This is a genomic window from Pseudomonas syringae (assembly GCF_000737245.1).
Lineage (GTDB): Bacteria > Pseudomonadota > Gammaproteobacteria > Pseudomonadales > Pseudomonadaceae > Aquipseudomonas > Aquipseudomonas syringae_J.
In genome coordinates this window covers 1-114669 of sequence record NZ_JPQU01000021.1, presented here as the reverse complement: position 1 = coordinate 114669, position 114669 = coordinate 1, and the positions used below count along the sequence as shown (strand labels likewise).

Below are 114669 nucleotides of genomic sequence, written 5' to 3'. Positions count from 1 at the left end.
ATCGTCAAGATTAAATTCCAGAACCCCATTTGCGAAAGCAGATGGGGTTTTGTTTGTCTGCTCGAAAAACATCCCCCCCCTGTGGAGCTACCGCAGGCTGCGAATGAGGGTGTCAGCAACTACTGCTTTCGCAGCCTTCCGCAGCTTATACAGACTGGGTGTTTCAACACCTCATCCTCACACCCCCCACGCAAATCCAGCCCAACTACCATCCCGTTTTGCGTTAAGGTTCGGCCTTAGGTTTTCGTTCAGCCAAGGAAGCACCCATGCCCGTTACAACCTCTCTTAGCGCCGGTTTCATGGTCGTTCATGGCAATCGCCTGGATGATTTGCGCAGTCTGGTTGTGTCATGGATGCGCCGCTATCCATTGACCCCTTTGGAAAACGAAGTCGCCTTGGTGCAGAGCAACGGCATTGCCCAGTGGCTGAAGCTGGCGTTGGCTGAAGATTCGGCAGACGAAGATCAGGGTGGATGCGGTATTGCAGCGGCCGTGGATGTGCAGCTTCCTGGCAGTTTCATGTGGCAGCTTTACCGGTCAGTGTTGGGCAAAGAGGAGATCCCCGCAGCTTCCCTGCTGGACAAGGCCCCTCTGACGTGGCGATTGATGCGCCTGCTGCCCGCACTGATTGATCAGCCGCACTTCGAACCGTTGCGCCGATTTCTGACCAACGACACCGACCTGCGCAAGCGCTATCAATTATCCGAACGTCTTGCCGACCTGTTTGACCAATATCAGGTCTACCGAGCCGACTGGCTGGAAGATTGGGCCGCAGGTCGTCACCAATTACGCAACGTCAGAGGTGAAGCCAAACCGCTTACCCCTGCCAATTGCTGGCAAGCCGAACTATGGCGCGCTTTGTTGCTGGACGTCGGAGAGCAAGGCATGGCCCAAAGCCGGGCCGGTGTTCATCAGCGTTTTATCGAGCGCATCACCAGCCTCAACGAGGCGCCGATAGGGTTGCCGCCCCGCGTCATCGTATTTGGTATTTCTTCACTGCCTGCTCAGGCGCTGGAAGCGTTGGCCGGTCTGGCAAGATTCAGCCAGGTGCTGCTCTGCGTTCACAACCCTTGCCGTCACCATTGGGCCGACATCGTCGCCGATAAAGACCTGCTGCGGCACCAATACAAACGTCAGGCGCGCAAGACGGGTATGCCGGTGGTGCTTGATCCACAGGCGCTCCATCAACACGCTCACCCGCTATTAGCCGCATGGGGCAAGCAGGGCCGTGACTACATCAACCTGCTGGACAGCCACGATGATCCCGGCAGCTATCGCTCTGCATTCAAGGATGGCCGGATCGATCTGTTCAGCGAGAGCGACCCCAAGACCATCCTCAACCAGTTGCAAGACGACATCCTGGAACTACGGCCACTCGACGAAACCCGCGAGCTCTGGCCTGCCGTCGACAAAGCAACAGACCGCTCCATACGCTTTCATGTTGCTCATAGCGCCCAGCGCGAAGTCGAGATCCTCCACGACCAACTGCTTGCCCGGTTCAGCAAAGATCCGAACCTTCGCCCACGCGACGTCATTGTCATGGTCCCGGACATCGACAGCTATGCGCCGCACATTCGCGCCGTGTTCGGGCAGATCGAGCGCGATGACCGACGCTTCATCCCCTTCACCCTCGCTGACCAAGGCCAGCGCGGTCGGGAGCCGCTGCTGATTGCTGTCGAGCACCTGTTGAAGATTCCAGACAGCCGCTTCCCGGTCAGTGAAATCCTTGATCTGCTGGATGTTCCCGCATTGCGAGCCCGCTTCAAAATTCAGGAGCGCGACCTGCCGACCCTGCATCGCTGGATCGAAGGCGCCGGGGTGCGCTGGGGCCTCAACGCGACGCAACGTGAAAGCCTGGGTTTGCCGGCTGCACTGGAGCAGAACAGCTGGCATTTTGGTCTGCGCCGCATGCTGCTGGGCTATGCCGTTGGAGCCGGTGCTGCCTGTGACGGTATCGAACCTTACGATGAGATCGGCGGTCTGGACGCCGCATTGATCGGCCCACTGGTCTCGTTGATCGATGCATTGCAAGTGGCCCATAGCGAGCTGTCCTCTCCAGCTGTCGCCCAGGATTGGGGCCTGCGTCTGCAAGCACTGTTGCAGTTGTTCTTTCTCGCCGACAGCGAGCATGATGACTACCTGTTGGCTCAGTTGGAGCAGTTGCGCGAGACCTGGCTGGAAACCTGCGAAGCAGTGGGGCTTCAGGATGAGTTGCCGCTGACCGTCGTCCGTGAAGCCTGGTTGGCAGGGCTGGATCAAGGGCGACTGTCGCAGCGTTTCCTGGCCGGATCGGTCAACTTCTGCACCTTGATGCCCATGCGCGCCATCCCCTTCAAACTGGTGTGTCTGTTGGGCATGAACGACGGTGATTACCCGCGTGCCCAGCCACCGCTGGACTTCGATTTGATGGGCAGCGATTACCGTCCAGGGGATCGCTCTCGCCGTGAAGACGATCGCTACCTTCTGCTGGAAGCCGTGCTGTCGGCTCGGGACCAGCTGTACATCAGTTGGATCGGGCGCAGTATTCGCGACAACAGTGAGCGTCCGCCGTCGGTGTTGGTGGGGCAACTGCGTGATCATCTGTCTGCCGGGTGGAAACTGGCCAACGCCATTGAGCCCATGGACAGTAAAAAGCGTGACCCTGGCCAGCAGCTGTTACATGCACTGACCCTTGAGCACCCGCTCCAGCCGTTCAGTGCCCAGTACTTCCATCAAAACAGCGAAAACCTGTTCAGCTTTGCCCGCGAATGGCAGGTTCTGCACGAAGCCAACCCTGTGCCAGCCCTCACCATAGGCCTCGCCCCCCACGAGCAAGTCGAGCCGCTCAATCTTGCGCAGCTGCAAGACTTCCTCAGAAACCCGGTCAAACACTTCTTCAGTCAGCGTCTGAAAATTTACTTTGAGGTGGCCGAAGCTCCCTTGGCCGACGAAGAACCTTTCGTGCTCGATGCTCTTGAGCGATACAGCCTGAGCGACAGTTTGCTCAATGCTGCGCTGACCCACACTGAACACAGTGATCAAGCGTTGCAAGCCCAAGCGCTGAAACTTCAGGCGAGCGGTTTGCTGCCCATGGCAGGCTTCGGCGCCAGTCTGCAACAGGAACTGATCGAGCCACTGCCTGATTTGCTGCAGCGTTATCACAGCCTCCTGCACCGCTGGCCCGAGCCGCTGAGCAGTGCGTTGCCCGTAAGCCATGCTCATCAGGGTGTGAGCCTGGAAGGCTGGTTGGGTGGTCTGCATCGCAATGCCCAGGGCGACTACCTTCTGATCACCGCCATTCCCAATTCCATTGGCGGCAAAAAATCCCGCAAGTGGCATCGTCTGGTTCGCCCATGGGTCCTGCATCTGGTGGGCTGCGCCAGCGGACTGCCACTGAGCACTGCCTTGGTCGCCAGCGACGAAACATTATTGCTCGACCCTCTGGATAAAGACCTCGCCACGAATGCGCTGAACGACCTGCTTACCGCCTGGCTCACCGGCATGCAGCGGCCTTTGCCGGTGGCGGTCAAAACTGCGTTCGCCTGGCTGGGTCAGAGCGACGAAAGCAAAGCCCAGGCCGCGGCTCGCAAGGCTTATGAAGGCGATGGGCAAACCACGGACGGCGAACGTCGGGAAAGCACTGCGCTCGCCCGACAGTTCCCGGACTTCGATGCCTTGATGGAGAGTGAAGAATTCATCGGATGGTGCGAAGCACTGTACAAACCGATTTACGAGGCGCCTTGGCAGTCTCTGTCCAGCGAAGGGGCCAGCGCATGACTGACACTCAAGACGTGCAGCAACAAACCGCTTCCCTGGCTTTGCGCTTTCCGTTGCGCGGCAGCCAATTGATCGAAGCCAGCGCTGGTACCGGCAAGACCTTCACGATTTCGGCGCTGTATGTGCGCCTGGTGCTGGGCCATGGCGGTGATGCGGCGGGCTTCGGTCGTGAGCTGTTGCCGCCGCAAATCCTCGTGGTGACCTTCACCGATGCGGCGACCAAAGAGCTGCGCGACCGCATCCGCATACGTCTGGCTGAAGCCGCACGGTTCTTCCGCGAAGAGATCGGCGCACCTGATGAACTGATTAACGAGCTGCGCGATCAATTCGCCCCAGAGCAATGGCCAGCCTGCGCCAGCCGCCTGGACATCGCCGCCCAGTGGATGGACGAAGCCGCCGTATCGACCATCCACAGCTGGTGTCAGCGGATGTTGCGCGAGCATGCCTTCGACAGTGGAAGCCTGTTCACCCAGACCCTGGAAACCGACCACAGCAATTTGCTCGGTGAAGTGCTGCGCGATTACTGGCGGCTGTTCTGTTACCCCATGAGCGGCGATGCGCTGACTTGGGTGCGCGACAACTGGAGCGGCCCAGCGGCACTTTTACCGAAAGTACGTAGCCTGTTTGGCAGCGACCGGGCAGTCCCCACCCAGGAACCGGCCGAGCTGATCACCGCGTCGATGCAACAGCGTCGCGACGCCCTCAAAGCATTGAAGTCACCCTGGACTAACTGGGCCGCCGAGCTGCATGCCATCTGCATTGACGGGGTGGCCTGCAAAGTCGTCGATGGCCGCAAGATGCAGGAGCGCTACTTCCGCCCTTGGTTCGAGAAGCTCACCGCCTGGGCTGCCGATGATGAAATGGAAGAGCTGGATCTGGGCACTGGTTTCACTCGGTTGACCCCCGATGGAATCGCCGAAGCCTGGAAGAGCAACCCGCCGTCGCACCCGGCGTTCGAAGCCATGGTTGAACTCAAGGTCGCGCTGGACACCCTGCCGACGCCCGATGCCGCCGTACTGGAGCACGCCGCCCACTGGGTCGGAGTGCGCTTCGAAGCAGAAAAGCGCCGTCGCGCCGAGATGGGGTTCGACGACATGCTGCTCAGGCTTGATGCCGCACTGCAAAGCAACGGCGGCGAACGCCTGGCTACGCTGATCCGTGAACAGTTTCCCGTGGCCTTGATCGATGAATTTCAGGACACCGACCCGGTGCAATACCGAATCTTCGAGAGCATCTATCGTCTCGAGGAAAATGACAGCGACACCGGCCTGTTCCTGATCGGTGACCCCAAGCAGGCGATCTACGCCTTTCGCGGTGCCGACATCTATACCTACCTGCGGGCCCGTCAGGCCACCGCCGGGCGCTGGCATACGCTGGATACAAACTACCGTTCAACCCACAACATGGTGGAAGCGGTTAACCATGTGTTCCTGCGTGCCGAGCAACGCCCTGAAGGGCGGGGCGCCTTCCTGTTTCGCGAGGGCGGCGGCAACGACGTGCCATTCAGCGGCGCGCTTTCCCAAGGGAAGAAGGACGAATTGCAACTGGACGGTACGCCGCTGGCTGCGCTTAACGTCTGGCACATGGCGAGTGATCAGCCGGTTTCCGGTGCCAGCTATCGGCAGCAACTGGCGGCCAGCTGCGCCAGCGAAATCGTCCGCTTGCTCAACGCCGGACAGCAGGGCCGAGCTGGCTTTGCCGCGCCGGATAAAGAACTCAAAGGCTTGCGGCCGGCCGATATCGCCATTCTGGTTCGCGACGGGAAAGAAGCTCAAGCAGTGCGGGGCGAGTTGTCGGCACGCGGAGTGCGCAGCGTTTACCTGTCCGACAAGGATTCAGTGTTCGCCGCTCAGGAAGCCCACGACGTGCTGGCCTGGCTCAAAGCCTGTGCCGAGCCGGATTCGGAACGCACGCTGCGCGCAGCGCTGGCCTGTATCACCCTGGCATTGCCGCTGGCTGAACTGGAGCGCCTGAATCAGGATGAACTGGCCTGGGAAGCCCGGGTCATGCAGTTCCGTGGTTATCACCTGATCTGGCGCAATCAGGGGGTGCTGCCAATGCTGCGCCGCCTGTTGCACGATTTCCAGTTGCCGCAAACCTTGATCACTCGCACTGACGGCGAACGGATACTGACCAATTTGCTGCACCTGTCCGAGTTGCTGCAACAAGCCGCTGCTGAACTGGACGGCGAGCAGGCGCTGATTCGTCATCTGGGCGAGCACCTGGCGCTTTCTGGTCAGGCCGGTGAAGAACAGATCCTGCGTCTTGAAAGCGACGAGCAACTGGTCAAGGTAGTGACCATCCACAAGTCCAAAGGCTTGCAGTATCCGCTGGTGTTCCTGCCGTTCATTTGCTCAAGCAAGCCGGTGGATGGCAGCAGGCTGCCGCTGCATTTCCATGATGAGAATCGTAAGGCGCAAGTCAGCCTCAAACCGACTGCTGCGCTGATCGAACAGTCAGATAACGAGCGTCTGGCTGAAGACCTGCGCTTGCTCTATGTGGCCTTGACCCGGGCGGAGTACGCCTGCTGGATGGGTGTCGCTGACCTCAAGCGCGGCAATGCCAGCAGCTCAATGCTGCATCGCTCGGCGTTGGGTTATTTGCTGGGCGGCGGCATGCCGTTGACTGAATCGGCGGGCCTCAATTCCTGGCTGCGCGATCTGAGCGAAGGCTGCGATGCTGTGAGCGTAGAGGCTGTACCCGAGCCGACCGGCGAAACCTTCAGCCCGCCGCGCAACGAAGCAACCTTGCTCAAGGCGCTCAACCCCAAGCGCCGCGCCGCCGAGAACTGGTGGATTGCGTCCTACAGCGCCCTGCGCATTGGCGACACCATTACTACAAGCGGTGACGAATCCCCTGACAGCCCGCAAGCGCAAAAACTGTTCGATGACGAGCGTCTCGACCCGGAAGCTCCCCGTGAAGTGCTGGTCAGCGGCGGGGATATCCACCGCTTTCCGAGAGGCCCGAATCCCGGCACCTTCCTGCATGGTTTGCTGGAGTGGGCTGGCAACGAAGGTTTTGCGACGGCCGCCAGCAATCCTCAGCTGCTGAAAGACGCCGTAGCCCGCCGCTGCAATCGACGCGGCTGGGAGGGCTGGATTGACACACTGAGCGGCTGGCTTCAGCAGCTGTTGACCATGCCGCTGTCCCTGGCGGGTGACAGCGCGCCGATTGCCCTCGGCGCAATGGACCAACCCAATCAGTACCGCATCGAAATGGAATTCTGGTTCGCCTGTCACAAAGTCGATGTGGCACAGATGGACGCTCTGGTGCGCCGTTACACCCACAACGATGCCCCTCGCGCCGCGACAGAAACCGTCTCGCTCAATGGCATGTTCAAGGGTTTCATCGACCTCACCTTCGAGCATGAAGGCCGCTATTACGTGGCGGACTACAAATCCAACTGGCTCGGTCCCGATGATGAAAGCTACACAGAAGACGCCATGACCAGCGCAATTCTGGACAACCGCTACGACCTGCAATACGTGCTGTATCTGCTCGCCCTGCATCGCCAGCTCAAAGCGCGGCTGGCTGATTACGACTACGACCAACACATGGGCGGCGCGTTATACGTGTTCCTGCGCGGTGCGTATTCCAGCTCTCAGGGTGCCTATTTCACCCGGCCGCCACGGGAGTTGATCGAAGGTCTGGATCTGCTCTTCCAGGGTAAGTCAGTGACTGAAGAATTCGTCCTCACCGGAGAGCCCGCATGAGTCGTTCATTCGCCGAGCTGCTGCCCACGCCACTGGACGCCCAGAGCCTGGCCGAGCTGACGCCCCTCACCAAGCTCAGCGACCTGCTGCTGTTGCTCGAACGCTGGGTCGAGCGCGGCTGGTTGCGGGCGCTGGACAAAGCGTTCGTGGCGTTCCTCAGCGAGTTGGACCCGTCAGCGGATTCGCTGGTGCTGCTGGCTGCGGCATTGACCAGTCACCAACTCGGCCATGGCCATGTTTGCCTGGACCTGTACGAAACCCTCAAAGAGCCGGATTTCGCCCTGTCCTTGCCCCCAGAAGGCGATGTGCAAAGTGGCCCGATGTTACTGCCGTCGCAGTTGTTGGTGGCCCTGGATGGCGGCGCATGGTGTCAGGCATTGCTGGGCAGCACGCTGGTGGCCAGAGGTGATGACCTCAGCGACAGCGCCGCCAGCAAACCTTTGGTGTTGTCTGATCGGCGGCTGTACTTGCGCCGTTACTGGACTTACGAGCGGCGCATCGGCGCGATCTTGCGCCAGCGCCTGGCGCAACAGGAAGTGGTGCCGGACGACCTCGCCCAGCGTTTGAATGTGTTGTTTCCGCCCAGCACTACGCCGGATGCGCTGATCGATTGGCAAAAACTGGCCTGCGCCCTCGCAACTCGCGGCGCATTCAGCATCATCACCGGCGGCCCGGGCACCGGCAAAACCACCACCGTGGTGCGCTTGCTCGCGCTGCTTCAGGCGCCGGCGGTGCAAAATGGCCAGCCCCTGCGTATTCGTCTGGCGGCACCCACAGGTAAAGCAGCGGCGCGGCTGACCGAGTCCATCAGCCAGCAAGTGCGTACGCTGGATGTCAGCGAAGATGTGCGGCAGAAAATCCCCAGCGAGGTGACCACCGTGCACCGCCTGCTGGGCAGTCGTCCGGGCACCCGGCACTTCCGCCATCACGCTGGCAACCTGCTGCCGCTGGATGTGCTGGTGGTGGATGAAGCCTCGATGATTGACCTGGAGATGATGGCCAATCTGCTGGAAGCCTTGCCGCCTCACGCGCGCATGGTGCTGCTGGGTGACAAGGATCAGCTGGCCTCGGTGGAGGCGGGCGCGGTATTGGGTGACCTGTGTCGCGATGCCGAAGCCGGGCTGTACAGCCCGGCCACTCAAGCCTGGCTGGAAGCAATCAGCGGCGAAGACCTGGCCCGGGCGGCCCTGCAACAGGGCGATCAGCAGCAACATCCACTGGCTCAGCAAGTGGCGATGCTGCGTTACTCCCGGCGCTTCGGTGAGGGCAGCGGTATTGGCAAGCTGGCGCGGCTGGTCAATCAGCAGCAGTCTGACGAAGCCCGCGCGTTGTTGGTCGCCCGCAGTCATGACGACCTGTACGCACTGGCACTCAAGAATGAACAGGACCGATCCCTGGAGCGATTGCTGCTTGAAGGTCACGATCAAGGCAGCAGCGGCCCGCGAGGTTATCGGCATTATCTGGGCGTGATGGCTGCACAGCGTCCGCCACAAGATGCCGCGCTGGAAGACGAACGCTGGGGGCAATGGGCGCGTGAGGTGCTGGATGCGTTCGATGCGTTTCAGTTGCTGTGCGCGGTTCGTAAAGGACCGTGGGGCGTTGAAGGGCTGAATCGACGAATTACCAGCGCCTTGTTCGAGGCCCGGTTGATTGAGAGCGATCACCATTGGTACGAAGGCCGTCCGGTACTGATGACCCGCAACGACTATGGGCTGGGGTTGATGAACGGCGATATCGGCATCGCCCTGCGCTTGCCCGAACGCGACGGCCCGGAAGCTGGCAAGCAGGTATTGCGCGTTGCCTTCCCGCGCAATGATGGCAGCGGCGGGGTGCGCTTTGTGTTGCCGAGCCGGCTCAATGATGTGGAAACGGTTTACGCCATGACCGTGCACAAATCCCAGGGCTCGGAATTTGCCCATACCGCGTTGATCCTGCCCGAAGCTCTGAACCCGGTGCTCACCAAAGAACTGATCTACACCGGCATCACTCGGGCCAAACACTGGTTCAGCCTCATCGAACCCCGCAAAGGCGTATTCGAAGAAGCCCTGCGACGCAAAGTGAAGCGTTTGAGTGGGTTGATGCTGGAGCTTTGACCTACCCAGATCTCTGTGGGAGCGGTGCTTGCCCGCGATACAGACGCTGCGGTCTGCCAGACACCGCATCGTCATTCGTCGCGGGCAAGGTGGAGCGCCACCCCGGTCGCTCCTACAGTTGGGACTCGATCTCTGTGGGAGCGGTGCTTGCCCGCGATACAGGCGCTGCGGTCTGCCAGACACACCGCATCGTCATTCGTCGCGTGCAAGCGCCGCTCACTGGTGTGATCTCAAAATTGGCGATGTCGTGGGACCGGCTTTAGCCGGGAAGAGGCCGTCACGGTCACTGATAATGGGTCTTCAGAAATACCGCTTTCCCGGCTAAAGCCGGTCCCACGTCGCATTACAGACACACCGCGTCATCGTTCATCGCGGGCAACCGCGCTCCTACAGAAGACCGAGTACCTCGTTGGAGCGAGGCTTGCCAGCGAATCCAGGCGCTGCGGTCTGCCAGACACACCGCGTTATCGTTCATCGCGGGCAAGGTGGAGCGCCACCCCGGTCGCTCCTACAGAAGACCGAGTACCCGTTGGAGCGAGGCTTGCCCGCGAATCCAGGCGCTGCGGTCTTGCAGGACACACCGCGTTATCGTTCAATCGCGGGCAAGCCTCGCTCCTACAGCGCGCTATGCCAATCAGCGATCCAACCCCATAAACTGCATCACCCTCTCTCCAGCCTGGCCCGCACGAATCGTCTGCGGCCCGGCATCGGCTTGCACCACGCCGTTCTCCATGAAAATCACCCGATCCGAGATGGTCATCGCGAAGTCCATTTCGTGGGTCACGATCAGCATGGTCATGCCTTCTTTGGCCAGATCACTGATCACCTTGAGCACGTCGCCCACCAGTTCCGGATCCAGCGCTGAAGTGGGTTCATCAAACAGCATGATCTGCGGGTCCATCGCCAGGGCGCGGGCTATCGCTACCCGTTGCTGCTGACCACCGGACAGCTGATGCGGATACTTGTGCGCGTGGGCTAGCAGGCCGACCTTGTCGAGCAAGGCATATGCGCACTGTTCGCTGATCACCAGGTCGCGGTCGTGATAGCGCGGGGCGAGGGTGACGTTATCGAGGATGGTGCGGTGCGGGAACAGGTTGAAGTTCTGGAACACCATACCGATACGCTGCACGCCACGGCGAATCTGCGGGTTATTGGGTTTGTCGCCAGCGTGGATGAAGCTTTCGCCAAACAGAATGATCTCGCCGTCGTCGATGCTTTCCAGCCCGTTAACGGTGCGGATCAGCGAGGTCTTGCCAGAGCCTGAAGGTCCGATGATCGAAATCACCTGCCCGACTTGCACATCCAGATTGATGCCCTTGAGCACTTCGTGGTGGCCGTAACTTTTGTGAATCGTATGCAGCTGCAGTGCTGGCGCCGCGCCATTTTCGGCAGGTGCGCTGGTCTTCAGCACCGGCTTGGGCAGGCTGGCACGCAGTTGCAGGACGCTGGTGTCGTCAAGGGTCTGCGGCTTGCGGTTATTCAATTCCAGGTGCTGTTCGAGCCAGTGGAACAGCCAGCCGAATACGGTGACGATCATCACGTAATACACCGCGACGGCCGAAAGCGTCTCCATGACCAGGAAGTTTTGCGCGTACAAGCGTTGGCCCACGGTCAGCAACTCGGTCAGGGAAATCACTGAAATGATCGAGGTGAGCTTGACCACGGTGATGTATTCGTTGATCAGCGTCGGCAGGGAAATCCGGAACGCTTGCGGGATCACAATCAACCGCTGCATGCCCAGCACACCAATGCCCAACGCACGTCCGGCTTCCTTCTGACCCCTGGCCACGGAAATCAGGCCACCCCGGTGAATCTCGGCCATGTACGCCGCTTCCGTCACCACCAGGGCGAACAAGCCTGAATAGAACGGGTCGGACAGCACATCGCGGGTGAACGGCAGCATCTGCGGCAGGTTGTAGACAAACACCACCAGCACCAGCAGCGGAACGCTGCGGAAGAACCAGATATAAATCGACGCCGGCACGCGCAACCAGCGCGAAGTCGACAACTTGGCCGAGGCCAGCAGAAAGCCCAGCACCATGCCGATGAACCAACCCAGCGCACTGAGCTGAATCACCGTGATGCAAGACTTCCAGAAGTCCGCCATCGAGAACAGAGAAAAAAAGTAAGACCATTCGAATTGCATGTACACCTCAAATTCAGACACGCGACAACCCGTAGGAGCGCGCTTGCCCGCGATTGGATTTATCGGCCGACTCATTTATCGACTGACCTGACGCTATCGCGGGCAAGCGCGCTCCTACGGTCGGAGGCGTTTGATGCTGTGAATCAGTTACCCGGCGCTTCCAGGTTGTATTTCTTCAGCAGCGCGTCGTACTCACCAGACTTCTTGGTCTCGTCGAAAGCCTTGAGCAGTGCTTGATACAGCTCTTCGTTGCCCTTTTTCACGTAGATGCCCAGGGTTTGCTGGTAGATCGAGTGCTCGGTGCTGACCACTACACGACCTTTGGTGCGTTCGGCAATCATGCCCGCAGCGCCATCAATCTCGACCTGGGCCTGTACGTTGCCGGACAGCAGTGCTTGGGTTACTTCAGGGGCAGACGGGAATTCGCTGACCGAAATCGCACCCTTGTTGTTCGGTACGCAGTAATCAGTAGACAGCTTGTTGAACTGAGCGACCCAGGTAGTGCCCTTTTCCAGACCGACTTTCAGACCGCACAGGTCTTCCGGCACCTTGGGTTTTACCTTGCTGTCCTTGAGTACCATGATCGCCGCGCCGGTTTTGGCGTAAGCAATGGTCTGGGCCTGAGTCTGACGTTCAGGCGTGATGTACATGCCGGAAATGATCGCGTCGTAGTGGCCGGCATTAAGGCTAAGGATCAGGCTGGAGAACTTGGTGTCGACGAAGTCCGCCTTCAGGTTCATGTGCTTGGCGAGCAAGTGGGACAGTTCCGGATCTGAGCCGACGACATTTTTCTTCTCGTCGTAGGATTCGAACGGCGGGTAGGTAATCTCCATCCCCACTTTGAACACACCCGGTGTAACAGTGCTTGCGGCGTGAGCCAGAGTCGCGCCGAATACGGCGGCGGCAAGCACGGTCAAGCGGACAGCAATGTTCTTTTTATTGCGCATCGTCGAAGACTCCGAAGTAGAAAAGGTGCGGCACGGTCGGTTTTGGGAAATAGTGTTGGCTGTTCAGGACGGTTCTGAAGCCTGGTTTTTCAAGTGGCCAAAGCTCGAAGGCTTACGGGCTTTTTCGTACAGCTTCAACTCGCCGTTCTCCACTTTTTTGCGCAAATACTGGTAGGTCTGCAAGGCCTGGCCAAACATGTGTTCGCCAATGGTGATCTCCTCGTAATCCTGACCGCCCTCCTTGGCGAACTGCGGCAACGGCTTGATTTGCGTGTGGAAATCGCAGGCATAAAACAGCGGGAACGAGTAGCGTTCTTCGCTGACGGTCCTGACCCTGTGAGCGGTTGCAACGAACGTACCAGCGGTCATCACCTCCAGCATGTCGCCGATGTTGACCACAAACGCGTCTTCCACAGGCGGTGCATCAATCCATTGGCCCAGATCGTTCATCACTTCGAGGCCTGGTTTGTCGGCAAGCAATATCGTGAAGCACTCGTAATCGGTGTGCGCACCAATACCGGGCGCGTCCTGTGCGGCGCCATCAAACGGGTAGTGGATCAAACGCAGCTTGGAGGGCGGCCGTGTAACCATGGCGTCGAAGTAACCTTCCTCCAGACCCAGCGCCAACGCGAAGCCATCAAACAGCCGCCGACCCAGCGCGAACACGGCGGCGTAGTAGGCCTGCACCGCGGGCTTGAAACCGGGTAGATCCGGCCACTCATTGGCGCCGATCAGCGGCGTTTTCGCGATCACCAGCGGGTCTTCGTCACCGACTTCGAAGCCGATATCGAAAGCTTCCTTGTGGTCCGGCTTGCCTTTGGCATAGACCTCTTCGCCTTCCGGCACGAAGCCTTTGTGGCTGCGGGACGTGCCAATGTAGTGCTGCATCTTGTAGTCCAGCGACTGAGCGAACAGATCCTTCGCGGCCTGACGCAGGCCATCGATCAACTGCTGATCGATGCCGTGATTCTTGATGTACAGAAAACCGACTTCCCTCGCCGCTGCGCCCAACTCTTCAGCCACAGCCTGACGCTGGGCGATGTCGGCGCTGAACAATCCGGCGATGTCCACCACCGGAATGCTGCTGAAGTTGGCGATGGCTTGCGTTTGATCAGACATGGCAACAGGCTCCTTTTTTTAACGGCTGGTCGGGTGGGTGAATTGCTGGAAGTGCTCGCGTTCGGTCTGGCCCATCCAGATGTTCAATGACCACAAATCAGCCACCGGTACATTGGTGAAGGGCAGGTGATGCAGATAACCATCGGCGCCGAACTCGGGTGTCAGCGTGGTGACTTGATAGCCACGCGCCTGCTGGGAACGCCAGATCGCTTCCCAGTGTTGCTGGTGGAACGCCAATTCTTTTGCGTATTCGGGTGCCGCTGGATGGGGGACTTGCGGGCCTTGGTCGTAACCGACCCGGGCCTGAATATGATGAACGCGCTCGATGAAGGCGCTGAGGTCGTCTTCCGGATCGTTGAGCAAACGCTCACAAGTGACGATCCAGTGGCTGATGTCGCTGGTGAACAGCATGTCCGGCAGTTGCTTGATCAGTTCCAGCGTGACCCACGGATTGAACAGCGAGCGCGAGCGATGAGTTTCGAAAGTGCACAACTGACCGTGCTTGCGCCCCAGCTCCAACGCTTGGCCGAAGAAGTCCACTTGCTGCGGTAATTGCCAGCGGTCATTGCCGGCCAGCACGTTGACGAAGCGCGGCGACAGCTCGCTGGCCCAGCCAAGTTTCTTGTCCAGATCGGTGAGGTGCTCGGCGACCGTGGCGGACTGTTCTGGCAGCACGTCGTAGGCGGTGAACACAGTACTGATGTAACCCAACCGGTTGGCCCGCAAGAAGGCCGCAAACTCCGCCCGGTCGGCAGCGCCCAGCGGCAGCCGCGCTTCCATGCCGTCAAACCCGGCTTCAAGCAACTCTTCCAGCGCCTGGGTTTTACTGGCGGTATAACCCCACAGGGTGCGAAAAATTTCCAGCTTCATCGATCAACCTCAGAGAAGACGCAAGCGGCTTGATCTTAGGGGGCGGTGACAAGCGGAAAGAATAGGAAAGCTCAAATCGATAGTTCAGAGATTTCTGAAGTATTGGAGGCCAGCGCGAAGTCATTGTGGGAGCGAATTCATTCGCGAATGCGTTGGTTCAGACGATGAATCTGTATCGGATGTACCGGCTCTTTCGCGAATGAATTCGCTCCCACAGATGAATCCGGTGCATCCAGTTCGCAGCCTTCGTAACCTCGGTCAGCCCTACAGATTCCCCGTTTTGTCAGGCACACCGCAAAACCTGTAGGAGCGCACGAGCAGCGCGAGGCCGCGATGGCGGTGTGTCAGGCAGACCGCTATTCCCGCAATAAGGCATAAACCCCGGAGTTATAGGCATTTCGTCCAGGACCAGCACAAGCGTACTATTCGCGCACGACCGTACTGCTGACGATCAACGTCAGGGCATTGTGTGAAACACGCGCCGTAGAGCGTCTTTGCCACGCCACCCGTTACCTTTTTCTTATTGCTTCTGCCAATCGAGCTAACGCTCGGGATTGTTGTGGGTACGTTGCTGCTTTTTATCGAAAAAAAATCGACACCGCTGTGGACCAACGTCGCCAACTCGACGTATCGGCGGTCAACCGTGATTGATGCTTGAGGCCTTTAGATGCAAACACTACTGATCAATGGTCAGGAGCATGAGCTGGATGTCGCAGAAGACATGCCACTGCTCTGGGTCCTGCGCGATGTGCTGGGCCTGACCGGCACCAAATATGGCTGCGGCATTGCCCAGTGCGGCGTTTGCACCGTGCACCTGGACGGCCAGGCCGTGCGCTCCTGCGTGTTACCCGTCAGCGCAGTGGCCGGCCGCAAGGTCACCACCATTGAAGCGGTCGGCGAAATTCCCGTCGGCCAGCAAGTCCAGCAAGCCTGGCTCGCCCATGAAGTTGTGCAGTGCGGTTACTGCCAGCCGGGGCAGATCATGTCGGCGGTGGCTTTGCTGCAAGCCCACCCTGACGCCAATGACGAACAGATCACTGAGGCCATGTCCGGGAATCTGTGCCGTTGCGCGACCTACACGCGCATTCGCGCCGCCATTAAAAGCGTCAGCAAGGCCTGAGGGTAATCACCATGTCAGAAGTAGAAAAATCTGCCGCGATGGTTTCGCGACGCGGCCTGCTTAAGGGCAGCGCATTTTCACTGGGCGGTCTGGTCATCAGCACCTGGCTACCACCCCTGGCCACCCGCAGCATGGCCGCCGAGGCAGTGAGCACTGCGCGGCTGGGTGACAAAGCGTCCCCAGGCTTTGGCGCTTTCGTGCGCGTCGCCTTTGACGGCAAAGTCACCGTGATCTCGCCGAAGATCGAAATGGGTCAGGGCGTACAGACCGGTATTGCGATGATGGTGGCCGAAGAGCTGGAAGTGCCCCTGAGTCAGGTCGCTATCGAAGAATCCCCACCCAATGCGGCGCTCTATACCGACACCATCCTGCAATTTCAGGCCACCGGCGGTTCGTCTTCGACCCGTTATACCTGGGAGCCGCTGCGCAAGGCGGGCGCTACCGCTCGGGTCTTGCTGATTCAGGCCGCCGCGATCCGCTGGAACGTCGCGCCAAGCCTGTGCCACGCCGAAAACGGTCATGTGCTCGGCCCGAACGGCAAGACGCTGGCTTACGGCGAACTGGTTGAAGCCGCATCGCAGCTGCCTGTTCCGAAAGACGTGCCGCTCAAGGCCATGGCAGATTTCAAACTGCTGGGCACCTCGGCGCAACGTCTGGACACGCCGCACAAGGTCAACGGCTCGGCGGTGTTCACCATCGACGTGAAAATCCCCGACATGCTGATCGCCTCCTCCCTGACCTGCCCGGTGCATGGCGGCAAGCTGCGCAGCGTGAAAGATGACGCGGCGCGCAAGATTCCCGGTGTCCGTGACGTGATCCGTCTGGAGAACGCCGTTGCCGTAACCGCGACCAATTTCTGGTCCTGCCAGCAGGCGCTCAAGGCATTGGAAATCGAGTGGGACTTGGGCCCGCACGCCTCCATTGATTCCGCGCAACTGGACAAGGCCCTGCTGGATGCCAGTTCAAAAGACGGCGTGTTCGCCAAACAGACTGGCGACATCGGCGCAGCATTGAAAAACGCTTCCAGCAAGTTCGAAGCGGTTTACCAACAGCCGTTCCTGTCCCACTCGCCGCTGGAACCCATGACCTGCGTCGCCCACGTTCGCCCGGACATGTGTGAACTCTGGGTCGGCTGCCAGGCCCCCGGTTTCGCCCAAATGGGTGCCGCGAAAGTCTGCGGCATGCCTGTGGATAAAGTAGTTATCCACAACCAGCTCATCGGCGGCGGCTTCGGTCGCAGGCTGGAGTCGGACTTCATTTTCCAGGCCGTGGACATCGCCCGCCAGCTGAGCTACCCGATCAAACTGATCTGGTCCCGCGAAGAAGACATGACCCACGACCTCTATCGGCCGCACTACGTCGACCGCCTCAACGCAGCGCTGGACAAGGATCTCAAGCCGGTCGGCTGGGAACACCGCATCGCGGGCGCTTCAGTCATGGCGGCCTACATTGGCAAGTTGCCGGAGAACGGTGTGGATGGCGATGCCGTTGAAGTGGCCATCGACCCGGTCTACAAGCTCGACAGCCTGCAAGTGCGCTACATCCGCCAGGACCCGGACGTGATTCCAGTCTCCTGGTGGCGTGGCGTCGGCCCGTTGCGCAGCACCTACGCGGTCGAAAGCTTCATCGATGAGCTGGCCCACAATGCCAAGGCTGACCCGGTTGAATATCGCTTGAGCCTGATGCAGGCACAGCCCCGCGCTCAGGCGGTGCTGAAAAAAGCCGCCGAACTGGCGGACTGGAAAACCCCGCTACCGGCAGGCAGCGGACGTGGCGTGGCGGTCAGCGCCGTGTTTGGCAGCTTTGTCGCGACTATCGTCGAGCTGGAAATGCAGGGTGACAAAGGCCTGCGCATCAAGCGCCTGATCACAGTTGTCGACTGCGGCTTTGCCAACAACCCGACCTCGGTGGAATCGCAAATGGAAGGCGGCACGCTGTTCGGCCTGTCGGCGGCGTTGTTCAACGAAATCCTCGTCGAGAAAGGCCAGGTGGTGCAGACCAACTTCCACGCCTATCGCCAGATCCGCATGAGCGACGCGCCGCCGGTGCAGGTCCATGTGATCAAAAGCCAGGAAAGCCCGGGCGGTGTCGGCGAAACCGGTGCCGTGCCAGCCGCAGCTGCGCTGGTCAATGCCTTGTTCGCCGCGTCCAAAGTACGCGAGCGCCGTCTGCCACTGAGCCGTTCCGGCTATTTCACTGTTTAAGGAGCGCCGTTATGAAAACGTTGAATTATGCGCTCGCCGCCTTGGCCGCCAGCTTTGCACTGAATACTTACGCCACAGACCAGGCTGCTGATCCTGCTTTGATCGCAAAAGGCGAATACCTGACCCGCGCAGCTGACTGCGTCGCCTGCCACGTCACACCGGGTGGTAAACCGTTTGCGGGCGGTCTTTCGTTCAAGCTGCCATTTGGCACCCTGTACTCGCCGAACATCACCCCCGATAAAGAAACCGGCATCGGCAACTGGACTGACGACGACTTTGTCAGCGCCCTGCAAAAAGGCGTTGGCAAGGACGGCAAGCATTACTATCCGGCTTTCCCGTACACGTCCTACACCCTGATGCCTCGGGAAGACATCCTGGCAATCAAGGCTTATCTGTTCAGCCTTGAGCCGATCAGCCAGAAACCCAAAGAAAATGACATTGGCTTCCCGTTCAACCAACGCTGGGGCATGTTTTTCTGGAACGCGGTGTTCGCCGATAACGGGCGCTTCGTGCCGGACAGCAAACAGTCAGAAGAATGGAATCGCGGTGCCTATCTGGTGCAAGGCCCTGGCCACTGCGGCGAATGCCACACGCCACGTAACATCTTCCAGGCCATGAGCTCCGGCAAATCCCTGGCCGGTGGCGAGATTGGCAACTGGCAGGCCTACAACATCAGCTCCGACCCGAAACACGGGATCGGCGCCTGGCCGCAAGAAGCCTTGGTTAGCTACCTGTCCAAAGGCTACGCGCCAGGTTACGGCGGTGCTGGTGGGCCGATGGCAGATGCAGTCGAGCACAGCTTGCGCTTCTTGACGCCGGCGGATTTGAACGCGATTGCCGTGTATTTGAAATCCACCCCGGCTCGCAGCCAGGGCGTACCGCGGCCAATGGTTGCCATCAACAACCAGGTCGACAAAGGCTTGGGGCACAAGGTGTTTACCGATTCATGCGTGGCTTGCCACCGCCTGGACGGCACCGGTAATCAATCACCGATTGCCACCTTGAACGGCCTCAAAACCATCAACGACCCCACCGGTACCAACCTGATGGCGACATTGCTGGAAGGGCATACCCAAGGTGCGATGCGCGTCGACCAACGCATGCCCGACTTCGCCCGCAACTACAGCGACACCGAACTGGCCGCCGTCAGCACCTACGTTCTACGCCGATTCGGCCAGAGCAATGGTGAAGTCAAAGCCAAGGACGTCGCCAAGTCACGGGAAGCTTCGTTGCATTGATGGGGTCTTAATCCCGTGAGGGCAAGCTTGCTCGCGAAGGCTGTGTACCTGGCGAGCAGATGTGCCGAATGTACCGGCCTCTTCGCAAGCAAGCTTGCTCCCACGGTTTTAGTACTGAAACATTCCCTGAAAAATGCGTACTTGAGCGTTTCCCAATTGACACTAGATTAGTCCTTGAACTCAATCCGAGAGGGCAATGGAATTCCTGGGAAAGCTCACTCTCATTCTCTAAGGTCTGGGCGATTCTCCGCGCCAGGCCAGATCTATATGGTTACCACGCGACTTACAGACGACAGCCGGATATTTGGCAATTGGCGGCTGGGTAGACTTGTAGTGAATGAGTTGCGACTGGTGCATGACCAGAATATCGCCCACTCCCTGGCCTGGGTTGTCATGCCAGACCATCTGCACTGGTTGTTTGAATTACGCCAAGGCACCCTCGACAGGGTGCTGCAGCGTGTCAAATCCAGAAGTGCCATCGCGTTAAACAGAGTCACCGGCAATATCGGCCGCGTCTGGCAAACTGGCTATCAGGATATTGCCGTGCGTCATGACGAGAGCCTGAAAAACTTCGCTCGCTATATTGTCGCTAACCCGTTGCGGGCAGGGCTGGTCACAACTGTCAGGGATTATCCATTGTGGGACTGCAAATGGATTTGATGAGGGGCAGGGCAACTGCCGTCTTCGCAAGCAAGCTTGCTCCCACACATACAGCGGCGCACTCAAATCCGTGGGAGCGAGCTTGCTCGCGAAAGCGGTGTACCTGGCAAGGAGATGTGCCGAAGATACGGGCCTCTTCGCAATCAAGCTTGCTCCCACACATACAGCGGCGCACTCAAATCCGTGGGAGCGAGCTTGCTCGCGAAAGCGGTGTACCTGGCAAGGAGATGTGCCGAAGATACGGGCCTCTTCGCAATCAAGCTTGCTCCCACACATACAGCGGCGCACTCAAATCCGTGGGAGCGAGCTTGCTCGCGAAAGCGGTGTACCTGGCAAGGAGATGTGCCGAAGATACGGGCCTCTTCGCAATCAAGCTTGCTCCCACACATACAGCGGCCCACTCAAATCCGTGGGAGCGAGCTTGCTCGCGAAGGCGGTGTACCTGGCAAGGAGATGTGCCGAAGATACGGGCCTCTTCGCAATCAAGCTTGCTCCCACACATACAGCGGCCCACTCAAATCCGTGGGAGCGAGCTTGCTCGCGAAGGCGATCTCTCTGGTTGAATTTTCCGGCGAATGGGCTGGTCTATCGCTTCTGCGAAGAAAGCGCCGGGGCATAGTCGTTGCCGAGCACTTCGCGATACACCTGCGCCGTCGTCGCGCACATATGGTCTGCCGTAAACAGCTTCTGGAAGCGCGCCAGGGCATTGGCTCCGAAGCGCTCGGCCAACGCCGGGTCATCCCACAACCGGCGCATCGCTTCACGCAAAGCCAGTGGCGCGTTGGGTGGTACCGCCAGGCCCGTTTCTTCGTGAATATTGACGTAAGTCGTGCCCGTCCCAATCTCGCAGGAGATCATCGGCTTGCCATACATCGACGCCTCAAGCAGCGAAATACCGAACGCCTCCGAGCGAAGATGCGAAGGGAACACCAGCGCATAACACATCTGCAGCAGGCAGGCCTTGTCCTCGTCGTCCAGGCGACCGACAAACAACACATTACGCAATTGCAGCTTCTCGGCCTGAGCCTTCAACTCCAGTTCCTGCGGGCCGGCGCCAAGGATCACCACCGGATAATCCACACCTTCAAGCGCGCTGAGCAAACTGTCCAGGCCCTTGTAATAACGCAACACCCCTACGAACAGGAAAAACTTCTCCGGCACACGCTGGCGCCATTGCTCACGGGTCTGCGCTGATACGGTCGGGTATTCCGCCTGATTCAAGCCATACGGCACGACCACAGTCTTGTCGGCAAACGGCTTGAGGGTTTCGCTGCTGCGCTGATAGTTGGGTGACGCAACCAGAATGCGGTCCATGCTGCCCAAAAACTGATTCATCAACGGCGCGTAGAACTTCAACAGCGTGCGCTGCTTGATGATGTCCGAGTGGTAACTGAGCACCGTCGGCCGACCATGGCGGGTCGAGAAATGCACCAGATCCATCAATGGCCACGGAAAGTGGAAATGCACCAGATCCGCCTCGGCGGCCATTTCCTTGAACTGGCTGAACACCTTCAGCGAAAACCCCGTGGACGCCACATTGAAGTTTTCCTTCACCCGAGTGACCTGATGATCAGCCACCTGCAGGCGGGCAGGGGACGGATCCGGGCTCAACGTCAGCACCTCGCCTTCAATACCCAGCGCACGGCTGCCCTGGCACAACTGGAAAATCACCTGCTCGATGCCACCGGTCGTGTCGGGATAGTAGGTTTTGAAGAAATGCAAAATGCGCATGAGGTACCAGCTGTAACTTTCAGGGACAGTCATCCAGCGTCTAAAAAACAACGATGGGCAGCAGAAGAAATGGTGGACTATCCGAACAGATAGTCAGGCGCGGGACTTTACTCTCGTAAGGGCGCCATCTGCAAGCATGGCGCGACGATCCGTGACGTACGAAAAATGGACAGTCGGAGTGGGAACTTAACGCCTTTTTCATTTATGCATCGTTAGGTGAGTGATACACTCGCGCGCTTTTCCATACCACGTGGCAGTTCGGAAATTATGCGTAACGTAGATGAAAACAGCTTGCAGGCTGCGTTAAAGGCTTGTAAAGGCAGTTTCATATCAGTTGGTATTTTCAGTTTCTTTGTAAACGCCCTGATGCTCGTCCCCACCTTCTACATGCTTCAGGTCTACGGGCGGGTGCTCACTAGTGGCAGTTTGACCACTCTGGCGATGCTGACCATCATCATGGTCGTACTGACTATCACCACCGGTCTGCTGGAGTGGATCCGTTCGCGCATCATGGTCCGTGTCAGCACCAAGCTGGATGTGATCCTCAGTCGCGACGTCTACCGCGCCAGTTTCAAGCAGGCCTTGGCCACCGGCGGCATGAACTCTTCGGCCCAGCCGTTGAGTGACTTGACCAGCCTTCGTCAGTTCTTGACCGGCAACGGTGTGTTCGCGTTCTTCGATGCCCCGTGGTTACCGATCTACATTGCCGTGATGTTCATGTTCCACCACTGGTTTGGCTGGATGGCGATCGGCTGTGCGATCATTTTGATCTGTCTGGCCTACGCCAACGAAAAAGTCACCGGCAAGGCGATTGCCGAAGCCAACCGCGAAAACCTGGCGGCCACCCTGTACACCACCAAGAACCTGCGTAACGCCGAAGTGATTGAATCAATGGGGATGCTCAACTCCCTGATCAATCGCTGGTCGACGCGTCAGAAGAAGGTCCTGCTGCTGCAGTCGGTTGCCAGCGACAACGGCGGCGTCGTGACGTCCACCTCCAAGACATTTCGGGTCATGGTGCAGTCTCTGATTCTCGGCCTGGGCGCGTTGCTCGCGGTCAGCCATGAAATCAGCCCCGGGCTGGTGATTGCCGGTTCCGTGCTGCTGGGCCGCGCCCTGGCTCCAATCGATTTGATCATCGGCAGCTGGAAAGGCTTCATTGCCGCACGTGGTCAGTACGCGCGACTCAACGAAATTCTCAGCAAGCTGCAATCAGAGCCGCAGCGCATGCCGCTGCCAGCGCCTGAAGGCAACGTGACTGTGGAAAACATGATCGTCGGCGCGCCGGGTTCGCGCACTGCCATCATCAAAGGCATTACCTTTTCCGTTCAGGCGGGCACCGTGGTTGGGGTCATCGGCCCGAGCGCTTCCGGCAAATCGACGCTAGCACGTGCCTTGCTGGGCATCTGGCCGCCACAGCACGGCTCGGTTCGTCTCGACGGTGCTGACATCAGTAATTGGGATAAAGCCGAGCTGGGCCCGCACATCGGCTACCTGCCACAGGACATTGAGCTGTTCGAAGGCACTGTGAGCGAAAACATCGCTCGTTTTGGTGACGTCGATGCTGAGCTGGTGGTTCAGGCCGCCAAGGTGGCCGGTGTTCACGAGATGATCCTGTTGCTGCCCGAAGGCTACGACACGGTGATCGGCAGCGAAGGGGTCAACCTTTCCGGTGGTCAGCGTCAGCGGGTTGGCTTGGCGCGTGCGATTTACGGCACGCCAAAACTGATCATCCTCGACGAGCCGAACTCGAACCTCGACGAAGTGGGCGAACGTGCTCTGTCGTACGCTCTGACCTATTTGAAGGCGACCGGTGCGACCATTTTTGTCATCACTCACCGAACCAGCATCCTGTCGCAGCTTGATCGTCTGCTGGTCATGAAAGACGGCCTGCTCAGCATGTACGGACCTAGTGAGCAAGTGATTGCCGAACTCGCCGCAAAAGCTAAAACCCAACAAAAAGCAACCAACGTTGCTACATCAGGCGCAGCGCCTTCTAGCGTCTGACAGGAAGATGTCGATGAAAACTATGATTACTACCGCTGCCGACAACTTCCAGGATCTGCCGACCTCCGACGCCAAGACCCGGCGTCTTGGGTTTGGCATCATCTTTGTAGTGTTTGGCCTTTTTGGTGGCTGGGCTGCTTTCGCCCCACTGGACAGTGCTGCCAACGCTCCGGGTGTCGTGACTGTACAAACCTATCGTAAGACCATTCAACATCTGGAAGGCGGTATCGTCAAAGAGCTGCTTGTTCACGATGGCGATACGGTCAAGAAGGGCGATCCGCTGATTGTGCTCGATGATTCGCAGGTCGGCGCGGAATACGAAATGAACCGCAGCCAACTGGTTGCCGCCAAAGCTACCGAAGCGCGCCTGCGGGCTGAACGAGACGGCCTGTCCAGCATCGATTTTGGTGATGCGCTGGAGCCCAACACCCCGCGTGGTAAAGAAGCACAAAACAGCGAAACGCAGATTTTCAATGCGCGCCGCAACTCTCGCCTGGGCGAGATCGCCGTACTTCAAGAGCGCGTGGGCCAGCTCAATGAGCAGATTCGTGGTCTGGGCTCGATGATTTCGACCAAGAACAATCTGGGCAAGTCCTACACGGGCGAAATTGGCGAGCTTCGTGACCTGTTGGCTCAGGGGTTTGTCGACAAGCAGCGCATGCTCGAACAAGAGCGCAAGCTGGACGGTTTGAAGTCGGAAATCGCCGATCACAACTCGACTATCACCAAGACCCGCCTGCAAATCAATGAAACACAGTTGCAGATCGTGCAACTGACCAAAGATTTCAACTCCGATGTCGTTAAGCAATTGGCCGACATCCAGACCAAGGTGTATGACCTGCAGGAACGCACTGCAGCCTACAAGGACCGCCTGAGCCGCATCGTGATCCGCGCGCCGGAAGATGGCATGGTGATCGGCATGACGGTTCATACCGTGGGCGGCATTGTGCGCGCCGCCACTCCGTTGCTTGATATCGTGCCTTCGGTTTCCGACTTGATCGTGGAAGTCCACGTACAGCCGGTAGACATTGATCGTATCGGTATTGGCAAGAATGCCAAGATTCGCTTCAGTGCGTTCAATAGCGCAACGACGCCGGAAATTGAGGCAGTTGTCACCCAGATTTCGGCTGACCGCCTGACCGACGAGCGTACCGGCATGCCTTACTACTTGGCGCGTCTACAGGTGACTGAAGACGGTCAGCGCCGCCTTGGCGACCGCAAGCTGGTTCCGGGTATGCCAGCCGACGCCCTTATCAGCACCGGTGAGCGCACCATGCTGCAATACATCCTGCAGCCGGCACGGAACGCAATCTCTGAATCGATGATCGAGGAATGATAGTGCGCCTTCTGTTTCCATGCCTGATGTTGGGAATGTTGTCGCTTCAGGTGCAGGCCGCCCAGCCTAAGACTGCCGAGCCCTCGACGCCAAAGCCGCCTCCGAGCGGCGTCAGTGCCAAGGAATACTCTGCAGACCTGCAATCGTTGTATCGCGAGTCGCGTCTTGAAGACCCTCGAGTGCTGGCGTCCTATGCGCGTGCGCAGGCGAGCAAGGAGCGCTCTCGTGAAGCCTTCGGTTCATTGTTGCCGCAATTGACGGCTAATGCCGGGGCCAACCGTATCAAGCAGGTCAACGAGACGACCAACCAGATCTACAACAGTGAGAACTACAGCCTCAACTTGAGCCAGGCCCTTTATAACAAGGCGGCTTGGGAGAACTACCAGAAATACAAACTGACCATCAAACAGACTGAGGCGGAAACATCTGAGGCCCAGGCTGAGGCGACCGTTGACCTTGCACAGCGTTACTTTGCTGCGCTTGCCGCTGACGATGAGTTGGAGCTGATTCAGGCCGAGCGTCGGGCCACGCAGAAGAACCTGGACCGGATCAGTGCTCTGTATGACAAGAAGTACGCCATGATCACTGACCTGCTCGACTTGCGAGCCCGAGTGGACTCCCTGGCTGCCCAGGAAGTAGACGGGCGTAATCAGGTTCGCTTGACCCGCGCCGCCTTGTCCGAAATTGTTGGTCGGCCAGTGACCGAAAAGCTCAGTCGCATCCGTAATGATGTGGAGCTCAAGGTTTCGGACGAAAGTCTGGAGACCTGGGTCCGGCAGGCACTTCAAGATAACCCGTCGCTGAAGGCTTCGACCAGCGCTGTGGAAGTTGCTGGTGCCGCGGTGCGCGGTGGTAAGGGTGGGCATTATCCAACGCTGTCCTTGAATCTGAGTGCTCAAAATACCAACGAAGGCTATAACAACGCCTTGGCCCCGAAAACGGACAGCTATGTGGCTGGCGTCCAGTTGTCAGTGCCGCTCTACAGCGGTGGTTCCACCTCGGCACGAGTGCGTGGCTTGGTGCAGGATCAGATCTCTGCAGAGCAGCAAATGGAGGCCACTCGTCGTCAGGTAGTGAAAGAAACTACAAATGCTTATTTGACTGCGGACTCAAGTGTTGAAAAAATCCGCGCCAATCGTAATGCGCTGGCTTCGGCCGAGCAGTCGAGTATTGCTTCGGAGAAAGCTTTCTCTTATGGCGTCGTCAATGCTGTGGATGTCCTGACGGCCACTCAGAACGAGTTCAAGGCTCGTCGTGACTTGCTCAAGACCCAGTACGACTTTATTACCAACCTCTTTATCCTCAACCGTTGGGCTGGCAAGCTGTCTGATGAAAGCGTAGAAAGCGTTAACGTTTGGCTGAGCAACAACAGCAAGACCGACCCAGCCCCTGTTCGGAAAACACCATAATGACTGCAGCACCTAGCAAATCCGTAATCATCACTGGCGTAACCGGCCAGGACGGCGCCTACCTTACCCAACTTTTGTTGGAAAAAGGTTACAAGGTATACGGCACCTATCGTCGTACCAGTTCCGTGAATTTCTGGCGTCTTGAAGAAGTCGGCGTTGCTACCCACCCGAACCTGGAACTGGTCGAGCACGACTTGACCGACCTCAGCGCAAGCATTCGCCTGCTGCAGAAAGCCGAGCCAAGCGAGGTTTACAACCTGGCGGCTCAGAGCTTCGTAGGCGTTTCTTTTGATCAGCCGATCACCACCGCTGAAATCACTGGTTTGGGCGCAGTCAATCTGCTGGAAGCCATCCGCATCGTTAACCCGAAAATCCGCTTCTACCAGGCGTCGACTTCGGAAATGTTCGGCAAGGTGCAGCAGGTTCCACAAACTGAAGCCACTGACTTCTACCCGCGCAGCCCATACGGCGTGGCTAAGCTGTACGCTCACTGGATGACCATCAACTACCGCGAGTCCTACGGGATCTTCGGTTCCAGCGGCATCCTGTTCAACCACGAGTCGCCACTGCGCGGCAAAGAATTCGTGACCCGCAAGATCACCGACGCCGTAGCGCGCATTTCCCTGGGCATGCAAGACGTGCTGGAACTGGGCAATATGGACGCCAAGCGTGACTGGGGTTTCGCCAAGGAATACGTCGAAGGCATGTGGCGCATGCTGCAAGCTGACGAGCCGGATACCTTCGTTCTGGCCACCAACCGCACCGAAACCGTTCGTGATTTCGTATCCATGGCATTCAAGGCCGTCGATATCAATCTGGAATGGAAAGGCAGCGCCGACAACGAACACGGCATCGACACCAAGACCGGCAAGACCGTTATTCAGGTCAACCCGAAGTTCTACCGTCCTGCTGAAGTCGAACTGCTGATCGGCGACCCTGAAAAAGCCAAGCGCGTTCTGGGTTGGGAAGCCAAGACCAGCCTTGAACAGCTGTGCCAGTTGATGGTTGATGCTGATCTGACTCGTGTAAAGAGCGGTAAATCCTTTTAAGTGACCCATGTGTCGCCCGCCCCCGAAGCTTCGGTTTCGGCGGCGGGCGCGCCTGCTTCTGGTGAGTCGTATCTTTAGCCATTCATTGTCTTTAAGTCATCAAGTCCCTTCAGTGAAACTCTTGCCGTCTGCAATCCCAGCGAATTGCTGCGCGTTCAGCAGCTGCTTCGCGCGCTTCCGGCTCAAAACAAATGTGACTCAATGGTGGGTGACCCCATGAGTCGCCTCCTTTTTGATGTCACGCGTTTGCTCGAGTCTGGCCTGCATACCGGTATCCAGCGTGTTGTGCGCTGTCTGCTCGCAGCGAGTCGGCGGCGATACTCAGCGCGCGGCTATCAAGTGCTTGCGGTCAGCTTCAGTGGTGTTCACTGGCAGGCTTTCGATGAGTTGGCGCCTCATCCCTTTCAGGGACTAGGCCAACATGCTCAGGGGCAGGGCGCTGCAATTGAACCGGGCGATGGCGATGTGCTGCTGATGTTCGATGCCTCCTGGTATGCCGATCCTTGGCCGGCCGTTGATGCTGCACTGGCTCGAGGTGCCCGACTGGTCGGTATGGTTCATGACTTACTGCCACTGGAGCATCCTGAATGGTTTCGCGAAGGGCTTGAGCAGCGCTTTACTGACCATCTGAATCACATGATTGATCGCGCCGAGCAGATGTTCGTGCCGACCCAGGCAGTGCGTGAGCGCCTGATGGCACGTCTTTCAGCGCGCGGTACATTACTCACGGTCAATGTGCTGGCTCACGGCGGTGATTTCTGCTCCCTGACGTCCACCGCCGAACAAATCGAGAGTTATCAGACGGTGTTGCCTGCGCCTGCAACCCCGGACGATCCGCTCTATCTGGTACTGGGCACACTGGAACCGCGCAAGAATCACGGGCTGGTGCTCGACGCTTTCGAAGCATTGTGGTCTCAGGGCAAGAGTCCTCGGTTGCTGTTCGTAGGCAATGTTGGTTGGCAAGTTGACCGCCTGATCGAGCGCCTGCAAAATCACCCGCTGCTTGGCGACCGTCTTTTTCATGCGGCCAATCTGAGCGATCCAGCATTGCTCTGGCTGATCCGTAACTCTACCGCGCTGGTCTACGTGCCGTGGGATGAGGGCTTCGGGCTTCCCGTCCTTGAAGCCGCAATGCAGGGTTGTCCGGTCATCGCCAGCGATATTCCAGTTCTGCGCGAAGCCGGCCGACAATGGCCCACCTTCATTGAGCCGGGCAGTCTTAACGACCTTATTCAGGCTATCGATACTTTTCCCCAGCGTGAACCGGTGCAGGCCTTTCATCGCACCTGGGACGACGTGGCCCAACAACTTGTAGGAATATTCCTGAACATGCCGAGCCGAGCACAATGAAAGCGACCCTGTCAGTTTTCTCCCTACTCAAAGATGTCCTGCGCTTTCGCGGGCTGATCTACGCCATTACTCTGCGTGAAATCAAAAGCCGCTACGCCGGTTCCACCCTGGGTGCTTTGTGGCTGGTCGTGCCGCCGATTTTCATGGTGTTTATCTACACCGTGATCTTCTCGCGCTTGATGCAGGCGCGGATGCCCGGCATCGAACATCAATATGCCTACAGCATTTACTTGTGTGCGGGGTTGATCACCTGGAACCTGTTGCTGGAACTGGTGCAGCGTGGCAAGGGGGTCTTTCTTGAACACGCCAACCTGATCAAGAAATCCAGCTTTCCCAAGTTCATCCTGTTCATCCCGGTGATCGCCACGGCAGCGCTGAACAGCCTGATCCTGATGGTACTGGTGGTGGGCTTCATGCTGGTGTCGGGTTACCCGATCATGCCGACGATTCTGGTCCTGGTCCCGGTGCTGGCGATTACTGTATTGCTCGGTATTGCAGTAGGTGCGCTGCTGGCGACGCTGAACGTGTTCTTTCGCGATATCGGGCAACTCTCCGATGTGTTTTTCCAGGCGCTGTTCTGGGCCACGCCGATTGTCTACCCGCTGAGCATATTGTCCGAACGGGTTCAGGGACTGCTGTCCTGGAACCCGGTGTTCCCGCTGGTCCTCACTGCGCAACGCGCGTTGCTGGGTGAGGCGGTGGGCATGCGGCCATTGATCTATCCATTGATCTTTGGCCTCATCGTTTTCCTTCTGGCGGTGCTGTTGTACAAGCGCAGCTACAACGACCTACTCGATCAGATCTGACATGACTATTCTCGTTGACCAGATAGGGAAGGCCTATCCAAAACTCAAAGGTCGCTGGCATGCTCTGGGCACCTGGCTCGGGCTTTGCAAACGCGATCAGAACTGGATCATCCGCGACGTCAGCTTCAAGGTCGGTCAAGGCGAATCGGTCGGCATCATAGGCGTCAATGGCGCGGGTAAGAGCACGCTGCTTAAGCTCATCACCGGTACTGCCATGCCGACTGAAGGCTCAGTGACCACTACAGGACGTATCGCTGCGTTGCTGGAATTGGGTATGGGGTTCCACCCTGAGTTCACGGGGCGTCAGAACGTCGCTCTGGCGGGTCGTATGCAGGGCCTGGAGCGCGACCAAATCATCGAATTGATGCCCGCCATCGAAGCTTTTGCGGAAATCGGCCACTACTTTGATATGCCCGTGCGTACCTATTCTTCAGGGATGTTCGTGCGCCTGGCGTTTAGCGTGGCGACCGCCGTTCGCCCTGAAGTGCTGATCGTGGATGAAGCGCTGGCAGTGGGCGACGCCTATTTCCAGCACAAGTCATTTGCGCGGATCCGTGATTTTCGGGAGCAGGGCACCACCCTGTTGTTCGTGTCCCATGATCCGGGCGCGATCAAAAGCCTCTGCGACCGGGCAATTCTCCTGGGCGACAACAAGATGCTGATGGATGGCCGTCCTGACGACGTGCTCGACTTCTACAACTCGCTGATCGCTCGCAAGGAAGAAGGCTCGCTGCAGGCCCAGGCCGTCAATGCTCCATACGCTGGACGTTCCGGCAATGGCAAGGCGCGCATCGAAGAGCTGACCGTCAGCAGCAACGGCCGCGCCGCGCACATGCTGGACGTCGGGGCGCCACTGACCTTGACGTTGAAAATCAAAGCCAACGAGCCGATTTACGATCTGTCGCTGGGCTTCATGTTCAAGGACCGCACCGGTTACGACATCTTTGGCACCAACACCTGGCTGCGCGGTGAATTGCGTGATCTGGGTGTCAACGCAGGTGTCGAGCAAACGCTGACGGTCACCATCCCGGCTCTGAACGTGGGGCCAGGCAGCTACAGTCTGACACTCGCGTTACATGGCGGCGCGGATCACATCGAAGACAATTTCGACTGGTGGGACAAAGCTGCGGTGTTCAACGTCACCGGGCATAGCGGCTACAAGCACTTCGCCGGCGTATGCGCGCTTGAAGCTTCCTTCAAGCTCGATTGATCTGATAGTGCAATAACGCGTCTCCACCGCGTCATCGTTCATCGCGACCAAGCTCACTCCTGCAGGCGAACACCGAACCTGTAGGAGCGAGGCCTGCCCGCGAAGCTGCGCCGCGATGGTGCATGCCCACCGCGCGCGAGCAAGCTCGGCTCCTACAGACAAGTACCGAACCTGTTGGAGCGAGGCTTGCCCGCGAATCCGGACGCCACGGTCTGTCAGGAACATCGCGTTATCGTTCATCTCGGGCAGCGCGCTCCTGCGGACGAACACCGAACCTGTGGGAGCGGTGCTTGCCCGCGATGCAGACGCTGGGGATCACCGGGGAGTGCGCATTATCCTATTCGCGGGCAAGCTTGCTCCTACAGACGGTCACCGATACCAATCCCCATCGCGCTCAAGTCCTCTCCCGCCGCACCACATACCTGCGTAGAATAGCCCGCTTCTTATTCCAGTCATGGCGCATTCATCGCGGCGTGAACTCATCAGCTTGCACTGGCTATCTAACCGGTCCTGAATGTAAACAATGACTATCGATCTCAAAAAACTGCAAAAAGATATCGTGGCTGAAGTCAATCGCCGCGAATACGAGCGCGTTCTAGCCAATGGCGCAGACGCCTCCAAGCCATCGGCCAACCTACCCAACGATCTCGTCCGCGCCTTCGAGCCAATGGATGTTGAAGGTTATCTGCCGCCCGGGCCGGAGCGTCATATCCCGTCGATCTCCGACGAGGTCGCACCCGAAGCGCAACCTTCTCAGGCACATATCCCGCCACCGAGCCTTTACCGCAAACTGCGTGGCGTGCCGGTCATCGGCAAGTACGTCGGCCATCCTCGGGTCATGGGCTTCCTGACTCGTGCGCGGCAGCGGCCGGGCGGTGCGTCGGTCAAGAATCTGGTCATCATGCTGGTTCGTGCGGTGGTGTATCGCATCCCCGGCGTGCAGCGTGTCGTCTATATCGGCATGGCCCTGCGCCACATGCCCGAGCGCATGACCGCGCTTGAGTACCACCTTGCCGACGGCAACACCCGCCTGCGCAACCTCGGTTTGCAAATCCAGAACCAGACCAACCAGGGCCTCTACACCCACGCGCTGGCTATTGAGCAAAACGAGCAATACCTGATCACTCGTCTGCAACGAATGGAACAGCGTCAGCGTGAACTGTCGATGATGCTGGCTCAGGCTCAGCAGCCCGGCGCGGTCCCGACGTTCTCTGCTCGCGCTGAAGAAGAACCGGGCATGCCGCACGAGTTGTATCTGGAGTTCGAAGCCAACTTCCGTGGCTCCAAAGAGATGATCCGCGAGCGCCTCAAAGCCAACCTGCCTTACTTCAAGCCCAACGCCGAGCGCTTCTCCGAGCCGGTCATGGACCTGGGTTGCGGGCGCGGCGAATGGCTGCAGTTGCTCAAAGAAGCTGAAATCCCGGCCATTGGTGTCGACTCCAACACGGCGATGATCCAGTGCTGTACCGATGCGGGCCTCGAAGCCTACGTCGGCGATGCGTTGCAGTACCTCGCTTCGATGCCGGCTAACAGCCTTGGCGGTTTGACTGCCTTCCACATCATCGAGCACTTGCCTCTGGATGTGTTTATCAAACTGATCGACGAAGCCCGTCGCGTCGTGCGCCCAGGTGGGGTAGTGCTGTTCGAAACGCCGAACCCGGAAAACCTCATCGTCGGAGCGTGCAATTTCTATGTCGACCCGACGCACCGCAACCCGATGCCTCCAGCATTAGTGGCCTTCCTGCTTCAGGCGCGTGGCTTCGAGCGTGTCGAAATCGACCGCCGCCACCCTGGCGATCCAGCGTTGCACCTCAAGGGCAACGACGAAGCAATCACTGGCCCCCTGAATCGACTGCTGTTTGGCGCGCAAGATTATGCGGCCATCGGTTACGCGCCTGAATGAGACTGAACTGACCTCATGCATCTAATTATCTGCAACGAACGCCTGCTGTTCCGCTTCGGTGTCGACCGTGTCTTGCTGCTGCTGGCCCAAGGCCTCAAGGCGGCGGGCTGGCGTATTACGTTCATCGCCCAGCGTGCCAATCACGATGTGCTGCGTGGCATCACCGATGACATTCATACGCCGCCACTGCACAACGGCCCTTACACCGAGCTTGATCAGGTCACGGCTGAATGGCTGAGCCACAACCGCCACCTGCTTGCACCCATCGGTCAGGATCCGGCTGGCACGGTCGCGTTGATTGGCGGCTGGCCGTTTTATGCCTCCATCGCAGTATTCCGGCAGTGGGGCATTCCGACCGTAGCGCTCGATTGCGGCGGTGTGCCTTATGAAGACATGAAAGGTCCGGCGCGTCTGGTTCAGGAGCGTCTTCGCGCCCAGCGTCGTGAATACCTGCCCGAAGCCCGGGTGGTTACCCCGATCAGCCATTTTGTTTCGCGTACCCAGAGCTTGCCCGATGCAGGTTATGGGGTAGACATCGCCATGATCCATCTGGGTGCTGACCACCTGGCCGGCGGCGTCGATAAAAGCCTGTGGCAGATGAACAACCAGCCGCCCAGCGAAATTACCCATGCCGACGACAATGACGGCCCGACCATCATCAATCTCGGTCGCTGGGAAACCGGCAACTACAAGAACAGCGAAGGCCTCTACCCGATCGCCCGGCAAATCATCGCCGTGCATCCCAAGGCGCGCTTCAGTGTATTGGCCACCGCTGATGAACTGGACCTGCCCGACGACCTCAAAGCGCACATCCTGCCCTTAGGTCACCCCAGTGATGCGGAGCTGGCCAATCTGATGGCCAACGCCGAGCTGGGCATTAGCGTCTCCCGCTGGGAAGGTTTCAACCTCCCGTTGGCGGAAATGCAGCAGTTGCGCAAACCGGTATTGGTCCTGGACATCGGCGCCCACCCTGAAGTGGTGGCTGACAAGCAACAGCTGTGCTTCGATGAAGGTGACATTGCCGCCAAAGCCCTGCGGGTACTGGCCGGTGAATTGCTGACCGGTGCCGAGTGGGAAGCCAACCTCGACACTTTCCTGCAGACCTTTACCTGGCAGCGCACCATCAAGGCTTACGCCGACCTGCTCAGCGAACTGGCACCGATTCAGGATCTGCCGGTTCCGCAATTGGTGATCGACACCAGTGCCTGCCTGCGCGACACCGCCAATACCGGCGTGGCCCGTGTGGTGCGTAGCCTGACTCGCAAGTTGCAAAACTTCGGCCAGCCGTTGTTCGTGACCTGGAACGAAAGCCTGCGTGCCTACGTGTTGCCCACCGAAGGCGAGTACCACAACCTGGCCTTGTACGGCGGGCCGCTGCCTAACCCGGAGCACTACGTGCTGCCGCGTTCTCCGGCCAACGCCCCGCAAACACTGGCCAGCCTCGGCGGCCGTCACTTGCGCGGCGGCTGGCTGCTACAAAGTGAAATCGTCTTCGAGCGCCAAGGGCCGGACCGTCGTGCTGCGGCTCGGGAGTTGGGCCTGCAAGTGGCGGCAATTTTCTACGACGCCATCCCGGTGACCCACCCTGAATGGGTAGCCGACACCCTGATTCGTGACAACCACGCCGCCTACATGCGTGGCCTTGCTGAATGCGACCGCGTGCTGCCAATTTCACCGGACGCCGGCACCCAGCTGCAAGCGTTCTGGGAGCGGGAAAACATCACGCCCCGCGCTCAAGTGCGGACCTGCTGGATTCCCGGTGAACTGACCGCCTCGCCGCGCGCCACCATCCCCGCCGACGCCCCTGGCGAAGGGGAGCCGTTGCGTATCCTGTGCGTTTCGACCCTTGAACCGCGCAAGAACCACAAGACGCTGCTCGCCGCCGTCGCCCGTCTGGCGGCGGATTATCCGCAACTGGATTGGCAGCTGGACATGATTGGCAACCGCTACGCCGGCGCTGACTGGATTGTCGAAGCCGTGCGTGAAGCCAGTGCCGCTGATCCGCGTATCGTCTGGCATGGTGTGGTCGATGACGCCACCCTCAACGATTACTACGCCCGTGCCCACGTCAGCGTTTACTCGTCACTGGTTGAAGGCTATGGCATGCCCATTGTCGAAAGCCTGTGGCACGCCCGCCCGTGCATCTGCCATAACGGCGGCGTCATGGCCGAGCTAGCCGCCGAAGGCGGTTGCCGTACTGTGGACATGAGCGACCCGGCAGCGCTGGCGGCCATGATCCACGAACTGGCCACCCAGCCCCGGCAATACCTGAAGCTGGCCAGCGAAGCTGTGGCGCGGCCGATCCTCACCTGGCGCAGCTATGCCCGGGAACTGTTGCGCCAACTGGCCAGCCACAACCCGCGTCTGGCCCTTGAGCCATTGCCCCGTGAGTGGCAGCACTTCTTGATCGATTCACAGCTGCCGCTGGTGGAAGAGCCAGGTCAACTTGCCTTGGCAACCTTGCTCAGCCGCCGACCTGTGGCGTGCGCGTTGCTCATCGGTGAACAACCGCAATGGCTCACTGCCCTGGCGAGTGTGCAAATGGTTCGCGCGTGGCAAGTGGCCGAAGGCGATGCCAGCGGCTCCATCACCCGCGACGGCAACCTCAGCCGCATCAGTGCGCCGGTTCAGCACGCATTGCCGTTGCTGCTCGATGAGCTGAAAGACAACGAAATCGACATCGATCTGATCATCCTCAGCGCCGAGCACAGTGACAACGTCGAGCTGCAACATTTGCTCGGCAGTCGCATAACGGGGCAGGGCGCTCCTGGCCTTCTATTAATAGAAGAGGGTGACGCGGCGGCCACCGCTCTGGCACTGGGGCTGGCCAGCGAGGCTGACATCCGCTTGCCCGGCCTGCAGGGTTACCTCTTCCCCTACGCGGTGGCAGGGACCGAGCAATGAAAGTTCTGGTGATCTCCAACTTCTTCCCGCCCCATGTAATCGGCGGCGCAGAAATCATCGCCCACCACCATGCCATGGCCCTCGCGGCCAGAGGCCATGAGGTGCGGGTGCTGGCCGGCGACAACAGCCACGGCCTGCCGGGCTACCCGACGCAGACCGAAGTGTTCGACGGCTTGCCGATCACCCGGGTTGCCCTGACCCAGCGGGACTTCGCCCCTACCGGCAACAACGTCTGCCATCCGGAAGTCGAGCGCATCTTCCTGCGTCTCATCGCTGACTGGCACCCGGATGTGATCCACGCCCACCACATGGCGGGCCTGTCCCTGGGCATCTTGCAGCTGGCGCGTGCAAAAGGCATCCGCATTGCGCTGACCCTGCATGACCACTGGGGTTTCTGCATGAACAGCACGCGGATCACCACCCAGGACACACTCTGCCAGGACAGCACTCAGTGCCATACCTGCCATGAACACATCCACAACGACGACGTGCGCCTGCCGCAACGCATGCGCCAGGATTACCTGCGCTGGCAGCTGGACGCCGTGGACTACTTCATTTCCCCGAGTCGTTACCTGGCTGACCAATACATCGCCAACGGTATCCCTGCCGAACGCATGCACGTGATCGCCAACGGTATTGAGCTGAGCCGCTTCAGCGACACGGCGCCACCGCCGCCGGGCCAGCGTTTGAATGTTCTGTTCACCGGTTACATGGGTGGGCACAAAGGCGTGCCCACTCTACTCGAAGCCCTGGCGTTGCTGCCGCCAGACAAGGTCCACGTCGACTTGGTCGGCGATGGCCACATGCTCGCCAGCTACAAAGCCAAACTCGCCAGCATCGCGCCGAACGTCTCTGCCAAATTCTGGGGCCGTTTGCCCAATGCGCGGATTGCCGAGCGTTTCGCTCAGGCACATGTCTTTGTCTTGCCATCTGTATGCCCGGAAAACCAGCCGGTTACCATCACCGAAGCCATGGCCTGCGGCCTGCCGGTCGTGGCCTCGCGCATCGGCGGCATTGCCGAGCTGGTGGATGAAGGCAATACCGGCTGGCTGATCGAGCCAGGTAATGCCGTTGATCTGGCCGCGCGTCTGGCCTTCTATATAGAAGAGCCGCAACAGATTGCCGCCCATGGTGCCGCCAGTCGGGAAAGGATCCAGGGCTTCGCCTTCGAATTACAGGCCGACCGCCTCGAAGCTTTGCTTTCCACCCCGACCGCTGAGCGCAGCACCGCCTTCAAGCTGATTGCCTGCCACGGCTCGCCGTTGCCGGAAACCTTCGAGGCCGTCCTGGCCGAAGTCGCGCCCATCCCTGCCAACCGTCCACAACCGGCCAGCCAGCCGTGCTGGATCCCGGTGAATTGGATCACCCCTGAGACAGCCGACCTGCTCTGGGTGTCCGGCCCGCTGACAACTGACCCTGACACAGCTTTGCAACACATTGAGCGGTATCGTGCCCTCGGCAAACCCGTCGTGTTAGACGAGCGCAACATCGCGGTAGCGCGCAAGTCAGACACTTCCTTGCTGGTACGTGGGAAAAATCAGACAGCTTTAGGACTAAAGATTCTGAGCAGTCAGCCGAAACCTCCTGTGAACCCTAACGAAGCGCTGGCAGAAAAAGCATAAGGTATTCGTCAAAACGTCTATGTAAGCGGCTCTTTTGACTGATTTTTATCTTTACATTTTGTCGCATATATTGCCTATTAGGGCCTTGACGAGTGTCAAAACGACATGACTCTCATGAAGCAACAGCAGGCTATGGTTTTTGGGTTTTTGATAGCAAAAAGCTATTAGGAAAAAAATCCTACAAAACCATGCGTTTTTTCCTACTGTAACAGCTGAGATACGGGTTGACCTGTGCTATCGTGCCGCCAAGGCTGCACGGAGTGCTGGGCAGCTGATGGGTGAGACAAAGATGTCCGCCCGTGTTTCAGCTTCTATACATAATGAAACCTGGAGTTTACAAATGGCTGCTTCAACCTACTTTGCACAAGTTCAACAACTGTACATCGCTTACTTCGGCCGCCCAGCTGACACCATCGGCCAGGCCTACTGGGCTGCCCAGATCGACGCAGCCAACGGCAGCATCGCTGCAGTTCAAGCTGGCTTCTCGGCTTCCGCTGAATCCCAAGCTCTGTTCGGTAACAAGTCGACCATCGACAAAGTAACCGCTATCTACCAGAACGCTTTCGGCCGTTCGCCAGAGCCTGCTGGCCTGGCTTTCTGGGTTGCTCAACTGGATTCCGGTAAAGTTACTCAAGCTCAAGCTTCGTGGACCATCCAGCAATCCGCTGGTGCTGGTGACGCTGCTGTAGTTCAGAACAAACTGACTGCTGCTCAGGCTTTCACCGCTCAGATCGACACCACTGCTGAAATCACTGGCTACCAAGGTGCTGCAGCTGCTGACGTAGCTCGCGCTTTCCTGGCTGGCGTTAACACCACTGCTCAGACCACTGCTGCTGTAGCTAACGCCGGTTCGGCTCTGGCCAACGCTGTAGCTGTTGGCGGTACCGGTTCGACTTTCGTCCTGACTACTGGCGTTGACAACCTGACCGGCACTAGCAGCAACGACACCTTCACCGCTGACAACACCGGCACCAACAAGGTTATCAGCGCTGCTGATACCATCAACGGCGGTTCGGGTGTTGACACTCTGAAAGTGTTTTTGGCAGCAGGCGATGCCTCTTTCACCAACCCAACTCTGAACAGCGTTGAGAACGTGACCATCAACGGCGGCATCGTTACTGCTTACACAGCAGCAGCTGGCACCACTGGTCTGACCATCGAAGCACCAGTTGCACTGGGCGCAACCTACACTGTTGCTGGTCAAGCTGTAACACTGAAAGGCAACACCATCAACGGCACCACCACTATCACTTCTACTGCTGACACAGCAGCAAACGTGACTCTGAGCGGCTGGACTGTTGGTACTGTGGCACTGACTGGTGCAGCAGTTGCTACTGCTAACCTGACCACTACTGGCGCGAACAGCAGCATCACTCTGAACGGCACCACCGCTCTGAAAACCCTGAACCTGACAGGCGACAAAAACCTGACTGTTGCTACCGCTGTTGCGCTGAACGCGGTTAACGCTTCTGCTGCTACTGGCGCGGTATCGGTTGACGTATCTACCGCTACTAACGTTGCAGCTTTCGCTTTCACCGGCGGCGCTGGTAACGACACTCTGACTCTGGCTGACGGCAATCTGGCCACCCTTACCGCTGGTACCCAGCTGAACGGTGGCGCTGGTACTGACACTCTGGTCATCAAGAATACTGCTCTGACTACTGCTGAATACACCAAACTGAACGCCGTTACCGGCTTTGAAGTTCTGGGTCTGGGCGCTGCCGCTTCTACCGTTGACGCCTCTCAGCTGACTTCATTCAAGACTTTCTCTGTAGCTACAGCTGGTGACACCATCAGCAATCTGGGTGCAGGTACTTCGGTTAACATCACTGCTGGTGTTGCTGGCCTGACTCTGGGTGCAGCTCTGGGTAACACCGCTACTGAAGTCGTTCTGGGTACTGCTGGCGCAGCTGGCGTAACTGCCACTGGCGTCTCTGTAACTGGCCTGACTACTCTGGGTCTGACTTCGAACGGCACTTCGGCAAACTCGATCGGCCTGACTAACAGCGATAACTCCACTATCACTGTGAAAGGCGCTACTGACCTGACGATTACTGCTTTGGCTGGTACTACTACCGGTTCTAAAGTTGACGCTTCTGCCTTCACTGGCAAACTGAACGTTACTGGTTCGGGCGTTGCAGACATCATCATCGGTGGTTCGGGTGACGACACCATCTCCGGTGGTGCTGGCGCTGTTGGCGATACCTTGACCGGTGGCGCAGGTAAAGACAAGTTCGTTATCGTTTCTGGTATCACAGCTGCTTCTGCTGACACCATTACTGACTTCGTAACTAAAGTCGACACCATCGCGTTTAGCGGTTCTGTTGCTGCTGGTTCGGCAACCACTGTTAAAATCGCAACTGCTGCTGTTGCTACTTTTGACTTGGCTAAAGCTGCTGCTGACGCGATCTTTGCTGCTGACGCCACTACTGCCTACGCTGTGCAACAAGTTGGTAGCGACAGCTACGCGTTCTACGCAGCTGCTGCTGATAACACCACTGCTCAGGTAGTTAAACTGTCCGGCGTTAGCTTGACTGCTGTTGCTGCTGCAGACTTCGTTGCTGCTTAATCTCTTCTGAGATATGCCCCTTTCGTGAGATAGGGGTATTAGCAAACGAAAAAAACCCGGTGCCATAAGGCGCCGGGTTTTTTTATGGGTATCAGTCTAAGCGATGGAGCGGTATAGGCGATTACAGTCCAGCAAAGCTGAAAGTGTCATTTGCTGTCGCATCATTCGTTATAGATGGCCGATGTTCCGCAAATCGTCCCAAGATGCTTAGGTTTCGCATAGAGTAAAATTGGGCGTAAACCACTGGCAGCGCTTGGGCTTGGCGAACCAAAAGGAAAGTAACATCATCCAAGGCATTGAAAGCTTCTTCATCAACGCAATATAGGCCGGCGATTTCTTGTTTATCTGGACCATCAGTGAAAGTTATAGGCCAAGGTTTTATTAAGTTGTGTTCGGCGAGCACGGAGCATGCATGCTGCGTCAGTGCCTTGGTTTCGTTAATCCGCTGCACACGCTCAAAGAGATCTCTGACGTCCTCAGTGATTTCACCGTCCTCGGTGAATAAAGCTGCACCGTCATCACTAAGGCATGCATCATCAATTGCCAGAGCATAGCGCTCGCCAGCGGGTACAAGTTCAAAAGGGCTGCTGCGATAGAGGGCGGGCATGTATTCCGACAGCCATTCACCCTGCGGGGATACCAGCAGATTTTCTTCCGGACGAAGGCCCATCACAGTCACCAATACGAATTGACCCCCATGCTTAACGAAGGCAATTGGTAACGCTTGCACCGCAGCTCCTAGGTCACTGACTAACAGCGGAGATACGGTATCGGTCTTGGCGAATAGCATGGACGAATGACGAGTCCAGCATTTATCACCATGTAGTTCCTTGCTGAGGGGAACATAAGCCATCTAAATACTCCTTTAAGAGCGTCGCTTGTGCGACTAGCAAAAACGGACTCGACTCTAGCGGTCGAGATTGGTGGTGCCATTTCCTACACCATTAAGTGCTTCAGTCTGACGAAATGAAGGGAATAGGTCGAGGCGGTTTTCAGTCGATTCCGACTAAACCAAATTGAGCCAGGGAAAAGCCGATACCCGGCGCAATACTTGTCCGCAGAGGGTTGATAAAGCAGGCCGCAAGGGCCATCTATGGAACACGCGAATTTGACCTGGAGTATCGCCATGACCACGGACGTCCCGACCGCTGTGTCCCCACCGCTGGAACTCAAACGCATCACCACCGAAATGCACGATCTCGAAGACCGCATGCAGCTCACAGGCGAACTGACCTCTGGCGAGCCGGTTGTGCTGTGGATGACACAGCGTCTGGTCAAGCGCTTGGTGCCGCATCTGTTAACTTGGCTGCAACCGGCGGCCCCGACCGGTAAATCGGCAGTGGTGGCGGATTACCACACGGCGGCGGTGCAAAGCTTCGCGCAGCAGGCCGCGCTGGCTCAGTTGCCCGAACAGTCAGCGGTGCAAGCGACGCCACAGCACAGCGCCTGGCTGATCGAGACGATCGATGTGACGCGCACTGAGGAAATTATTGCCCTGACCTTCAAAAGCGGGGAGCAGCAGGCAACGTTGCTGATGGCGCCGCAGCCCTTGCGCCAGTGGTTGGCGATCCTGCACGACCAATGCGTCAAAGGCGAATGGGCGCTGGAAATCTGGCCTGAATGGATTTTGGATAGCATTCCGACTGGTGGCCCAAAGCTCAACGCGACGATGCACTGAGTTGAATTTTGACGAATATGAATGTGTAGTGTTTTTCACGCCTATGTGTACAAAAAGTGATCAATCCTTGCGCGAACCCACTTAATTCTTAAAAAAGTGATTTAGTTCACGCCGAACGCGTCAAGACGCTCGCTTTAGGCATCTTCATCGTTTAATCTGCGTGCGTAGGTTGTGAAGCAAATGCCAAAAATTAAACCCCGTCTTTCCAGGAAGATGGGGTTTTTTGCTTTCCGGGGTTTGTAAACCCTCGGTAGAAGGCCGGTTTAGAAGGGGGCAGGGCGTTTTCTGATCGTGGCGGATGCACAATCGGTTTAGACGCCGACGTCATCCGAGCGTTGAAAGACTGCAGGAAACCCCGCACCGCAATGGTGCGGTCGAGCCGAAATCCCCCACCGCGTCGGAGCGGATTCAGCCGCGAAGCTATCGGGCATCCACCACAACTTATATTGCCCGGCCCACGGTCTTTGCGGCTAAAGCCGCTCCCACGTATCTATCTGATCGTGGGTATCGATTTGCCATCATTTGCATTCGGGATGTGTGCTACGGTCAGGCTCCCCGAATGACGTTGATCTGGACGTTCGCGTCAAGGTCGGCCAGTTCTCAATAATGGATTATGGAAAACAACTAATGGCTGCCTCGACGTATTTTGATCAGGTCCAACAACTGTACATCGCTTATTTCGGTCGCCCTGCTGACACCGTAGGTCAGGCCTTTTGGGCGACTCAGATCGATGCCGCCAATGGCAGCATCGCGTCTGTTATCGCGGGCTTCTCAGCCTCTGCCGAATCCGTTGCCTTGTTCGGTAGCGCAACTTCTGCGCAGAAAGTTACTGCCATTTATCAGAATGCTTTCGGCCGTGCGCCTGAAGCAGCAGGCCTGGCGTTCTGGGTAGCTCAACTGGATTCCGGCAAAGTTTCCCAAGCCCAGGCTTCGTGGACCATCCAGCAAGCAGCCGGGCCTGGCGATGCCAGTGCCGTGAATAACAAACTGATTGCCGCCAAAGCTTTTACCGCGCAGATCGACACCAACGCCGAAATCACAGGCTACAACGGCGCCGCCGCCGCTGCCCTGGCGCGCGCTTACCTGAGCAAAGCCGATGCTACCTATGCGTCGATTGCCAACGTGGCGGTCGATTCGGTTGCTGCGGTGGGGACTGCTACGGGAACTGTGGTGGTTACGCCGCCGACGACCCCCGTCATCCCCGCTGCTTTTACTGCGACGGTTACCAACCACGTGACGACATTCGCCGGCACTGCTACGGGAGATATCTCTGTAGCCTGGGCGGGTGCCGTCAATGCATCGGACGCCACATTTACCCGCGGCGGTAATGTGTCGACGCCGGTCACGTTCAGCAATTTAGGTGCAACGTCGGTATCGCTGGCTTCGCCGGAGGTCTTGACTGGCTCAGTCGCCACGCTCGTTGGTTTGACAGTCAGCGGCACTGGTGGCGTCAAGTTGACGGACACCGCTGTGGCGTTGTCGGCCAAAGCCTTTGCTGCAAACACCTCGACGGATGTGCTGACGGTGTCTACCTCGGCAGCGACGGCTACCTCGCTTGCGAACCTTACAGGTTTCGAGGCCATTCATTTGGCAGGTAGTACCGCAGTAGTCACCGTCGCTAACGGCGCGGGTACGGTAGTCGACACCTCCGCCGCCGCTCGCGTGACCTTGGGTTCGGGTGGCCAAACATTCAATGGCAGCACCGGTGACGATACAGTTGTTGGCGGCACCGGCACTGATGTCATTTCAGCAGGAACGGGTAGCAACACGCTCACTGGCGGTAATGGCAATGACACTTTTAATATCGCTGGTAATGATACTGTCAGCGATCTCAACACTGGCGATGTGCTAAATATCTTGAATACGGGCGTTCTTAACATCGGTGATGTGAGTGCGTTTGTAGCGACAGCACTTACCGCTAACGCCGGGTCGGCGGTGATCAATGCCGCAATTGGTGGTGGGCTGATCGACCTGTCGTTGGCAACAGGTACTAATGGCTTTACGTTGTACGGCAGCATTGGTAACGACACTGTTATCGGTTCTGCCAAGGCAGACATCATCAGTGGTGGCTTGGGCGTTAATACGCTCACGGGTGGCTTGGGCAATGATACGTTCAGCTCCGCGGGTACCGACACCATTACCGATCTGACGACGGGCGACGTTTTAAATGTCGTCGCCAGCGGCATCACTACCGCCAATAACGTATCTGCTTTCGTAGCGACGGCATCCACCAGTAATGCTGGTACCGCCACGCTGAACGCTTCAGCTGCGGGCTCTACGATTGATATGGCACTGGCCACAGGCGCTAACGGTTTCAACATCGTAGGCGGCACAGGTAACGACATCATTACCGGCTCGGTAAGAGCGGATGTGTTGACTGGCGCCGGTGGCGCTAACCTTCTAACCGGTGGTTTAGGTACTGATACGTTCACCTTTATTACCTCCGGCTCTTCCACTGCGACTGTCTTCAGCAATATCACTGACTTCGCTTCAGGGACTGATTCCATCAAGACAGGCGCTGGTGTGACAAGCCTGAACCAGGACGGCACTTACACGGCAGTGGGCAACGGCGGCACTGTGGCAACAAACATTACGGCGGCTGTCACGGCTGGCAATACAGCTGCAAGTCATACAGCTGCTGCCAACGATGCCTACCGGGTCACGATCACAGGCACCGGCGCGGCCAACTATATTTTCCAGGATACGGATGGTGACGGTGTTGTCGGCGCCAATGAGCTGGTAATCCAGTTGACCGGCTCATCCAGCTCCATACTGGCAGCCGCTGACTTTGTTGTTTGATGGCGCCTGTGTAATAGCTCCTGTGTAAAAGCGGTAGTCATTGACTAAAAAGTACAGTTGAACAAAAAACCCACGCTCCGAAAGGGCCGTGGGTTTTTTGCATTAATGGGTCGCGACTTTCTCCAGAGACCGTTCCCCCTGGAATTGGTTACAGCATCAGCGTACTGCCACCGCTACCCTGCAGCCCCGACAAATCGGTGACGCCTGCCAGTTTGATCACCACATCGTCGGCGGTCAGGTTAGAGTTTGCGACTCTATTGACGACCAGATAGCTGTCGATGCCGGTGCCATTATCAAACTGGAACCAGGTCGCACGATTATTGACACTGCCTGCTGCGGCCAATTGCAGTGCAGCCAGCAGGTCCCCGCCAGCACCTGACACGTCGACGGCGGCCGACTGGAAGTTGACGCTGGTCGGGAGCTGCACGGAGTCACCCGCCTGGAAGTCGGTGATGGTGGTGAACTGCAGCTTCGCCAGGGCCGAAACATCTCGAAGGCTCGCGTTGGAAACGTTCACCGTGTCATTGCCAGCATTGGTGGTGACAGTGACGCCGGTGGAGTTGGCAACTGACGAGGTCTCGACGATAAAAGTGTCCGCGCCTGAACCGCCGAGCAGGTCCAGTTTCGATTGACCACCCGTTGTGGTGGCTGCTTCTACTTTGATCGACAAGGGGCCTGTGGCCTGTGAACCATCGACCTTGGTGAGCTGCGAGGCGACGGTGCCGCTTTGAGCGGTGACGTTGAGGGAATATTCACGGTTGCCGGTAATTTCGATGAGCTGTGCAGCGTTATCGATGATATTGACGGAGTTAACGGTGCCCACCAGGCTCCCGCCCGAGGCGATCTTGATTGTTTCAATACCCTCAATGTTCAAGCGACCCAACGCTGCTGCTGTGTTGGTGCTGTCGTGGGTCAGGTTGAGCGCATCACTGGTGCCGCTTACGTTGTCGAATTGCAATACCGTGTTGGCACCGGAAGAGCCCGACTTCAACGTGACGTTGAAACCGTCAGGCGTGTTGGTCAAGTGGTTGACTGTAAGCGTTCCCGATGTGGTGCCGTTCAACACAACACCCGTGAGGGTGGATCTGGTCAGCGTCAAAGCGTCCACGACACCGCCATTGACGGCGCCTGCGCCGCTCAGGTCCAAGACCTCGAAGCTCTTGAATGCTGCGCCGTTGGTGCCGCTTAGCAATGTGGCAGAGAAGGTGTCGGTGCCTGCGCCACCATCAATCACGGCTGTATCTGCAACCGGCGCAGTGCCTATGACCGTGTCATTGCCCTTACCGCCCGTGAACGTCTGAGTATTCCCGTCCACGGCGATGCTCAGCCCGCCGCTGTTGGCCGAAGCATCAACGGTCCTGCCGTCAAAGCCCACGGTCCGGCCCAGGTCAACCTTGCCTGCACCGGTCACGGTCAGCGTTGCGTTGGCGGCATAGTCAGTATTGACCAGGCTCGCTGCCAGATTGACGTTGGCTTTGATGGCGGCCGTGGTAATGCTGTCGGTACCAGAACCGGCGAGCCGGATCGCACCGAGGGTGTTGGCTGCACCCGAAGAGGTGATTGTGGCAGTAGAAGCTGCGCCGCCGAAGTTGGTGACGGTGGTCTGCCCGGTGACGGCGACAGTGTCCTGAAGGCCTCCATCCAATACAAGGTTGACGGTGTCAGTGGAGTTGGCCATGACGAATTGCACGTTGGCCACTTGTGTCGATTTGTCACCGAGCAAACTGACTGTTGCGCCGGTCGTCAGATTGACGAATTGCAGACCACCGCTGGCCGTGGATACGCTACTGGTGACATCGGTCATGCCTGTGCCAGAAACGTCATAGGTGGACAGCTTGCCGCTGCTGCTCTGGTCGCGTATCGACAGTTTTTCGACATTGCCGATGGTTAGACCGGGCAGCGCAGTGTTGCCTGTTCCCGTGACGGTAATCGACAGCGTATCGGTGCCCGCACCGCCGTCGATCCTGTCGGTTGCGACGAGCGTACTGTTGGCCGGGGTCGTGGTATTGATTAAGCCAACGAAGGTGTCGTTGCCCGCACCACCGGTAAAATTGTCGGTTGCCGTCGTGAAGGTAAAGACGGTATCGCCCGTTGGTATCGACGGGGTCGAGGGCGCAGTGGGAGCTGTCGGACGCACACCCGTCGCATCGGCCACTGAGTTATTCAACGCGGTCGTGGCTACGCTGACTGATCCCGGAGTCGCATCCACACCCGCCAGATACGCACGGCCATAGGCGGCAGGTTGGGCACCGCTGTAACCGGCGATTTCTGCTGTTGTATCGACTTGTGCGGTAAAGACATTGGCCATGGTCAGCTTGTTGGCGACCGAAGTTGCATCACCGGCACCCGCCTGATTCATGATCTCCCACGCCGCCTGCGCCTGGGTGATGGCACCGCTATCGAGCTGATTCATCCAGTAGCTCAGGCCTGCGCTTTCCGGCAGGCGGTTGAACAGATTCAGATAAATGGCACTGATTTTCTGCGCGCTGGGGAAACTACCGAACAGGTTGGAGGATTCGGTCGATGCAGCGAAACCGGCAATCGCAACGGCTATGTTACCGCCGGCTGCATTGACCTGGTTGGCCCAGTAGTTCAAGCCTGTCGGGTCGGCCGGGCGGCCGAAGTAGGCGATGTAAAGCTTTTGTACCTGATTCAGGTAGTCTGAGGTTGCCATCCAGGGCGCTCCTAGCTTGAGTGATAATTTTTGGGCAAAACGCTATCAGTAGTGACAATTGGTTGGCAAGTGTCGGATTAGTGCTTAGACAGGCAACTGCCAAGTCAGTGAATTTTCTCTAATACGTCGGCGAGCCGTTCTAACTAACTTGGGCGCTCCGCATTGGAGCTATTGCCGAGCCGCTAATAACAGGAGTGCATTCGAATGAAACTAGGGATAGCGATATGTGTCGCAGCGGTGCTTTCGGGCTGCGGTACGGTCAAGACTTTGAATGACGAGAAGGGTGCGGCGGATGATCTGGCTCGCTGGCAATCCAATTGTCATTCGATCCCCCGGGCTTACAGTGGCGCGTCTTATCAGTTCTGTAACTTGAACGCCCCCGCGCGCTCCGGTTCGCATTGGAGTGCGGGGACGATTGCGCTTGACCTTGCGCTGTCGGGAGTCGCAGACACGGTGATGCTGCCTTACACCGGTTACTTGCAGTACCAGCACGGTGATATCAAAGTCCGGCGCAAGCAATATTAGATCCTGCGCCGCTCATCGGCTCTTGCTGAGTAAATGTACTAGTACGCAACAAACCTGTAAGCGGATCGTTACAATGTGTCCGCGCCGGCTTGTGCGCACTTCTCATCATGCTCGGAAGCAGGACTTATCAGTGGCCAATATCACCTATCACCAACCCGCCGACTCCGCTTTTTTTCAGGGTTTCAGCGGTACTCCTACGCTGGTTAGCGCCAGCAACACGCTTATTGTTACGGCCGATGGCCCGTATAGCGCGGCGATCAGCGGAATTTTCAGCCCCACGGGCTCTGGCATCGCCAATAGCATCACGTACTCCTACGCTGGTACGCCGTATGTGACGTTCTCCGGGTTCAATATCAGCGCGACTAATACCTACGCGGTCAACAACCTGTTCCGGGGCGACGACCGGATTAGCGGCTCCTTGGGCAACGACACTTTTTACGCGTCGCTGGGCAACGATGACTACAACGGCGGCGCTGGGCGGGACACGATCGATTACGGCGTGACCAAAGGCAATGTCACCGTTGTTGCCAGCGGTACGGGTTATCTCGCCAAGGTTGCTGGCAAGACTGACGCGATGAACAGCGTCGAGCGTCTGGCATTCACCGATGGCACCCTGGCCCTGGACGTGAAGGCGGGCGAGGCCACAGGTTCGGTTTATCGCCTTTATCAGGCGGCCCTGGATCGCAAGCCGGACACCGCCGGGCTCAAGTATTGGGTCGATCAGGTGGATCAAGGCACCAGCGTTTCGGCCATCGCCCTGGGTTTTGTGCAGAGCAACGAGTTCCGTCAACTGAACCCTGCTGGCGATACGCCGTCCCTGCTCAAGAGTTATTACCAGAACGTCCTGCACCGCGCGCCTGATGCCACGGGCATGGCGTATTGGAGCAGCCAGGCTGCCGGTGGCCTGCCCGCCCACGAAATCCTCGTGGCGTTTGCCGAAAGCAACGAAAACCTGGGCAATACTGCAGCGGCGACCAAGGATGGGATCTGGTTGGGGTAACAACCCCGCTTGACCCGTCCTACGGGATACCCGATTGCACGCGTGCCAGTAGGAGCGGTTTGAGCCGCGAAGCGTTATTGCAGATGTTGCAGATATCCCGGCGTCTTCGCGGCTGAAGCCGCTCCTACGAGAACTGCGTCGTAATCAACCGGCAAACAACGCAACACCCTGATCCACCATGCCCGCCAGTTTGATCGCCATCTCCGACGAGTCGATAAAGTTGGCAACCACAGAGGCCTTTCCGATAGTGCCGGGATTAGCTGTCAGCTGGGACATCATGAAGGCAAGGCCTGTCGCATCCGGTGCGCGGTTGAAGGCGTTCTGGTACAGCTGGGTAACAAACGCCGTGTTATCGAGGGCGCCAGTAGTTTTGGCGAACTCAAGGCTGTTGACGAAGTTCAGCGCCAGTTGCGTGGTGCTCAAGCCTTGGCTGCTTGCGTCGACATACAGCGTCAGGCCGTTTTCTTCAGGGTTGCGGCCCAGAGCCAGCTTATAGAACTCGGCCACACGGCCGCTGGCGGTGGTGCTGTCCAGGACGAAAGTCTGGTTGTCGAATGTCAGGCGCTCGACGTTCTTCATCGTCACGACGTTGTTTGCATCGGTCAGCGAACGCACGGTGAAAGTGCCATCGGCCTGATGGGTGATGCCGTACTGGGCGCGCGTTCCGCTCAGCACTACGGTGTCGATGCCGCTGCCGCCGTCCACGCTGTCTGCGCCGCCTGCGGGGATAAAGATGTCTTTGGAGCCAGAGCCCACCAACGTATCGGCCAGAGAAGAGCCTTGCAATGTGCCGCCGTTTGCAGGCGCGGTCAGGGTCACGCCGACGCTGGGTGTCGACGGCGCAACCGGCACGACAACGGGCGGCGCAACGGTGTTATTGGTCACGGCTGCGGCGGTGAAGCTGGCGGCATCGGTGCCCGCCGCGTTTTGCAGGGCATTGAGGTCGTTGCCCACGGTTGGGTCGGTGTAGGCGACCGTCACTGTTTGGCCTGCGGTAACGGCGGTGGCCAGGGTCAGTGTGGCGGTCTTGGTCACGGCATTAATGGTGACGGCCGTAACTGTATCGACAACGCCGCCCACTTTGACCTCGAAGGTACCGTTGGCAGGCTTATTGACGGCGTCCAGGGTGGTGGCTTCTATGTAGCTAATCACCAGGCTATTGCCCGTGACGGCTGCGGAACCGAACACCGGCGCTACCGGCGCAGGTGCAGGCGCTGACACCAGAACACCGGTGAGGGCGGCCACTGAATTGAGCGTCAGCGTCGCATTGTTGCCTACGCTGTCTTTGAGGGTGCCACCATTGAGGTTCAGGCTGCCACCTATGCTGACGCCGTTGGCATCGGCGTTGCCTGTCGCGACGGTGTAGCGGAAGGTCAAAGCATTGGTGCCCGAGCCACTCACATAGTTGGCATACACCGTGCCGCCGGTATCCAGCGTAACGGCAAGACGAGGCGTGCCACCGCCGGTATCGACGGTCGTGGCTTCGTTGAAATTTACGGTGAAGTCGAGATTATCGCCCGCTGCATAGGTGGCATTGGCAGGGACTGAGACGCTGCCCACCGCGGGGCCGGTATGGTCGAGTGTGTAAGCAGAGCCCGCTGTGTAACCATCGGTTATCGCATTGTTGGAGCTGTCTTGTATCCCCGTGGCTGAGCTTTTCAAGTCCAGCCGCAGCGTGCCATCGCCTATAACACCGCTGACCCCGACGGTGTAAGTAGTTCCGCCGCCAGATATATATGAAACGGTGCCTGTGGCTGTGCCCGTGGGAGTCAGCGAGAAGTCGCTCGTGCCCACGCCGGTTACCGAGGCGCTGAACGTCACCGTGTATTGCAGCGCGCTGGCGTTAGTGGTTGCGGCGTTTACCCGGGTGATGGAAGTGACGCTTGGCCCAACTGCAATGACCATGGAAACACCTTTCGTAGAAATGACTTATCGGCCACCCGATGCCATCAATAAGGCTGAAAGAGGTGACATGTTATATGGCCAGTATTGCATGAGTGAAATGGGTTTTGGCGTTAAAGTGAGGGTGTTTTTTGGGACCTGATGGAACGGTATTGTCCTCAGCGCAGGGTATTGCGCCCCTGTCGTGCGGACGATGGCGTCAGGTCAGGCAACACAGTTTTCGCTGACACACCGCATCGTGGGCAAGCCTCGCTCCAACAGGTTTGGCGATCATCTTTAGGAGCCGAGCTTGCTCGCGATGCACGATGAAGCGATGTCCCAAGGGCGAGCCTCACCCCTACACGGTAGGACTATCACGCAATACGCAAAGCCTTCAGCACCACCAAAGATTTCTCAGCAAATGCCTCGGCCTGTCGAGTCAACTCCGCCAGGTTTTCTTCTGGGGTTTCCAGAATCTTGCCTTCAGTTACCAAGCGTTCACCCTGGCCTGCGAGCAGTTGCCAAACCTGTTGCGCCCATTCTGCGGGTTGTTTCTTGCCTTGTTTAATGGACAACAAAAACAGCTGCTCGAAACGACTGACCATCACCCCCCCTCCGGTGACCGGACTGGCGAGGAATTCCACTCGTTTTTCGAATTGGGCTTGCAGGCACAGATGTTGGTTGAGCGCGTTGCAGCGATTTTGCACCTGCTTTTCCGCCGCTTCGGACTGGCAAGGTGCGACGGCGCCCATGCCGATCAGAATGGCGATTGCCTGGCTCAAGACGGCGTAGTTCATGCCTGGCGCTGCGGTTGCGAGCTGACGCAATGTTTTGGGAGCGTTGGCCTTGGCGGACAGAGCTTCGAGCAGCGGGGCGTAGATTTCCTGTTGCAGTGTGGCTTCGCCCAAGGCTCCGGTAACTTTGGACGCTACGCTGTCCGACATTTGCAGCAGCACAACACGGGTATTGAGCATCCGGTCACGTTGTTCGGCCGCCGACAGCCGGGTTGCGCCCCTTACGTACAGATCCTTGCGAAATTGCTGGTTAACAAAGTAATCCCGTGCCTGCTCGCGCATGATTGGGTGGTCGATGCCTAGCAGAAAGGTTTGCGCTTCGGCACCCAGGTTGATCGCGTCCACGGTGTCGAAAGGCGTTGCGGTGGTGGCGAATTCGAGTTTGCCCGGTGCCAGTGCATCCACCACATCGGTGAAGTACATGCAGTTCCAGTCGCGGTTGAAGTACTCGTGAGCAACATATTGGCGGTTCTGGCCCTGAATCGTCTTGAGCTTGGCATCCAGATTTGGCACGGCCTGGGTGTACAGAGGATTGGCCGTCAACAGCGCTTCAGAGAACTGCAGCGCAGCATCCACCCGGGCCGTCCCGGTCTTGGCCGCCGACGCGAAGCGGTCATGCAAGGTGAACAGCTGGCGTAGCGGCGCGGAGGGTGACCAGCCGGGAAAGCAGTTGTAGCTGATATACAGAACGCCGCCGGGCTTGAGTTGGCGACGGGCGAACTCAGCGATCAGTTTATGGTTGTCGCGGCTGATCCATGTCCAAATGCCGTGCAGGCTAATGCTGTCGAACTGCGGCAGATCTTCGCGGGCCAGTAATTGTTCGAAGCTGTCGTCATAGAGTCGATTGTCGCCGCTGTAGCTAGCGGCTAGGCTGTTGGCGTGAGCGGCATGGGCCGGGTTGAAGTCAGTGCCCACATAATGGCTGGCGTTAGCGGCGGCGTGAATGTTGATTGAAACGCCTTGGCCAAAACCCAATTCGCAGTGGGATGCATTGGCGCTTTCGGCACTGGCCAGGCCGCGCAGCAGCAGGCAATAACGCTGAAACACCGGATTAATTTCCCGGTAATAGCCGTAGGTGTAGCCCACGTCCGTGAAATATCCTTCGTTCCAGGTATCACTCATATGCAGGTCCATTCGATATGTCGGAAAGTTACTTTCTTATAAATGTGAGGGCTGTTGCCTACAAGGAAAAAATTCCCATTTGCGTAATTTCCGTAGGACCGACTTTGCCGGGATAACGTCGGTACATCCGCCACATCTGGTTTGTCAGGACTACCGCTTTCCCGGCTGAAGCCGGTCCTACGTGTATTTCGTGGTTTCGCTCAACCCATGAATTTCACTGCCGACACAGTTGACATGCGCTAATGCAGTTCGCTCCGGACTAATAATCATGGTTTCGACAGTCACCCCCTACACCGATACACGCAACCGTGCCCTGGCAAACGAGGGCTACGATGGTGTGGTCATGGTTTCAGTTGCCGGTTATTACGGTACTGGCGTGTTGCTGTACAACGGCCAGGCGATTCTCACCGCTGCACATCTGTTCTCCAATGGCAGCACCTCTGCAACCGTGAAGTTCGAAACCTCCGCTGGGGCCCAGACGCTGACCTCCAGCAAGGTCATGGTCATGAGCAGCTATGACGCTGCCAACACTAATAATGATCTTGCAATTGTCTGGCTCAACGGCCACGCACCGCTTACCGCCAATCGCTATGAGCTTTATCGCAGCAGCGACGAGATCGGCAAGACATTCGCCCTCGTCGGCTACGGGCAGCCGGGGACCGGTAGCAGCGGCGAGTCGCTGGCCTATTCGGGCACGCCGATTCGCCAGAAAGCCAGCAATCAATTTGATGCTGATGCCTCAACGCTCAAAGCGACCCTGGGGCCCACTATGAACTGGACACCCTTGGCCGGGACGCAATTGATCGCCGACTTCGACAACGGCACCACGGCGCAAAATGCCCTGGGTCGTCTGATCAATGCCGGCAGCACCGGGCTGGGTTCGGCCGAAGGCTCTATCAGCGAGGGCGACAGCGGCGGCCCGGCATTCATCAATGGCAAGGTCGCGGGGATCGCCAGCTATATCACCAGCCTGAGTCAGGGTAGCGTCCACCCGGATATCGACAACAGCGTCAATGCCTCTTACGGTGAAATCGCTGCCTGGCAACGGGTCAGCGCCTATCAGCAAGCCATCGACCAGACCTTGCGCGCCAATTACGTGAGCGCCCCCACCAAGGCCTCCGAAGTGAAGCTGGCTGTCACCGAAGGCAACAGCGGCATCGTCGATGCCTACTTTTTGCTCGAATTCACCGGCGTGCGCAGTAACCCCACCCAGCTGTTGAGCGTTGATTACACCACTCGCGACGGTACGGCCAAAGCGGGGGAGGACTACATTGCGGTCAAGGGCACGCTGGTGCTGTACCCCAATGAAAATCAGGCCGTTATCCCGGTGGAGATCCTGGGTGATCGCATCCCCGAAGCGGACGAAACCTTCTTCCTCGACGTCAGCAACCCCGTGGGCGGCAGCTTCGGCAATGTGCTGGTGTTGACAGGCATGCGAACCATCGTCAATGACGATGTTTTTGTGTAGCCACCCTTGAACTGCCGTTGAAAATAAGGCACTAAAGCACCCCGTTGTCCGAAAGTGCAGCGGCGTTTTGAATTTAAATACACTTCAAAAGAAGGCAGTCTCCATGACCCAAGTCCCGACCCTCACCCTGAATGGCACAGATCACGCAATCAGCGATCTTTCCGAAGCCGCTCGTTTGCAGGTAGCGAACATTCAGATCGTGGATGCAGAATTGACCCGTCTGCAGCAGCAGGTTGCAATTGCCCAGACCGCGCGCAATGCCTACATGTCAGCGCTGGTGGCAGAAGTTGAAGCTGCACCCAAGACGGCACCGAAAGCCGCAGCCAAGAAAACCAACAGCAAGGCCAAAGTCAGCAAGGGTTGATCATTGGCAGTTGCGGGCGTCAGGTGCTGGGCCAGGTGAAGTGACCGGCAGTGCAAGATGGACTCGATAAAAACAAACCCCGCGGCTTTGAAGGCCGGCGGGGTTTTTTATGCTTTGACCGTTCCCGTAGGATCGACTTTAGTCGGGAAGACGTCGGTGCATCCGCAGCATCTGCTTTGACAGGGTTAATGGCTTTCGCGGCTGAGGCGGTCCTACGAACCGGTCTTACGGCGTGAAGCCTACCATCAGAGAAGACAGCCGATGATTGGCCAGACGCAGCTCGGCGATGATCTGTGTGCATTGTTCGGCGCTCAGGGTGGCGCGGTCGTTGCGGAACTCGCGACACTTTTGCAATGCGCGGGCTTTGCCTTGGACCTGGTCGGCGGCAAGGTCAAGCTCGCAACCGATCAAGCGTTGGCTGAGCAGGCGGAACATATCATCACTCATGGATGGGCTGTCTAACACCGCTTCGCTCGGGCGCAGGCCGTTGGTCTGGGTAAGGGCGAACATATAGTTGGAGGCGCCTTCCAGCCGCACGCTGCCCCCGGGAATCGCCACAATCAGCGGAAAATAAGGTGCCAGCGACGGCAGGATATGGTTGGGGAATACCTCGGCTTTCCAGTAACTGCGTACCACTTTGATGAAGTGCTGAAAGTCTCCCACAGGCACAAGCCTCGCCTCGTTGAACGGGAGGATCTCGACCTTGGGCTTGTGGCTGAACACCGTATCGTTGGACACATCCACGTAAAGCGTGCCGATCACGAAAGCATTCTGGAAATACTCGCCGCGCAAATCGCCCCACACCTGGCGTGCCGACCCACCCGCGAGCAGGAACGCCAGTAAGGCCGCCTGCCCTTGGGCAGCGGCGCCGTGCATCGTCAGATTATTGAGTTGTGTTAGGCAGTGCTCAGTGGCCCGGGAAATTTCCAGGCACTGACCCAATGGATACGGCTTACCCAATTTGACCGGTTGCGCCTGGCTCAAACGCCCGTCGAGCCCAGCCCGCAGGCTCTGGAATAACAGCTCCAGAGCCGCGAGGTGTGGCAACAGATGGTGCTCGGTCAGCATTTGCTCATGGGCCCAATCTAGAATGCGCGGCTCGTTGGGCAATAACGGGCCGCTGCGCGGGCAATCGGACATGACTATCCGAATACCAGGTTCATGCCCGAAGTCGTGGCATTTGACAGGTCCACGGTGGTGCCAGTCAATTTGATTACCACATCCGCAGCGCTGAAGCCTGCTGTGGCATCGGCGTTGTGGACAATGTAGGTGTCTGTTTCGTAGTTGAACCAGACCGCAATGTTGGTGGAGACCCCCGACAAAGCCTGCGTCAAAGCATCACTCAGGTTGGCCGGGGCTGCCGGGGAGAACTTTGCGGCGGTGAATGTCAGACCCGCGGCGTTTAATATGTTGCCAAAGAACAGCTGGTCCCCTGCACTAAAATCCGTGATGGTGGTGAACTGCACCGCGGTGGTGTCTTGGGCTCTCGCGCCGGATACCAGAATGGTGTCACTGCCAGTGCCGGAAGTAATCGTGCTGCCGACCGATCCAGTGGTCACTGTCGTCGTCGCCGTGATGGAGTCATTACCCGAACCCGTTTTGACAACCAATGCTGCCTGCCCACCGGCAGCATTGGTAGCCGCCGTGGTGATGGTCAAGGCCCCGGTAGCGGCGGACCCATCGATTTTGTTCAGATTCGATGCCCCGCCGCCCGTTTGTGAGGCTACGGTCAAATTTAATGCCTGGTCGCCAGTAATCACGATGGACTGCGCGCTGTTGTCGACGATCCGTAACACGTTGCCGGAGGTCACCCCGCCGGAATTGATAGTAATTGCTTCAATGCCCTGAGATGTGATCGAACCGGCGTCGGTGGCTTTTCCCGCCTGGTTGTTGAAGGTGTAATTGAGTACGTCACTGCTGCCCGCCACACTGGCGGTATCGAACCCCAGGGTCAGGAAAGAGCCCGGCGTCGAGCCCGTCACGTTGATGTCGAAGCCCGAGGCAGACTCCTTCAGGTTATCGAGCGTATAGGTGCCGTTGCTCGGGGCGGAAATCAACACCCCTGCGATCTTCGAGTTAACCAGCTGGGAAACATCCAGCGAGCCGCTGTTGGCCGTACCGGCCAGATCGAGCAGTTCAAAGCTCTTGAACGCGGCTGCATTGCCTGAATTGATCAAGGTCGCTAACACCGTATCGATGCCTGCGCCGCCGTCGATGCTGCTGGTGTTGGCTATTGTGGCCGTTCCCAGCAACCGGTCCGCGCCCGAGCTGCCGATATAACTCTTGATGTTATTGCTCAAGGCGATGGTGAGGCCGCCGCTGTTGACCGACGCATCGACGCTCGAGCCGTTGAAGCCAAGCGTTGTGCCCAGGTCAACCTTACCTTGCCCGGTCAGCGTGAGGGTTGCAGTCGATGCGTAATCGTTAGCGCTCAATACGGTGGTCAGGTCGGTGGAAGCGTTGACAACAAGCTTGGTAACAGAGCTGGTTTTTCCCAGGTCGATAAGTCCAACTTGGTTGGCTGCGCCTGTAGAGCTGATGGTAACCGTGGTGGCCTGTGCAGAGCCGCTATTAACCGAAGTCGTTTTTACTCCGCCATCAAACAGCAGGCTGATGGCGTCAGTGGTTTTAGACATAGTGAAATTCAAGGCGCCAAGTGTGCTGGTTTTATCGCCCAGCATCGCCACCATGGTGCCGGCTTGCACGTTGTTGAAGGCGACGGCAGCCGTTGACACATTACTCGCCACGCCTTTCAACCCACTGACCCCGGCAAGGTCAAAGGTCGACACGCTGCCGCCGGTGTGTTGATCGCGTATCTGCAACTGCTCAATGTTAGTCAAGGTCGCCGCAGGCCATGAGCTTGCCGTCGCTCCGGTCACCGTAAGCGACAAGGTGTCGGTACCCAAGCCGCCATCCAGGGAGTCGCCCTTGTTGAACGTTTCTGATGCGGGGATGCTCGCATCCAGGGTACCAATAAAGGTGTCGTTGCCGGCGCCGCCAGTCAGCGTTTCAGCGCTTTTATTAAGGGTGTACGCGGTATCAACCGGTGTGGGCGTTACCGGGGTAACGATTGTGGTGCCGGTGGCCGTGGCAACCGAGGCGCTCAGGCTGGCCGTGGCATTGCTCAATGAGGTCGGAGTCGCGTCCACTGAAGCCAGAAACGCGCGGCCGGAAGCGGCGGCAGTGGCACCGCTGTAGCCGCTGATTTCTGAAGGCGTATCAAGTTGCGCCGTGAACGACTTGGCAATGGCCAGCTTGTTGACCACTGCCAAGGCATCGCCAGGGCCGGCTGATGACTGCATCTGATACGCGGCTTGAGCTTGCGTGAGTGCTCCGCTTTCAATCTGCGCGACCCAGAATGCGAGGCCTGCAGGCTCTGGTTGACGGTTGAACAGGTTCACATAAATCGCGGTGATCTTTTGCTGCGTGGACACACCGGCGTACAACGCATTGGATTCCGAGGAGCTCGCAAATCCGGCAATCATTGCTCCCGGGCTGCCATTGGCCGTATCTATCTGGGTCGCCCAGAATACCAGCCCGACCGGATCAGCAGGGCGCCCGAAGTAGGCGATATAGAGTTGCTGTACCTGATCAAAATAAGTCGAAGCAGCCATTTCTTTTTCCTGAATCCGCCGGTAATGGACACAGCGAGGGAGGCAAAAAACCAATGAGCTGGCAATTTAGCACTACCTTCTTACGAAGAGAATAAATGTTGTAGCCGTGGCATGGCCTTCTGGCCCTTACGGCAGCATGTTATGTTTGCAGCCGCTTTTCACTTCACCTACCGGATTGCTATTACCGATATGTCTGATGCTCCCGTTCTGATCACTGGCGGTGCTGGTTTCATTGGCTCGCACCTCACTGACGCGCTGCTCGCCAAGGGCTATATGGTGCGCATCCTCGATGACCTTTCAACGGGCAAGCGCAGTAACCTGCCGCAGGATAACCCACGTGTCGAATTGATCGAAGGTGATGTTGCCGATGCTGCGCTGGTGTTGCGTGCGGCTGAGGGTTGTCAGGCGGTGGTGCATCTGGCTGCAGTAGCTTCGGTTCAGGCATCGGTGGACGATCCGGTAAAGACTCACCAGAGCAACTTCATCGGCACGCTGAATATCTGCGAAGCGATGCGTCTGGCGGGTATCAAGCGTGTAGTGTTCGCGTCCAGCGCGGCGGTCTACGGTAATAATGGCGAAGGTCAGGCCATCAGCGAAGACACGCCCAAGGCGCCGTTGACCCCGTATGCCTCGGACAAGCTTTCCAGCGAGCATTATCTGGACTTCTACCGCCGCCAGCACGGGCTGGAACCGGTGGTGTTCCGCTTCTTCAATATTTTCGGCCCGCGCCAGGACCCCTCGTCGCCTTACTCCGGGGTGATCAGCATTTTTGCTGAGCGTGCCGAGAAAGGCTTGCCGATTTCGGTGTTTGGCGACGGCGAGCAGACCCGTGACTTTTTCTATGTAGGAGATCTGGTCAAGCTGCTGACCCAGGCGGTGGAACTGGCGAAGGTCGAGGAGGGCGCGATCAACGTTGGCTTGAATCAAACCACCTCGCTCAATCAGCTATTGTCCGCGCTTGAGCAGGTGGTCGGTGGCTTGCCTGAAGTGTCCTACCAATCTGCTCGCTCGGGAGACATCAAGCATTCGCGCGCTAACAACCAGCGTTTGCTCGAGCGTTTCATGCTGGCTGAGCCAACGCCGCTTGGCATCGGGCTGGGCAGGTTGCTGGGGCGCTGAGCAAGGCTGAGTCAGATGGCCTCGTTAACGGGGTTGCCCACGACTGTCGCTCGCGTTGCCGAGCTGCGTTGCGCCAGGTAATTGCCCAGGCGCATCGCGGGTTGTTCTATGTAGCGGTAGGTCAGCGCTGAGACGAAAATCGTCCCGGCCAGTGAGGCCAGCATGTAGGCGCCAGTCGGCCATTGCTGCAGCCAGCTGACATTGCTGACTTGCACCAGCCACGACAGCGTGTAGAACACCACCGGGTGGAACAGGTACAGCGAATAACTGATTGTCCCAAGCCATACCAGCCACGCTGGCCGCACTTTTCCGTAGATGGCCAGACCTGCGAAGGTCGCGACCCCCAGTGCATAGGGCACGAAGAAGTGCAGCACTTTTATTTCCGGGGTGATCAGCAGGTAATGGCCGACCGCGACGGTCGCCATCAGCCACCACACGGCGATGTAGCCGAAAACCGAAAGCCGGGCAAACCAGTGCATGGGTGTCTTGTCATACCAAATGCGGAACAACGCCCCCCAAAACATGACCCCCAGATGCAGCGCAAGCATTGCCAGCGCTGGTGTTAGCGAAACGGGAAGGGGCCTGCCGATAAATGACAGGACAATTGGTAACAGGCACAGCGCGCTGAACAGCAGTACCAAAGTACTGAGCACCGCCGCCGAACGCAGCACCCCGCCGAAAAACAGCAAGACGCACAGCGCATAGAACGCCAGCTCAGTTTGTAGCGTCCAATACTGGCCTTGCACCGAGGGCATGCCCAAGGCTTCCTGGACCATGGTCAGGTTCAGGAGTATCGCGGTCACGGAAATTTCCTTGCCCCACAGGTACCAGAACGTGACCAGGCCAAAAGGGATGGAAAACCAATAAATGGGATACAGCCGAAACAGGCGTTTGATAAGGAATTCACGGCAAGATCCGGCGCGGTCGGCCCGTAGGCTCGATGGGATCACGAAGCCGCTAATGGCAAAGAATATCACCACGCCGATCCGGCCGAAGTCGGCAAACCAGGCGATGTCGTGCAGACGATCCTGGACGGAGGGTGCGGCGATCAGGACGAAGTGTTCGCTGGTGTGCATCCATACAACCAGCAGAGCTGCAATCGCCCGTAGACAGTCAATGTGCGCGAAACGGGTACCCGGTACATTCATTTGATGGCAATCCTTGCTCACCGAACTTTATTTGTGCCGGGATTGTATCTGCTCTGTACCAGTTTATTAACAAGTGTTTTCAGGCAAAAAAAACACCCCGCAGGGTGTTTAATGGGGTGGATGCCGAGTTACTCGGTGGCAACCTGAACCCGCCAGTAGGCGAGCAGTTGTTCCAGCGTCGAGCGCAGCTTGATCGACGGTTTCCAGCCCGTGGTATTGCGCATCGCTGAGGTATCGCCAGTTGCCGTGGCGATGTCTGAAGGGCGCATGCGTTCGGGATCTTGAGTAACGCTGATGTTGGCGTCGGTCATTGCCAGCATCTCATCGAGAATGCCGCGTATTTGGCGCGGCTCTCCAGAACAGATGTTGAAGCAGCGCGGGTATTGCGTGTCGAGCTCCGACAGCTGCAACAGCTTTACATAAGCGTCGCAGACATCAGCGACATCAAGGAAGTCGCGGCTGGCTTCCAGGTTGCCGACTTTCAGGGTTGGCTCCTGTTTTCCAGCTTCGATCAGCGCGATCTGGCGTGCAAATGAGGCGGTGACAAAGTCAGGCGATTGCTGCGCGCCGATGTGGTTGAACGGTCGCACAATCACACCCGGCTGGCCTTGGCGGAAGTATTCGTTGAACGCGGCTTCGGCAGCCAGTTTGCTGGCGGCATAGGGGTTGAGCGGTTGGCACAGGGTGTCTTCACGCAGCGCCACGCCTTTCTTGAAGCTGGCGCCGTAGACTTCCGACGAGCTTACAAACAATACGAAGGCATTCGGAGCGAGGTTACGCAGCGCTTGCAGCAAGTTGACGCTGCCAATCACGTTTGTTTGCCAGGTCAGCACAGGCTCCTTGAAACTCATGGGAACGCTGGTGATGGCGGCAAGGTGGATGACGTGCGTCGGTGCAGCGTCGGTGATCGCTTGCTCCAGGGCATCGGCGTCGCGAATGTCACATTGCAAGGTCTGGTCGGCGTGTTGCTGGGCCGGTGACGTCGAGCTGGTCAAGGCAATGACGTGTTGCCCGGCCTGCTGCAGGATCTTGCAGAGGATCTGCCCAACGAAACCGTTGGCGCCCGTAATAAGGATGCGTTGCATGGTCGGTATTTCCTTGATGGCCGTGGCGCAAGCGAGCGAGTTTAACAGGCCCGCGGATGAGACAGTCTTTGTCGGCATTGGTGCCCCTCGCTGTCACGTTTAGCATTGAGCACAACCGGTATCCTTTAGTCGACGAGGCGATAGATATCCAGCGTCTCTTTGGCGCAGCGTTTCCAGGAAAACTCCTGGGCGCGCAGCAGACCTGCCGCAGCGACCTCGTTGCGTAATGGCTCATCGCTTAGCAATTCGCTCAATTGCGCCGCCAACTGCTCGTCGTTGCCGCGATCCACCAGACGAGCGCTGCCCTGAGTGAATTCGGACATTGAGGTATCCGCTGTGCAGATTGATGCGACACCACATTGCATCGCTTCGAGCACCGGCAGCCCGAACCCCTCGTACAACGATGGATAAGCGAACACCGCCGCGCCTGCATACAGCGTCGGCAAATCCTGACCAGATACGAATGACAGCTGGCGCAGGCCATGGCTGGCTTCCAGAATCTTGATGCGATCATTGAGTTCCTGATTATGCCAACCTGGTGCACCGGCCAATACCAGCGGGAATTCCTCGCGCAGATTTTGCGGCAGGCGGCACCAGGCGTCTATCAGGGTATCTACGCCTTTGCGAGGCTCCAACGTGCCAACGAACAACACATAACGGCCATGCCGCAAACCATACTGATCTAGCGTTGTGCGGGTCTGCTCTGCGGTCTGCGGCCTATAGCTTTCGGCAGCACCCAGGTAGACCGTGCGGACCCGGTCGGCGCCTACGCCGAAATCGCTGATCAGCTCGTCGCGAATAATGTCCGAGTCGGTGATGAGGAAATCTGCACGCTCAAGGGTTTTGGGAAGTTGCGCACAAAGCCATTCCACTCTCTTTTGCGGGTGAAATTGCGGGTAGTGGATAAAGGAGAGATCGTGAATGGTGGCGACACTCTTGCCTGCATAGGCTTTGAGAATGAAGTTGGGCTCGTGATAAACATGGTTGCGAAACCGTCCCGCGCTCATTTTCAGCTGCGTACTACGCAGTATTTCTCTGGCGCGGTAAGCGAATGTCCAACTGCGCAGCAGATTGCGGAGCTGCGAAGAGGAGGTGGGCGCGCCGGGAGCATATTGCGCGCTGGAGCTGATGCAGTTGGCAATGGCTTGCTCAGCCGTGTAGTGGCGCGAGCCAATGAAGCAGTCGATATCCTCGATCTCATCGTCACGCAGCTGTTCAATCAGGTTGAACGTGTAGTTGCCTATGCCTGTGAGCGGAGGGATGAGGGATTCGATATTGAGCAATAGCTTCATGAAGTCGAGCTTACCTGTCTGCGCCGGCGCGGCGAGCAATCTATGAGTTGAAGGTGAGGCGGCTTACCCGGATCGGTAAGCTGACGCGAGTGGGCGAGTTTAACAGGGACCGCGCCGCTAGCGGCATTCAAGGTGCCGAAACTCTGCCCGCCTGGCTTAACCATTGGGAAGTGGGGGGGCTCATCCGGTGGGCGATGACGATGCTCGGGCAGGGGCAGGTAAAGCGCTTGTCAGAAACGGGTAGATGACCAAGGGTTGCTCGCTTACCAGGCAGAAACCGAGGGGAAATTATGCTCGCAACTCTATTCATCAACGGTTTGATATGAGGCGGGCATGCTGGCATCAGCTCCAGCATGCCCTCACGTTCATGAGACGATGGTTACATCCAAATGCCATTTTGCAGCTCAGCGGCGGTGTTGCTGACGTTCTCGTTGCTCTCGGAGAACGATGCCAATACATCATTGGCGCCAGCGCCGTTGGCCATTTGATTGCTCCAAAACGCCAAGCCCGTCGCGTCGGGTGCGCGATGTAATACGTGTTGGTAATAGCTGTTAATCAGGGAGGCAGAGTCAGTGTTCGGATTGACAGTTTTGAACTCGTTGCTGTTAACGAATTCCATGGCAACGTCAGCCAGGCTGACACCCGCATCGAGTTTCTGGGTCCAGAGCTTCATACCCGTGGTGTCGGCTTTGCGATCAAATGCTGCCTGATAAAGACGATAGGCCGAGCCTGCGTTTTGGCCCGCAAGGACGTCCAGCGCCAGCGTCGTACCGTCTTCCTGAAAATTGACGCGTTCGATGTTGAAGAGCGTATCAGTCTTGCCCAGACCTTTGACTGTGGCGACTGTGCTCACTGACGAGACGGTAAAATCGCTCTTTAGTGCTGAATAGTGCACGGTGTCGATACCCGCGTTGCCGCTGTAAGTGTCGTTGCCCGGCCATGCGTAGAAGTGATCATTGCCATTGGAGCCGATGTACTGGTCATTGCCGCTGAAGAGCGAAGTGGTGTTCGCTGCGTCGCTAACTTTGACGTTGAGCCCGCTAATGGTGACGTAAGGTGTGTCATTGAGTGAATAAGTGATACCGGTGAAAACGCCCGCTTGTGAATTACCTGACGGGAAGATGCCGCTCAAGTCCGCCTTGTAATTACCTTCACTGAAGACAATGTGGGTGCTCGAAGTCGATACCACTTGCCCGGTAGCGCCAGCTTGGGCCGCTTTGTTCAAATCGAAGTTGTCGAGAGGCTGGTTAAAGGTAATACGTGCCATTGGATTGGTCCTTATCTCTAGTAAAAAAATCGGGGGCAAAGGTGGTGCGGCCCGATCAGACCAGCCACAGCCCGTTATAAAGTGCGGCGGCGGTGTTGCTGATGTTTTCCTGACTTTCGGAGAACGACACCAGCATTTCGCTGGCCGACATGCCGTTGGCGGCCGCGTTACTCCAGTAATCCAAACCCGTTGCATCGGGTGCTCGATGCAATACGTGTTGGTAGTAGCTGTTGATCAGGGTGGTGGAGTCAGTGCCCGGATTGGCGGCCTTGAACTCGTTGCTCGTGACGAAACCGGTAGCGACTTCGGCCAGGCTGGTGCCGTTGTCCAGTTGCGTGGTCCAGAACTTAAGGCCAGCAGTGTCAGGTCTGCGATCAAATGCAGCTTGATACAAGCGATACGCCGATCCCGCGTTTTGGCCTGCCTCGACATCTATAGCCAAAGTAGAGCCATCACCAAAGCCAATGCGTTCTACGTTGGACACGACGTCGATCTTGCCGTCGACTTTGATCGCATACGCTCTGCCATTGGCATCCACAGTGCGAGTGACGATAAGGCCCGCTTTGCTGTTGTACTGGACAGTATCAATACCTGCGCCACCATTAATGGTGTCATTGCCTGCGCCGCTTTTGATCACGTCATTGCCTGCCGAGCCAATGACAGTGTCATTGCCTTTCAGAACTTCATTCAGCGCGCTTTTGAAATCGAAGCCGCCAATGTGCTCGGCCACAACCGCCGCATTGGCGTTCATGTCGGTCAATTCGTAATACAGGCCGTTCTGGTAGGCGACCGTGGAAGTCAGCGTGCCGCCTGATACTTCACCGTTCGTGAACTGAAAGCTGCCGAAGTAATCTTGGGTTCTGACGCCGTCGGTCGCGCGAATGTGGCCGGAGTCCACAATGGGGAATGTCCCGTCCCACGCCTGCAAGTTGTTCATGTTGATCGGTTGATGCAGCTTGAGGGTCGCCATTTATCTTCCTTAATCAATGCATCGACAGGCTACGGGTGGCGCTGAGTTGATCCTGGCCGGCGGCTTTGACGGCTTCATGCCGTGTAGTCGATGCGGATACAAACAGGATACAAATTGAAATGTGCAGTCGCTCTGACCCGGCCAATGAAGAATGGTTCCTATCTGTCTCAAATACTTAACAGTGGATCGCGTCAACTATCTATGTTGCATACCCCCTCCAGCCCCCGGATAATGCGCGCCTCACTACGCACGTAGTACAAGAATGGAGTTGCTATGTTCACCCCGGTAATCCTGGCTGGCGGTAATGGTTCCCGCCTGTGGCCGCTCTCGCGCCAGAGCTTCCCCAAGCAATTTCTGGCCCTGGATGGTCAGGATCAGGGCACGATGTTTCAGCGCACGTTGGCTCGGCTGCAAGGCCTTGAGCATTCGCCTGCCGTTGTCGTGAGTAACGAAAATCATCGTTTCATCGTTGCCGAGCAGCTGCGTGTGGCGAAGATGGGCAGCCGTCGCATCATTCTTGAGCCGCTGGCGCGCAACACTGCGCCGGCCATTGCTTTGGCGGCACTTGAAGCCAGCGCTGATGGCAGTGATCCAATCCTGCTGGTGCTGGCTGCCGATCACCATATCCATGATGAACAAGCGTTTCGCGCTGCCGTCCAGGTCGCCCAGGTCCACGCCGAAGCCGGCCGTCTGGTGACCTTCGGCATCACGCCGACCCACGCCGAAACCGGTTTTGGTTATATCCAGTGCGGCGCTGCCATCGAGCAGGGTGGTTTTGCGATTTCCGCTTTCAAGGAAAAGCCTTCGCCGGAAATGGCTGAAGAGTATCTCGCCTCAGGTGCGTACCTGTGGAACAGCGGCATGTTCATGTTCCGTGCCTCGGTGTTCCTCAATGAGCTGAACGAGCATCGCCCGGAAATGCTGGCAGCGTGCCGTGCCGCCTTGGCCGAGTCTGAAGCTGACCGCACTTTCCTGCATGTGCCCGCCGAGCAATTCGCACTGTGCGTCGATGAATCGGTGGATTACGCCGTCATGGAGCACACGGCTGCAGGTCTGGTTGTACCGCTGGACGCAGGCTGGAATGATCTGGGCAGCTGGTCGGCGATCTGGGATGTCGGCCCGCATGATGCCAACATGAATCGCCTTGAAGGCGACGTCATGGCCATTGATACCAAGAATTGCCTGGTGCAGTCCCATCATCGTCTGGTGGCGACCGTCGGTCTTGAAGACCTGATCGTGATCGAAACCAAGGATGCGGTGCTGGTTGCCAACAAGAATGACACCCAGCAGGTCAAGGACGTGGTCAAGCGCCTGCAGGCTGAAGAGCGTGCCGAGTTCGTGACCCATCCGCTGGTCAACCGCCCGTGGGGTCACTACGACACCGTGGATCGCGGCGAGCGTTATCAGGTCAAGCGCATCAGCGTGCTGCCGGGCGAATGCCTGTCGTTGCAGATGCATTACCACCGCGCCGAGCACTGGATCGTGGTATCCGGTACGGCCAAGGTGACCTGTGATGATCAGGAGCTGATCCTCTCGGAGAACCAGTCCACCTACATCCCGCTGGGCGTCAAACACTCCCTGGCCAACCCGGGCAAAGTGCCTCTTGAGTTGATCGAAGTGCAGTCCGGCTCGTACCTGGGCGAAGACGACATCGTGCGGTTTGAAGACCGTTACGGGCGTCTGGCCAAGTAAACCGAAACGCTGCATAAAAAAACCGCGTCGATTGACGCGGTTTTTTTTCGCGTGAGCTCAACCGAGTGTCTATAAATGAGAGAAGCATTCGGACGAAGGGTCGATTCAGCTCCCGTTTCCAGTGCCGATAACTCGTCTGAACTCATTAGGATCGGTGCCGCCCATGTTTAACACCCGCTTGAAGAAGGAATTACAGGCGCAAGAAGCCGAGCTTTCTATTTATCGGCAAATGGAGCGGGGCATGGACTCGCAGATGTTGTCGGTGACCCTGGACGCGAATTACCGCATCACCCAAGCCAACGCCAACTTCTCCAAGGCACTGGGTTATAGCGCTGAGCATTTGCAAGGCCGTGGCATGGATGAAATCGTTCCGGCTTACGTCAAGCAGCTCGACTGCTATCGCAATCTGCGCACCGGCATCGCGAACGGCGAGTCGGTGATCGACAATTATCGTTTCCTTAAAGCGGACGGCAGCCTGGCGTGGGTGAGGGCGATCTGGTATCCGATCATGGGCGACGACGGCAAGCTCTCGCATATCCGGTGTTTTGGCAGTGAGATTACCGACGCGATTGAGCTGGCGACGGAAAACGCCGCCTTTATTCAGGCTTTGCTGCGCTCGACGGCCGTTATCGAATTTGACCTGACTGGCCATGTACTCAAAGCCAACGACCAGTTCCTGAAGGGCATGGGGTACAACCTGGCGCAGATCGTGGGGAGGCACCACAGCATCTTTTGCGAGCCGGCCGAGGTTAATTCACCTCAGTACAAGGAGTTCTGGGCAACGCTGAACCGGGGAGAGTTTGTTGCTGACCGATTCAAGCGTGTCGACGCCAATGGCCGTGAAGTCTGGCTGGAGGCGACGTACAACCCGGTGCATGACGCTCAGGGCAATCTTTACAAAGTGGTCAAGTTCGCCACGGTGATTACTGATCAGGTGGAGCGTGAGGTCGAGGTCAGCGACGCGGCGGGTATCGCGTTCGAGATTTCCCAGCAGACCGATCTCACCGCTCAGCGTGGTGCCAGCGTGGTCAAGGATACGGTTGAGACCATGCGCAAGATCTCCGAAGAAATGCAGTCGGCTTCTCAGGGCATCGAAGCGTTGGGCAAACAGTCGTTGTTGATCAGCTCTATCGTGCAGACCATCGGCGGCATCGCCCAGCAAACAAACCTGCTGGCGCTCAACGCGGCCATCGAAGCCGCCCGTGCCGGCGAGCAGGGTAGGGGCTTTGCGGTGGTGGCCGATGAAGTCCGGCAGCTAGCGGGCCGAACCAGCGCCGCCACCGAAGAAATCGTCAACGTCGTGCAGCAGAACCAGAACTTGGTGGATGAAGCCGTACGCGGCATCGCCAACAGTCGAGGCCAGGCTGAGCAAGGATTGGGGCTGGCCAATGACGCCGGCGCGGTGATTGTGGAAATCCAGGAAGGCGCACGGCAAGTGGTTGGCGCGGTGAGCCGGTTTGCCAATCAGTTGAAGTAGAGGCAAGCCGATAGACACGTAACCCATGTGGGAGCGGTGCTTGCCCGCGATAAGGTCGACTCGATTCTAAGTTAAACCGCGTCCAGCCTTATCGCGGGCAAGCCTCGCTCCCACAATAAAACGTATTCCAGTTCAGCTCCGCGCTTTCGAACAGCCCACGCATTGCGTACCCTTGCGGACCAAAATGCCGCTTCAGGGGAACCGCTGCGCTCATGACTCTTTCTTTCAAACACTGGCGCAAGGGCCTGGCCCTGGCTGTGCCGTTTGCCGTTCTTCTTGTGGGTTGCGACAGTTCGGACAAGACGCCAGCGCCGCCACCTGCGCCGCCGCATACCACTTACACACCGGCGAACTGGGATGCATTGCCAGCGGTTGCCGATAGCGATCTGCAAGCCGGATTTGCTTCGTGGCGCAGTGCCTGCGTGCGGCTCAAGGCGGATGCGGTCTGGGGCGCGACCTGTGCAGCATCAGCTACTGTGCCGCAGGAGCCCAATGCAACGCAGATCCGCAGTTTCTTGCAGGACCGGTTGCAGGTCTACAGCATGCGCTCGGCCACTGGCAGCGCTGACGGATTGATTACCGGTTATTACGAGCCGGTCTACCCTGGCAGCCTGACCCAGACGCCTCAGGCCTCTGTGCCGATTTATGGCGTACCGGATGATTTGATCATCGTTAATCTTGAGAGCATCTACCCCGAGCTCAAGGGCAAGCGCTTGCGTGGGCGTCTTGAAGGGCGAGTGCTCAAACCGTATGACGATGCTGCGACCATCGGCGCTCAGGGTCTTAATGCGCCGGTGGTTGCCTGGCTGACCGACCCGATGGACCTGCAATTCCTGCAAATCCAGGGTTCGGGTCGGGTGCGTCTGGATAATGGCCAGCAGCTGCGCATCGGTTACGCCGATCAGAACGGCCGCCCTTATCGGGCGATTGGCCGCTGGCTGGTGGAGCAGGGTGAGCTGAAGAAAGAAGACGTCACCATGGGCAGCATCGCCGCCTGGGCCAAGGCACATCCCGAGCGCATCCCGGATCTCTTGGCGAGCAACCCCAGTTATGTATTTTTCGCCCGCAACCCGGACAGCAACGAAGGCCCTCGCGGCTCGCTGAATGTTCCATTGACGGCGGGTTACAGCGTGGCGATCGATCGTAAGGTGATCCCGCTGGGGAGTTTGCTCTGGCTGTCCACGACGCGTCCGGACGGAACCCCGCTGGTGCGCCCGGTAGCGGCGCAGGACACCGGCGGAGCGATTGCGGGTGAAGTGCGAGCTGATTTGTTCTGGGGCACCGGCGACGAAGCCGGGCATCTGGCGGGGGATATGAAGCAGAAAGGTAATGTGTGGTTGTTGTGGCCCAAGGACATGGCGTTGCCGGAGGCTGCACAATAAGGCGGTGATGACCTCGGCAATCATGAACCTGTGGGAGCGAGCTTGCTCGCGAAAAGCCCGGTACATCAAAGCCGTTTTCGCAGTCTGACAAAACGCCTTCGCGAGCAAGCTCGCTCCCGCAGGGGGGGGTGTCTGACACACCGCGTCATCGTTCTTCGCGGGCAAGCCCAGCTCCAACGGAAGTACGCGGTCAGTCTGTGGGAGCGTGGCTTGCCCGCGATAAGGTCCGTGCGATCTAAAGTGAATCGCCTCTGGCCCCATCGCCAGTTCAGCACCGCTCCCACAGAGATCACCTGACCCCGTTGGAGCGAGGCTTGCCCGCGAATCCAGACACCTCGTTCTCAAGGCTGGCACCTATTCAATGTGGGAGCGAGCTTGCTCGCGAAAGCTGCAGTCCAGGCGACAAATCACCGTCGGATGTAATGGCCTCTTCGCGAGCAAGCTCGCTTCCACAGAGGGGTGTGCCTGGAACTCCGCGTTGTCGTTCATCGCGAGCAAGCGCGCTCCTACGGGTCCTGTGTTTTTTCAGGCACATCTCTCTCAACATCACCTCGCCAACTGCTTCACCAACTCCGGCGTCACGTAGTGCGGGCCGTCGAACAGGTACAGGGGATAGCCGTCGTAGGCTGCCAGTTGCGGTTTTAGTTCAGCGGCGGTCGCTGAGCGGAAGCCTCCTCCGTAGTTGGGGCGGAAGGCTTCGGCGATGATTCGGACGCGGTCTTTGCCCAGGCTTTTGCGCAGGGCATCGGCGTAGGTTCGGGCGACGGGGGCGGTGCGGGCATAGACACCGACGCCGTCCTGGAAGAACACGCCAATGTCGTCCGGCAGCCACTGCTTGAGCCAGTCTGCCGTTGCCGCTGGGCCAATATTGGCGCCGTCGTAGACGCTGATCCACAACGGTCTCGGCAACTTGGCCAGCAGCGCAGGCAGCTCTTTGGCGCGGGTCCAGCTGGGGTCGACTTCTGCCGGGAAATACCAACCGGTGACATGCAGCGGCGTCGGCAGTTTGGTGATGCGTTCAGACACCGCCGCCAGTTGTTCGATATTGTCCCGTGAGCGATTTTCGCTGAAATACCCCGCCAGCCCGACAATCACATCCTGAGCCCAGGGCTCCTTGGCAATACGCGCCCAGTCAGGCAGCACCGGTACGCTGGGCAGGCCGGTGCCAGGCACGAACGCCTGATCATCCACCACCGTCCATTGCACCAGCAGTTCCCGTGCGCCCAGCTTTTGCCAGTCACCCTTGATGCCGACGGTCTTGTTGTCCGGCTGCCACACGATGCCGACGATGCCCGGATCCAGTGGTTTGGGTTGGGTGACGTACAACAAAGTGGTGCCTGACACGAGGGTCGCTGCCAGTAATGCAACCACTGACGTGGCACGGCTGATGGTTTTGCCGAGAATCTTCAAGGAAGCGCCTTATTGATGCGCTGATGCCACTGGTTCAGCGAAGTCACGCCCTTGGCGTTCCAGTTGGCAGCAGCGTCGGGGCCGAGATGAAACTGACCCTCGTTGAATTGCCAGACGATCACCTGCGGCTTGTGCTGGGCAAAATCAGGTGATTCCAGATATTGCAGCAGAGTCGCCCAAGGCCCGACGTCGCCGGGGTTCCAGGTCAGGGTGACGGGACGGTCCAGCGCATTGGACAACTTCTGGGTAAAGCCCAGATAAGGCTGCACAAAGCTGTTGCCGATCACCTGCACCGGTGCGGGTGCGTCATCAATCAGCAGATCTTCTTTCTCCACCTGATGGCGCACGGTGTAGATGTCGCGACCGATAGCCTTGCGCTTGATGGCAGGCAGGAAGTTGCTGGCCAGGTCGCCGAATGCGCGCTTGTCGAACCAATCACCGAGTACCGCGCCGCCGCCGGGTTCACCCTGCAATTGATAGCGGCCGGTGATCAGTTTGGCGGTGGCGTCGGCAGTGTTTTCCGCGCTCCAGGCCGTCCAGTGATAATCGGCACGGTAGAACGCGGTCTGTTTGCCTTGTTCGGTCCGTAGCAGGATCGGCTTGATGTTCAGCGTGGTCAGGCCGGCTTTGGACAGGTTGGCTTGCAACTGGTCGTAGCGCTGCACAACCGCTGGGCTCAGGGGATTACCGGCTGGCAGACGCTGGGCGTAGAACGGCGCTTTCATCGGCACCACCAGCACAATCAGCCCGATGTTTTCCCGTGCCAATTGCTGTTGGACGTCCTTGAGCAGCGCGATACTGCGCGAGTTACCGGCGGTATCCACCTTGCTCAGGCTTTCCCAGGCGGGAAACAGCCAGCCGTCCTTACCGGTAATGACTGCTGATGCAGCCTGCACACCAGTACCAGCGAGGCAGAGCAGCAAGCCCGCCAACACAGGCAAGCGACGGGTGAAGCGTTGAGCTTTGACGAAATGGGTCATGGGGCAGTCTGGTCTACGAGGCCGATCAGGCGGGGCGACTGGCTTGAGCCAATCAGGAACAAGCTGTAACGGTCACTGGCCTTGAACGGCTCAAGTTTGAACGGCAGGCTGGTGGTCTTCCCGCAATTGGCGATGAGGGTCGCCTGCACCGGGTTGATGGTGCGTTGCGCCTGGCCGTTGAACGGCAACTGGTTAAACACGCTGGCGCCATTGGCGAGCTGGATATTGGCCGTTTCACAGCCAGCGCTGAGGTTGTAGATGTTGAGCTCGGCGCGCAGATCCTTGCCGCGTACCGGCGGATCCACCACCAACCGTGGCGGGTTGGCCGGATTGCTGTCGAGAATCAGCGTGACCCAGGCGTTCTTCGGCACGTTCAGGCCTTTGATCTCGCGACCGTTGACGGTGACGTGCAAAGGCTGCCGGGAATCCACGACCTGAAACGGGCTGGCAACCACCGACTGAGCCGACAAGGCAAAGTCGGTGCTCTGATCCACACGGACCTGCACGGCGTTATCGGATGGATTGACCACCCGCACCCAAGCCGAACCCTCCGGCAGTTTCGACGCATAGAGTTGCGCAATTTCAGGCGCGGCCTGGGCTGTGCAAGCCAGGCCGAAGCTGACCCCCAGCGCTAGGTAAAGCCCGGCCCACTTGCAGATACGAGGGTACATAATCAGTCCTCAGTAGGAGTAAGTCAGGCGAGCGAAAACGCCTTTGGCGCGGTCGTCGCCAGACACTTTCACTCGGTATTGCAGTGAGAAATCCACGTAGGAGCGCGGCGCGTTGTAAGCGTCTTCTCGGAACCAGTAGCGCACGTTATTACCGATACCAACGCCAGAGGCATGGCCTGACGAATAGTCGGCGCGGCCGTCTGCTCCGGTCTTGCTGTTCATCTTCGAATCGTAATCGTAGGCGGCGACCACATGGGGGAACGTGACCCAGCGCGAGCCAGTTCCACCGATGGCGTAGCTGCGGCCGCCTTGCCATTCGCTGTTGATGTAATTGCGCGAATCGTTGATGTAGTGGCCGGCTTCAGCGAACAACTGCGAGGTCCACCAACTGGGCGTATCGACCCGCAGGTCGGTGCCGATGCTTGAGCCGTAGCCCAAGCGCAGCAGCCAGTCGCCGTCGACATCAGACGAACCCAGCGGGAAAGTGCGTTCCACTGCCGCCATCACGTTCAGGGATGAGAACGGCTTGATCCGGGCGCCCAAAGCGCCTTGCAAAGCGTCCAGACCGGTATCGGAATCGCCGTTCTTGCTCCACAGGGTGTCAGTGATGCGGCCGTAAAGCTCAACGAAACGGGCATTGCGATAACCCAGCGGACGATAAGAAAGCTCGGTGCTGTTTTGCAGGCTGTCATTGCTGCCACCACTGCTGCTGCCGCTGTTGCCGTTGCTGGTGGACGGCGCCGAGCTCAAGCCGCTGCTGGAACTGTTGCCGCGATAACTGGTGGTGCTAGTCAAGCCCCAAGTGCGGGAGACATCGGCCACTGCACGACGGGTGTCGAACAGCTGCTGGGCTGGCATATCCAGTTCACCCGCATTTTTCGCGTCGATCACGCGCTTGAAATAACCCACCGCGTGCTCGTCGTCATTGACTCGCATGGCCGTGTAGGCAGCGTCCTGACTGGCGGTTGGCGACAGGCGTGTAGCGGCATCGGACTTGCGGAATGACTCGTGGGCGGCCTCATCGTCACCAGCCTGCACTGACAGATAAGCGATTTGCAGATCACTCATGGATTCCAGCTCGCCAGTGTCCCGGGCCTGCTGCAAACGTTCGCGAGCTGTGCGGCGCTGACCCAGTGCGGCGTAGAGGCTGGCTTCTTCATAGGCCGGCAGGGTGCCGAGTGCCAGCGCCTGGGTGAAGTCCTTGCGGGCGGCGGAATCTTCATTCATCTGCTGATGCAGGCGACCGCGCTGGGCCAGAAGGCGCGCGTCGTCGCCATTGGCTGCAAGGCCACTGTTGGCGGCATCGAGAGCTTCGGGTAGGCGCTTCTGATCGGTGAGCGCACTGACCAGCAGACTGCGATAAGCCGGGTTTTCCGGGGCGCGGCGGATGGCTTCGCTGGCCAGCGTCGCAGCAGACGCCGAGTCCTTGCGAGCCAGTGCGGCGTAAGCCTGAACCGCCATGTCAGTTCCACCATCGCGCTGGTTGCCCGGCCAGATATCGCAGATCAGGCCGAAGGCGCTTTCCTGACAATTCAGCGCCGGGGCCGGGAAGCGCAACGCGGTTTTCAAGCCGTTGGATTTTTGCCTGGCAGCCGCTTGGGCAGCAGCGCGGCGGCGGGCGAGTTCACCGCTTTCGTCTGGCGGCAATTGTTGTAGCTGAGCCAGTGCCAGCTCCGGTTCGTTGTTGGACAGCGCCAGGTCGGCGGCGAAGAAACGGATCTCTCGCACTTCCGAGTCCAGCAAGCCATCGATGGCCAGCGCCTGCTTTAAATCATTTTGCGCGGCCTGGGTTTTGCCCTGACGATCCAGTGCGTAGCTGCGCAGGATCCACGGCGCGATTTCGCCATCGTCCTGAGCCAGCGCGCCAGTGGCGGCCAGTTCGGCTGCGCGGTAATCCTTGGCTTCAATCAGCGTGCTGATCAGCAGTTGCTGATGGGCGCCGATTTCCGGTGCCCAGTTCACGGCTTTGCGTGCCTGATCCACGGCCAGCGGCAGGTTGTCGGCTTGCAGAGCACGATACCCGGCGATGGCCAGTGGGGCAGCCAGTTGGCGGCGGATGGCTTCGCGGCGCATCAGCAACGTATCGTCATCCGGGAACACCCGAAGCGCATCGCTGGTGGCCAGATCAGCTTCCTGAAGATGCTGCTGGCGCTGCAGGGACTCGATCAGCAGAAGGCGATAATCCATGCGCTTCGGCGCCTGGCTGATGGCTTTGCGTGCGGACTGGGCAGCGGCAGCGAAGTCGTCGCGGTCGTAAGCCTTGAACGCCTGCGCCGCTGCGCCAAAGCCTGGTGCCTGGCGCGACTGTGGGTAGCGTTTGGGATTGTCGCGCATGTCCTTGTCGCGTTCGGCCAGCGCAATCAGCCGGTTCAAACGGGTGACATCCGCCCGCTGGCGCAAGGCTTCGCGAGCCTTGGCGATGGCCAGGTCGTAGTCCTTGCGCTCGTAGGCGCTGTACGCCTCGTTCGCGGTTTGGTAGGCCGGGCCGGTGAGCGGCAGCGGCAATGTTTCAGCAAAACTCACGACGGGCATCAGACTCAGGCCGGTGACCATCAGGCTCAGTAGAGAGCGCTTCATAAGGCAGGTTCCGTCTGGTATTGGCTGTGTTGGCGAGCCACTGCCTGTTCGATGGTGGCACGCGGCAGAACGCCGATATCCACCAGGTAATCGCCGATGCGGCCGTGATGTTGTGGTCGGTAACTGAGCATGGCGCTGTCGAAGATGGCACGATCCAGCAGGCCCGATTCGATCAGCAGATCCCCCAGCAACGGCGCACTGGCGTTGGGTACCGACTGGCCGTCAATGGCGTTGACCCGACGCAGTTGCGCGACGATTTCACTCTCTCGGGCAATCAGCTGTTGCGGTTCGCTGCCCAGTTGCGCGCTGACCTGTTGCAGCCCTTCGGCGGACAACGGGCTGGCGACAGCGATCTGCGCTTGTCCGTCAGCGTTCACACCCAATGGCACGACACGCCAGCGCAAGGCGAACTCATCTGCCAATGTCAGCGCCGATGTATCAGCCTTGGCCGCCACGTCGAAAACCCGCGGCAATTCGTTCTGGAAGGCAATCGCTTCGGCCAGGGTTTCGTCGTCCAGCCAGCCATGGTTGAGCAAGATGCGTCCTAACGGTATGTGCCGGGTTTGCTGCTCGGCGAGGGCGCTTTGCAGGGCGTTTTCGGTGATCGCTTGCCACGACAGCAACACGCTGCCCAGCTTGCGCGGGGCAATGGCGACCAGGTCGGTGGACGGGAAGTCGTGCATGGTTTTGTCCCAGACCAGCTTGCGGTTCAGTACCTTGCCAACGATAAACATCCGCCAGGCCCGGGACGCGGCCATGAAGTTGACGAAGTTGCCGACCACCATGCGCGGGATCGACAGCAAACCGTGCTGCCAGCCATACAACACGCCGGTGAAGTAACAGCGATGCACGATGCGCCAGGCCAGGGCGATGCCGTTGGCCAGCAGCAGGTATTTGATGAAGCCGTTGGATTCGAACGGGGTCGGGAAACTGACGTTCCACAGCCCGCTATGACGCAGGATGATCAAGGCCAGCAGTTGCACCAGAATCACGTAAGCGATGATGCTGACGAACGCCGTCACCACGCCTTTGCGATCACGGAACAGCAGATAACGGTTGGCCAACGAACCGGTCCAGCCCATCTGTTCCCAGCCTTGCAGACCGATGCCCAGTGTCCAGCGCGCTTTCTGACGGAACGCCGTGCGAAAGGTGTCCGGGAAGAATTCACGCACGCACAGCGGCATGCTCAACGTCGACTCATACGGTTTGCGGAACCAGGATTTGCGCAGCACTCGGTACTGCACCGGGAAACGCACGAAAATCGCGTTCATGCCGACTTTTGCCAGGCGGTTACCGACGTCGTAGTCCTCGGTCAGGCTGTCGGTGTTGAACGGTTGGTTCTGAGTTTCGTCAGCCAGCACACGCAGCGCACGGTGCGAGAAACAGGTGCCAACGCCCGCCGATGGCACGGTATCGGTCATGCTTTCGCGCACCACCAGATCCTTGCCATGCCATTCGGCGAACTCGTCCATGTACGTCCCCGCAACCCACTCGTACCAGTTGCGTTCAAGGGAAACCACCGGCAGCTGGATCATGTCCTTGCGCGGCAGCAAATAGTTGAACAGGCGCAGTTCCAGCGGGTGCAGCACATCTTCACTGTCATGCAGCACGACGCCGGCGAAGGTCATGTCGTGGGTTTTCTCATGCAGGAAAATCGCTTGGATGACCCAGTTCAGGCAGTCTGCCTTGCAGGTCGGCCCGGCATGCGGGACTTCCACTCGATGCAGTTGCTTGTAGCGCCGACGCATGCGCTCCACCTCATCGATGGTGCGCTGATCGTTGATGTAGGTGCCGACGAAAACCACGTAGTTCTGGTAATCCAGGGTCGACACCATGTTCTCGATCATCGGCGCGATGACGTCGTACTCCAGCCAGGCCGGAACCATGATCGCCAGCGGCTGTTCATCCCGCGCCATCAGCTGTTCAACGGTCAGGGGCCGATATTTGCGCCCCGCCGTGAACTTGCGGAACACCCGGCGCGACCAGTACCAGAGGTCGATGAACAGGTCATCCAGACTCGAGATCAGGATCAGCACGGCGACCACAATCGTCGCGACTTCCAGGATGCTGTAGTAGTGGGCCAGCCAGTACGGCCAATAGAGCGACGTCATCGGAGCTTCCCGTTACTGGCGATTGCGGCGGGCGTTACGGCCAGCCAGCAACAGCACGAGGAACAGCACGATAGCGCCCGGAATCAACCACAACATGGACGGTTGACGCCATGCATCGAGGCCTTTTGGCTCTTCGCTTTCGATCATCTGGCTGCCACTTGGATCCTTGCTGTCCAGTGTGGTCAGCGCGCCTTTGTCACCCAGAATGCTCACGTCACCACGGGTCAGCAGGATCGGTTTGGCAAACACCGGCGCCTGATTGCCCAGTGCGTGGTAGACCAGACCGTGTTGACCGCCAGCTTCAACCACTTGCAGCGACGCCAGGTTGTTCAGCGGTTGCAGGTCCAGCAGCAGCTCGTCCTTGTGGTTGATGCGCAGGCGGCCCTGATCATCGACTTGCACCGAGGCCTTGCTGTCCTTGATTGGCAGCTCGAAGGCGAGGAAGGATTTATCCGGCGTTACCGAAGCTTTCGGGTCAGCACTGACGGTCAATTGCGCGCGCAACGGTGACACGCCGCTGGCGTTGGCCACGGCAATCACTTGCGGCAGGCTGCTTACCGGTTGATCCAGCCACGTTTGCGGCACCAGCACTTGAGTCTCGCCAGCGAAGCGCGCGGCCATGCCGGAGAAGTCGTCATTGAGTGTGGCTTTGTCCAGCACGATATGGCTGGTCGGCAACACTGAAACCGGGAAGGCTTGCGGGGTTTCAAGGCAGCGGTCGCTGACCGGCTGACGCTGGAAGGACACTCGCAGGACGTTGGTCGAGCCCAGGGCATAGCCCGGAATGCGCGCTTCGATGCGTTGTTTTTCGCCATCGGTGACCAGCTGCTGCGCGCCGATCAGGTAATCGTTGAGAAACAGCGAGGCGACGGGCGCGGTGTCCGAAGCACCCGGCGCGGCGGCCACATCGATCACTGCCTTGACCGGCACGCGGCCGTCATAGGCGACGCTGCCCAGCGGGAACGATGCGCTCCAGTCGGACTTGGCCAGCACGTCGATGGTGCCGGGGTTGCCGCCCAGTCGGGACAGGGCCACACGGCCATCGGCTTGCAGCGGGGTGTGTGCTTCGCTGATGGTCAGTTGACGGCTGCGCGCCAGTTTGTTCCAGGCCGAGCCGAACAGAGTCAATGCCTTGCCGGTCGCTTCTGGCGCGATCATCAGCATCGGACGGGCACCGAGCAAGGCCAGGCGAACATTGTCGGTGCCAGCTTTCAGACCGACGTTGATATGCCGTTCACGCCACTGGTTCAAGGCGTTGGCGGCGCTGGCATCGAGGCCTTGAATCTGGGTGTGCAAGGCATCGAGAGATTCGTTGATGGCCTTGAGCAGCTGCGGATCGTTGATCGCCAGATCGGCCTGCATATTGGCGGTCTGACCCAGCACCAGCAGCGCACCGATCTGCGCCGGATCGCTGAGGGTTTGCGTGCCTTTGCCGTTGAGGCTGGCGAAGGCCGGGATATTCAGCAGTTCGGCCGGGACCCGCAGGCCACTCAGGTCAACACTGTCTTGCAGAGCAGGGAAGGGCAGAATGCGCGCATGTTTGCCGATCCGCTCCAGCGCCACACCGATGCGCCACGCCGCATCGTAGCTGGTGGCAGACAAGCTGCCGGGCGCGACCATGATCCCCGGTTTGCCGGGCAGGGCATTCCAGGCGGCGCCGACGTCCTGCAACTGACTGGCGTCGTAGCTGTAAGTCAGGCGTGTGGCGGGATCGATACGCAGCACGTTGCCGATCACCCGTTCGTCTTCACAGAGCATGCGGTCAACAATCGACGACCAGGCAATGCCCAGCCGTACCGAACCGTTATCGCGGGCGGCCTTGTCGACCCCCAGTGTCACGCTGGCATTGCCTTGCGCTTCGTTCAGGCCTTCAGCCCGCACCGGATAGCCGTCCAGCGACAGCAACATGGTGTTGCGCCCGCCTTCACCATTGAGATAACTGGCATCAAACTGCAAGGTCGCATCGGTCAATGGCACGCCCGCTGGCACCGGCAGATACAGCTCGCGCCGGGCATCGGTCGAGCCGAGGATGATCGGCGTGTCGATGCCCAGGTCGCTCAAGCGAATCTCGCGTTGCTGGCGGGTGTCGCTGTTGATCTGGTTGATTGCCTGGGTGAGCGGGCTGTCCGCAGCCAGGGCGAAAGTCGGCATGAGCGCGAGCAGGCTCACGCCACAGGCAAGGGCGCTGAGCGCGCCCGATTGAGTGGCAACGGAAAACTTCATTCAGGCAAATCTCGGACTGATAGGGGGAAGAACGTTTATTGGAAAGATGAAACCGGTCGGGCTTGCCCCATGTTCGGCATCAGCATTGGGTGTTCGAGCTCCAATGGCGGTTTGCCCACCACAAACTCATGCATCGGGCGGCCGAGCAGGATGTCGACAATCCGCGAGCTGGCCTTGCCATCGCCATAGGGGTTGGCTGCCTGGGATGAGCGACGCCACAGCAGGTCGTCGTCGTAAAGCGCAGCAACGCCGCTGACGATGGATTCCACAGAAGTACCCACCAGCCGCACAGTGCCAGCGGTCACGGCTTCCGGACGTTCGGTGACTTCACGCATGACCAGTACTGGCTTGCCGAGCGAAGGCGCTTCTTCCTGTACACCACCGGAGTCGGTGAGGATCACGTGAGCGCGCTGCATCAGGCGCACAAACGCCAGATAATCCAGTGGCTCGATCAGGTGCACGTTATCCAGCCCTGCCAGGTGCTCCTTGACCGGGCCTTGAACATTGGGGTTCAGGTGCACTGGATAGACGATCTGGATATCTTTGCGGCTGGCCAGTTGGCGCAGGGCTTTGCAGATATCGAGGAAGCCGTCGCCGAAGTTTTCCCGACGATGGCCCGTCACCAGCAGCACTTTGCGGCCAGGCTTGATGAACGAGAACTGGCTGTCCAGACGAGCGCGCAGCTCACTGTCCTCATCAATGCGTTTTGCGGTCAATTGCAATGCATCGATCACGGTATTGCCGGTTACGAAGGAGCGCCCCTGCAGGCGTTCGCCCAGCAGGTTGGTGCGCGATTCGAAGGTCGGGGCAAACAACAGGTCGGCACCCAGATCGATACAGCGGCGGTTCATTTCTTCCGGCCACGGCGAGCGAATATCACCGGTCCTCAGGCCTGCTTCCACATGACCGACCGGGATGCGGCGATGGAACGCGGCCATCGATGCAACCATCGCTGAAGTGGTATCACCGTGTACCAGAACGCGATCAGGCTGAGTCATCTCCAGCACCGGATCGATGGCGTCATACAACGCCGCGGTCAGGGTGTTGAGATTCTGGCGCGGGGTCATGACGTCAAGTGTGAAGTCGGGCTTGAGTTCGAACAGATCCAGCACTTGCTTGAGCATGCTTTGATGCTGGCCAGTGACACAAATCATCGAGTGAACACCCGATTCTGCTGCCAGGGCTTTAACGAGCGGCGCCATTTTGATGGCCTCCGGACGTGTGCCGAAAATGGACAGAACTTTAATTCTTGATTGACTGCGAGCGATGATGCCCTCCTCGCGCAATTACGCGCCGCACAGTAACTCACTCAAGGCTGGAAGTGTCTTGAGCAGGCAGGTGTGCTGAGTTTTATGGGGCCGGATTTAAATCAGAATAGAGGCTTGATTATTCACTTCGTGTGATATGGCGCATTGCCTTGCTTCCGGATCGGCGACGATTATTAGCAGTATTCGCGATGGCTGCAAAGTTTTATATGCAGTTATTTTTAATCCGGGGGGAGAATGAAACTTTAACTTTTAGGGTCGGTCAGTAAGGGGTTTTGCCAAGTTTGAAGCGAGGAGGTCTTGCGAAGAGTAAGAGTCTTTTACTTGTTGATTTATAAGGTTTTTCTAAAAAACTACATGTTGTTCGTCGGATGCGTTGAATCTTTTCTAATTCCGTTGTCGCGCCCGGGGCGTGCCTTGCGGATATTGAGCATGCTGTAGCGAGAAGTCACTTGAATGACGCCTGTATATTGTCACGACGCAGTTGGAGTGTGGTTCAGGAGTGTGCTTTGTGCAAGTTTACTTTCGAAAAAGTTCCCGAGTGGTGATTCAAATCAATTGATGGCAATTTGCCGGCAGTGCGGAGTATACACATTAAAGCGTAGTGCACTCTATTGAATCAGTGTTGATTTGTAACGCACTCGGGAACGGCCAAACAGCGGTCATGAAATCGCGGGAAAGTCTCGGATTAGACAGCGCGCGACGCCGTTGGTCGGCCTTTATACGTGGGTATGATTTCTACCCGGCCCAGGGTTGGTTAATGTAGGCAGCAGTTGTGCGTGGCACAGTGTTTCATTCACCGATGTGGAAGGTAATACAGCTTGATCAAATCCCCGGTGATAGCGGTCGTCGACGACGATATGGCAGTGCGCACTGGACTGGACAGCCTGGTTCGCTCCCTGGGCTTTGCGGTCTGTCTGTTTGCGTCGGCAGAAGAATTCCTTGGCTCGACCTGCCTTGATAAAGCCCGCTGCCTGATCACCGACGTGCAAATGCCCGGCATGAGTGGCGTTGAGTTGCACGAGCACCTGAGCAGTCGAGGTTTTTCGATCCCAACCATCTTTATCACGGCGTTTCCCGAGGCATCAGTGCGCAAGCGCGCCATGACCGGCAGCGCGGTGGGCTTCCTGAGCAAACCCTTTAACGCCGGTTTACTGATCGAGTGTATTGAGTCGACGTTTGGGGTGGTTTGAAGACGGGCGCGGTGATTTCCAGGTGGGAGCGAGCTTGCTCGCGAAGAGGCCGGGACATCCGCCTATATTTCTGGGGACGGGAACGTCGTCTTCGCGAGCAAGCTCGCTCCCACAGGTATCTATTTCCGCAGAAAAATAATTAGCTCCTCAGCTCCAGCGCCTCAGCCATGCGCACCAGTTCGGCGAAGGACCTGGCGCACATTTTCTTCATGGCGTGGCCGCGGTGGATCTTGACGGTGATCTCACTCAGGCCGATTTCTCCGGCGATCTGTTTGTTCATCAGGCCCGAGGCGGCCAAGGCCATGATTTCCTTTTCCCTTGGGGTCAGGGTCTCAAAGCGGCTGCGGATTTCGTTGAAGTTCTTGTGGGCCTGTCGTCCGCTTTTGTCTTTTTCCAGGGCGGTGTTCACCGCATCCAGCAGGTCCTCCTCGCGAAACGGTTTTGCCAGAAAGTCCACGGCGCCGGCTTTCATGGCGCGCACGGTCATGGCGATATCGCCGTGGCCGGTCATGAACACGATAGGCAGGTTGGCGTTGGAACGCGCCAGCTCGTTCTGGAAATCCAGGCCGCTGGTGCCTTGCAAGCGAACGTCGAGCACCAGGCAGCTGGGGGCTTCAGGGCGCTGGAACTCAACGAAAGCGGCAACCGAGGGAAAGGTTTCGACTCGCAGACCCACCGAGCGCAGCAAGCTGCTCAGAGCGTCGCGCAGGGCTGCATCGTCGTCGACGATAAAGACAATTGGGTCGCTGCTGATCTTGAGCGGGATTCGGTTCATGGGGTGATCGTCATTCATCATGCGGCCTCGGCAGGGCGGGCAGGGCGAAAAGCAGGCTGGCGCCTATACCCGACTGGCTGTCTACGTGTGCGCCTTCTATGCAGGAGCCAAGTGCCCAGATGCTTCCGCCATGGGCTTCGATGATTGAGCGGCAGATCGACAGGCCCATACCCATCCCTTCAGGTTTGGTGGTGAAAAACGCATTGAACAGCTGACCCATGTCGCCCGGACGAATACCCGGCCCGCTGTCTCTGACTTCCACCACCACTTCATTCGCGGTATCACTGCGCAGATGCAGGCTCAACTGCCTCGGGCCGCCTTGATTATTGGCCATGGCCTGAATGCCGTTGATCAATAGATTGATCAGCACTTGCTGCAACTGAATGCGATCGCCCATGACGAGAGGCATGTCGCTGGCGATGTCCTGCACCAGCTCGACCCGGCTGCGATGAATCTCCCTGGCGACCAGGCCCACTGATTCCTCGATGACTTCCTGCATATCCACCGGGATACGTTGCGGGTCGGACTTGCGCGACAGAGCCCGGATGCGCCGGATAACCTCGCTGGCCCTGAAGGTTTCACTGAGGATGCGCTTCAGCGCCTGAGCCGCCTCACCGATATCCGGCTCCTTGCGGTTGAGCCAGCGCAGCGAGGCTTCAGCGTTGGTGGTAACGGCGGCCAGCGGCTGATTGACTTCGTGGGCAATGGACGCCGCCAGCTCGCCAAGTGTGGTGACGCGAGTGACGTGGGCCAGTTCGGTCTGTGAGCGATGCAAGGCCTCTTCAGCCTGCTTGGCGGCGGTGATGTCCATCAGTGCCCCGACGTACTCGCAATTGCCATCCTGATCGCGGGTCAGGTGCGCAAGCATGTGCAAATACTTGACCCTGCCATCGGGCATTAACAGACGGTGCTCGACGCTGAGGTCCGTTACCAGTTGCCGGGCCTTTGCCACGCTGTTGAGCACGCAAGGCAAGTCGTCGGGATGGATCCGTTGCAGGATGCTGTCCATCGACGGCGGTTGGCCGTCGTCCACCTCGTAAATGCGGCGGGTTTCCTCGGACCAGTGCATTTGCATGTCCGGCAGGCGAAAACCGATGCTGCCGGTGCGGCTCAACCGTTGCGCATCACTGAGGAAAGCCTCGCTGCGCCGCAATGCGTCATGGGCCTTGGCCAGCAAGCGCACCTGTTCCTGTAATCGATCATTGACCGCTTTGTTTTTCAGGGCCAGCACCGTGGTGATGCCAATCGCCGCCATGCTCACCAGCCCACGGGCAATGGCAGGCATCTCTGCATCTTCACCGTGGGACAGCAGGAACGAGAGGATGGTCAGGGTAAAGCAGCCGAGTGAAACCAGGATCATCCCGGTGCGGCTGTAGAAATTCACCGACAACAGAATGACCGCCACGTAAAGCACCGCTACCGCGATGTCCAGGGAGGTCACTGTATCGACGATGAACACCGCGCCGGCAATGAGCGCTGCACCCAGCCGTTGCATTCGGGCCGAAGGTACGGCATTGAGAAGCGTGTCGTGTTGCTCTGCGGGTAACGTAGCTCGTGTATTCATATTGAAAGCATGCTGCTCCATGAATACTGCCCGACAACCGCGATGGACAGTTCTAATCCTTGAATGGGCGCGGCAGCCCACATTCCGGGCCACCTGCCCGTGTGCGGGGGATTTTAAAGCGCAGAGAAGGATTGGCCTATGATCTCTGGGGATAACAGGGTTTTGATCGGGCGAGAAGGTTTTCCGGGTGCACCGCCAGTTACCCCGTCAGTTTTCCACCACGTTGCGCACAGCTGTGCAGCGGCGCGCGACAGTCGCGGAGGATGGAGAGATTTAACTCATGCGAATATCCATGCTTATCCAAACACTCGCTAATGTGACCAAACACATTGATACTCAACCACAAACTCTTTTGCAGTGAGAAAGAATGCAATGCCCATGATTCCCCTGCTGATCTGCGATGACTCGAACATGGCGCGCAAGCAGCTGTTGAGGGCTTTACCCCCTGAATGGGGTGTATCGGTCACGATGGCGACCAACGGTCAGGAAGGCCTGGACGCCGTTCGTCTCGGTCTGGGCAAAGTCATGCTGCTGGACCTGACCATGCCGGTTATGGACGGCTATGAGACCCTCGCGGCGATTCGTGCTGAAAATCTCGACGCGAAGATCATCGTCGTATCGGGAGACGTCCAGGATGAAGCGGTGCGCCGGGTGATGGAGCTGGGCGCGCTGGCGTTTCTGAAAAAACCGGCTGAGCCGGACGAGCTCAAGGCCACCCTGACCCGTCTGGGGTTGCTGGGTGAGGCGGTGTCCGTGCCAGTCGTGGTCCCGCCAGCCATCAACGGCGGGGTGATCAGCTTTCAGGACGCGTTCCGCGAGACCATCAACGTCGCCATGGGCCGGGCGGCAGCGCTGCTGGCGAAAGTGCTTGGGGTCTTCGTGCAGTTACCAGTGCCCACGGTGAACATGTTTGAAGTGGGCGAGTTGCACATGGCGCTGGCCGATGCCCACAGCAGTGAGCGGCTGACGGCGGTGTGTCAGGGCTACATCGGCGGCGGGATTGCTGGCGAGGCGCTGCTGATTTTCCATGACTCGGACATCGCCGACATGGGCACGCTGATGCATCGCGATTCCGAAGATTACTCGGATCAGGAGATGCTCCTGGACCTGTCCACGATCCTGATTGGCGCCTGCCTGAGCGGGATCGCCGAGCAGATCGATATCGAGTTTTCCCAAGGGCATCCTCAGGTGCTGGGTACCCAAAGTGGTATTGATGACCTGATTCGTATCAATCAGACCCGCTGGCAGAAAACCCTGGCGGTTGAGATCAGCTACAGCCTGGAGGGCCATAGCATCAACTTCGACCTGCTGATGTTGTTCACCGAAGATTCGGTTGAGCGTCTGACCAAAAAACTCGCTTACCTGATGAGCTGACCCATGAGCAATCAAATCGATATCAAAGAATTACATTGGTTGCTGGCGGTTACCCAGAATATCGACGTCGGCATTGTCGTGCTCGACCGCGAATACCGCGTGCAGGTCTGGAACACCTTCATGGAGAACCGCTCCGGGGTGGTGCCGTACGAAGCCTCCAACCAGTCGATCTTCACACTGTTTCCGGACCTCAACCGCAAGTGGTTCAGCAAGAAAGTCGACAATGTCATCGCCCTGGGTACACCTGCTTTCACCATTTGGGAGCAACGGCCGTATCTGGTCCGGTTCAAGAACTACCAGCCGATTACCGGCCGGGAAGATTTCATGTACCAGAACACCACTATGTTCCCGCTGCGCTCGACCACTAGCGAAATCACTCATATCTGCCTGGTCATATACGACGTTACAGACGTGGCGACCAACCGGCATTTGCTGCAAACCGCCAATGCTGAGCTGCATAAGCTCTCCAGTACCGGCCCATGAATACATAACGCTCATCGAGTGGGCCGACCAGGCGCTTTATGCGGGAAGAAAAACGTTCGCAATCAGGTCTCGGTGCACGAATAACTGCTGGATTACTGGTAGCATCGGGATTTTTCCGGCGGCGATCACGGACATCATGCGACCTCAATCCACACTCACGGTAACCCCTGTCGATCATCCACTGGTCGGGCGCGTCAGCCCGCCAGGCTCGAAATCCATCACCAATCGCGCGCTGTTGCTGGCTGGCCTGGCGAAAGGCACCAGCCGCCTGAGTGGCGCGCTCAAGAGTGATGACACCCGAGTGATGTCCGAAGCCCTGCGCTTGATGGGCGTGCAGGTCGATGAGCCGGATGACAGCACGTTTGTGGTCACCAGCAGCGGCCAGTGGCAGGTACCTTCGCAGCCTTTGTTCCTCGGGAACGCCGGCACGGCGACACGTTTTCTGACGGCGGCGCTGGCCAATTTCAAAGGTGATTTCGTCGTCGATGGCGACGAGTACATGCGCAAGCGCCCGATTGGTCCGCTGGTGGATGCGTTGCAACGCATGGGTGTTGAAGCCAGCGCCCCCACGGGTTGCCCTCCGGTAGCGATCAAGGGCCAGGGTGGTCTGGCCGCCGGGCGTATCGAGATCGACGGCAACCTGTCCAGCCAGTATGTGTCGGCACTGTTGATGGCCGGCGCCTGCGGCAAAGGCCCGCTTGAAGTGGCGCTTACCGGCAGCGACATCGGTGCTCGCGGTTACGTCGACCTGACGCTGGCCGCCATGCAGGCCTTTGGTGCCCAGGTCGAGGAACTCGGCGACACAGCCTGGAAAGTCTCTGCCACCGGCTATCACGCCACCGACTTCCACATTGAGCCCGATGCATCGGCCGCAACTTACTTGTGGGCCGCGCAGGCGCTGACCGCAGGCAGCATCGATCTGGGTGTCGCGACCCAGGATTTCACCCAGCCGGACGCACTGGCCAGCCATGTGATCGACAGCTTCCCGAATATGCCCGCTGTGATCGACGGCTCGCAGATGCAGGACGCCATTCCGACCCTGGCCGTGCTGGCTGCGTTCAACAACCAGCCGGTTCGCTTTGTGGGTATCGCGAACCTGCGGGTCAAGGAATGCGACCGGATTTCAGCATTGTCCCAGGGCCTGTGCGCCATCGCCCCAGGGCTGGCAGTGGAAGAAGGTGATGACCTGATCGTTCACGCCGATCCGCAATTGGCGGGCCGCACCGTGGATGCGCTGATCGACACCCACGCCGATCATCGCATTGCCATGTGCTTCGCGTTGGCTGGGCTGAAAGTCGCAGGCATAAAAATCCAGGACCCTGACTGCGTCGGCAAAACCTATCCCGGCTACTGGGATGCGTTGCAGTCGTTGGGGGTGAAGGTTCAGCGTCAGGATTGATATTGCTCACCTAACACGGAATCTGTAGGAGCGAGCTTGCTCGCGATGCGTTGTGTCAGGAAAAAACCAATAACCTGACCTGACGCCATCGCGGGCAAGCGCGCTCCTACAGAGGATGTTCCAGTCTTCAAATCGCCCGGTAACTCATCCTGTACCCCAACTCCGCACTTTCCCCCTTTTGCAACAACCGCAACCCCGGATGCCCTGGCAGGTGGTGGGCGTTGACCGGGTGGCTGACGGGTTCGAAGCAGAAGAAATCCAGCCCCGGCGGGCAGAACACTAGAAAGAACTGACTGCCGCTGGCCTGGCATTCAAGCTCATATCCCAGATCCGGCTGGCTGATCAGCGCTTTGCCATCCCATTCAGTGAAGCCATTGTCCAGGCGGGTTTGCGGCAGGTTGTTCAGTGCGTTGAAATTCCACTCGGCCGGCAGCGCCTGCAGCTCTGTCGGCAGGCCTGCGTCATCGGTCAGCCAGACCTGTGCAGCCTTGGCCTGCAAGCGGGTATTGGCGGTGCGGGGCAGGTAAGGGTGCAGACCCAGGCCATGCCAGGCAGCGTGTTCGGCCAGATGCGTGACGCTCAAGGTGATGCTGAGAGTGCCGTCCTCCAAGCTGAAACGCAGCTGCGCGCGATAGGCAAAAGGGATGGCGCTCTCCAGTTGCAACACGGCATGGCTCGCGCTGTGTTCAATCACCTCCCACGGCTGCTGCCAGGCACTGCCATGGATCGGCAAGGCGTCGTTGGCGCTATTGGGTTGCAGCGCCAGCCAGCCATGCGGAGTGTCGAAGCCGCCGTTGCCGATCCGGTTTGACCAGGGCACCAGCGGATAACAGCTCAGCCGCCGAGGCGTGCCGGCGCTCAAGGCCTCGGCGTCGCTGGGACGCAGCAGCGGTTGACCGCTGGCCAGCGCGATCCAGTTGACGATGCTGCCGCCGGTTTGCGGCGCCAGAGTGAGGCGGGTCACGCCATCTTCAAGGGTCAGGATTGCCTGTTGCATGTGATCTGCCTCATGAGTGGTGGATAGTCAGGCCGCGCGCCGCCAGGTCAGCAGCACAATGCCGGTGACCACGATCAGCCCGCCAATGATCTGACCGCTGCTGAGTAATTGATCAAGAATTAACCAGCCAAACAGCAGGCTCGCTACCGGTTCGATGTTCATCACCGGAGCGTTGCGGGCCATGTCCAGGCGGGTCAGGCAGATGAACAGCAAGGAAAAGCCCAGCCCATAGAGCGAGACCAGGCAGGCCAGGGCGGCCCAGCCGGTGGAGGACGACGGCAGCGACACGCCGCCCGGCAGTACGCCGCTGAAGCCGGCCAATGCTGCGGCGCTGAATACGATGAGCATGGTCAACATACTGCGCACCGTGCCGCGCATGGACGACAGCTTGTGATCGGTGATCCACAGCGCACAGGCGAACACCCCGGCGGCAGCGAAACCGAAAGCGATGCCTTCGAGCCATTGGGCTTCAGTGCTGTGCTGGCTGGACAAGCGCTCCGGCACGTCCAGTGCGAACACCAGCCCGATCAGGATCAAGCCCATCAGCACAGCGGCGCGACGAGTCGGTGCCGGACCGCCCAGCGCCCAGGTCAGCAGCGCCAGCAGGATCGGCGCAACGTTGGCAATCAGTAACGCCAGGGCAACCGGAATACGGGCCACGGCTGAATAGATACAAAAGCTCTGTGCCGCGATGAGCACGCCCAGCAACAGTTGCCAGCGCCAGGTGCGCGCCGTCAATTGCGGCCGCTCGCGTTGCCACAGCACCAGCCCGGTGAGTACCAGCAGGGTCACGCCCGAGCGACAGAGGATCGCCAGCAGCAGGCCGGTGTCATGGTCGAAGGCGATCCGCGCAGCAATGTGATTACCCGCGAAAGCGCAGGCCAGCAGAGCGAGGATGAGTACGGCGATGTGGCGGGGGAATAAAGCAGAAGCGGACATGAGCAACCAGCCTCCTTGGCTGGGGGGATGACACAGATCTTCAAGCAACTGTGGGAGCGGTGCTTGCCCGCGATAAGGTCAACGCGATCTAAAGTGAATCGCGTCCAGCCTTATCGCGGGCAAGCACCGCTCCCACAGGGTATCGCGGTGCGCATTGTGTTTCTTACAACACCACACTCGGCAGCCACAGGGAGATTGCCGGAACGTAGGTCACCAGCATCAACACCATAAACAGCGCAGCGTAGAACGGCAGCAGGGCTTTTACCGTTGCTTCGATGGTGACTTTACCCACCGCAGCGCCGACGAACAGCACCGCGCCAACCGGCGGTGTTATGAGTCCGATCCCCAGGTTCACCAGCATGATCATGCCAAAGTGCACCGGATCAACACCGACACTCGCCACTACCGGCAGAAGGATCGGGGTCAGGATCAGGATCAGAGGTGCCATGTCCATGATGGTGCCGAGCAGCAACAGCATGACGTTGATGCACATCAGGATCACATAGCGGTTGTCCGAGATGGTCAGGAACGCGGTGGTGATCTTCATCGGGATCTCCATCAGCGTCAGGATGTACCCGAAGCTGGCGGCAAAACCGATCAGGATCATCACGATGGAAATGGTCCGCGCCGCCCGGTGCATCAGCTTGGGCAGGTCGCGCCATTTGTAATCGCGATAGATAAACATGGTGACGAAGAACGACCAGAGCACAGCAATGGCGGCCGACTCGGTAGCGGTGAACACACCTGACAGAATGCCGCCCAGGATGATCACCAGCGCCATCATGCCCCACAGCGCTTCACCGGCGATTTTCAACGCCTTGCGCAGCGGGATCACTTCGCCTTTCGGGTAGTTGCGCTTGCGGGCGAAGATCATGCACAGGCCCATCATCACCGCGCTGAGCAGCAGGCCCGGCATGATCCCGGCCATGAACAGCGAAGCGATGGACACTGTGCCGCCAGCGGCCAGCGAGTAGAGCACCGAGTTGTGGCTCGGCGGTGTCAGCAAGGCCTGTACCGAACCGCTGACGGTCACCGCCGTGGAGAAATCACGTGGGTAACCGGCACGCTCCATTTCCGGGATCAGTACCGAACCCACCGATGCAGTGTCGGCGACGGACGAACCGGAGATGGCGCCGAAGAAGGTCGATGCAACGATGTTGACCAGAGACAGACCGCCGCGCACAAAGCCGACCAGGACACCGGCAAACGCGACGAGCCGTCGTGACATGCCGCCCTCGGCCATGATCGCGCCAGCCAGAACGAAGAACGGGATTGCCAGCAGCGAGAATTTGTTCACGCCACCTGCAATCTGAATCATCAATGCGTCGGCAGGGATATCAATCCACCACGCGCCGATAAGTGCCGATAGACCTAGCGCGTAAGCGACCGGCATACCGATCAGGATCAGCGCAATGAAGCTGCCCAGTAATATGAGTGCGTCCATTTATGCAGCACCTTCACTTTCTTCTACGACATCAAAATGCATGACAGGACGGTGGCTTTGATCACCCAGGAAGATTCGCTCAAGGATGAAAATCAGCGTAACGATCCCACCAATCGGAATTGGCAAATAAGAGATTCCCACTCGTAGCGCCGGAATTTCGCCCAGAAACTGGTTCCAGGTCGTGGCGCAGAGTTTGAAGCCTTTGACTACCATGAACCCCGCGACGATTGCCATCAGGACTTGCACCAGCAGTGCCGCAGATTTGCGCAGGTGAAGCGGCAGACGATCCACAGCCATGGAGACGGCCATGTGCGCGCCAGCGCGGTAGCTCGCGGCGGCACCGAAGAAGGTGAACACCACCATCAACAGGATCGCAACGGGTTCTGGCCAGCTAGAGCCGGTCCCGAGGACATAACGAGTAAAAATACCCCACGGGATAATCAGGGTCATGATCAGGACCGCAAAACCGGCGATCCCGATACACACCCGATAAATAATGTCGTTAATGCTCAACAGCGTATTTTTCATGAGGCTCACCACAGCGGCGGCGAACGAACTGGCGTTCGCCCCCGCGGCGTTATCGGACAGGCTTGGATAGGCTGCTTAGTTTTTAGCGGTCAGGGCCGGATTGGTCGGTGTGTCCTTGATGCGTTTGATCAGGTCTGCGTACGGCGCGCCGTATTTGTCACGTACTGGCTGGGTAGCGTCGTAGAAGGCTTTCTTCTGCTCAGGTGTCAGGGTGATGAATTCCACGCCTGCTGCCTTGAGCTTGGTTTCTGCATCAGCAGTCGACTTGTCCCACAGCACGCGCTCTTCAGCCTGGGCTTCTTTCGCCAGTTTTTTCACCAGCGTCTGTTGCTCAGGGGTGAGCTTGGTCCAGGTGGTTTTCGCCATCACGATCGGCTCGGGCAGGATCAGGTGCTCGGTGAGGGTGAAGAACTTGGCGTTCTGGTAGTGGTTATGCTGGAAGTAAGTCGGCGGGTTGTTTTCCGCGCCGTCGATAACGCCCGTTTGCAAAGCGCTAAAGATCTCTCCCGTAGACATGGAAATACCGCTGCCGCCCATGTCATTGATGGTGTCCACGAATACCGGGTTGCCCATGACACGAACTTTCATGCCTTTGAGGTCTTCGATACTGCGCACGGGTTTCTTGGTGTAAAGGTTGCGGGTGCCGCCATCCATCCAGGCCAGCGCGACCATGTTGAATTGCGAATTGGTGATCTTGTCGAGAATTTCGTCGCCGATCTTGCCGTCGATAATCGTGCGCATGTGCGCCTGATCACGGAACACAAATGGCAGGTTGAAGACGTTCACGTCAGGCACTACCGGGCCCACGATGCCGAGGCTGACGCGGGTCATCTGGATGGCGCCGCTCTGCACTTGTTCAACCACTTCTTTCTCGGAACCGAGCACGCCACCGGCGTACATTTTGAAGCTGATCTCGCCCTTGGACTGCTCTTCGAGCTTCTTGCCCATGTTTTGTTCAGCCACTACCGGGGCATAACCGGCGGGGTGAACTTCAGCGAATTTGATTTTGACTTCTGCCTGGGCCAGGCCCGACATGCAGAAAGCCAGCGGAAGTGCAGCGATGAGAAGCTTGCGTTTGAAATCCATGAATAACTCCAGTGTTGTTGTTTTTAGGTGCTGGCGAAACGGTGTTGCTCATACCTGATGGAACAATGCAGCCTGAACCGGTTTTCACCCCCTGAAAGCCGGTTCGGGTAAACCTTTTACACCCGGTCGCAAGGCAAAAACGCCACCGGCCAGGGGTTGATCGCTGATATCGCCACCTGGACGGATCGAGGTGACGTACAAGGTGTCGAGATTCGGGCCACCAAAAGCACACATGGTCGGCTTCTTCACGGGCACGACCAGTGATTGGTCAAGTTTGCCCTCCGGTGTAAAGCGGTGGATCAGCCCAGCATCGTTGCCGCAGATCCAGTAGCAGCCGTCGGCATCCACTGCTGCGCCATCCGGCCGGCCGAGAAAACTGTTCATGTCCACGAACAGGCGGCGGTTGTGAGGTGTGCCACTGTCGATGTCGTAGTCGAACGCCCAGATTTTCTGCACGCTGGGGTGCGAGTCAGACAGGTACATGACGGTGCCGTCCGGGCTGAACGCCAGACCGTTGGGCACGATAAAGTCTGAGAGCTGCGCGATCAGAGGCTCGCTTTGCCCCGCGTCGTAGCGATACATCGCACCCACTGGCGCGCCTGCGGCCATGTCCAGCAACATGGTGCCAGCCCAGAATCGGCCTTGGCGGTCGCAACGACCATCGTTGAAACGCATGCCGGGTTGCGCGTGTTCGACGCTGATCAACGGCGTACTACTCAAGGTGCCATCAGCCTGGGTCGCCAGTCGGTACAGGCCATCTTCCATGCCCGCGATCCAGTCGTCGCTGCCACTCTCATAGCGAGCGATGCAGGCGAGCATTTGTGCTGCTTTCCAGCTTTGCGTCTTGTCGTCAGACGCACTCCAGCGGTGTAGACGGCCGGCCGGAATGTCCACCCAGTAAAGGGCCTGTTCCTGGGCGCTCCACACCGGGCTTTCGCCTGTGGCGTTTTGTGCGTCGAGAATCAATTCAGCATCCATGTCGGCCAGCTCTCTTCTTTTTATGTGCTGTTTGGGTGGTGCGCTTTACTCGTCGCCGAACGGTCCTGCGGCAGCAAACGCACCGCCCTGATAGACCGCTGCCGGATCATCGGCTGCTGGCATCGGTTGTTGTTCGACCTTGTCACGGAACACTTCCGAGCTGTCCTTGGCGGTATAGCCCAGATGCGCGGCGAAGCGGTTATCCCACCACACGTCGCGGTTGGCGGACATGCCGTAGACCACGGTGTGGCCGACGTTTGGCGTGAACAGCGAGCGCTCGATCAACTGCGTGAGGTCGTCGAAGCTCAGCCAGGTGCTCATCATCCGGCGGTTCTGCGGCTCCGGAAACGACGAGCCGATACGGATGCTCACGGTCTCGATGCCGTAACGATCAAAGTAAAACGTCGCCATGTCTTCGCCGTAGGATTTGGACAGGCCGTAGTAGCTGTCCGGGCGGCGAGGGGAGTGGGCGTCGATGGTTTCGTCTTGCTTATAGAAGCCGATCACATGGTTGGAACTGGCGAAAATAATGCGTTTGACGCCATGTCGGCGTGCTGCTTCGTAAATGTGGAATACGCCGCTGATGTTGGCGCCGAGGATTTCCTCGAACGGGCGCTCGACCGAAACACCCCCGAAATGCAGGATCGCATCCACACCTTCGACCAATTGGTGAACGGCTTGTTTGTCGGAGAGATCACAGATCTGGACTTCTTCACTGGCATCGGCGGCCGGGGCCATTTCGCTGATGTCGGAGAGCCGCAGGGTCTTGGCGTAAGGGCGCAGGCTCTTGCGCAGAACTTTGCCCAGACCGCCTGCCGCGCCAGTCAATAGCACGCGGTTGAAGGGAGTTGGGGCGGTATGAGTGGTTGTCATGAGGGTCCCTTGCGTCTTTTTATTAGGCGTCATCTGTTGTCGTATGACTTGAGTCGGATATTTGCAATCGCCGAGCACTTTGTCAACGCGACTTAGGTCGAAAATGTTGCTTGGATCAGGATCGCCATTCAGGCCGATCACCGACCCGTGGGAGCGAATTCATTCGCGAATGCGGTGTGTCAGGTACTGATGTCCGTTCTGACAGGACCCCTTCGCGAATGAATTCGCTCCCACAGGAGGTTTCGCGCTCCTGTGGGTGCTGGGTTGGTCTTACAACAATGAAAGCGGATAGCTGATGAAGATCCGGTTTTCGTCAAACTCGTTGGTGCTGTAGTCGCGACGGATGCTCGCGTTACGCCACCGAACGTTCAGGCTTTTGAATGTGCCGCTTTGTACGGTGTAGGCCAGTTCCGACTCGCGGCCCCATTCCTTGCCGTCGGTGATCGCGCCGGTGTGAACGTTGTCACCGCTGATGTAGCGGTTCATCAGGGTCATACCTGGCACGCCGAAGACCGCGAAGTCCAGGTCGTGACGCAGTTGCCAGGATTTCTCTTTGGCGTTGTCATAGCTGGAGTTGTAGCTATCATTGGCGAGCGTGCCGCCACTGGTGCCGTTGACCCGGAACCAGCCGTCATCGCCGCTGACTTTCTGCAGGCCCACGTACAAGGTGTTGCCCTTGTATTTGGCGGACAGCAAGGCGTAAGCGGTTTTGTTATCCAGATCGCCAGCCAGTGCGCTGCCGTCTTCTGTACCCCAGAAGTAACCGAGGTTTGCGCCCAGAGTTACGTCGCCAAGCGGTTGGCTGTGCAGGACGTTGACGAACTTCTGGTTGTAGATGTCTTGCAGCTCGGCATACCAGACGCCGATCTGGGTGCGTTTGTCATTGAAGGCGTATTCGCCACCGCCGAAGTTGAAGCGGTCGGACGTGAACGCGCCCCGGCCGTTGAGTGTCATGTCTTCCATGCTGGCATCGTTACGTGGGCTGTTGCCACGGAACTGACCGCCGTAAAGGGTAAGGCCGGACAGTTCTTTGGAGGTGATCTGCGCACCTTGGAACGTTTGTGGCAGAGAGCGACCATCGTCAGAGCGCAGAATTGGCAGCACGGCCATCCACTCGCCGACTTTCAATTCAGTCTTGGAAATCTTGGCTTTGGCCGCAACACCCAGGCGCCCGAAATCATCGGCCGGACTGCCATCGCTGTGGACTGGCAGCAACTGGGTACCGGTTGTGCCCTTGCCGCCGTCGAGTTTCACCGAGTACATGCCCAACACGTCAACGCCGAAGCCCACCACCCCTTGGGTATACCCGGACTTGGCATCCAGAATGAAGCTTTGCGTCCACTCTTCCGCTTTGCCTTGTGGGGCTCTGCTGTTGGGATAGGCCGGGTTGGTGAAATTACGGTTGAAGTAGGCGTTTCGCAGGTTAAGCGTCGCCTTGGTGTCATCGACGAAGCCTTCCGCCGAAGCGAGCAGGGGGAACGTCAGGCTCATGCTGCCTAGCCCCAGAAGAATCAGCGAACGGGTGTGTTGAGATCTCATTATTGTTGTGCTCCCATTTTTTCGACAAAGCACTTCCCCGGCGGCGTTTAAACAACCTGTACTGTGGAGAAGTGCGTAATACCCTGTTTAAGGGCGTCAGACTCTCCCGCACATGCGGACGAGCCTTTACTTCACAGCGGTTGAACCGTCAGCGAATTCGGATAAGACTCGACCCTGAGTAAGTCTGGATCGAAGAAGTGCAAAAGATGGGGTGGTGCATGGAATTGAGCCCGTCGCGGCCTGCTGGCACGAGGGGGTGGAGCGCGAGGACGTGAGTCGTCATACGTAGCTTCCCTGAATTATTGTTATTTTTGTTATCTGTTGTCGTACAACTTTGCGGGCGATTATTTGCAGGCTCGAAGAGGTTTGTCAATTAGGGGGTAGACGAAAGTCTAGGTGTTCGCCGGTGCAGGGGATCATCATATGTGACGTTGGATTTTGGCGGATGCCGAACCTGTGGGAGCGAGCTTGCTCGCGAAGGCGGTGTTCATCCATCAAAGGAGTTATCGAACGCACCGACCTCTTCGCCAGCAAGCTCGCTCCCACGTAAACGGATTTAGTCAGCACCATGCGGGGTAACAACTATCAACTGAACGCCCCGTCTCTTTAAATAGTCCACCGAAAACACCTTTTCAAATGCAGCAACCGATTCAGTGAATGTCGTCGTGGTCGATCGGTCCTCAGCCACCCAACCTGACGGGGTTTTTTGAGATGAGAAAGTTCGCCCATTTTGATATCAATGCCAAGGGCCGCGATTTTGCGGTGGGGGATATTCATGGGCATTTCACCCGCCTGCAAAGCGTGCTCGATGAAGCAGATTTTGATCCGGCGGTGGACCGGCTGTTCAGTGTCGGTGATCTGGTGGATCGCGGCCCGGAAAGCCTTCAGGCCCTTGAATGGCTGGCTCAGCCCTGGTTTTTTGCGGTGCAGGGCAATCATGAGGCGCTGGCGATTGCCCATGTGCAACGCAAGCCATTGGACTACCGCATGTACATATCCAGCGGTGGCGCCTGGTTTCTGGAGCTGGCGCCTGAGGCGCAACAACACTGCGCTGCTTACTTCGCGCAGATGCCCATTGCGCTTGAAGTCGAGACCGCTGAAGGCCTGATCGGGCTGGTGCATGCCGATTGCCCATTACCGACCTGGGACATGCTGCGCGCGACCCTCAAGGGCCATATGCCGGAGCAGGGCCGCTTACAGGAAAGCTGCCAGTGGTCGCGAGAACGTCTGCAATTGCGTGATTACAGCGGTATTCCCGATTTACGGGCGCTGATCGTGGGGCATACGCCGCTGCCCGATCCTGAAATTCTCGGCAACGTCTTTCATATTGATACAGGCGGCTGGCGATCAGACGACAACGGCTATTTCACTCTGATGGAGCTCAGTTCTCTGGGCGTATTGCGCGATGAGCGGCGTTAATAAGTGTTCATAACGCTATGCTCGGGCTTCGTATCAACGGAACCTTCACTGAAAACATGAAAATCGGCCTGATTTCCGACACCCACGGCCTGTTGCGACCCCAGGCCCTGGCGGCCTTGCAAGGCTGCGAACAGCTGGTCCACGCGGGGGATATCGGCAAGCCCGAGATCCTTGAAGCGCTTCGGGCCATTGCGCCGCTGACCGTGGTCCGAGGCAATAACGACCAGGACGACAGCTGGGCCAGCGATGTGCCGTTTTCTGCCCGCTTAGACGTTGAAGGCGTGAGTATTTTCGTCACCCACATCCTTGCCGACGTCCCGAAACCCTTGCCCGATGGCATCCAGGTCGTAGTCATTGGCCATTCCCACAAGCCGTTGATTCAGCAGATTGACGGGGTGTTGTACATAAACCCTGGCAGTGCGGGCCCTCGGCGCTTCAAATTGCCAATCAGCGTTGCGTTGCTGCACGTTGATGACTTGGGCGTGCGGGCCGAACTGGTTGAGCTGGAGGTTTGATAAGTAGGTACAACACATCATCATTTACCGCAGCGAGATCTGCAGGAGGTTCCGCCGCGCTGTCGTGCAGCCAACACGGTTCTGTAGGAGCGCACGAGCACCGTGAGGCCGCGATGGCAGTGGGTCAGGCAGACCAACATCGCTGCCTCGCGGTGCTCGTGAGCTCTTACAGTGTGTGGCGTTTTACGCTGATCAACCGCCAACCTTGTAGGGTCGATGGCTGCGAACGATGACTCAGATCACCTCGCCACCGGGTCCAGCCCGCTGTTCTTGATCGCGCCAGCGGCAGCTTGTGAGCCGAGGTATTGCAGCAGTTCTCGGGCCTGTTCCGGGTGGGCGCTTCGAGTAGACACGCCACCGGAATACAGCGTCATTTGCTGAGCCTGCTCCGGGATCAGGCCGATGATGTCGATCCCCTGCACGGGCTTGAGCTCGCTCAACTGCTGGAAGCCCAGCTGCGCTTCGCCCCGGGCGACCACTTCGCCGACCGGCTCGGCAGGAATCATGCGACTTTTGCTCTGGAGACGATCGGCGATGTGCATCTGATTGAACAGCACACGGGACAGATAAACGCCGCTGGCGCTGTCGGAATAGGCAATGGATTTAGCGTCGATCAGCGTCTGCTTGAACGCTTCCATGGTTCTGATATCAGGCTTCGGGTCGCCATGACGGATGGCCATTGCGATGTAGGATTTGCCCAGGTCGACCCGACTTTTGGGATCGACCTGACCATTCTTGATCAACTTATCCAGCGCGGAGCTGACCATCAACACGACGTCGGCAGGCTCGTTGCGGTCCAGTCTGTTAGGAATCGCCTGGGGCGTTGCGCCCATCGATGGCGCCGCCTCAATCACCAGACGTACACCAGTGCGTTGTTCGTAGTCGGCGCTGATTGCATTGAACGCGCCCATGATGCCGCCGGAGCTGAGGATGACCAGGGACACGGGTTTGGCGGCTGTCGCGGCACTGACAAGGGCCACCGGAGAGAAGGACAGGGCAGCGCCAAGCAGGTAAGGAAGAAATTTTTTCATTGAAGATGAACCTTGCAGTGAACAGAACCTGGGGATTATGTGGCAAAGCCATCGACATTGCGCGCCTATCGAACCCGCGCAGATGCATGAGTTGCGACAATAGCCCTCGCGTGATTTGCATGGCTTGCGATATGAAAGTTAACCTGACTTTACAGTTAGTTGTAAAAAGAACAATACACTGGTCAGTTATTTAACGCGTCAGGCTGATTTTTTTTACACCTGTTTTAAATAATGTCAGGAGTAACATACCATCCATCGCCCAAGCACTCGTCGTGCTGTTTTGGATGCCACACTGCTCTACACAAGGATGAACGATACTTTGCTCAGGTAATCCGCCGATGATCAATGATCATTTGACCGGAACCTCTAGCAGTATTCATGGTAGTTCGCGTGTAACTGCGTCGGTAAGTGAAAGTCACGAGCGTTCCATAAAGCCAGATTTCACCGAGTCGCCATTGGAAGCGGTAGCTATCTCGCCTGCTGCTGTGGCGAGTGAGTGCTGCGATAAACCAGCTTCTGCAAAACCCAATGTACTCGTACTGATGTGTACGTATAACGGTCAGAACTTTCTCGAACAGCAGCTGGAGTCGATCAAATCGCAGACGTTTGATGATTGGCATGTGGCTATTTCAGACGACGGTTCGGAAGATGCAACCTGCACGATCGCCAATCGCTATCGCGCCCTGTGGGGCGAGGACAAAGTCAGTGTGTGGCGAGGGCCCGGGCGAGGGTTTGCCAGAAATTTTATTTCCAACGTGTGCAACACGGCATTGGACGCTGATTTTTATGCCTGGTGTGATCAGGATGATGTTTGGGAATCGGGAAAATTACGGGCAGCTCTGGATTGGCTCGAGAGGTGTCCCCAGGATGTGCCGGCGTTGTATTTCGGACGTACCCGGCTGGTCAGTGAAAGTGACGAATTTCTGGGCTACTCCCCTCTGTTTCGCAGGCCGCCCACATTCGCCAATGCATTAGTGCAGAGCATCGGCGGTGGCAACACCATGGTCTTTAATCATGCTGCCCGGTTGTTACTCCAGGAGACGGGGGAAGGGCTGGACATCGTTTCTCATGACTGGTGGGCTTATTTACTGGTCAGTGGTGCGGGCGGACGCCTGTTTTATGATGCCCGGCCTTATGTGCATTACCGTCAGCACATCAACAATCTGGTTGGCTCCAATGCCGGTTGGCGTGCGCGTTACATCAGGCTTCGGATGATGTTTGAAGGCCGTTTCAAACATTGGAACAGCACAAATATAGCGGGCCTTGAGACCGTCAAATATCGACTGACCGACGAGAATCTTCAAGTATTCGAGCACTTCAAGGCGCTACGCTCTGAAGGGTTTTTCGGCCGGCTAAAACGCTTGAAGCGCTCGGGTGTTTATCGCCAAACCTTGCTGGGAAATCTCGGACTGATGATGGCGACGGTGATCAGGAAAGTTTGACGAGATATAGGACCGCGCGTTTGACGCAGCCAGACCTGCAGGATGAGGAGGAGCTTCAGGTGCCATTTTTATCAGTGGTTTTTGTGCTTAAAAATCAGTCCGCAATTATCCAGCAGATACTCGAAAGAACCTCGCTGATGATTGCTGGCAAGGTCAGCGATTACGAGCTGATCGTCGTCGACAATGCTTCTGAAGACAGCAGTGTTTCGGTATTGAAGCACTTGACCGGTGAGGCCGGGCTCGCAAACTTGCAGGTTTATGCCCTGACCAAAGAAGTCGATTTGGATACCGCTTCATGGGTGGGAGTCGAAAATGCCCTGGGTGATTTTGTTGCCGTCATCGACCCACTGTCCGACGACATCGATTTCCTTCCCAGAATGCTGGACCGGGCCATGCAGGACGCCGATGTGGTGTTTGCCAACAATGACAAAAAGCCTGTTCAAACCCTGGCTTATCGCTGGGCATTTGCCGTGTTTAATCGACTGTATCGTTGGTTCAATGGTATTCACCTTGCCACGGAAGCGCCGCAATACCGGATGCTGAGCCGACGGGTAATCAACTTCATTCTTCAGCACCCGCAGCCCGCCATGTCTTATCGACATCTCCCCGCCACCGGCGGTTTTATACGCGCTTACTTGCATTACAGCGCCACGCCCAGTGCCTGCCGCAAAAAGCATCTGGGTGAAAGCATCGACCGTGGGATGCGCTTACTGGTATCCACCACCCGGGCTCCGATGCGACTGGTCACAACACTGTCCCTGTTCGGTGCAGTGGCCAATCTGCTCTATTGTATCTATGTGGTGGTGATCGCCATTTTCAAAACCGAAGTTGCCCCGGGATGGGTCAGTGTTTCCCTGCTGCAATCGAGCATGTTCTTCCTGATCTCCCTGGTTCTGCTAGTCCTGGGTGAATACATCATCAATATGGCCAGCCTGTCTAACGAAGGGCCGAGTTACCACGTGGGTCAAGAGTTCACGAGTGCACGGATGACACGGCGTGAAAAGCTCAACGTGGTGACGTGAAATATCTCCTCTTCATCTCGCCGCTCTTTTGCTGAGGGGCGCAACAATCGGGGAATCAAATGACGAGTGCGCCATGCTGAGAACATTATTTTCAAAAGGAATGGAGTGGCTGGTATCGGAGCGTGAGGCGGCAGCAAATGTTCGTGGTGCGCTGTTATGTTTGTCAGTAGTAATTGTGCTGTTATGCGTTGTGGGTGTGTTTTTTTCGGATCGATACCTTCCATTTATAAAGCTGTTCCCTGTGGCCGTTACGCTATTTGCCGCGATTCTTTCACTGCGGTTTTTGGGGCGATTAGTCAGCTGGAACAAGCTAATTAATATTTTTTGCATGCTAATAATTGTGGGTTACGTATCATTCGGCTTACTCAATGTCTATGTGGGCGCAAGAATTTACGACGGGTCTCAGTATGACGGTGCTTTTCAGCTTTTCTTTCCGCTAAAGAGAATGGAGGCTGGAGAGTGGCCGGGGCGCGATTTCTTCTACTTTCATGGCCAATTGATTCCCTTGATAATTTATCCCGTTTTCAAGTTGTTTGGCGGTGATTTCTTTGCCTCTCAGTTCTCCGCAAAACTGTTTGATCTTCTACTTCCCGCTGGCTATTTTGCCATGTTTTATTGGCTCGGTCTTCGACGCGACAGACTGGTTATTTCTTGGTTACTGCTCATTGGGCTCTTGGTGACGAATCGCTTTGCGTTCGGCACGCAAAATCCCATTGAAGGCGTCCATGTTTATGCGATTCGATCAATTATTCCTTTTTTATATATTGCGTTCTTATCCTCTCGCCTGGCCAATATGAGCTATTGCCGGGATTTCCCCAAGCGCTTTTTTCGCTCGACACTATTTGTTCAAGTGGCAGTATTTGTCATTTCATTTTATCTGGGTAGCGAGCAGGCCTTTTATTTACTGCTGACGATGCTGTTCGCGAACGCCATGGTCATGCGCTCGCGGCCACTGTGGGTAGTGATTTCTTCAGCTGCGCTGGTGGTGATGTCCATCATTTTTTTGATGGCCGTCAATGAGTTGTTCTTTGGCTCGCAAAAGCCTTTGACCTACCTATTGGATATTTCCAGGAACCAGACCTGGTTCTACGGCAGCTACCCAAACGAGTTTCTTCATTCACCGCTTGATTTTTCCCGGCCAAACAGCTCGACCTTTAAAGTGTCAGCAAAGCTTGTGGTCAGTCTGTTGGGAATCCCTTTTTTATGGTTCGTGACATGGCTCTGCAGTAGGGGAGCGGACCGAAGGCTGTTCTTTTTTACCCTGATAGGCGGCCTTTATGGGCTGCTAGGATTAACTTCCCTGTTCGCGAGTTACTCGGGCGAACAATACGCCGATGGTGCAATAAAGGTCATTCTAGTCAGTGGCATCATTTTTTTGGTTGATGCGGGCTTCAGGCGCATCGATATTTCTAGTTTGAGAGAGGGGAGACACACGGGTGTACTATACGATGTTCTATCAGTGGCACCCTGGATGCTTGTAGTTGCAGTAGTGGGATGTGTGTACTCGATATTCTTTGTCCTGAATATTCCCAATAATGTTCGAATGTTGAGAATCATGAACAGTGCAATTTTTATGAGTCAGCCCGACTTGGGTGTAAAGATCCCATTTTATCCGTTGAGCATCGAACCGGATGACCGGTATCACTCGTCCCAGTTTCTGGCGCTTGATTATGCCAATGGGAATGCAGCGGCTAGGGTGATTTATCCAGAATTTACTTTTGTCAGTGGCTACGACGAGGGCGTCAAGAACCTGTACCGTATTAAGCTGAATGAAAAAATTCCTGCATCACTGGCGCCGGGGGATTATTGTCTGTTTGGCAGCGTCCAACGCATTATTGCTGAGGTCGATAGGTCCTCAGGTTTTATTTATTTTAATCAGTCAACCGTGTCTGAAAAAAATGGGCAGTATTTGAAAGCTATAGACTGCTATAGAAAAGGCGCAGAGAGTTATCTAAATTTTGATAGTCATCGGCTGGTGATCGAGCAGAATACCTATGATGGATATTTTTACGACGGGATTTATCGAGGGAGTAACTTACAGCTACGAGTCCGTGACGGGGAGCAAGAGAAATTACGAGTCGGTGATCATCTCTCCCTGAACGGGCACACCTACGCCATTACAGCAATCTACGCAGGCGGCGTCGTCACACTTGACTCCAGTCAGCATCCGTTTCCATTTGATTTTGATCACGGTGCTTCTTATAGCGTCGTATTACATGTCAATCCAGACGGGGCGTTCAGTTATAACCTGGACATTGCCGACGGTGAGACACTGATCACACGAGTCACCTTCAATGATAGGGTTGTGCTGGCAGAAATGAAGAGCCGGCGACAGCTGTGGTTAGTCAGCAATGGTCAATCCGCCAGCGTGGTCAATGTAGATGCCCAGCAGGGAGTTGTTGATCTGCGTGGTCGAATTGAAGCTAAGCAACTTTCATATGGCATGCATTTTGGTGATCTGGATAAATCTGCGTTCAATACGGTTGGGACCATCACACCTGTTTTTCAGCTGATGAAAGGTATTTTGAGTGCCAAAACGGTTAATCAGGTACCGTCCGCTTCGAATATCGACTTCTTTTTTCATGCGTTTGATACCGCATTATTCAACGCTTATCTCAAGGGTGTTCAGGATTTGGACCCCGAGTTTATATCCGTGCCATCAGGTCGTTATGTCAATAATTTCATCTGGTACGATAATTGGCTGGTACGTTCTCGGTGGCCAGTCTTTGAATATATTGCCTCCTCTTACGACTTCGCAGCTCACTCCAAATTTGAGTCGTTCTGGAGGAAGGGCGAGCATTATTCGACAGTCACTGACTGGATGAGTTGGCCACGTAACGCAGACACTGCAGAGCAAGATATCGTCATACCGGTAGAGACATCACGCGCAAGCGATGCCGGGTGTGAGACTACTGCTTACGTCGTTGAGTTCGACTACTCCATTTCCGGCTGGCAGGGGTCAATCCCGCTGATAGGAAGTAGCAATCGGCACATAGCGTTGATCGATGACTTCCTGGGTGTTCCACTTACCTTGAATCCAAACGAGCACAGGGTGAGATTCCCGGTCTTTCCTCGGGATGATCAGATACGCATCAAAATCAAATCGATAGCTCCTTTTGGAGTTCGAACGGCTCTGGACATTACAGCGATTCGCTACCGGAAACTCAGCCTTCCCGTTGCACGCCTAGCGGCAGTCATAGGCCGTTCAACGTCGAGTGTCTGTCCTTGAGAAGCGGGCGGTGTTTCACCTGGGTGATTTCCTTGGCGGTCTACTTATTAGGCATTTCATTCATTGCGCTGAGCCCACCCTGGGAAGGCTACGACGAACTCGCTCATTACTCTTATGCTCAGCAAATAGCTGATACGGCCAAGGTCCCATCTTTCGAGTCGGGCAAGCTATCGATGGACATTGAGCACTACAAAACCACTGCGCCAATGCCCTATCTGACTGCGCCGCCATTCGATGAAAACGGCGGTTTTACCTATCGCCAGTGGTTTTCAGATCCTCTTTCCCGGGCAAACTCTGCTCACGATTCGCCTGCACACGCGCGGGTATTCACTGCAGGGGAAATACCGAATTGGCAGGCTCAGCACCCGCCGTTGTATTACCGGTTGATAGCGCCGCTAATCACAGCCACAGCTGACCAGTCCTGGGCTGCGCAACTGTTCTGGCTGCGTCTGATTTCGTGGTCGGTAGCCTTTGCCGGATTGGCAATAGGCGTGGCAGCTACGGCTGAGGCGATACGGGTTCTTTATCCACGGATCACTGGTGATTATTGCCAGGTGGTGTCGTTCTGGGTACTTCTGTTTCCTGGGCTGCTGCCTGAGTTCGCACGCCTTGGTAATGACGCGCTGGTCATGCTCTTTTTTGGGATGGTGTGGGCGTGGGCGGCCAAGCGAGCGATGAGCCCCTTGTCGTGGTGGTGGTATGTGGGGCTGGGTGTGCTGCTGGGCCTCGGCGGGTTGACCAAAGTGACTTTCCTGCCAATTACCTTGGTGATGGTGGGTTGGCTGCTGTGGATCGGTACTGCCACGGATGATGCTCGTGAGCGCGCCAGGACCTGGTTTGGCACGCTTATCGTCACGGGCCTGTTTCTGACGATTGCCAGCCGAGGTTATCTGGCCAACGTTGCTGACCGAGGCAGTTTGACCGGGCTGGTGGAATTAACCCATAGCGATGACTTTGCGTCCTGGGTCTGGCTCGCAGGGTTTAAACACCCGCAGCAGCTACTTAAAGGCCTGTTGAATATCGGCCTGACTTTCATATGGGGCGGGACCGCATCCAGCGCCTATCCGCCGGTCATCCTCGTTCTGCCTCTGCTGCTCATGACTACTGTTCTGACGCTGGCTTCCTTCTGCAGAGTTCGTTTGCGCGAACCGTTATCAGTCCTGGCAATCTGGGTGACCAGCGTGATGTTCGCCAGCCTTGTGTATTACCTGCTGGTCAGGATTGCCGATGACAAAGTCGGCTCGGGTACGCCTGGCTGGTACCTGCATATCCTCATGCCTCCGCTGAGCCTGCTTTTTGCTTTGGGAGCAAATGAACTCAGGTCCAGCTTCTCTAGCGCAGCATTGGCATGGCGCATTTGGCTGGGTTATTCATTTTGTTTGTTTGCCGGGGTCACCTGGCTGCAGCTTTCACTCTTCGCTGGCTGCACCTTCAAGACTGCGACCGGCCGTATTTACCACTCGGCCGACTGGAGCTGCCTGATGGAATTCGCTGCGATCTATCGCCATCTTGAGCGGCTGACGTTTCCGGTGGCGGGCTTTGCGGCGTTTGCAATTGCTATGCTACTGGCCTGCTTCGCGGTGTTGCCGTGGGGGTTTATTCGCAGCCGGTCTGTCGCCTGATGCTTGTCCGCAACGGTTTTTTGAGTCTGCTTTCTCTGGTTGTCCCGCTGCTTGTGGGTGTAGTTACGGTCCCCGGAATAATCGCTGGGCTCGGGCTGGAGCGCTTCGGGGTATTGACGCTGGTCTGGGCGGTGATCGGTTATGCCAGCCTCTTTGATCTCGGCGTATCGCGAGCCCTGACCAAGCGCGTTGCCCAGCTTCATGGGCAGCCTCGACGTCTTGGGCCGGTGGTGCGCGCCGGCCTGCTGCTGCTTGGGCTTCTCGGCCTGATCATGGGTGTGCTGGCTCTGCTGGTGCTGAGGTTTTTCGACTACTCACGTTTTGCGATCGGGGAGCGGGAGTTCTTCAACAGCGCGCTGCTGGTCGCTGCAAACATCCCGTTCGTAATCGCCAGCGGCGGCTACCGTGGTGTGCTGGAGGGGCTGAGGCGTTTCTATGTCGTTGCACTTGTCAGGCTTGGCTTTGGATTGGTGACGTTTCTTGTGCCGGTTCTGACCCTGCAGTTTGCACCCAGGCTCGACTTCATCATTGCCATCATGCTGCTGGCACGTATCCTGGGTTGTCTGACCATGGCATGGGCCAGCAGGTCCGCGTTTGTGGTACATCAGCCTTTGCCTACCCGCCCTACGAGTCGTGCCCGGCGTCTCATAGAAATCAAACATTTGCTCAATTTTGGGGGCTGGATAACCGTTTCGAATCTGACCAGCGCGGTCATGCTTTACGCTGATCGCTTTGTGCTTGCCTACAGCCCTCATGCGCCTTTTCTCGCGTTTTACACCACGCCTTACGAGTTCGTGACTCGCTTGTTCATCGTCCCTTCAGCGCTGGGGGGCGTGCTGTTCCCTTACATGGCCAGAGGCAAATCGTTCAATAGCGTCAACAATCAGCTTCTGGTCATCACCAGTGTCATGACACTGGCCGCCGTAGCCCCGGTGATTACGGCACTGATACTGTTTGCTCCACAAATCCTTGAGCAATGGATTTCTCTGCAGTTCGCGAACAGTGCCTCTCTGCCCTTGATGATTCTATCGATCGGAGTATTGGTGAACTGTCTCGCGCAGCTCTATCAGACCTATCTGCTGGGCTATGGTAAAGCGCGCTCGATAGCCCGGCTGCACATGGTCGAAATGTTAGTATTCGTGCCCTGTGTGTACGTTGCCGTCAGCCGATTTGGCATCGAAGGCGTCGCGTGGGTCTGGACGCTGCGGGTTGTGATAGATGCCGCCGCCATGCTGGTGATGCTGATCCAGACCGATGCCCGACTTTTCCGTTCTGCCTGGGTGCTGATCATCGGGCTGCTTGTGGCGCTGCTCATGTTTGCCTGTGCCGATGCCCCCTGGCAGATGAAAGTGCTGCTGCTCAGTGGCCTGACCGGAATCTGCGCCGTGATGGGTCTACGTGCGATTTATCACCCACTGCTGCGAGGTGGGGCCGCAGAACTGCCTCAGCCTTGAACGCCACACTTGCCCGGCAAGTAGTGATGCGCTGGGCAACAGGCGAAAAAAAGCCCGGCAAAAGCCAGGCTCGCGTCTCATCCCGGAATCCGCCCTAAATCACCCCCCAGCCCCCAAATACCGCACACAATACCCATTAGCACACTCTTCCCGCGGATAACGAGCCGTCAGGTAGCTATCCAGCGCCTTGAAACGCTCACGCATGGTTTTGCCGTCGATGCTGTATGAAGGGAATGTCGAGGAGTAGACGATGGCCGACGGGGCGGTGTTGGTGAGGGCGCTGATCAGTTCTGCTTCGTGTTGCGCAGCGGCGTAGACCGGGTAGGTGAAGCGCGTGCAGCTCGGCAGACTCAGCAGGCCGTTGATCACACCGTTGTTGGACAGGTCGAACACGCAGCTGGCCTGACTTTGCAGCAGCCGTTGCGACGCCCATTTCACGCCTTGGGTAACCGCCTCGGTGTTGCCGGGCGGTGAAATCAGGTGCGTCACCCACTGATACTGACCCTCGCGAAAATGCTTGAGCCCGCTGTAGAGAACCGCCAATGCGCAGACCCCGATGAGTGTCACGGGCAGCAGATGGCTCGGACGGAAATCGCCCAACTCGCGGTGGGGGACGCAGATGTAAACCAGGAGGCAGGCGATCAGGAAAAAACCGACGTGATGAAACTTGAACGACAGCGCCGCCCCGATCGTGATGATCAGCGGCGCAAGCAGGATCAATCTGCTGATCGTGAAAGTGGAGCGGGCCAGGCTCAGGGTTAGGAGCAAGGGTGCCCACAGTCCGTAAAAGACGTGTTCGACATCGGCACGGTTAACGCCGATTTTCAACATGATGGCCGAGAGTAGAAGCAGCGCCAGGGTGCGTGCCAGATCCTGACCCCCAATGCTTGAAAGCAAGTACGCACGGATCGCGAGAATGATTGCCCACAGATTAATCAGCACGACGAATGCCGTCAGGATCGCAGTGTCCAGCCTCCACCCGTAGCTCCATTGCCCGGATGTCTGCAGCAGCACGCTGAGGTTTTCCAGATAGCCACTGATGGAGAAACCTTGGAAAAACAACCCGAGCACCAGTACGGTCACGCCAAAAGCAGCCGCAGCCACCAGGTTGATCCGGTTGTACCAGGCCATCAACAGCATTGCCGGACCAACGCATACGACAGTGGCGATGCCGCGATCAAACGACCAGAACATACCAAAGCCGATCAGGGCGCCGAGCACGACCAGCAAGCCGATATGGCCGGTGTTTCTGGGCTTGTCACTCAAGACCAGAAAGCAGTAGAGCGAGGCCAGTAACAGAAGGTCGCGATAGCCCACGAAAAACGGCGCGGCCACGGCCATGCCCAATAGCAGAATCCATTGGTACGGGCGGGTTTTGCACAGTGTATGGGTGATCAACAGCAGCAGTGCAGCGGCGGCGATATTGAGTGCGGCATAGATCGCCGCCGTCGGCAGGAAATAACGATCATCGCCCCACCAATGCCGGGCAATCAGGGCTGGAATGAAGTCCAGCGCGCCATGGATGCTCAGGGGTTGGAACGACTGGGGTTTGAGGGAGAAATAATTGACCGCTATCGCAAAGTATTCACCCTCGTGAAAGGGGTCTGTCAGGACCGTACTGCCCTTCAGGTTAGGAATCAGAATAAAAAAGGTGCAGACCAGCAACAGTAAACCGACAGCCTTCCAGTCTCGGCGCAGCAGGCTCAGGTAAGGCATTTTGGGTTTTCCCGTAGACAGTGTTGCAGCGGTGGATCAGGGGTTGTATTGACCCAGGCAGGATTTGAACAGCACCTGCATGATCGACAGGTTGCCTTTGACGCTGCTGATCTTGGTGGGCACTTCGCCTTTGGGGTAACGCCGTTCGGTGGGCAGCTCGACGCAGCGATAGCCCAGCCGCGGGGCGCGATAGGACAGATAGGCGAGCAGTTCGTAGGTGCTGAACACATCGCGAAAGATCGCCAGCCGTGGGTCTATCAATAACTTGCGGCTGTAGGCGCGAAAGCCCTGGGTGGTGTCGGTCCACTTGAAACCGGACGCCAGGCTCAGCAGCGGCGCATGGATCAGACGGATGGCCAGATCACGGGATTTTGGCGTGTTCTCGGCTTTGCCGCCGGCGACGAAGCGCGAGGCCTGGACGAAGTCGACGCCTTGCTCCAGCGCCTGGATGAAGCGCCCGATGGCTTGCGGGTCGTCCTTGTCGTTGCCGTCGATGGTGACGATGCCTTCATAACCCTGATCCAGTGCGAAGGCGTAGGCGCAGCGCAGTTGCGCGCTCAGTTTGCCCGCGCCGGTCTTGAGCAGCAGCCCGCGTACCCCCAGGGTTTGCAGGGCTGCAGGCTCCAGTGAACCGTCCGTGCTGCCACCGTCGATGATGATGATGTCGGCGATATCGGCAATCTTCAGCGTGGCCATGCGGGTCAGCAGGCTTTTGATCCGCGCGCCCTCGTTGATCACCGGGATCACCACGCACCAGCGATGCTGGCGCTGCAGCCAGAACAAAGTGTCAAAAGCCGGTACTTGCCAGCTGGCACGCTGGGCTGGGGGAGTGTCAGCAGCTGTCATGGGGGCCTCTCGTTAAACAGTTCATCAGCTTCAACGGGGAAAATGCGATCTCAATGTGGGAGCGGTGCTTGCCCGCGATAAGGCTGGACTCGATTCACTTTAGATCGCGTCGCCCTTATCGCGGGCAAGCACCGCTCCCACAGATTCACCGAATTCGTCTTCCATACTCACGCCACATGCACCGTAATCAACGCCACGCCGACCATGACCAACACGATCCCGGCAATGGTGGTCCAGTAGAACGGCTCACGAAAAATCATTGCCGAGGACAAGGCCACGGCAGCAATCGCCCCGGCCGTGAGTACTGGGTGAGCGACGTTCAGTGGCAATTTGGCGAGGGCGGCTGCGTACAGCAGGAATGCCGCGCCATACAGGCTCAATCCGAGCCAGAACGGCCAGTTACTCAAGGCGCTGGCGGGGTCCTTGAAGGACGGAAATTGACGCGGCGGCATCATCGCCATCTTCACCAGCACACTGGCCGACGCGTTGGAAAGAATGCCGATCAGCAGGATGAGCCACTTCATTGTTCACGACTCCGGCGCGGTTTTCGGTAATGCCAGGATGCAACGCGCAAGGCCCGCTCGATGGCCACCATGGGCGCTTCGTTTGGCGGCGCAAGCATCTCGATGGACGCCACGTGATTGGGCAGATATTGCTCAATGGCCTGACCCATATTGGCGTGCTCGGTCGCACCGTCGCCCAGTGGCACCAGTTGCGGCTCACTGATGTGCACATGGCCGATCAGGTCTGACCGGGCTTTGAGCAGTGCGTGAGGGTCTTCAGCATTGATGGTCAGCGCGCCGGTATCGAGCTGCATTCGGATCGCAGGATGGGACGCCAGCCGCACGACCCGTGCAGTTTCCCCGCTGTCGGTCATGAAGTTGGCGCCGTAGCAGGCCGGGTTGGGCTCCAGGCAGATCGTCACTCCGGCTTGCAGCGCGATGTCCCCCAGCTGTCGAAAAAATTGCGTGGCCTGATAAGCAGTCTGCTGGTCATTCAAACCGCTGCGATCGCGGTTCTTCGGTGAGCCAAACACCAGTCGGGTCGCGCCCAGGCCCGCGCCTATCCGGCAAACCGCTGCCAGGTGTTGCAGCATGGCCTGCTGGCTTTCCAGCGGGCCGAACATGTTCAGCCCATGGGTGCCGAACAACAGCGCCTGCATGCCGGTGATCTCTATGCCTCGCTCCGCCCACCAGCGCTTGACCCGCACGATGTCCTGGGTGCTGGTGTTGAGCGGGTCAGGGAAGTATTTGCCGGGAGCGAGGTCGATGGCATCAATCGAATTGCGCTCAAGAAGGGCCGCGACCTGCTCGTCATACGCCACGTCCCAGGCGATGTTGGAAATGGCCAGCCTCATGCACCTGCTCCTTCGTCCTTGATGGTCAGCGGTTCGGATTGCGCGTAGGCACGGATCGCCATCAGGGTTTCCCGAGCCTGATACTGATAACGCCCCTGCGCGCCGAACAGCTCGGCATACCGGGTCTGCAGGTCGTAGCGCGCGGGTGTGCCGGGCAGCACGTTGTCGAACGGCTGGCCAAAGCCTCTGTGCGAAACGTCAGCGACACTGATCGGTTCCGCTGTCAGATGCACCAGCGGCAGGCCCGCATCCAGAGCAGTCTGGATGTCGGTGCTAAGGTTGACCATCGGATAAAACTGAAAGATCGCGCGGCTATCAATGGCCTGCAACTGGTTGCCGTTACGAAGATCGAAAATCACATTTTTACGCAGGCCAGGCCCTACCAGACCCGGCAAACGGACGATCAAGGACTCGGGGAATTGCGCCTCCACGAATCGCTCAAGCCAGCGCCGATGCAGGCCGTACGCATGCAGTCCGGCCTCATCGACCTCGCTGTCTTCGTCTACACCTTGAGGGTTCTTGAAGACGTCGACCGTGCTGATCAGCACGAACTGTTTACAGGTCAGCCGTTGCAAATGCTCGATGAGGACTTCGATATTGCGCAGGTCCGCCAGTGGGTCCTGGTTGGCCAACCATTTCTGCGCCGGAGCTGCCGCGCAGATGACCCGGTCAAAGGTGCCGCCCTGGATTTCTCCCAGGTTGCTGGAGCGATACAGGTGCTGGAAAGGTCGCTGGGCGAGCAGGGTGCTGCCCACAAATCCGGAGTAGCCGATCAGTGCATGGGTCATGAAAGCTCCTGCTTAATCAAGTCGGGTAAATGGCTCTGCATCGAGCTTCTCCAGCACGTCGTAGATGTTGTCGATCTTGCCGCCCAGTACCGAATAGGTGCCCGGCAGCGTTGAATGCCTTTCAAAAAAAATGGGCCGTGAGTCGTTGCCCTCGCTCATCTGCAGAACGGTTTTGACCTCGAACAGCGACTCGACGTATTCAGCCTTGCGGATCGCCGGGATGTAGCGCTCTACGTCGCGAAGCATGTGATCCACCCGGGTCTCCTGGTGATACTGCGCAAGCTTTTCGTAGGGGTTGATCCCGTGTTGGTCAGGCCAGTGCAGATGCGGTGTGTAGCGCACGTGGGAGAGGGTGTGCAGGCCGCGGGCCGGAAACGGCATGATGGAAAAAAACGGTCCGTCCATCACCGTGATGCCCAGTTCATCCAGCTCCGGAGGAAGCTTGAGCAGCGGCATCTCGGTGATTTCTTGTTTGAGCTCGGCGCTGGTTCCGCTGAAATCCCCCGCGAACTGATTCAGCCCGCTGTAGGTGCAGTTGATGACATAACGGCAGGTGAGCTGCTGCTCCACACCATCAGCCTGGCGGGTTGCGACCTCCAAGGTGCCGGTAGCATTTCTGGATAGGCCGGTGACTTCGCTCTGATAGCGGATCTGCACGCCGCACTCGGCGAGCGAGCGTTTGGCCCAGTTCGCCAGTTTCTCGCTGTCGAAGGCGAACTCCTGGACCAGGAATACCTCTTCGATCAAGTGCGGTTCGAATAATTTGCGCAGGGTTGGTTCGGCGCGCTGAATCGGCGCTTCGATGTCCCGGCAGAAACGTTCGAACTGTTTGGCTGTGACCTTCGAATTGCGCCGGGCAATGGCGTAGAGCTTGGTGAAGTCTTGTTTGATGATCTCCGGCCAATCACCAATGAAACGCGGCAGGTTGATTCGGCTGCGATAAGCCGTCGTGAAACTGCGCGGATAGTGGTAGCCGTTATGCACTCGGGCTTGATTGTTGAACGACGCGCGCTGCATGAGCGCCGACTCGCGTTCGATCAGGACAATTTTTTGCAGGCCTCTTTCCCGGGCCAGGTAGATGGCAATGGCCGAGCCGTAAAAGCCTGCCCCGATGATGACGGCGTCCACGGGGGCTTCTTCGCCAGCCATGATCAGGACCGTTTATCGCTAAGGGTTACCACCACGTCAGGACGCATGGCGCTGTCCACGATGTTGAGCTTTTCCCGGCGGGTCATGCGGGCGCTGGTGAACTCCTGACCCACGTGATAAGCCGGCCCCTCATTGGAGAGCGTGGCCATGTTCAGGATGTATTCACCCAACACCAGCAACACCAGCGAGATCAGGAAAAACATACCTGATTGCAGCAGCGAGACGCTGATCCAGCCGGGCGCGACTTCAGTCTTGAAGATTGCGATGGCCACTACGTAGGCGCAAAACAGCAGGTTGCCAACTGCGCCGAATAGCGACAGCGCAGTCACCAAACGCATCGGCGCCCGGGTCGTGGAGACCAGCAAGCGCACGCCCCGGTCGATACTGTCGCCCAATTGCTTGGGTCGCGATGCCTTGGGGGGGGTGCTGTATTGCAGATAAGCGCGGGTAAAGCCGCCGGTGGCTGGCAAGTGTCGATAAGACATCGAGGGATGGGGGTGTTGCAGAATAAAGTTGATGACCCGCTTGCCGAGCATCCGGTATTGCGGCGCTTCATTGGCGAGGTTGATGCCGTTGAAGCGGTTGTACAACCAGTGGAATACCGAAAACGCACTGCGATAGGCCAAGCTCTGCGCAGGTTTCTTGGCGTTGTTGGCAAACACCACATCAGAACCCTTGATGGCACGGTTGAGCATTTGCGGAATGAAGTTGAGGTCGTCGGTGAGCGGATCGATAACCACGACAAAGTCACCCAGCGCGTTCTCAAGTCCGACCCATGAAGCGGTATCCGCATCGACTTCTTTGGTGAGCGCATATACCTGAAGATTGGCCAGTCCTTCCTCACTGCTCAGGCGTTTCAATACCGAAATACTGTCATCGTCGGATGCGTTATCCACTAGGATCAGCTCGTAGTCCCTAACCAGAGACGTGACCACGGCAGTGGCTTCGCGGAGAGTCTGTTCGAGGGTGTCTGCCTGATTGCGCACCAGAAGCACCACCGACAAAAAGCCAGGAAAAAAATCCATATTAATCCTCTCGGAAAATGGATCCGACACTCAAACCGGCAAAACTCAAACTGCGAAACATCGTGAGTGAAGCAAGTGTCCGGAAACACAAGGAATAGCTACCGCCTGCCGAATACTCGCCAGAGTCATTCAACGGGGCCTCATAGCTTGAAGGAGGTATTAAGTTGCCACTGCTATATCAGCGCTAGATTGGAGGGCTGTCAAATTCATTCGTCAGTTTTTTAGCGTGGCTGGAAATAGGTCTTTAACTATTTGTTTTTATTGGAAAATAAAAATTGACGATCTTTGGGTAACGGTTTTTTGTCGCGCTATCAGGCTAGACACTTTTGGGTAAGTGCTAATTCCAGAAAAAACTAAGCCCGGCAAAAGCCGGGCTGGTGTAGTGAAGCAGAACAAGTATCAGCTCAGACGATTTGCTCCAACGCGGTCGGCACCATCTGCAGCGAGGCGATTTGCACCAACGCGGTCGGCACCATCTGCAGCGAGGCGATTTGCACCAACGCGGTCGGCACCATCTGCAGCGAGGCGATTTG

The 114669-nt window shown here is 57.9% G+C and carries 80 protein-coding genes and 1 pseudogene; 40 read left to right on the top strand and 41 right to left on the bottom strand.

The window, feature by feature from the left end:
- Positions 1-266: 266 nt before the first annotated feature.
- The 3 genes from recC to recD are packed head-to-tail and all read left to right on the top strand — an operon-like array spanning position 267 to position 9561.
- Positions 267-3755, top strand: a complete 3489-nt coding sequence (gene recC, locus IV01_RS19155; RefSeq protein ID WP_032626855.1) for an exodeoxyribonuclease V subunit gamma — start codon at positions 267-269, stop codon at positions 3753-3755.
- Positions 3752-7468 (top strand): exodeoxyribonuclease V subunit beta, encoded by a 3717-nt coding sequence (gene recB / locus IV01_RS19160; RefSeq protein ID WP_032626853.1) that lies wholly within the window; start codon positions 3752-3754, stop codon positions 7466-7468. Before recC ends, recB begins: the two co-directional genes overlap by 4 nt.
- On the top strand, positions 7465-9561 hold the full coding sequence (gene recD / locus IV01_RS19165; RefSeq protein WP_032626852.1) for an exodeoxyribonuclease V subunit alpha: 2097 nt from the start codon (positions 7465-7467) through the stop codon (positions 9559-9561). Before recB ends, recD begins: the two co-directional genes overlap by 4 nt.
- 634 nt (positions 9562-10195) lie before the next feature.
- Here the strand turns inward: recD and IV01_RS19170 are convergent.
- The 4 genes from IV01_RS19170 to IV01_RS19185 form a co-directional block, all read right to left on the bottom strand.
- Positions 10196-11707, bottom strand: coding sequence for an amino acid ABC transporter permease/ATP-binding protein (locus tag IV01_RS19170; protein ID WP_032626850.1), 1512 nt, complete (start codon positions 11705-11707; stop codon positions 10196-10198).
- Between the two features lie 143 nt (positions 11708-11850).
- Positions 11851-12654, bottom strand: coding sequence for an ABC transporter substrate-binding protein (locus IV01_RS19175; protein ID WP_032626848.1), 804 nt, complete (start codon positions 12652-12654; stop codon positions 11851-11853).
- Positions 12655-12717: 63 nt separating this feature from the next.
- Complete coding sequence (locus IV01_RS19180) at positions 12718-13773, bottom strand: isopenicillin N synthase family dioxygenase (RefSeq protein ID WP_032626846.1); 1056 nt, start codon at positions 13771-13773, stop codon at positions 12718-12720.
- A gap of 18 nt (positions 13774-13791) precedes the next feature.
- Complete coding sequence (locus tag IV01_RS19185) at positions 13792-14643, bottom strand: sugar phosphate isomerase/epimerase family protein (RefSeq protein ID WP_032626845.1); 852 nt, start codon at positions 14641-14643, stop codon at positions 13792-13794.
- 667 nt (positions 14644-15310) lie between these two features.
- Between IV01_RS19185 and IV01_RS19190 the strand changes: the two genes are divergently transcribed.
- The 4 genes from IV01_RS19190 to IV01_RS19205 all read left to right on the top strand — a co-directional run bounded on the left by IV01_RS19190 (position 15311) and on the right by IV01_RS19205 (position 19865).
- On the top strand, positions 15311-15763 hold the full coding sequence (locus tag IV01_RS19190) for a (2Fe-2S)-binding protein (protein WP_032626843.1): 453 nt from the start codon (positions 15311-15313) through the stop codon (positions 15761-15763).
- 11 nt (positions 15764-15774) lie between these two features.
- Positions 15775-17967 carry a xanthine dehydrogenase family protein molybdopterin-binding subunit gene (locus tag IV01_RS19195; protein WP_032626842.1) on the top strand — a complete coding sequence of 731 codons (2193 nt, stop codon included), beginning with the start codon at positions 15775-15777 and terminating at the stop codon, positions 17965-17967.
- A gap of 11 nt (positions 17968-17978) precedes the next feature.
- Positions 17979-19205: a cytochrome c gene (locus IV01_RS19200; protein WP_032626840.1), complete on the top strand. Its 1227-nt coding sequence runs from the start codon at positions 17979-17981 to the stop codon at positions 19203-19205.
- Between the two features lie 201 nt (positions 19206-19406).
- Positions 19407-19865 (top strand): REP-associated tyrosine transposase, encoded by a 459-nt coding sequence (locus IV01_RS19205; protein ID WP_032626890.1) that lies wholly within the window; start codon positions 19407-19409, stop codon positions 19863-19865.
- A 585-nt stretch (positions 19866-20450) separates the two neighbouring features.
- On the opposite strand, the gene IV01_RS0124695 is transcribed toward IV01_RS19205, so the two are convergent.
- On the bottom strand, positions 20451-21596 hold the full coding sequence (locus IV01_RS0124695; protein ID WP_032626838.1) for a glycosyltransferase family 4 protein: 1146 nt from the start codon (positions 21594-21596) through the stop codon (positions 20451-20453).
- A 267-nt stretch (positions 21597-21863) separates the two neighbouring features.
- Between IV01_RS0124695 and IV01_RS19210 the strand changes: the two genes are divergently transcribed.
- The 11 genes from IV01_RS19210 to IV01_RS19250 all read left to right on the top strand — a co-directional run bounded on the left by IV01_RS19210 (position 21864) and on the right by IV01_RS19250 (position 39761).
- Positions 21864-23603: a type I secretion system permease/ATPase gene (locus IV01_RS19210; RefSeq protein ID WP_032626836.1), complete on the top strand. Its 1740-nt coding sequence runs from the start codon at positions 21864-21866 to the stop codon at positions 23601-23603.
- Between the two features lie 13 nt (positions 23604-23616).
- A complete protein-coding gene (locus tag IV01_RS19215) occupies positions 23617-24939 on the top strand; it encodes an HlyD family type I secretion periplasmic adaptor subunit (protein ID WP_418903511.1) in 1323 nt (440 codons plus the stop codon).
- Entirely contained in the window at positions 24936-26348 is a 1413-nt protein-coding gene (locus tag IV01_RS19220) for a TolC family outer membrane protein (RefSeq protein WP_032626835.1), read from the top strand. Before IV01_RS19215 ends, IV01_RS19220 begins: the two co-directional genes overlap by 4 nt.
- Positions 26348-27397 (top strand): GDP-mannose 4,6-dehydratase, encoded by a 1050-nt coding sequence (gene gmd, locus IV01_RS19225; RefSeq protein ID WP_032626833.1) that lies wholly within the window; start codon positions 26348-26350, stop codon positions 27395-27397. The genes IV01_RS19220 and gmd overlap by 1 nt, the downstream gene beginning before the upstream one ends.
- Before the next feature lie 216 nt (positions 27398-27613).
- Positions 27614-28747 carry a glycosyltransferase family 4 protein gene (locus IV01_RS19230; RefSeq protein ID WP_195758756.1) on the top strand — a complete coding sequence of 378 codons (1134 nt, stop codon included), beginning with the start codon at positions 27614-27616 and terminating at the stop codon, positions 28745-28747.
- The gene (locus IV01_RS19235; RefSeq protein ID WP_032626830.1) at positions 28744-29553 is read left to right on the top strand and encodes an ABC transporter permease; all 810 of its coding nucleotides are present in this window, start codon (positions 28744-28746) and stop codon (positions 29551-29553) included. Before IV01_RS19230 ends, IV01_RS19235 begins: the two co-directional genes overlap by 4 nt.
- 1 nt (position 29554) lies before the next feature.
- Entirely contained in the window at positions 29555-30763 is a 1209-nt protein-coding gene (locus IV01_RS19240; protein WP_032626828.1) for an ABC transporter ATP-binding protein, read from the top strand.
- 523 nt (positions 30764-31286) lie between these two features.
- Positions 31287-32666, top strand: coding sequence for a class I SAM-dependent methyltransferase (locus IV01_RS25860; RefSeq protein ID WP_050507315.1), 1380 nt, complete (start codon positions 31287-31289; stop codon positions 32664-32666).
- A gap of 15 nt (positions 32667-32681) precedes the next feature.
- Positions 32682-35570 (top strand): glycosyltransferase family 4 protein, encoded by a 2889-nt coding sequence (locus IV01_RS19245; protein WP_032626826.1) that lies wholly within the window; start codon positions 32682-32684, stop codon positions 35568-35570.
- The gene (locus tag IV01_RS0124685) at positions 35567-37192 is read left to right on the top strand and encodes a glycosyltransferase family 4 protein (protein ID WP_050507314.1); all 1626 of its coding nucleotides are present in this window, start codon (positions 35567-35569) and stop codon (positions 37190-37192) included. Before IV01_RS19245 ends, IV01_RS0124685 begins: the two co-directional genes overlap by 4 nt.
- Before the next feature lie 340 nt (positions 37193-37532).
- Complete coding sequence (locus IV01_RS19250; RefSeq protein ID WP_032626824.1) at positions 37533-39761, top strand: DUF4214 domain-containing protein; 2229 nt, start codon at positions 37533-37535, stop codon at positions 39759-39761.
- Between the two features lie 121 nt (positions 39762-39882).
- On the opposite strand, the gene IV01_RS0124680 is transcribed toward IV01_RS19250, so the two are convergent.
- Positions 39883-40614, bottom strand: coding sequence for a SapC family protein (locus IV01_RS0124680; protein WP_050507313.1), 732 nt, complete (start codon positions 40612-40614; stop codon positions 39883-39885).
- 273 nt (positions 40615-40887) lie between these two features.
- On the opposite strand from IV01_RS0124680, the gene IV01_RS19255 reads away from it, so the two are divergent.
- Both IV01_RS19255 and IV01_RS19260 read left to right on the top strand, forming a co-directional pair.
- Entirely contained in the window at positions 40888-41439 is a 552-nt protein-coding gene (locus IV01_RS19255; protein WP_032626822.1) for a hypothetical protein, read from the top strand.
- Positions 41440-42066: 627 nt separating this feature from the next.
- Positions 42067-44238: a DUF4214 domain-containing protein gene (locus IV01_RS19260; protein WP_032626820.1), complete on the top strand. Its 2172-nt coding sequence runs from the start codon at positions 42067-42069 to the stop codon at positions 44236-44238.
- A 148-nt stretch (positions 44239-44386) separates the two neighbouring features.
- On the opposite strand, the gene IV01_RS19265 is transcribed toward IV01_RS19260, so the two are convergent.
- Positions 44387-46912, bottom strand: coding sequence for a DUF4214 domain-containing protein (locus tag IV01_RS19265; RefSeq protein ID WP_032626818.1), 2526 nt, complete (start codon positions 46910-46912; stop codon positions 44387-44389).
- A 204-nt stretch (positions 46913-47116) separates the two neighbouring features.
- Here IV01_RS19265 and IV01_RS19270 point away from each other — a divergent pair, with 204 nt between their 5' ends.
- Both IV01_RS19270 and IV01_RS19275 read left to right on the top strand, forming a co-directional pair.
- A complete protein-coding gene (locus tag IV01_RS19270) occupies positions 47117-47437 on the top strand; it encodes a YceK/YidQ family lipoprotein (RefSeq protein WP_032626816.1) in 321 nt (106 codons plus the stop codon).
- Between the two features lie 130 nt (positions 47438-47567).
- On the top strand, positions 47568-48437 hold the full coding sequence (locus IV01_RS19275; protein WP_032626814.1) for a DUF4214 domain-containing protein: 870 nt from the start codon (positions 47568-47570) through the stop codon (positions 48435-48437).
- 144 nt (positions 48438-48581) lie between these two features.
- Here the strand turns inward: IV01_RS19275 and IV01_RS25855 are convergent, their stop codons facing one another.
- Positions 48582-50342 carry a SwmB domain-containing protein gene (locus IV01_RS25855; protein WP_050507312.1) on the bottom strand — a complete coding sequence of 587 codons (1761 nt, stop codon included), beginning with the start codon at positions 50340-50342 and terminating at the stop codon, positions 48582-48584.
- Between the two features lie 350 nt (positions 50343-50692).
- The gene (locus tag IV01_RS19280; protein ID WP_032626812.1) at positions 50693-52234 is read right to left on the bottom strand and encodes a class I SAM-dependent methyltransferase; all 1542 of its coding nucleotides are present in this window, start codon (positions 52232-52234) and stop codon (positions 50693-50695) included.
- A 268-nt stretch (positions 52235-52502) separates the two neighbouring features.
- Here IV01_RS19280 and IV01_RS19285 point away from each other — a divergent pair, with 268 nt between their 5' ends.
- Both IV01_RS19285 and IV01_RS0124670 read left to right on the top strand, forming a co-directional pair.
- Positions 52503-53702 carry a trypsin-like serine protease gene (locus IV01_RS19285; protein WP_229636096.1) on the top strand — a complete coding sequence of 400 codons (1200 nt, stop codon included), beginning with the start codon at positions 52503-52505 and terminating at the stop codon, positions 53700-53702.
- Between the two features lie 103 nt (positions 53703-53805).
- The gene (locus IV01_RS0124670) at positions 53806-54066 is read left to right on the top strand and encodes a DUF6447 family protein (protein WP_050507311.1); all 261 of its coding nucleotides are present in this window, start codon (positions 53806-53808) and stop codon (positions 54064-54066) included.
- Between the two features lie 225 nt (positions 54067-54291).
- On the opposite strand, the gene IV01_RS0124665 is transcribed toward IV01_RS0124670, so the two are convergent.
- On the bottom strand, positions 54292-55206 hold the full coding sequence (locus IV01_RS0124665) for a hypothetical protein (protein ID WP_050507310.1): 915 nt from the start codon (positions 55204-55206) through the stop codon (positions 54292-54294).
- 2 nt (positions 55207-55208) lie between these two features.
- Positions 55209-57680 carry a DUF4214 domain-containing protein gene (locus IV01_RS19290; protein WP_032626809.1) on the bottom strand — a complete coding sequence of 824 codons (2472 nt, stop codon included), beginning with the start codon at positions 57678-57680 and terminating at the stop codon, positions 55209-55211.
- 189 nt (positions 57681-57869) lie between these two features.
- Here IV01_RS19290 and IV01_RS19295 point away from each other — a divergent pair, with 189 nt between their 5' ends.
- Positions 57870-58799, top strand: a complete 930-nt coding sequence (locus IV01_RS19295; protein WP_032626873.1) for an NAD-dependent epimerase/dehydratase family protein — start codon at positions 57870-57872, stop codon at positions 58797-58799.
- A gap of 11 nt (positions 58800-58810) precedes the next feature.
- Here IV01_RS19295 and IV01_RS0124660 read toward each other — a convergent pair whose 3' ends face one another.
- The 5 genes from IV01_RS0124660 to IV01_RS0124650 form a co-directional block, all read right to left on the bottom strand.
- A complete protein-coding gene (locus tag IV01_RS0124660; protein WP_050507309.1) occupies positions 58811-59947 on the bottom strand; it encodes an acyltransferase family protein in 1137 nt (378 codons plus the stop codon).
- Positions 59948-60075: 128 nt separating this feature from the next.
- Positions 60076-61032, bottom strand: coding sequence for a GDP-mannose 4,6-dehydratase (locus tag IV01_RS19300; RefSeq protein ID WP_032626807.1), 957 nt, complete (start codon positions 61030-61032; stop codon positions 60076-60078).
- A 125-nt stretch (positions 61033-61157) separates the two neighbouring features.
- Entirely contained in the window at positions 61158-62324 is a 1167-nt protein-coding gene (locus tag IV01_RS19305) for a glycosyltransferase family 4 protein (protein WP_032626804.1), read from the bottom strand.
- A gap of 379 nt (positions 62325-62703) precedes the next feature.
- Positions 62704-63591, bottom strand: coding sequence for a DUF4214 domain-containing protein (locus IV01_RS0124655; protein ID WP_050507308.1), 888 nt, complete (start codon positions 63589-63591; stop codon positions 62704-62706).
- Positions 63592-63646: 55 nt separating this feature from the next.
- Positions 63647-64561, bottom strand: coding sequence for a DUF4214 domain-containing protein (locus IV01_RS0124650; RefSeq protein ID WP_050507307.1), 915 nt, complete (start codon positions 64559-64561; stop codon positions 63647-63649).
- A 273-nt stretch (positions 64562-64834) separates the two neighbouring features.
- Between IV01_RS0124650 and IV01_RS19315 the strand changes: the two genes are divergently transcribed.
- The 4 genes and pseudogenes from IV01_RS19315 (at position 64835) to IV01_RS19325 (ending at position 69112) form a co-directional block, all read left to right on the top strand.
- Positions 64835-66253 (top strand): mannose-1-phosphate guanylyltransferase/mannose-6-phosphate isomerase, encoded by a 1419-nt coding sequence (locus tag IV01_RS19315; RefSeq protein WP_032626801.1) that lies wholly within the window; start codon positions 64835-64837, stop codon positions 66251-66253.
- Between the two features lie 163 nt (positions 66254-66416).
- A pseudogene (locus IV01_RS27375) lies at positions 66417-67187 on the top strand (PAS domain-containing protein); the annotation flags it as partial.
- Positions 67173-67730, top strand: a complete 558-nt coding sequence (locus IV01_RS27370; RefSeq protein ID WP_418903512.1) for a methyl-accepting chemotaxis protein — start codon at positions 67173-67175, stop codon at positions 67728-67730. The pseudogene IV01_RS27375 and the gene IV01_RS27370, both read left to right, overlap by 15 nt.
- Positions 67731-67942: 212 nt before the next feature.
- Positions 67943-69112, top strand: coding sequence for a murein transglycosylase A (locus IV01_RS19325; protein ID WP_032626798.1), 1170 nt, complete (start codon positions 67943-67945; stop codon positions 69110-69112).
- 546 nt (positions 69113-69658) lie between these two features.
- Here IV01_RS19325 and IV01_RS19330 read toward each other — a convergent pair.
- The 7 genes from IV01_RS19330 to wecB are packed head-to-tail and all read right to left on the bottom strand — an operon-like array spanning position 69659 to position 80352.
- Entirely contained in the window at positions 69659-70522 is an 864-nt protein-coding gene (locus IV01_RS19330) for a hypothetical protein (protein ID WP_032626797.1), read from the bottom strand.
- Positions 70519-71502 carry an alginate O-acetyltransferase AlgX-related protein gene (locus IV01_RS19335; RefSeq protein ID WP_032626796.1) on the bottom strand — a complete coding sequence of 328 codons (984 nt, stop codon included), beginning with the start codon at positions 71500-71502 and terminating at the stop codon, positions 70519-70521. Before IV01_RS19335 ends, IV01_RS19330 begins: the two co-directional genes overlap by 4 nt.
- Positions 71499-72173, bottom strand: a complete 675-nt coding sequence (locus IV01_RS19340; protein WP_032626795.1) for an alginate O-acetyltransferase AlgF — start codon at positions 72171-72173, stop codon at positions 71499-71501. The genes IV01_RS19335 and IV01_RS19340 overlap by 4 nt, the downstream gene beginning before the upstream one ends.
- A gap of 9 nt (positions 72174-72182) precedes the next feature.
- Positions 72183-74750, bottom strand: a complete 2568-nt coding sequence (locus IV01_RS19345; protein WP_032626794.1) for a bacteriophage N4 adsorption protein A — start codon at positions 74748-74750, stop codon at positions 72183-72185.
- Positions 74747-76861, bottom strand: coding sequence for a glycosyl transferase family protein (locus IV01_RS19350; protein ID WP_032626793.1), 2115 nt, complete (start codon positions 76859-76861; stop codon positions 74747-74749). The genes IV01_RS19345 and IV01_RS19350 overlap by 4 nt, the downstream gene beginning before the upstream one ends.
- Positions 76862-76873: 12 nt before the next feature.
- Positions 76874-79084: a cellulose biosynthesis cyclic di-GMP-binding regulatory protein BcsB gene (locus tag IV01_RS19355; RefSeq protein ID WP_032626792.1), complete on the bottom strand. Its 2211-nt coding sequence runs from the start codon at positions 79082-79084 to the stop codon at positions 76874-76876.
- Positions 79085-79119: 35 nt separating this feature from the next.
- Positions 79120-80352 carry a non-hydrolyzing UDP-N-acetylglucosamine 2-epimerase gene (wecB, locus tag IV01_RS19360; protein ID WP_032626864.1) on the bottom strand — a complete coding sequence of 411 codons (1233 nt, stop codon included), beginning with the start codon at positions 80350-80352 and terminating at the stop codon, positions 79120-79122.
- A gap of 818 nt (positions 80353-81170) precedes the next feature.
- On the opposite strand from wecB, the gene IV01_RS19365 reads away from it, so the two are divergent.
- Positions 81171-81542: a response regulator transcription factor gene (locus tag IV01_RS19365; protein ID WP_032626790.1), complete on the top strand. Its 372-nt coding sequence runs from the start codon at positions 81171-81173 to the stop codon at positions 81540-81542.
- 139 nt (positions 81543-81681) lie between these two features.
- Here the strand turns inward: IV01_RS19365 and IV01_RS19370 are convergent, their stop codons facing one another.
- Together IV01_RS19370 and IV01_RS0124645 are read right to left on the bottom strand one after the other, a co-directional pair.
- On the bottom strand, positions 81682-82317 hold the full coding sequence (locus tag IV01_RS19370) for a response regulator transcription factor (protein WP_032626788.1): 636 nt from the start codon (positions 82315-82317) through the stop codon (positions 81682-81684).
- 10 nt (positions 82318-82327) lie between these two features.
- Positions 82328-83881 (bottom strand): sensor histidine kinase, encoded by a 1554-nt coding sequence (locus IV01_RS0124645; protein ID WP_229636094.1) that lies wholly within the window; start codon positions 83879-83881, stop codon positions 82328-82330.
- A gap of 372 nt (positions 83882-84253) precedes the next feature.
- Here IV01_RS0124645 and IV01_RS19375 point away from each other — a divergent pair, with 372 nt between their 5' ends.
- The 3 genes from IV01_RS19375 to aroA all read left to right on the top strand — a co-directional run bounded on the left by IV01_RS19375 (position 84254) and on the right by aroA (position 87137).
- Entirely contained in the window at positions 84254-85255 is a 1002-nt protein-coding gene (locus IV01_RS19375; RefSeq protein WP_032626784.1) for a response regulator, read from the top strand.
- A gap of 3 nt (positions 85256-85258) precedes the next feature.
- Positions 85259-85738, top strand: coding sequence for a PAS domain-containing protein (locus IV01_RS19380; RefSeq protein ID WP_032626782.1), 480 nt, complete (start codon positions 85259-85261; stop codon positions 85736-85738).
- Between the two features lie 136 nt (positions 85739-85874).
- Positions 85875-87137, top strand: coding sequence for a 3-phosphoshikimate 1-carboxyvinyltransferase (gene aroA / locus IV01_RS19385; RefSeq protein ID WP_032626780.1), 1263 nt, complete (start codon positions 85875-85877; stop codon positions 87135-87137).
- A gap of 127 nt (positions 87138-87264) precedes the next feature.
- Here aroA and IV01_RS19390 read toward each other — a convergent pair whose 3' ends face one another.
- The 8 genes from IV01_RS19390 to IV01_RS19425 all read right to left on the bottom strand — a co-directional run bounded on the left by IV01_RS19390 (position 87265) and on the right by IV01_RS19425 (position 95521).
- On the bottom strand, positions 87265-88134 hold the full coding sequence (locus IV01_RS19390) for an aldose 1-epimerase (protein ID WP_032626778.1): 870 nt from the start codon (positions 88132-88134) through the stop codon (positions 87265-87267).
- Between the two features lie 27 nt (positions 88135-88161).
- Positions 88162-89073 (bottom strand): EamA family transporter, encoded by a 912-nt coding sequence (locus tag IV01_RS19395; protein WP_032626776.1) that lies wholly within the window; start codon positions 89071-89073, stop codon positions 88162-88164.
- A 163-nt stretch (positions 89074-89236) separates the two neighbouring features.
- Positions 89237-90517, bottom strand: coding sequence for a TRAP transporter large permease (locus IV01_RS19400; protein WP_032626774.1), 1281 nt, complete (start codon positions 90515-90517; stop codon positions 89237-89239).
- Positions 90518-91045 carry a TRAP transporter small permease gene (locus IV01_RS19405; protein ID WP_032626772.1) on the bottom strand — a complete coding sequence of 176 codons (528 nt, stop codon included), beginning with the start codon at positions 91043-91045 and terminating at the stop codon, positions 90518-90520.
- Between the two features lie 75 nt (positions 91046-91120).
- Entirely contained in the window at positions 91121-92131 is a 1011-nt protein-coding gene (locus IV01_RS19410) for a TRAP transporter substrate-binding protein (protein WP_032626770.1), read from the bottom strand.
- Between the two features lie 84 nt (positions 92132-92215).
- On the bottom strand, positions 92216-93109 hold the full coding sequence (locus IV01_RS19415; RefSeq protein ID WP_032626768.1) for a glucurono-1,5-lactonase: 894 nt from the start codon (positions 93107-93109) through the stop codon (positions 92216-92218).
- A gap of 45 nt (positions 93110-93154) precedes the next feature.
- Positions 93155-93982 carry an NAD-dependent epimerase/dehydratase family protein gene (locus tag IV01_RS19420; protein ID WP_032626862.1) on the bottom strand — a complete coding sequence of 276 codons (828 nt, stop codon included), beginning with the start codon at positions 93980-93982 and terminating at the stop codon, positions 93155-93157.
- 270 nt (positions 93983-94252) lie between these two features.
- Entirely contained in the window at positions 94253-95521 is a 1269-nt protein-coding gene (locus IV01_RS19425; RefSeq protein ID WP_032626766.1) for an OprD family porin, read from the bottom strand.
- A gap of 711 nt (positions 95522-96232) precedes the next feature.
- Between IV01_RS19425 and IV01_RS19430 the strand changes: the two genes are divergently transcribed.
- Both IV01_RS19430 and IV01_RS19435 read left to right on the top strand, forming a co-directional pair.
- Positions 96233-96940, top strand: coding sequence for a metallophosphoesterase (locus IV01_RS19430; RefSeq protein ID WP_032626860.1), 708 nt, complete (start codon positions 96233-96235; stop codon positions 96938-96940).
- Between the two features lie 56 nt (positions 96941-96996).
- Positions 96997-97455, top strand: a complete 459-nt coding sequence (locus tag IV01_RS19435; RefSeq protein WP_032626858.1) for a metallophosphoesterase family protein — start codon at positions 96997-96999, stop codon at positions 97453-97455.
- Positions 97456-97694: 239 nt separating this feature from the next.
- Here the strand turns inward: IV01_RS19435 and IV01_RS19440 are convergent, their stop codons facing one another.
- Entirely contained in the window at positions 97695-98486 is a 792-nt protein-coding gene (locus tag IV01_RS19440) for a substrate-binding domain-containing protein (protein ID WP_032626764.1), read from the bottom strand.
- 338 nt (positions 98487-98824) lie between these two features.
- Here IV01_RS19440 and IV01_RS19445 point away from each other — a divergent pair, with 338 nt between their 5' ends.
- The 5 genes from IV01_RS19445 to IV01_RS19460 all read left to right on the top strand — a co-directional run bounded on the left by IV01_RS19445 (position 98825) and on the right by IV01_RS19460 (position 107255).
- Complete coding sequence (locus tag IV01_RS19445) at positions 98825-99928, top strand: glycosyltransferase family 2 protein (RefSeq protein WP_229636093.1); 1104 nt, start codon at positions 98825-98827, stop codon at positions 99926-99928.
- 59 nt (positions 99929-99987) lie between these two features.
- Positions 99988-100950, top strand: a complete 963-nt coding sequence (locus IV01_RS0124640; RefSeq protein WP_154232185.1) for a glycosyltransferase — start codon at positions 99988-99990, stop codon at positions 100948-100950.
- Positions 100951-101023: 73 nt separating this feature from the next.
- Complete coding sequence (locus tag IV01_RS19450) at positions 101024-104179, top strand: hypothetical protein (protein WP_032626761.1); 3156 nt, start codon at positions 101024-101026, stop codon at positions 104177-104179.
- Between the two features lie 32 nt (positions 104180-104211).
- A complete protein-coding gene (locus IV01_RS19455) occupies positions 104212-105801 on the top strand; it encodes a hypothetical protein (protein WP_154232184.1) in 1590 nt (529 codons plus the stop codon).
- On the top strand, positions 105801-107255 hold the full coding sequence (locus IV01_RS19460) for an oligosaccharide flippase family protein (RefSeq protein ID WP_080290223.1): 1455 nt from the start codon (positions 105801-105803) through the stop codon (positions 107253-107255). Before IV01_RS19455 ends, IV01_RS19460 begins: the two co-directional genes overlap by 1 nt.
- 99 nt (positions 107256-107354) lie before the next feature.
- Here IV01_RS19460 and IV01_RS19465 read toward each other — a convergent pair whose 3' ends face one another.
- The 7 genes from IV01_RS19465 to IV01_RS19495 form a co-directional block, all read right to left on the bottom strand.
- Positions 107355-108971: a hypothetical protein gene (locus IV01_RS19465; protein WP_032626755.1), complete on the bottom strand. Its 1617-nt coding sequence runs from the start codon at positions 108969-108971 to the stop codon at positions 107355-107357.
- Between the two features lie 36 nt (positions 108972-109007).
- Positions 109008-109817: a glycosyltransferase family 2 protein gene (locus tag IV01_RS19470; RefSeq protein ID WP_032626753.1), complete on the bottom strand. Its 810-nt coding sequence runs from the start codon at positions 109815-109817 to the stop codon at positions 109008-109010.
- 167 nt (positions 109818-109984) lie between these two features.
- A complete protein-coding gene (locus IV01_RS19475; protein WP_032626751.1) occupies positions 109985-110341 on the bottom strand; it encodes a multidrug transporter in 357 nt (118 codons plus the stop codon).
- Entirely contained in the window at positions 110338-111174 is an 837-nt protein-coding gene (locus IV01_RS19480; RefSeq protein WP_032626748.1) for a sugar phosphate isomerase/epimerase family protein, read from the bottom strand. Before IV01_RS19480 ends, IV01_RS19475 begins: the two co-directional genes overlap by 4 nt.
- A complete protein-coding gene (locus IV01_RS19485; protein ID WP_032626747.1) occupies positions 111171-111962 on the bottom strand; it encodes an NAD(P)-dependent oxidoreductase in 792 nt (263 codons plus the stop codon). The genes IV01_RS19480 and IV01_RS19485 overlap by 4 nt, the downstream gene beginning before the upstream one ends.
- A gap of 12 nt (positions 111963-111974) precedes the next feature.
- Complete coding sequence (locus tag IV01_RS19490; RefSeq protein ID WP_032626746.1) at positions 111975-113111, bottom strand: NAD(P)/FAD-dependent oxidoreductase; 1137 nt, start codon at positions 113109-113111, stop codon at positions 111975-111977.
- A 2-nt stretch (positions 113112-113113) separates the two neighbouring features.
- A complete protein-coding gene (locus tag IV01_RS19495) occupies positions 113114-114136 on the bottom strand; it encodes a glycosyltransferase (protein WP_032626745.1) in 1023 nt (340 codons plus the stop codon).
- Between the last annotated feature and the right edge of the window lie 533 nt (positions 114137-114669).

Excerpts from the sequence above, each read along its gene's own strand:
- IV01_RS19305 (WP_032626804.1), bottom strand. The coding sequence starts at position 62,324 with ATGAAGCTATTGCTCAATATCGAATCCCTCATCCCTCCGCTCACAGGC.
- IV01_RS19375 (WP_032626784.1), top strand. The coding sequence starts at position 84,254 with ATGCCCATGATTCCCCTGCTGATCTGCGATGACTCGAACATGGCGCGC.
- IV01_RS19215 (WP_418903511.1), top strand. The coding sequence starts at position 23,617 with ATGAAAACTATGATTACTACCGCTGCCGACAACTTCCAGGATCTGCCG.
- IV01_RS19210 (WP_032626836.1), top strand. The coding sequence starts at position 21,864 with ATGCGTAACGTAGATGAAAACAGCTTGCAGGCTGCGTTAAAGGCTTGT.
- IV01_RS19280 (WP_032626812.1), bottom strand. The coding sequence starts at position 52,234 with ATGAGTGATACCTGGAACGAAGGATATTTCACGGACGTGGGCTACACC.
- IV01_RS19260 (WP_032626820.1), top strand. The coding sequence starts at position 42,067 with ATGGCTGCCTCGACGTATTTTGATCAGGTCCAACAACTGTACATCGCT.
- IV01_RS19390 (WP_032626778.1), bottom strand. The coding sequence starts at position 88,134 with ATGCAACAGGCAATCCTGACCCTTGAAGATGGCGTGACCCGCCTCACT.
- IV01_RS19290 (WP_032626809.1), bottom strand. The coding sequence starts at position 57,680 with ATGGCTGCTTCGACTTATTTTGATCAGGTACAGCAACTCTATATCGCC.
- IV01_RS19270 (WP_032626816.1), top strand. The coding sequence starts at position 47,117 with ATGAAACTAGGGATAGCGATATGTGTCGCAGCGGTGCTTTCGGGCTGC.
- IV01_RS0124655 (WP_050507308.1), bottom strand. The coding sequence starts at position 63,591 with ATGGCACGTATTACCTTTAACCAGCCTCTCGACAACTTCGATTTGAAC.
- IV01_RS19175 (WP_032626848.1), bottom strand. The coding sequence starts at position 12,654 with ATGCGCAATAAAAAGAACATTGCTGTCCGCTTGACCGTGCTTGCCGCC.
- IV01_RS19230 (WP_195758756.1), top strand. The coding sequence starts at position 27,614 with ATGAGTCGCCTCCTTTTTGATGTCACGCGTTTGCTCGAGTCTGGCCTG.
- IV01_RS19185 (WP_032626845.1), bottom strand. The coding sequence starts at position 14,643 with ATGAAGCTGGAAATTTTTCGCACCCTGTGGGGTTATACCGCCAGTAAA.
- IV01_RS19465 (WP_032626755.1), bottom strand. The coding sequence starts at position 108,971 with ATGCCTTACCTGAGCCTGCTGCGCCGAGACTGGAAGGCTGTCGGTTTA.
- IV01_RS19495 (WP_032626745.1), bottom strand. The coding sequence starts at position 114,136 with ATGGATTTTTTTCCTGGCTTTTTGTCGGTGGTGCTTCTGGTGCGCAAT.
- IV01_RS19265 (WP_032626818.1), bottom strand. The coding sequence starts at position 46,912 with ATGGCAACCTCAGACTACCTGAATCAGGTACAAAAGCTTTACATCGCC.
- IV01_RS0124695 (WP_032626838.1), bottom strand. The coding sequence starts at position 21,596 with ATGCGCATTTTGCATTTCTTCAAAACCTACTATCCCGACACGACCGGT.
- IV01_RS19355 (WP_032626792.1), bottom strand. The coding sequence starts at position 79,084 with ATGAAGTTTTCCGTTGCCACTCAATCGGGCGCGCTCAGCGCCCTTGCC.
- IV01_RS19345 (WP_032626794.1), bottom strand. The coding sequence starts at position 74,750 with ATGAAGCGCTCTCTACTGAGCCTGATGGTCACCGGCCTGAGTCTGATG.
- IV01_RS19180 (WP_032626846.1), bottom strand. The coding sequence starts at position 13,773 with ATGTCTGATCAAACGCAAGCCATCGCCAACTTCAGCAGCATTCCGGTG.
- IV01_RS25860 (WP_050507315.1), top strand. The coding sequence starts at position 31,287 with ATGACTATCGATCTCAAAAAACTGCAAAAAGATATCGTGGCTGAAGTC.
- IV01_RS19315 (WP_032626801.1), top strand. The coding sequence starts at position 64,835 with ATGTTCACCCCGGTAATCCTGGCTGGCGGTAATGGTTCCCGCCTGTGG.
- IV01_RS19400 (WP_032626774.1), bottom strand. The coding sequence starts at position 90,517 with ATGGACGCACTCATATTACTGGGCAGCTTCATTGCGCTGATCCTGATC.
- IV01_RS19460 (WP_080290223.1), top strand. The coding sequence starts at position 105,801 with ATGCTTGTCCGCAACGGTTTTTTGAGTCTGCTTTCTCTGGTTGTCCCG.
- IV01_RS0124650 (WP_050507307.1), bottom strand. The coding sequence starts at position 64,561 with ATGGCGACCCTCAAGCTGCATCAACCGATCAACATGAACAACTTGCAG.
- IV01_RS19470 (WP_032626753.1), bottom strand. The coding sequence starts at position 109,817 with ATGACAGCTGCTGACACTCCCCCAGCCCAGCGTGCCAGCTGGCAAGTA.
- IV01_RS0124670 (WP_050507311.1), top strand. The coding sequence starts at position 53,806 with ATGACCCAAGTCCCGACCCTCACCCTGAATGGCACAGATCACGCAATC.
- IV01_RS19440 (WP_032626764.1), bottom strand. The coding sequence starts at position 98,486 with ATGAAAAAATTTCTTCCTTACCTGCTTGGCGCTGCCCTGTCCTTCTCT.
- IV01_RS19325 (WP_032626798.1), top strand. The coding sequence starts at position 67,943 with ATGACTCTTTCTTTCAAACACTGGCGCAAGGGCCTGGCCCTGGCTGTG.
- IV01_RS19380 (WP_032626782.1), top strand. The coding sequence starts at position 85,259 with ATGAGCAATCAAATCGATATCAAAGAATTACATTGGTTGCTGGCGGTT.
- IV01_RS0124645 (WP_229636094.1), bottom strand. The coding sequence starts at position 83,881 with ATGAATACACGAGCTACGTTACCCGCAGAGCAACACGACACGCTTCTC.
- IV01_RS19335 (WP_032626796.1), bottom strand. The coding sequence starts at position 71,502 with ATGACCCATTTCGTCAAAGCTCAACGCTTCACCCGTCGCTTGCCTGTG.
- IV01_RS19370 (WP_032626788.1), bottom strand. The coding sequence starts at position 82,317 with ATGAACCGAATCCCGCTCAAGATCAGCAGCGACCCAATTGTCTTTATC.
- IV01_RS19430 (WP_032626860.1), top strand. The coding sequence starts at position 96,233 with ATGAGAAAGTTCGCCCATTTTGATATCAATGCCAAGGGCCGCGATTTT.
- IV01_RS19480 (WP_032626748.1), bottom strand. The coding sequence starts at position 111,174 with ATGAGGCTGGCCATTTCCAACATCGCCTGGGACGTGGCGTATGACGAG.
- IV01_RS0124680 (WP_050507313.1), bottom strand. The coding sequence starts at position 40,614 with ATGGCTTATGTTCCCCTCAGCAAGGAACTACATGGTGATAAATGCTGG.
- recB (WP_032626853.1), top strand. The coding sequence starts at position 3,752 with ATGACTGACACTCAAGACGTGCAGCAACAAACCGCTTCCCTGGCTTTG.
- IV01_RS0124685 (WP_050507314.1), top strand. The coding sequence starts at position 35,567 with ATGAAAGTTCTGGTGATCTCCAACTTCTTCCCGCCCCATGTAATCGGC.
- IV01_RS19250 (WP_032626824.1), top strand. The coding sequence starts at position 37,533 with ATGGCTGCTTCAACCTACTTTGCACAAGTTCAACAACTGTACATCGCT.
- IV01_RS19405 (WP_032626772.1), bottom strand. The coding sequence starts at position 91,045 with ATGAAAAATACGCTGTTGAGCATTAACGACATTATTTATCGGGTGTGT.
- recD (WP_032626852.1), top strand. The coding sequence starts at position 7,465 with ATGAGTCGTTCATTCGCCGAGCTGCTGCCCACGCCACTGGACGCCCAG.
- IV01_RS19415 (WP_032626768.1), bottom strand. The coding sequence starts at position 93,109 with ATGGATGCTGAATTGATTCTCGACGCACAAAACGCCACAGGCGAAAGC.
- IV01_RS19295 (WP_032626873.1), top strand. The coding sequence starts at position 57,870 with ATGTCTGATGCTCCCGTTCTGATCACTGGCGGTGCTGGTTTCATTGGC.
- IV01_RS19220 (WP_032626835.1), top strand. The coding sequence starts at position 24,936 with ATGATAGTGCGCCTTCTGTTTCCATGCCTGATGTTGGGAATGTTGTCG.
- IV01_RS19350 (WP_032626793.1), bottom strand. The coding sequence starts at position 76,861 with ATGACGTCGCTCTATTGGCCGTACTGGCTGGCCCACTACTACAGCATC.
- IV01_RS19245 (WP_032626826.1), top strand. The coding sequence starts at position 32,682 with ATGCATCTAATTATCTGCAACGAACGCCTGCTGTTCCGCTTCGGTGTC.
- recC (WP_032626855.1), top strand. The coding sequence starts at position 267 with ATGCCCGTTACAACCTCTCTTAGCGCCGGTTTCATGGTCGTTCATGGC.
- IV01_RS19445 (WP_229636093.1), top strand. The coding sequence starts at position 98,825 with ATGATCAATGATCATTTGACCGGAACCTCTAGCAGTATTCATGGTAGT.
- IV01_RS19195 (WP_032626842.1), top strand. The coding sequence starts at position 15,775 with ATGTCAGAAGTAGAAAAATCTGCCGCGATGGTTTCGCGACGCGGCCTG.
- IV01_RS19285 (WP_229636096.1), top strand. The coding sequence starts at position 52,503 with ATGGTTTCGACAGTCACCCCCTACACCGATACACGCAACCGTGCCCTG.
- IV01_RS19410 (WP_032626770.1), bottom strand. The coding sequence starts at position 92,131 with ATGGATTTCAAACGCAAGCTTCTCATCGCTGCACTTCCGCTGGCTTTC.
- IV01_RS0124660 (WP_050507309.1), bottom strand. The coding sequence starts at position 59,947 with ATGAATGTACCGGGTACCCGTTTCGCGCACATTGACTGTCTACGGGCG.
- IV01_RS19485 (WP_032626747.1), bottom strand. The coding sequence starts at position 111,962 with ATGACCCATGCACTGATCGGCTACTCCGGATTTGTGGGCAGCACCCTG.
- IV01_RS19200 (WP_032626840.1), top strand. The coding sequence starts at position 17,979 with ATGAAAACGTTGAATTATGCGCTCGCCGCCTTGGCCGCCAGCTTTGCA.
- IV01_RS25855 (WP_050507312.1), bottom strand. The coding sequence starts at position 50,342 with ATGGTCATTGCAGTTGGGCCAAGCGTCACTTCCATCACCCGGGTAAAC.
- IV01_RS19490 (WP_032626746.1), bottom strand. The coding sequence starts at position 113,111 with ATGGCTGGCGAAGAAGCCCCCGTGGACGCCGTCATCATCGGGGCAGGC.
- IV01_RS19395 (WP_032626776.1), bottom strand. The coding sequence starts at position 89,073 with ATGTCCGCTTCTGCTTTATTCCCCCGCCACATCGCCGTACTCATCCTC.
- IV01_RS19300 (WP_032626807.1), bottom strand. The coding sequence starts at position 61,032 with ATGCAACGCATCCTTATTACGGGCGCCAACGGTTTCGTTGGGCAGATC.
- IV01_RS19240 (WP_032626828.1), top strand. The coding sequence starts at position 29,555 with ATGACTATTCTCGTTGACCAGATAGGGAAGGCCTATCCAAAACTCAAA.
- gmd (WP_032626833.1), top strand. The coding sequence starts at position 26,348 with ATGACTGCAGCACCTAGCAAATCCGTAATCATCACTGGCGTAACCGGC.
- IV01_RS19425 (WP_032626766.1), bottom strand. The coding sequence starts at position 95,521 with ATGAGATCTCAACACACCCGTTCGCTGATTCTTCTGGGGCTAGGCAGC.
- aroA (WP_032626780.1), top strand. The coding sequence starts at position 85,875 with ATGCGACCTCAATCCACACTCACGGTAACCCCTGTCGATCATCCACTG.
- IV01_RS19450 (WP_032626761.1), top strand. The coding sequence starts at position 101,024 with ATGCTGAGAACATTATTTTCAAAAGGAATGGAGTGGCTGGTATCGGAG.
- IV01_RS19475 (WP_032626751.1), bottom strand. The coding sequence starts at position 110,341 with ATGAAGTGGCTCATCCTGCTGATCGGCATTCTTTCCAACGCGTCGGCC.
- IV01_RS19235 (WP_032626830.1), top strand. The coding sequence starts at position 28,744 with ATGAAAGCGACCCTGTCAGTTTTCTCCCTACTCAAAGATGTCCTGCGC.
- IV01_RS19255 (WP_032626822.1), top strand. The coding sequence starts at position 40,888 with ATGACCACGGACGTCCCGACCGCTGTGTCCCCACCGCTGGAACTCAAA.
- IV01_RS19420 (WP_032626862.1), bottom strand. The coding sequence starts at position 93,982 with ATGACAACCACTCATACCGCCCCAACTCCCTTCAACCGCGTGCTATTG.
- IV01_RS19170 (WP_032626850.1), bottom strand. The coding sequence starts at position 11,707 with ATGCAATTCGAATGGTCTTACTTTTTTTCTCTGTTCTCGATGGCGGAC.
- IV01_RS19190 (WP_032626843.1), top strand. The coding sequence starts at position 15,311 with ATGCAAACACTACTGATCAATGGTCAGGAGCATGAGCTGGATGTCGCA.
- IV01_RS0124665 (WP_050507310.1), bottom strand. The coding sequence starts at position 55,206 with ATGTCCGATTGCCCGCGCAGCGGCCCGTTATTGCCCAACGAGCCGCGC.
- IV01_RS19435 (WP_032626858.1), top strand. The coding sequence starts at position 96,997 with ATGAAAATCGGCCTGATTTCCGACACCCACGGCCTGTTGCGACCCCAG.
- IV01_RS19340 (WP_032626795.1), bottom strand. The coding sequence starts at position 72,173 with ATGTACCCTCGTATCTGCAAGTGGGCCGGGCTTTACCTAGCGCTGGGG.